This window comes from Aeromonas sp. R5-3, from assembly GCF_040908225.1.
GTDB lineage: Bacteria > Pseudomonadota > Gammaproteobacteria > Enterobacterales > Aeromonadaceae > Aeromonas > Aeromonas dhakensis.
The window spans coordinates 113,604-227,845 of the sequence record NZ_JBFODH010000021.1; the positions used below are offsets into that span (position 1 = coordinate 113,604).

Sequence of the window (114,242 nt, forward strand, 5' to 3'; positions counted from 1 at the left end):
CAGGTACATGCGCAGCACCATGTTGGCCCAGTCCTGGGCCTCGGTACCACCGGAGCCGGACTGGATGTCGATGTAGCAGTCGGAGGGATCGTGCTGACCGGAGAACATGCGGCGGAACTCGAGATCCACCAGCTTGGACTCCAGCACGTCGGCTTCGGCCACGGCTTCATTGAAGGTATCTTCGTCTTCGCCTTCCACGGCCAGCTCGACCAGCATGGCCACGTCGTCAGCACCCTGGGTCAGGGTGTCGATGGTGCCGACCACGTTTTCCAGCGCGACGCGCTCTTTGCCCAGCGCCTGTGCGCGCTCGGGTTCATTCCAGACGTCCGGCTGTTCCAGCTCGGCGTTGACCTCTTCTAGACGCTCTTTTTTGGCGTCATAGTCAAAGGTACCCCCTAAGCAGCTCGGTCCTCTCAGACAGCTCCTTAAGCTTGTTTAATACAGGATTGACTTCAAACATCGTGAAAACTCTCGGGGTCGATGTGATTTAAAAACGGGATATTCTAGCCAATTGTGGAAGGAATAAACAGGGTCGGCTGTCCTTGTGCGTGTCCGGTAGTCAATTTCTGGTGCAGTTTTCCCCAACTCGGTGGAAAATATCGCCCACCGCCCCATTTTCCGGTTCAGTTTTGTGCCGACGGGTCGTTAATAACTACGCAGTGCTGTGCACTTTTTGGGAAATCCTGTTCCTGACCTCCATAAGAAGAACGCATGATGAAAAATCTATCACTCAAGCAGAAGATACTGTTGTCAGTGGTCATCGCCCTCTCGCTGGTGATCCTGCTGCTCTCCTGGCAGAGCTACACCAGCCAGAAGTCCCTGTTGCTGCAAGGCAGTCAGGAACAGGTGCAGCGCCTCGGCAACCAGCAGGCCGCCAGCGTCAGTGACTGGCTCGCGGCCCGTCGCGACGTCATTCAGGCGCTCGGCAACAAGGCCGGTGCCGACCCCCTCAACGCCCTGCAACAGGCGCAAGTCTCCGGCCGCTTCCAGCTCACCTACTTTGGCGAGAGCAGCGGCAAGATGAACGACTCCGATCCCTCCATCAATCGTGACGGTTACGATCCCCGCTCCCGCGGCTGGTATCAGGAGGCGATGGGCAAGGGTGGCATGATCGTCACCAAGCCTTACCTTGACGTGGCCTACAACATCATGGTGGTGACCCTGGCCCAGCCGGCGCAGGGCGGCGTGGTCGGTGGCGACCTCTCCATCGCCTCCCTGGTGGAAGACGTCACCAAGATGAAGCTGCCGGCCGACGGCTTTGCCATCATGATGCACAAGGACGGCACCGTCATCGCCTACAAGGACGCGGCCAAGGCGATGAAACCGGCCACCGAGATCGACAACGATCTGACCAATGCCCTGATCGAGCAGAGCAAGACCAGCAACAGCCTGGTGCCGGCCTACTTCGACGGCGAAGGGCGCGACAAGCTGCTGTGGGCGGTGGATATCCCCGACACCGACTGGGAGCTGGTGCTGGTGCTGGACAAGGAGACCCTGGAGGCGCCACTCTCTTCCCTGCTGATGACCCAGCTCGGCCTGGCCCTGCTGGTGCTGGTGGGCAGCATCCTCGCCATCTCCTGGCTGGTCAGCCTGCTGTTGGGGCCCCTTGGCAAGGTCTCCCAGGCGTTGGCCCGCATCGCCGACGGTAACGGCGATCTGACCCAGCGCATCAAGATCGACACCAACGACGAGGTGGGTCAGTTGGCCAACAGCTTCAACCGCTTCGTCGGCAGCCAGCACCAGCTGATTGGCAACATCCGCCAGCTGGCCAACGAGCTGAACGCCGATGCCGAGCGCAGTCTGGTGACCAACCAGGCCGCCGTGGACGAGCTGCAGCGCCAGCAGCAGGAGGTGACCATGGTCGCCACCGCGGTTACCGAGATGGCGAGCGCCACCATGGAGATCGCCGGCAACGCCGAGAACACCGCCGCCGCGGCCCAGCAGTCCGCCCAGAGCAGTGAACAGGGCAAGATGCTGGTGAACCAGACCCGTCAGTCCATCAACGGTCTGGCCGAGGAAGTGGGGCAGGCGACCGAGGTGATCGGCGAGCTGAGCCGCCACGCCCAGGCCATCTCCGGCATCCTCTCCACCATTCAGGGCATCGCCGAGCAGACCAACCTGCTGGCGCTGAACGCGGCCATCGAAGCGGCCCGTGCCGGTGAACAGGGTCGCGGTTTCGCGGTGGTGGCGGACGAGGTGCGGGTGCTGTCGCGCCGCACCCAGGACTCAACCCAGGAGATCCAGTCCACCATCGAGACCCTGCAGCAGACCACGGCCCGTGCGGTGAGCCTGATGCAGACCAGTCAGGGGCTGGCGGACAACAGCGTGAAAGACGCCGATGCCGCTGCCGCTGCGCTCGAAGAGATCACCCAGGCAGTCAGCCTCATCTCCGACATGGCGGGCCAGATCGCCACGGCCGCCGAGGAGCAGACCCAGGTGACCGGCGAGATCACCCAGAACACCACCGCCATCAAGGATGTGAGTGACGAGATCACCGCCGCCGCCATGCGCGATCTGGATCAGGCCGAGAGTCTCAAGGGGCGGGCCACCGACCTGAACAAGCAGGTCTCGACCTTTATCCTGTAAGTGCTTGAACGCGGCGAACACGGCCGCCATGACCAAGCCCCGCACTCGGCCGAGTGCGGGGCTTTTTGTTTATGGGTCTCGCCACGGCTATCAATGAAGGAAGTGGTGCAGAGAAGCTGGCGAGCAGAAATGGCAGAGCCCACCAGGGGGTGGGCTCTGTTCATATACGTCTGACGGGAAAGGAATTACAGGAAGGGCAGTGCCAGGAACAGCTTGATCACCATGGCGTTGATGATGTCGATGAAGAAGGCGCCCACCATGGGCACTACCAGGAACGCCAGGTGGGAGGGACCGAAGCGCTGGGTGATGGCCTGCATGTTGGCGATGGCTGTGGGGGTGGCCCCCAGGCCAAAGCCGCAGTGGCCCGCTGCCAGCACGGCAGCATCATAGTTGCGGCCCATTACCCGGAAGGTGACGAAGATGGCGTAGAGCGCCATGGCCACGGTCTGGGCCGCCAGCAGGATGAAGATGGGCAGCGCCAGGTTGGCCAGATCCCACAGTCGCAGGCTCATCAGCGCCATCGCCAGGAACAGCGACAGACTGACGTTGCCGAGCAGGGAGACTTCGCGGTCGCTCACCTCGTGCCAGTTGAGCAGGGTCAGCACGTTGCGCAGCAGCACGCCGACGAACAGCACGCAGACGAACACCGGCAGCTCGAAGGCGCCGCCCTTGAGGTAGGCGGAGAGCATCTCGCCCCCCTTCAGGCTGATGGCGATCAGCGCCAGGGTCTCGATCAGGCTGAAGGTGGTGAGCGGGCGCTCCATGTCTGGCATCTCGAAGCCTTGCGGCGCGTCGTCCCGGTTGTGCTCCTCGCCGGGCACCTGCACCTTCTTCACCAGATAGCGGGCCACCGGACCACCGATCAGGCCCCCCAGCACCAGGCCGAAGGTGGCACAGGCGATGGCGAGCTCGGCGGCGGATTGCACCCCGTACTTCTCGGTGAAGGTGGCGCCCCAGGCCGCCCCGGTGCCGTGGCCGCCGGAGAGGGTGATGGAGCCGGCCAGCAGTCCCATGTGGGGATCCAGACCGAGCAGGGTGGCCAGGCCCACCCCCAGGCTGTTCTGCACCAGCAGCAGGCCGGTGACCACCAGCAGGAAGGTGAGCACCGCCTTGCCGCCGCGCTTGAGGCTGGCGAGATCGGCGGAGAGGCCGATGGAGGCGAAGAACGCCAGCATCAGCGGGGTTTGCAGGCTGGTATCGAACTGCAGCTCCATCTGCAGGGTGGCGCGCAGCAGCAGCAGCACCAGGGCGACCACCAGGCCGCCGGCAACCGGTTTGGGGATGTTGAAGGTGCGCAGCAGCCCGACTCGGGTCACCAGCAGACGACCGAGCAGCAACACCAGGGTGGCTGCGACCAGGGTGGCGTAGGAATCAAGTTGTAGCATTCAGTACTCCCATGTTGATTGGCTGTGTCTTTCGTTGATGCAGACTCACAGATTCAGCCGGGATAAAAACAGTGTGGCTCAGGTGCCAACAAAGAAGGGGCGACATGCCCCCGCCCCACGTAAGAATGGGACCGGTGCGGGCCTGAATTGATCAGGCATCCAGATGAGATTTATGAAAAATCGAGCGGATAGTAGCAAAAAACACCACTTATATCCACATTTGTCAGATAAATGGTCGTTCATCGTGTTTGTTGTGAAATTTAACACTATCGGGTTGGTCGCGGTGCAAGCCGGGGTGAGGGCTATTTCCTGGCTGTCATTTGGGGCACCAGTCCCTATAATTCGGCGGTTTTTGGCCCGCGGACGGCACTGGTGGGATGTGAGTCGGCGGCCTGGCGCGCTATCATGTGCGGGCTTTCGGCCCATGGCGAATGCGGCAGGCAGTCGATGCCGCCGTTTCGTCCCGTTTGAGCCACGATTCGCGGCTGTTGTGCCCATCAAAGAGGAGAGGGTGTGAAGAAGTCCATCTATATCGCCTACACAGGCGGCACCATAGGGATGCAGCGTTCCGACCACGGCTATGTGCCGATGGCGGGCTTCATGGAAGACTGTCTGGCGCGGATGCCCGAGTTCCATCGTCCCGAGATGCCGGATTACCATATTCACGAATATGCGCCCCTCATCGACTCTTCCGACATGACGCCGGCGGACTGGCAGCGCATCGCCGAGGACATTAAAGGCAACTACGACAAGTACGACGGTTTCGTCATCCTGCACGGCACCGACACCATGTCGTTCACCGCCTCGGCGCTCTCCTTCATGCTGGAGGATCTGCACAAGCCGGTGATCATCACCGGTTCCCAGATCCCGCTCGCCGAGCTGCGCTCCGACGGTCAGCAGAACCTGCTCAACGCCCTCTACATTGCGGCCAACTACCCGATCCACGAGGTGACGCTGTTCTTCAACAACCAGCTCTATCGCGGCAACCGCAGTAAGAAGGTGCACGCCGACGGCTTCCACGCCTTCGATTCGCCGAACTACCCGCCGCTGCTCAACGCCGGCATCGCCATCTCGCTGGAAGCGGGCGAGCTGGGCGTGCCCTCCGAGCGGCCGCTGGTGCTGCACGACATCACCCCTCAACCCATCGGGGTGGTGACCCTCTATCCCGGCATCTCGGCCGAGGTGATCGCCAACATCCTGCAGCAACCGGTGCGGGCGCTGATCCTGCTCTCGTTCGGGGTGGGCAATGCACCGCAGAATCCGGCCATGCTGGCGCTGCTCTCCGAGGCATCGGCCCGCGGCGTCATCATCGTCAACCTGAGCCAGTGTCTGCACGGCAAGGTCAACATGGGGGGCTATGCCACCGGCAACGCCCTGTCGCGGGCCGGGGTCATCTCGGGCTTCGACATGACCGCCGAGGCGGCGCTGACCAAGCTGCACTTCCTGCTGAGCCAGGATCTGCCGGCGCCGCGCATCCGCGAGCTGATGCAGCAGTCCCTGCGTGGTGAGCTGACCCCCTGACTGGTGTCCCCCTCACCCTAACCCTCTCCCCAGGGGAGAGGGGATAGATCGAGGCGCTGTTGGCCGCGAGGCTTGCCATGAAGATCGCCGGCAGGTGGCCCGCTTACGGTTCGCAGCTGCGAGCCTGCTCCCTTCTCCCCTGGCGGGAGAAGGGCCGGGGATGAGGGGGATCACTTTGCAGAGATAAAAAATAGGGGAGCCATCATGGCTCCCCTATTTCGTTTTGTTACCGCGATAGGTGACGTGCGGCCTGCCTCAGTGGCTGAGGTCGACCCGCACTATCTCTTCCTCGTCGCGATACTGCCGCTTGAGCTCGCTCTTGCTCTTCATCACGATCTCGCCGTCACGGCCGATGTTCATATGCTCGGGGTTGTCGAGGTGCATCGCCTGCCAGGCCATCACGGCCTGCAGCGACGTGGCCTTCTGCTCGTCGGTGAGCGGTTTGCCATCAGGCCACTTGCCGAGCTCGACCGCGGTCTTGAGCCGCTCGTACACCTCTTTGGGCATCTGCCTGATTGCTTGCAAAAACTCACCTTGTTGAAACGACATCCGGCCTTCTCCTTGCACATTGAGCCATGACGAATCGGGATCAGACCGGCAGATCCTGGCGAACTGCGCCAGCCATCTGCTCCATCACCCGCACTACCTGACAACTGTACCCGAACTCGTTGTCATACCACACGTAGAGCACGCAGTGATCCCCCTCGGCGATGGTGGCCTGGGAGTCGACGATGCCCGCAAAGCGGGAGCCCACCATGTCGGAGGAGACCAGCTCGGTGCTGGCGCTGAAGTCGATCTGGCGATGCAGGGCTGAGCTCAGCGCCATCTGCTGCAGATAGGCGTTGAGGCTCTCCCGATCGGTGGTCTGTTCCAGCGACAGGTTGATGATGGCCAGCGACACGTTGGGTGTAGGCACCCGGATGGCGTTGCCGGTCAGCTTGCCCTTGAGTTCGGGCAGCGCCTTGGCCACCGCCTTGGCGGCGCCGGTGCTGGTCATCACCATGTTGAGGGCTGCGCTGCGACCGCGGCGCTCGCCCTTGTGATAGTTGTCGATGAGGTTCTGGTCGTTGGTGTAGGAGTGTACCGTCTCCACGTGACCGTGACGGATGCCGTACTTGTCCTGCATCACCTTGAGCACAGGAGTGATGGCGTTGGTGGTGCAGGAGGCGGCGGAGATGATCTTGTCATCGGGCCCGATCACCTCGTGGTTGACCCCGAACACCACGTTCTTCATCTCCCCCTTGCCGGGAGCGGTCAGCAGCACCCGGGCGGCGCCGCGCGCCTTGAGGTGCTCGGACAGACCCGCTTCGTCACGCCAGACGCCGGTGTTGTCGACGATCAGCGCATCGTGAATGCCGTAGGCGGTGTAGTCGATGTCGGCCGGGCTGTTTGCATAGATCACCTGGATGAAGGTGCCATTGGCGATGATGGCGCTGCGTTCACTATCCACTTCGATGGAGCCGTTGAATGGGCCGTGCACCGAGTCACGGCGCAGCAGGCTGGCACGCTTCTCCAGATCCCCGTCGCGGCCGCCACGCACCACGATGGCACGTAGCCGCAGGGAGTTGGCGGCGCCGGTGCGCTCGATCAGCAACCGGGCCAGCAGACGGCCGATGCGGCCGAAGCCGTACAACACCACGTCGGTCGGAGCCGGTACGCCGCGACCCAGAGCCGGTGCCAGCTTGGCACGCAGGTAGTCGTCGATGCCGGCTTCATCCTGGTGATCCTGCCAGTAACCCACGGCCAGCTTGCCCAGATCGATCTCGGCGGCGGTCGGGTTCAGGGCCAGGATGGCTTGCAGCAGGGGAAAGCTCTGTTGGATCGGGAGGGGGGCTCCCTGGTGGCGGCGAACGACCCGGTGGGCCTTGAGGATATCGATGGTGGAGGCGTTTTGCAGCGGGCGGCCGAAGATGGTGATCTCGATCCCTTGCTGACGGTAGAGGCGACCGATCAGGGGTTGCATGGCTTCGGCGAGCTCCTGGCTCTCCTGCCACGCCTGCAGATAGTGCTCGTGGGTCATTAACCAGATCCTTTATTTCACGTTGTTGGGGCAAATAGAAATTCGTCGAATGCAGATCAGTGTAGGGGTGTATATTTCGTTATATTATTCTGCAGTCGCGGCCTTATACGGCGCGCGCATTGTAATGGATATGTAACCGGTTTGCTAGCCGTAGGTGGCCGCTCGAGGCTCCCGTTGTTATCAACCTGCGTTTTCAACAAGATGTGAGCCATGGCCAATTTGCCCCTGCGACAGACCTTCATCATGCTTTCCGTCGGCCTTGCCGTTGCGGGCTGCAATGACGACCGGATCCACAATATTTGCAGCAACCATCCCGAGCTCTGTCAGGATCTGGTAGACGATGGCTGGTGCCGCTACGAGCGTACCGACATCATTCGCAGCCGCTTCTATCTCAAGGAGGAGGGGACGGATCGGCGCAAGTATGAGCTGATGCGCAACCTGGAGCGCTACCTCAAATGTGCCGAACGTTCCACCAACATCGAGTACAAGAATGCCCGCGAGCAGAAGAGCCCGCGGGTGGAGGGGATGCTGGCGGCTGGCGACCAGCTGGCCCAGCTCGATGCCGCTACCCGCAACGCCAAGGATCCCTATCTGCTGCTCTGGCACTGGACCAACAACACCAACGAGCTGGCCCGCCAGCAGTTTCTGGCGCTGGAGGGGCAGCCCGCGCTCGAGGAGCCCGAACTGCAGCTGGCGCTCGGGGGCATCTATGCCAAGCGCGAGCCGCAAAAGGCCATCGCGCTGATGCAGCACGCCCTCTCTCTCTACCGGGAAGGGGATCAGGTGAACGGCCGCATCCTCACCTCCCTCAGCACCCTCTACATGGGCCAGAAGGAGTACGGGCAGGCCTATCTGTGGGGCAAGGTGAGCGAGTCGTTCCAGAACGCCGCCGAGGTGTCGGCCAGCCGTTTCAGCCTCTACCACTCCCTGAGCAAACAACAGCAGGAGGGGCTGGACAGCCAGGCCGCCATCCTGGTCGAACAGCTGAAAAGCGGAACCTATCGTCCCTGAATCCTGATGAACCACATTGAATCTCTGGCCAGCGACTGGCCTCACCCCTTCGATATCCGGCTCACCCACGGCCGGGTCAATACGGATGGCCGCCAGCTGGAGCGGGTCACCGTCCGGGCCGTCGTGCTGCGTGGCGACCAGCTGCTGCTGGTGCACTCCAGTGTCAACGGCGATCTCATGTTTCCCGGTGGCGGTATCGAGCACGGCGAGTGCCACAACACGGCCCTGGCCCGCGAGCTGCGCGAAGAGTGTGGGGCAGAGCTGGTGGCGGTTGGCGCCCTGCTCGGGCAGACGCGGGAGTACCGTCCGGCCCGCGAGGCCGACTACGACGCCTACTGCATCCGCTCCTTCTACTACCTCTGTCAGGTGGGGGAGAACTGGAGCGAGCCTCGGCCCCAGCCCTACGAGATAAGGCTCGGCTTCACCCCTGGCTGGTTCGAGCTGGCCGAGGCGCTGCAGACCAACAAGACCCAGCTGGCGGGCTCCTGCCCCCAGTGGACGGCGCGGGAGACGCGGGTGCTGGCCGAATTGCAGCACTGGCACGGTGCCGGCCTGCTGGGCTGAGTTCTTTCACCACGCCATAAAAAAAACCGCCGATTGGCGGTTTTTTTGTGTTGGTTGCCGATCAGGGTGTGCAGACCGGGCAGAGGGCGTAGGTGCCCTGCGGATCGTTGAAGCGGGTCAGCGGGTCCAGGCTGCGGTTCACCTCCACCAGCGCCTTGCCAAGGCCTGCCGGCAGCCAGCTCTGCAGGTGCGAAGCCAGCACCTGGGCGCTGCTGTCGAACAGCTGGCGCAGGAACTTGTCCTTGGCCGACTCTTCCTGCTCGATGGGGGCGACCTGCCACTCCTTGAGGTTGGCCAGCTCGGCTGCCGCCTTGATGGCCGCCTCCTGATCGCCAAACTCGTCCACCAAGCCCAGCGCCTTGGCATCCTGACCGGTCCAGACCCGCCCCTCGGCCGCTTTCTCGGTCTCTTCCGGGCTCAGGCCACGGCCCTTGCTCACCAGACCGACGAAACGCTGATAGGTATCTTCCACGCTCAGCTGGATCGCCTGGCCGACGTGTTCCGGCAGGGCACGGGTCAGGCCGACGCCGACATAGTCGGTGGTGCCGACGCCGTCGGTGTGCACTCCGTACTGGGAGAGCGCCTTGTCGATGGTGGCGAACATGCCGAACACCCCGATGGAGCCGGTGAGGGTGGTGGGGGAGGCGAAGATCTTGTCCGCATCGGCGGAGATCCAGTAACCGCCGGAGGCGGCGTAGCTGCCCATGGAGATCACCACCGGCTTGCCGGCCTGCTTGAGGGCCAGCAGCTCGGCGCGGATCTGCTCGGCGGCGAAGGCGCTGCCGCCGGGGCTGTCGACCCGCAGCACCACGGCCTTCACCTTGTCGTCGCGGCGAGCATCGGCCAGTAGATCGGAGAGGCTGTCACCGCCTATGGTGCCGGCAGGCTGGATACCATCCATGATGGCGCCGCTGGCGACGATGAGGCCCACCTCATCCTTGCCGCTCTGGGGATACTGGCTCGGAATGGCGGCCAGGTACTCCTTGAGGCCCACCCCCTTCCAACCGTGGTCATCGCTCTCGCCCACTTCCTTGATCACCGCCTGGGTCATCTCGTCGCGGGTGGCCAGCTGGTCCACCAGACCGTTGTCGAGGGCGTAGTTGGCCGCGTTGCCGCCGGCCTTGCGCAGCAGCTCGAGGAAGCGATCCTTGCCCGGTGCCACGGCGTCCGGTTCGATTTCACGCTGCTCGGCCACGTCGGTCACATAGGATTGCCACAGCTGATCCAGCCAGCGCTGGTTTGCCTCCTTGCTCTCGGGGGACATCTCGTCGCGGGTATAGGGTTCGACGAAAGACTTGTAGGTACCGACCTTGAACACGTGCGGGGTGATGTTGAGCTTCTCCAGCGCCGACTTGTAGTAGGTCTGGTAGACGCCGAGCCCCTCGATCACCACGGCGCCGCTCTGGTTGAGCAGCACGTGATCGGCGTGGGCGGCCAGCAGGTACTGGCCCTGGGTGTAGAAGTCGGCCATGGCGATGACCGGCTTGCCGCTCTCCTTGAATGCATCGATGGCGCTCGCCACCTCCTGCAGTTTGGAGAAGCTGGTGCCCTGCAGCCCCTGGGGCTTGATCACCAGTGCCTTGATGCGATCGTCATCCTTGGCGTTCTTGATGGCCCACAGCAGATCGGAGAGGACGATCTCGCTGGGTAGTTCGTCGCTGTTGTCCACCTGGCGCAGCAGCTGCACCGTGGGATCGGTTTGCGAGCGCTGTTCCACCAGCACGCCGGAGAGATTGAGGGTGAGGGCCCCTTCGATGGGGGCGCTGGGGGCCTCTTTCTGGCTGACGCTGAAGACGATGATCAAGACCACGACGAGAAACAGCAGATTGACCAGCATCAGCCGGGTGAAATTGAGCAGGCGCCACAGGCTGCGAAACAGCCAACCCAGACCTTTGAAAATAGACATAGTCGCGTTATCGCCCTGTTAATGGGGAGGGAAGCGCCATTATTAACCAGTTGGCCGGTGAAATGCCATTTCCGCTTGGAGAGGATTGGAGCCGGTGAGTTCGGAACACGTCTGTTCGCCGAAAAATTGTCCAAACATTTGTTTGAAAAAGCATTTTTGATTCTTTACTCTAGCCTCGGTTTGATAACAAAAAATTAACTGGAGGCCCTGTGAGCCGCCCACCCATGCTGCCACCTTGTTCCGGGCCTGAGTCCGGACGGCGGGGGATGGGCGTGGTGCCATCCAGCCCGGCCCCGAAAAGGAGTTCATGATGAGCCGTTACCCGACCCTGCTGACCCCCCTCGATCTGGGCTTTACCCAGCTGCGCAACCGCGTGTTGATGGGATCCATGCACACCGGCCTCGAAGAGGAGAAGGGGGGCTTTGACAAGCTGGCCGCCTTCTATGGCGAGCGGGCCCGGGGCGGGGTCGGCCTCATAGTGACCGGCGGTATCGCCCCCAACCTGCGCGGCCGGCTGGTGCCCCACGGCTCCCAGCTGAGCTTTCCCTGGCAGGTGGCCAAGCACAAGAAGGTGACCAGTGCGGTGCATCAGGAGGGGGGCAAGATAGCGCTGCAGATCCTCCATGCCGGCCGCTACGCCTATCATCCGTTCAGCCTGGCGCCGAGTGCCCTCAAGGCCCCTATCTCTCCGTTCAAGCCGCGCGCCATGAGCGAGCGGCAGATCCGCGGCACCATCCGCGACTTCGCCGCCACCGCGCAACTGGCCAGGAGCGCGGGCTACGACGGGGTCGAGGTGATGGGCTCGGAAGGCTATCTCATCAACCAGTTCATCTGCGAGCGCACCAACAAGCGCACCGACGGCTGGGGTGGCAGCAGCGAAAACCGCATGCGCTTCCCGGTGGAGATTGTCCGCGCCATCCGCGAGCGGGTCGGGCCGGATTTCATCATCATCTTCCGCCTCTCCATGCTGGATCTGGTAGAGCAGGGCTCGACGCTGGAAGAGGTGATTGCGCTCGGCAAGGCGCTGGAGCAGGTGGGGGTCACCCTCATCAACACCGGCATCGGCTGGCACGAGGCGCGCATTCCCACCATCGCCACCAGCGTGCCGCGCGGCGCCTTCAGCTGGGTGACCGCCGAGCTGAAAAAACACCTCAAAGTACCGCTTATCACCACCAACCGCATCAACACCCCCGAGGTGGCCGAGCGCATTCTGGCGGGCGGCGAGGCGGATATGGTCTCCATGGCGCGCCCCTTCCTGGCCGACCCCGAATTCGTCATCAAGGCGGCCGAAGACAGGGCGGACGAGATCAACACCTGCATCGCCTGCAACCAGGCCTGCCTCGACCACATCTTCAAGCAGAAGCGTGCCTCCTGCCTGGTCAATCCGCGTGCCTGCTTCGAGACCGAGCTCAACTTCGGCCGGGTGCCTCAGCCCAAGAAGCTGGCGGTGGTGGGCGCAGGCCCTGCCGGGCTGGCGTTTGCCTGCTACGCCGCCGAGCGTGGCCATCAGGTGAGCCTGTTCGATCAGGCCAGCGAGATCGGCGGCCAGTTCAACTTCGCCAAGCAGATCCCGGGCAAGGAGGAGTTTCACGAAACCCTGCGCTACTTTGCCAAGCGGCTGGAGAAGTGCGGCGTCGAGCTCTATCTGGGCCAGCGCCAGAGCGCCGAGAGCTTGCTCGGCGGCGGTTTTGACGAGGTGATCCTCGCCACCGGCATCCGCCCGCGCACCCCCAACATTCCGGGTATCGAGCATCCCAAGGTGCTGAGTTACCTGGACGTGCTGCGGGATCACAAGCCGGTGGGCGAGAAGGTGGCGGTGATCGGCGCCGGCGGCATCGGCTTCGACGTGGCTGAATATCTGGTGGAAAAACGGGCGGATGGGGGGCAGAGCCGGGATCACTGGCTCAAGGAGTGGGGCATTGACAAGCAGCTCGGCGAGCGCGGCGGTCTGACGACCCCGGTGATCGACGCCCCCGAGCGCCAGATTTGGCTGCTCCAGCGCAAGGAGAGCAAGGTAGGCGACGGCCTGGGCAAGACCACCGGCTGGATCCACCGCACCGTGCTCAAGAACCGCAAGGTGGAGATGATCTCCGGCGTGCAGTATCTGCGCATCGACGACGAGGGGCTCCACATCCGGGTGGGCGACCAGCAGCAGTGCCTGCCGGTGGATCAGGTGATCATCTGCGCCGGCCAGGAGCCGCTCAAGGAGCTGCAGGCCGGTCTGCAGGCGGCGGGCAAGCCGGTACACATCATCGGCGGGGCCGACGTGGCCGCCGAGCTGGATGCCAAGCGCGCCATCCGTCAGGGGGCCGAGCTGGCTGCGGTCATCTAGTCGACGGGCCGCCTTGTATTGCGACAAACCCCTGAAGCTCAGGGGTTTTCTTCATGCGGTGCTGTGCTAAGGTAGCGCCATCATAGCCCCTGACAAGGAACTGCTCATGGATGCCCTCCATCTGTTACTCAACCGCCACTCCTGTGGCCGTCTGGCCGAGCCCGCCCCGAGCGGTGAGGTACTCGACAATATCCTCAAGGCCGGGCTGCGGGCGCCGGATCACGGCACCCTGACCCCCTGGCAGTTCATCCTGTTCGAAGGGGAGGGCCGCGAGCGGTTGGGCACCCTTTTGGCGGAAGCCGCCCGTAGCCGCGGTGAGGATGAAGAGAGCATCAAGAAGTGCCGGGAAGCACCGCTGCGCGCACCGCTGGTGATTGCGGTGGCGACCCGCCATCAGGAGCACCCCAAGGTGCCGCGACTGGAGCAGGAGCTTTCCGCCGGCTGCGCCCTGATGGCGATGCAGATGGCGGCCCAGGCCCAGGGCTTCAACGGCATCTGGCGCTCCGGCTGGTTTATCTTTGACGAGCAGATCCAGGCCGGCCTTGGCCTTGGCACAGACGATCAGCTGGTGGGCTTCCTCTACCTCGGCACCCCCATGCTGGAGGCCCGCAAGCTGCGCGAGCTGCCGGTGAGCGAGTTCGTGCGTCGCTTCTAGTCTGATGAACTGTCGATAAAGCCCTGACTTGTCAGGGCTTTTTTGTTTCTGGCGACAGGCTGTACTGATAAATGAAAAATTGCCAAGAGGCAGGCCGTGGCTGGCAGGGAATTTTTTAAATAGTGAGATGCCGTTCTCAATCCTGGTTTATTACGCTATGTAAAACGTTTGCTCCTCGTTAATATCCCTGTGCCAGTTTAGAAGGTGACCCCTTCTAATTTTCTGCGATGAGAGTCGCAATTCCGTAGCACCTTTTTACAGCCCAACGTCTTGATGACATTGGGCTTCATTTTTATGGGCGTTTTTCGGGTGTAGGTTCCCTTCACTTCCTGGTGCCGGCTCTACAGGTAGTTCTAGGAGCGTGCTGCTAGCTTACCGGCGTCTTGCCTTTGGCGGGCAGCACGCGGGCCGGGTTGCCCGCCACCCGGGCGCCGGCCGGCACGTCTTTGGTGACCACGGCTCCGGCGCCCACGATGGCCTCCCGCCCTATGGTGACGCCGGGCAGCAGAATGGCGCCACCGCCAATCCAGACCCTGTCCTCGATGGTGACCGGCAGCGCGGTCTCCACCCCCTGGATCCGTTCATCGGCGTCCAGCGCGTGGGCGGCGGTGTAGATCTGCACGTTCGGCCCTATCATCACCTCGGCGCCGATGCGAATGGGAGCGTTGTCCAGCAGGGTGGCTCCCATGTTGATGTAGCTGCGCTCGCCAAGATGAATGTGGCGGCCATAGGTGCAGTAGAGGGGCGGGCAGATAAAGGCACCCTGGGCCAGCTCGCCGACGATCTGCTGCAGCAGCGCCAGCTGTTCATCCTCCTCGTCGCTGCGATTGAAGCGGCGGTACAGGCGGGCCGTCTCCCGGCGCAGCAGATCCAGCTCCGGCGCCATGCAGTTGTAAGGCTGGCTGGCGATCATCTTGTCGTACTCGGTCATGGGAGCTCCTGTGGCTTGTCTTTGTGGCGCCTGGGTTATACATGCTAGCGGCCCGGTCGCCGGATAACCGTGATCAGCGGCCCGCTACGGGCAGCACCAGATTGGTCGGACTGCCCTCGGCAAAGGCAACCAGGTTGTCAAAGGCGGCCTGAAAGTAGAGTTGGTAGCTGTTGCGCTCCACATAGCCAAGATGAGGCGTCGCCAGCACATTGGGCAGGCGCAGCAAAGGCTCGTTTTGCGCCGTGGCAGGCTCTGCATCGAACACGTCGAGCGCTGCGCGCCGGGTGGGGTTGGCGGCGAGTTCAGCATAAAGGGCGCCCGGTTCGACAAGCTCAGCCCGACTGACGTTGACCAACAGGGAGTCGACCTTCATCCGCGCGAGATCGGCGCGGGTCACACAGCCACGGGTTGCTTCGTGCAGGCGCAGATGCAAAGAGAGGACGTCGGCGTCACGAAAGAAGGCCTCCTTGTCGGGGGCGCTGGCATGGCCATCCCGCTCGGCCTGCTGGCGGGAGTCCTCGCTGCCCCAGATCAGCACCGACATGCCAAAGGCCCGGCCGTAACCGGCCACCAGCCTGCCAATCTTGCCGTAGCCCCAGATGCCGAGCGTCAACCCCTGCAAGGTACGCCCCAGCCCCAGTGTGCCGGATTGCTGCCACTGCCCTTGGGTGAGGGCATGGCAATAGGCCGGGAGGTGGCGGGAGGCGGCCATGATGAGGGCCCAGCAGAGCTCGGCGGGCGCCACGGGGGTGCCGATGCCTTCGGCGACGGCCACCCCGTGGCGTTGGCACAGGAGGGGGGCGATATGCTGGCTGATCTTGCCGGTCTGACTAATGAGCCGAAGGGAGGGGAGCCTGCGCAGCAAGGCTTCGTCGATGCGGGTGCGCTCGCGGATGAGCACCAGTGCCTCCACCCCTGCCAGCTTGGCGGCAAGGCGCTCGGGGTCAGGTTCGCTTCGGGTGAGAATGGTGACGTCGTGGCCCGCCAGGCGGGTAAAGCAGGGCAGATGACGCACCTGATCCTGATAGTCATCCAGTATGGCAATCCGCATAAGCACTCTGTGTCGCAGGGGGGACTAGCGGCCTATCCTACCGGAAACGGGGTGAGCTGTGTGGTCAAATGAGCATGTATGGCGCTGGGTGGTGGAATCAGCGAAGAAGCGGCTGCCGCCGGCGGGCCGAAAACAGACGGGGCTCCCGTGTGGGAGCCCCGTTGATAGTTTGGCAAGTGCCGCTTAGCCGAGTTTGTAGCTGATGGGCTGGCAGCCGCTGTGGCTTATTGCTTATCAGCCGAGTTTACGGCCGATGGGTTGGCAGCCGCCATGGCTTGTTGCTAATCAGCCGAGTTTGCGGCCGGAGAGGCGGCACCACTCTTCCTTGACGGCGGTCGGGTCCATCTCGAACCACTGGCCGTAGATGGTCTCCAGCTCCGGCGCCTGGCTTTCCAGCACGCCGGAGAGGGCCATCAGGCTGCCCGCCTTGCCGTGGCCGGCGATCAGCGGCGCCAGCTCGCGCAGCGGGCCGGCCAGAATGTTGGCGACCACCACGTCCGCTTCGACATCTTGCGGCTGATCCGCCGGCAGATAGAGCTCGATCTGATCGGCGACGCCATTGCGCTCGGCGTTGTCACGGCTGGCCTGGATGGCCTGCGGATCGATGTCGATGCCGATGACCCGGGCGGCCCCGAGTTTCAGCGCTGCGATGCCGAGGATGCCGGAGCCGCAACCAAAGTCGACCACTGTCTTGCCAGCCAGATCCAGCCCGTCCAGCCACTGCAGGCAGAGCGCCGTGGTGGGGTGGGTACCGGTACCGAAGGCCAGACCCGGGTCCAGCATGACGTTGACCGCATCCGGGTTCGGCACGTCGCGCCAGCTCGGGCAGATCCACAGGCGTTCGCCGAACTGCATGGGGTGGAAGTGATCCATCCACTCGCGCACCCAGTCCTTGTCTTCCAGCTGCTCCACCTTGTAGCCCACGTCTTCACCGAAGATCTGCTGGAAGAAGGCGATGGTGGGGGCCGGATCGGTTTCGGCGTCAAACAGCCCCATCACTTCGGTCTCGCCCCACAGCGGGGTCTCGCCCGGCATGGGTTCATAGACGGGCACATCCTTGGCATCCATAAAGGTCACCGCCTGGGCACCACGCCCCAGCAGCATGTTGCTCACCTTGTCCGCCGTCTTGGCGGTGGCGTTGATTCGAATTTGTATCCAGGGCATGGCGTCGACTCTTCATAAATGTGAAACCGCGGGATTCTATCATCATGGGCGTGTGCTGTCGTGGTTTGCCCATGCAGTGTGGTGGAGGAGGCGGACTTTGCCGAGTTGGCACGGTTCATGTATTCCTCATTGGGTGACGGGAAGCAACCTGTTCCCGCTGAATGCTTTGCTCTAGGAAAGTTCCGTCATCTTTTTCAGCCACCTTCGGGTGGCTTTTTTTTGCCTGCGAGGCGGCAGGGGCGGCAGGCCACGGTGGCAGGGCAAAATGTGGCAAGCAAGCGGGGAGGGGGGCGGGATTGGCACACTAGCTGCAAAGGTACAGAGGTCCTGCATAAGGATATGTGTGTGATTGTTACCCCAACGTTCAGGTATTTAGGGCCATCCCGGCGGGATGGCCCCTTTTTTTGGCTTTTTTATGGTGAAGCTGCGTGGTGACTGTCTGTTGCCTGATGTGAGCTGTGCTGTGATGGGGCTTGTCACTGGTGAGTTCACCCCATGATGGTGCAGTTTTTACCCATAAGGGATTAGTTGCTGAACCGGCTCATGTCGATCACCAGCTTGCCCACCATGCGGCCGGCTTCCACCTCGGCATGGGCCTGAGCCAAGGTCGTCGGGGTCAGCTCGGGTACCACCTTGCTGAGGGTGCTCTTGACCACGCCCTGATCCACCAGGGCGGCGACCAGCCCCAACAGGTTGTGCTGCTCAATCATGTCCGGGGTCTGGAACAGGGAGCGGGTAAACATGAACTCCTGGCTGAAGGTGACGCTCTTGCTCTTGAGCAGGGAGAGATCCCAGGGCTCGCTCGATTCGGCGATGGTGCAGATATGGCCGAACGGGCTGATGAGGCTGGCCATGGCATCCCAGTGCTGCTCGGTGGCATTGGTGCAGAAGATGGCATCCACCTGGTTGATGCCGAGGGCGGTGAGATCCTCCTGCAACTGGTGATGGCTCACCACCTGGTGGGCCCCCATCTGCAGGCACCAGGCCCGGGTTTCGGGGCGCGAGGCGGTGGCGATCACCTCCATGCCGGTGAGCTGGCTGGCCAGCTGGATGGCGATGGAGCCGACCCCGCCGGCGCCGCCGATGATCAGCAGCCGTCCGCGGCTCTCGCGGCTGAGGCTCATGCGCTCGAACAGGGTTTCCCAGGCGGTGATGGCGGTGAGCGGCAGGGCGGCCGCTTCCAGGTCGCTCAGGCTGGTGGGGGCGAGGGCGGCGATGCGCTCATCCACCAGTTGCAGGGCGCTGTTGCTGCCGGGGCGGCTGATGTCGCCGGCATACCAGACCCGGTCGCCCGTCTTGAACAGGGTCACCTCGCGGCCGACGGCGATCACCTCGCCCACGGCGTCCCAGCCCAGCACCCGTGGGCTGCTCTCGACCTTGGCCTTGGGGGCGCGCACCTTGGTGTCGACCGGGTTGATGGAGGTGGCGTTGACCCGCACCAGCAGGTCGCGCGGGCCTGGCGTCGGGTCGGCCAGATTGACCTCGATAAAGCAGTCGGGATGATCGCTCGGCAGATAGTGGGTCAGGGCGATGGCTTTCATGGCAGTTCCTTTCAAATCGGTTGGATGGGGATTGCCAGCCACTCTAGTCTGGTTGATTATTCAGATTAAGATGGGTAATTGGTAAAGACTGTTTGAATATATGAACAATGTCGAACTGGAGCTGATGGGGCTGTTTGCCACCGTGGTGGAGCAGGGCAGTTTTACTGGGGCGGCCGAGCTGCTAGGCATGCCCAAATCCTCGGTCAGCCAGAAGATCTCGCGGCTCGAATCCCAGCTCGGGGTGCGCCTGTTGCAGCGCACCACCCGCCGGCTGAGCCTGACCCCGCAGGGGGAGGTCTATGTGGAGCAGTGCCGGGCGCTGCTGGCGCTGGCCCGCAGCGCCAATCTGGCGATGGCGCGGCTGCGTGCGGCCCCGGCCGGGCGGGTGCGGATCACCGCGCCGGAGGCCACCGGCACCCTGCTGCTCGGCCGGATCCTGGCCGAGTTTCGGGCCCTCTACCCCGAGGTGGTGCTGGAGCTGACCCTCTGCGATGAACAGCTCGACCTGGTGGGGGAGGGTTATGATCTGGCGCTGCGGGCGGCACCGCTGAAAGATTCCAGCCTGATCTGCCGGCGCATTGGTCAGGTGCCGCGCCATCTGGTGGCGGCGCCCGCCTATCTGGCGGCCCACGGCACGCCGCAACAGTTGAGCGAGCTGGGGCGATACGCCTGTCTGGTGCACACGTCGCTGCCGGTGTGGCCGCTGCAGGAGGGGGGCTGGCGGCCGCAGGGGGCCTGTATCAGCAACAGCCTGCTGGCACTGCGGGAGCTGGCCATCAATGAAGGGGGAATTGCGCTGCTGCCCCATCACGTCTGCGAAGGGGATCTGGCGAGTGGCCGCTTGCAGAAGGTGTTGCCCGAGCTCGCCGTGCCGCCCAACCCCTTCTATCTCATCTACCCGAGCCGGGAGCACCTTGCCCCCGCCCTGCGCAGCCTGATGGATTTTGTGGCCGAGCGGTTGCCGTTTGCTTGAGGCTACCAGCCGCTCTGGCCGGCCGACTCCTGATTGGGCTTGAGGCCGAGTGGCACCGACTGGCGCTCCGCCAGCATGCGGATCTGCCCTTCAATGAGGCTGGCGTTGGGGCCCAGCACCAGCACCAGCTGATGGTCGTTGAGCTGGATCCAGGAGAGGCAGCCCAGCCCCAGCAGGCGGGATTGATCCACCAGCGAGATGTCGCGTACCCGCAGGCTGAGACGGGTCAGGCAGACGCTCATGGCCTGCAGGTTGTCCATGCCCCCCAGCACCTTGAGGTACTGGATCGCCAGCATCTGGGGATCGGAGGGGGCGACGCTGGCAAGGAGCGGGTGTTCCGGGGCGATGGGCTTGCTCGGCAGGCTGAGGGGCGTGCGCTCCAGCAGCTGATAGAACAGCAAGGTGTAGGCGACGAAGAACAGGATGCCGACCGGAATGAGCCAGAAGCTGTGCTCGCCGGCGTGGTAGCTCAGCACCAGATCCAGCAGGCCGGCGGAGAAGTAACTGCCCACCTTGATGCCGAGTGCGCTGCAGGTGGCGAGCGACAAGCCGGTCAGCAGGGCATGGGCCAGAAACAGCCAGGGGGCGGTGAAGGCGAACAGGAACTCGATGGGCTCGGTGATCCCCACCAGCGCCGAGGTGAGCGCCAGGGTGAGCAGCAATCCCCCCTGTGGCAACCGCTGCATGCGCTGGCGGTGCAGCCAGATGGCGAAACAGGCGCCAGGCAGGCCGAACATGATGATGGGGTAGAGCCCGGCCACATAGCCTTCGTGCAGCGGCTGGGCGCTGGCCAGCGCTTGCAGGTTGCTCTCTCCCAGCCCGATGAGGCTGCCCAGCACCTGGTGCAGACCGAGCGGGATCAGCAGCCGGTTCAGCACGCCGTAGCAGAAGGCGCCGAGCGGGGTGGTGAGCAGCTCGGAGGCGAGCAGGGTGATGCCCTGCTCCAGCAGCGGCCAGAGCAGCGCGAGGGGGAAGGCCAGCAGCAGGCAGGCCAGCGCCGAGGCGAGCAGGCTGGTGAAATCGCCATTGACCAGCCGCAGCCAGTGGGGCATGGGGTGGCGCTTGAGCCAGGGGTAGACGATGGCAGTGGTCAATCCCGCCAGCAGGCCGCAGATCATGTCGCTGTGCAGGCCGGGAGCCAGGGTGCCGAGCGCCGAGCTCAGCAGCAGGAAGTTGACCGCCCCGGCCAGCGCCTGGCTCCCCTCGCCTTGGCGGCTCAGCCCGAAAGCGATGGCCACCGCATAGATGAGCGGCATCTGGCTGAACAGGGCGCGACCGGTGAGGGAGAGCACCGCCAGATCCAGCACATCCGGCTGGCCGAGCCGATAGAGCAGGGCCGCCAGCGGCAGGATGGAGACCGGCAGCAACAGGGCGTAACCGAGTCGCTGCAGGGCTTGGGTCAGGATCTGTCTGGCGTTCTGGACGGGCATAAGGGCGCACTGTTTTGTGACATGGCGCACAGTTTACCCTTAAAGCACCCATTTTGGGATAGTTTCGGAACCCTTTATTAATCCATTGCTGAACAAGGTTCGAAGAGCCGCCTTACGCTCTGGCTCGGGGCCGGGGTGAGCAGGCTGACCAGCACGAAGGCGATCAGCCCCAGCGCCAGGCTCGGCACTATGGCGTGCAGGCCAGCCAGCTTGATCCCCCATTGGCTCAGGACGGCGTAGCAGAGGATGCCGCACACCATGCTGGCCAGGGCTCCCGGGCCGTTGGCCCGCGACCAGTAGAGGCCGAGCACCAGCGGCCAGAGGAACACCGCCTGCAGGCCGCCAAAGGCAAGCAGGTTGAGCCAGATGATCATCTCGGGGGGCTGCAGCGCCGCCAGCAGCACCAGGGTACCCAGGATCAGGGTGCAGAGCAGGGAGAGGCGCGGCACCCGTACCTCCAGGTTCTCCTGGCCGGCCTTCTCCGGGCTCAGGTAGTTGAGGTAGAGATCCTTCACCAACGTGGCGGAGGCCTGGATCAGCTGGGAGTCGATGGTGGACATGATGGCCGCCATGGGGGCCGCCAGGAAGACCCCGGCCAGCCAGGGGGGCAGCACTTCCATCATCAGGGAGGGCATGATCTTGTCCGGGCTGTCCATGCCGGGCAGGATGGCGCGGCCCAGCGCCCCGGCCAGGTGCATGCCGAACATCAGGAAGGCGCTGACGATGGTGCCGATGAGGATGCCGCGGTGCAGCGCCTTGCTGTCGCGATAGCCAAAGCAGCGCAGGGCCGAGTGGGGCAGCCCCACCACCCCGACGCAGACCAGCACCCAGAAGCTCAGCATGAAGGGCTGGGTCAGCATGTCGCCGGCCCCCTGCGGGCTCACCAGCTTGGGATCGATCGCCTTGAGCTGGTGGATAAGGTTGGGCAAACCATCCCCCGCGATCAGGATCCCCGCCAGCAGGGCGCCGGTGCCGATCAGCATGATGATCCCCTGCAGCGCATCCGTCATTACCACGGCGCGAAAGCCGCCGATCACCGTGTAGAGCAGCACGCAGCCGGCAAACAGGAACAGCCCCTGCTGATAAGAGAGGCCGGTGGCGGTCTCCAGCAGGCGGGCGCCGCCGATGAACTGCACCACCATGGTGGCGATGAAGGCGAGGATGATGGTGACCGAGCCCAGCACCACCACCGCCCTGCTCTGGTAGCGGGCCCACAGCATGTCGTTGATGGTCACCGCATTGACCCGGCGGGCGATGATGGCGAACTTCTTGCCAAGCACCCCCAGGGTGAGCCAGACGGTGGGCAGCTGGATCATCGCCAGCAGCACCCAGCCCAGACCAATCTTGTAGGCGGCACCCGGCCCGCCGATAAAGGAGGAGGCCGAGGTGTAAGTGGCCACCAGGGTCATGGCCAGCACCAGGCCGCCCATGCTGCGGTTGCCGATGAAGTACTCCTGTACGAAGTCACCGCCCACTCGGTGGCGGCTGGCCCAGAAACCGACCCCCAGCACCAGCACCAGATAGATGCACAGCGGCAGCATCAGCTCAAGATTCATGGGGAGGCTCCTTGTCATCGAGGGGCTGGGAGTCGAGGGGGATGTCCACGAACAGGCGATCCACCATCAGGCCGCACAGCACGATGAACAGCAGCGGCATCAGAATGCAGCTGAGCAGGAACCAGAGCGGCATATCCCAGAATTCGATCTCTTCGGGGATGAAATAGGCCGTGCCATACCAGGCAAGGAAGTAGAGCAGGGTCAGCAGCAGGCAGAGTGCTGCTTCCCGACGAGCGAGCGCAAAACGGTTCACCTTGGCCTCCGACAATTTCGAGGGGCGCAAGGATAACAAAAAAGGGCCATGTCGCCATGGCCCTTTTTCAGCAGAAGATCTGCGGACGCGAGTCTTACAGACCCAGCTTCTTGTGCAGGTAGTGGATATTGGTACCACCGTGCTGGAAGTTTTCGTCCTTCATGATCTCTTTTTGCAGGGAGACGTTGGTCTTGATCCCTTCCACCACCAGCTCGTCCAGTGCCTGACGCATGCGGGCGATGGCGACGTCGCGGTTTTCACCGTAACAGATCAGCTTGCCGATCATGGAGTCGTAGTAGGGCGGCACCTTGTAGCCGGCGTAGATGTGGGAGTCCCAACGTACGCCCAGACCGCCCGGCGCGTGGAAGCGCTGGATCAGGCCAGGAGACGGCATGAAGGTGGCCGGGTCTTCGGCGTTGATCCGGCACTCGATGGCGTGGCCACGGATGCGGATGTCCTGCTGGGTGATCGACAGGGGTTGGCCGGCGGCGATGCGCAGCTGCTCCTTGATGAGGTCGACGCCGGTGACCATCTCGGTAACCGGGTGCTCTACCTGGATACGGGTGTTCATCTCGATGAAATAGAACTCACCGTTTTCGTACAGGAACTCGAAAGTACCCGCACCGCGGTAGCCGATCTCGATACAGGCGCGCACACAGCGTTCACCGATGAACTTGCGCATCTCGGCGGTGATGCCCGGCGCCGGTGCCTCTTCGACCACCTTCTGGTGGCGGCGCTGCATGGAGCAGTCGCGCTCGCCCAGATAGAGGGCGTTGCCCTGGCCGTCTGCCAGCACCTGGATCTCGATGTGGCGCGGGTTCTCCAGGTACTTCTCCATGTAGACCATGTCGTTCTTGAAGAACTGGCCTGCTTCGGACTTGGTCAGCGCGATGGCGGCAGCCAGCTCGGCTTCGCTGCGCACCACGCGCATGCCGCGACCACCACCGCCACCGGCGGCCTTGATGATCACCGGGTAGCCGATGCGCTTGGCAATGGCGGCGTTGTGTTTGGCATCGCTGTCAACCGGACCGTCGGAGCCCGGTACGCAGGGTACGCCCGCCTTCTTCATCGCCTCGATGGCGGAGACCTTGTCACCCATCAGGCGAATGGTCTCGGCGCGCGGGCCGATGAAGACGAAGCCGGATTTCTCGACCACTTCGGCAAAGTCGGCGTTCTCGGAGAGGAAGCCGTAGCCGGGGTGAATGGCAACGGCACCGGTCACCTCGGCGGCGGCGATGATGGCCGGCACGTTGAGGTAGGAGTCGGTACTGGCCGGTTTGCCGATACAGATGGTTTCGTCGGCCAGCAGCACATGCTTGAGCTCCCGGTCGGCGGTGGAGTGAACGGCCACTGTCTTGATCCCGAGCTCTTTGCAGGCGCGCAGGATCCGCAGGGCAATTTCACCGCGGTTGGCGATGACTACTTTGTCCAACATGGGTGGCGATTTCCCTTATTCGATGATGAACAGCGGCTCGTCAAATTCGACGGCCTGACCATTTTCAACCAGGATCGCTTTGATCACGCCGGCCTTGTCGGATTCGATTTGGTTCATCATTTTCATGGCTTCGACGATGCACAGGGTATCGCCGACATTGACGTGCTGGCCCACTTCCACGAACGGCTTGGCTTCCGGGCTGGAAGAGCGGTAGAAGGAACCGACCATGGGGGAGCGCATCAGGTGACCGGCCGGGGTGGCGTCGGCAGCTGGTGCTGCGGCGGCCGGGGCGGCGGCGACAGGAGCGGCTACCGGAGCAGCAACCTGCGGCATGATCATCTGTGGAGCAGCGGTCACCTGACCGGAGAAGTTGCGGCTGATGCGAACGGACTCTTCACCTTCGGAGATCTCCAGTTCGGCGATGCCGGACTCTTCAACCAGTTCAATCAGCTTCTTGATTTTGCGGATATCCATTAGCATTCTCTTTCTTCTTTATCTGATCAGTGATTATCAAGCCGCGCGCAACTGGTGCACGGCCGCGGTTAAAGCGAATTGGTAGCCATCGGCCCCCAGCCCACAAATGACCCCCTTAGCGACATCAGACAGATAGGAGTGATGACGGAAGGGTTCCCTGGCGTGGACGTTGGACAGGTGAACCTCGATAAAGGGGATGGCCACACCCAGCAGCGCATCGCGGAGGGCGACGCTGGTATGGGTGAAGGCGGCCGGATTGATGATGATGAAGTCCACCTGACCCATGGCCTGGTGGATGCGGCCGACCAACTCATGTTCGGCGTTGGATTGCAGGTGTTCCAGTGTGACCCCGAGTTCGCCGGCACTTAGCGTCAGATCGGCGACGATCTCATCGAGCGTCTTGCTGCCGTAGATGCCCGGTTCCCGTTTGCCCAGCAGGTTCAGGTTCGGCCCGTTGAGCAGGAGAATTCGGTGTTTTTGCGACATATTGAGTACATCCTCGATGATAATGCTGCTATCTGTCAGCTATCTTGTGGACTACCAGAAATCTAGCCATTTTCTGCTCAAATCGGTGTGCACTGGCACACAGATTTCGCAATTATATTGATTTCGTGAAAATTAGCAGCATTTTACTGGTCTAATCTCTACATCTGTCTGTTTTTTGCTCTATTAGGTCGGCTGTCAAAACACTCACTAGCAGGAATGACAAAGCCGGCACAGGGCCGGCTTTGGAGGCAAAAGGCAGACGGGATCAGGCGGCTTCGGACTTCTCGCGAATGAGTTTGTCCACTACGCCCGGATCCGCCAGGGTGGAGATATCCCCCAGGCTGTCGGTCTCGCCGGTGGCGATCTTGCGCAGAATGCGCCGCATGATCTTGCCGGAACGGGTCTTGGGCAGCCCCTCGGCCCAGTGAATCACGTCCGGGGTGGCGATGGCGCCGATCTCCTTGCGGACCCACTCCTTCACCTCCTTGTGCAGCTCCCGGCTCGGCTCTTCGCCGGCGATCAGGGTGACATAGGCATAGATGCCCTGACCCTTGATCTCGTGTGGAACCCCCACCACAGCCGCTTCGGCGATCTTCGGATGAGCCACCAGCGCGGATTCGATTTCGGCGGTGCCCATGCGGTGGCCGGAGACGTTCAGTACATCATCCACCCGGCCGGTGATCCAGTAGTAGCCATCCTCGTCGCGACGGGCACCGTCGCCGGTGAAGTAGCGGCCGGGGAAGGTGGAGAAGTAGGTCTGCTCGAAGCGCTCATGATCGCCGAACACGGTGCGCATCTGGCCCGGCCAGGAGTCGGTGATCACCAGGTTGCCCTCGGTGGCCCCCTCCAGCGGCTCGCCCATGTTGTCCACCAGCGCCGGCTGCACGCCGAAGAAGGGGCGGGTGGCCGAGCCTGGCTTGAGATCGGTGACGCCGGGCAGCGGGCTGATGAGGATGCCGCCGGTCTCGGTCTGCCACCAGGTGTCGACGATCGGACAACGCTCGTCGCCTATGGTGCGGTAGTACCACTCCCAGGCTTCCGGGTTGATGGGCTCGCCCACCGAGCCCATGATGCGCAGGCTCGAACGGGAGGTACCCTCAACGGCCTCGTTGCCCTTGGCCATCAGCGCGCGGATGGCGGTGGGGGCGGTGTAGAGGATGGTGACCTGGTGCTTGTCCACCACCTGGCTCATGCGGTTGGTCGCCGGGTAGTTGGGCACCCCTTCGAACATGATGGTGGTGGCGCCGTTGGCGAGCGGCCCGTAGACCAGGTAGGAGTGGCCGGTGACCCAGCCCACGTCGGCGGTACACCAGTAGATGTCCTCCTCGTGGTAGTCGAAGATGTACTTGAAGGTGAGGGTGGCATAGACCAGATAGCCGCCGGTGGTGTGCAGCACCCCCTTGGGCTTGCCGGTGGAGCCGGAGGTGTAGAGGATGAACAGCGGGTCTTCGGCCCCCATCGCCTCGGGCGGGCAGTCGCTGCTGACGGCAGCCGTTGCCTCATGCCACCACAGATCGCGGTGGTTGTGCCAGGCGATGTTGCCGCCGGTACGTTTGAGCACGATCACCTTGCTGACCTTGGTCTCCGGGTTGGTGAGCGCTTCATCCACGTTCTTCTTGAGCGGCACCGGGCGGCCACCGCGCAGCCCCTCATCGGCGGTGACGACGATGGTGGAGCCGGAGTCGATGATGCGACCGGCCAGGGCTTCTGGCGAGAAACCGCCGAAGACGATGCTGTGCACGGCGCCGATGCGGGTACAGGCCAGCATGGCGATGGCCGCTTCCGGCACCATGGGCATGTAGAGGCAGACCACGTCGCCGCGATGCACCCCTTGTGCCTTCAAGACGTTGGCAAACTTGCACACCTCGGTGTGCAGCTCGCGATAGGTGAGCTTGCGATCCTCGGCCGGGTTGTCTCCTTCCCAGATGATGGCGACCTTGTCGCCGCGCTCGCTCAGATGGCGATCCAGGCAGTTGGCAGAGACGTTGAGCAGGCCGTCTTCATACCACTTGATGGAGACGTGGCCCGGATCATAGGAGGTGTTCTTGACCCGGGTATAGGGCTTCATCCAGTCGAGGATCTTGCCCTGCTCGCCCCAGAAGGCATCCGGGTTCTGCACCGAGGCCTGGTACATGGCCTCATAGCCTGCCTTGTCCAGCAGGGCGCCCTGGCTGATGTGGGCTTTGACCGGGTAGACCTTGCTCTCGCTCATGTGTCACTCCTTTGAATACATTTTTGTAATGATTGGATAACAACTTATACCTTTGGCGGGGGAGGGCAATTAGACTTTTGGATAGATGGCAACATCCGCTTACAGTCGCGTCGATGACAATTCATCGCCGATTGGGTAAAACGTCGCTTTTACCGATGGAGACAGCCCCCGTGTTGACCCTGCTTCTTTGCTCCTCCCTCTGGCAGTTCGAGGCCCCGAAGGCCACCGATGAGGCCGCATTGGCCGCCCCCCATGCCAACGGTCTTGAACTGACACCGACACAGCCCGACGCACCCTCACTGAGGGATCACATCAGCGGCCAGCTGAGCGAAGCATGGCTGGCGCGCAAGCCGCCGGTGTCCGTCACCCTCGGGGAGAAAAAGTCCTCCTATCCGCGGGACTCCTTGCTGGAAGAGTCACGCCGGCAGCAGGACGAAGGGTGGGACGCCAGGCTGACCTTCAACGATTGAGTTGGCTGTGGCTGTCACCCCCCTGGCGCGGGGCTCAGCACCAGTGATTCCTGCCCGATGCCAGCTGCGCCGCCAGATGGGGCTCGGCCAGCGGATGGCTGAACAGATAGCCCTGCCCCTCCTGACAGTGGAGGGATTGCAGAAACTGGCGCTGGGCCTGGGTCTCTATCCCTTCGGCGGTCACCATCATGCCCAGGCTGTCGGCCAGGTTGACGATGGTGCGGCACAGCTCGCGGCTGTGCTTGTCATCGGGCAGCGCCTGCACGAAGGTCTTGTCTATCTTGATCCGATCGATGGGCAGGCTTTTCAGCAGGCTCAGGGATGAGAAGCCGGTGCCAAAATCGTCGATGGCGATCTGCACCCCCAGCTCCTTCAGCCGCTTGAACAGCTGCAGACTCTGGTCGACCCGCTGGATGATGCTCTCGGTGACCTCTATCTCCAGCCGCTGTGGCGGAAAACCGGTCTCGGCCAGAATGGCGGCGACCCGCTCCACGTAACCTGCCGAGCGCATCTCCCGTACCGACACATTGACCGACAGTCTGGGCACCGCCAGCCCTGCGGCCAGCCAGGCTTGCCCCTGCTGGCAGGCGGTACGCATCACCCACTCCCCGATCTGCTCGATGAGGCCGCACTCCTCGGCCACCGGAATGAAGCGGGTCGGCCCTATCATGCCCTCGCTGGGGTGCTGCCAGCGCAGCAGGGCTTCCAGCCCGCTCAGCTGGTTGCTGGCCAGATCCGTCATGGGTTGATAGAGGATGCAGAGCTGCTGCTGCTCGATGGCCTGGAACAGCCCCTGCTCCATGCTCAGTCGCTCCCGTGTCTGCTCCGTCATGTCCGGGGTATAGAAGAGGTAACCGTTGCGGCCCTGCTTCTTCGCCTCGTACATGGCGCTGTCGGCGGCACTGACCAGGGTGTCCGGGGTGGTGGCGTGTTCCGGATAGAGGGCGATGCCGATGCTGGCGGAGACGGCCACCCGCTCGTGATCCAGCTCGACCGGTTCGCGCAGGCGGGCCAGCAGCTGCTCGGCGAGCCTGGCCAGCTCCTCTGGCTGCTCGAAGTAGGGGATCAGCACCAGAAACTCGTCGCCCCCCAGCCGGGCCGCCACGTCATTGTGGTGTAGGAGCCGGCGAATGCGCTCGGCCAGCAGCTTGAGCAGCTCGTCCCCGGCCCGGTGGCCCAGGGTGTCGTTGATCAGCTTGAAGCCGTCCAGATCGATGAACAGCAAGGCGAGCTGCTGCCGGTTGAGGTGAGCTGTCTTGATCTCCAGCTCAAGCCGCTCCTGCAGCAGGTTGCGGTTGCCGAGCTCGGTCAGGGGATCGTGATAGGCGAGGTGGTTGAGCTGTGCTTCGGCCTTGCGAATGGCGCTGATGTCGGAGAAGGCGATGACGTAGTTGGTGGTGTTGTGGCGACTGTCGTGGACGGCGCTGACATGCTGCCAGGAGGTGAAGTAGCCGCCATCCTTGCGCAGACACATCATCTCGCCATGCCAGGCGTGGCTGCCGGGCAGCAGGGTGTGCCAGGGGTAGTCGATGTCGGTGTGGCGGCGCGGGTGCATGATGGCTTCCGGTGACTTGCCGACGACCTCCTCCTCCTCGTACTGGGTCATGCTGCAGAAGGCCGGGTTGACCGAGATGATCTGGCGCTGGCCATCCATGATGATGATGCCTTCGGCAGCGGTTTCGAACACCACGTTGGCCTGGCGCAGCTTGTCTTCCTGGGTGCAGCGATCGGTGGCGTCGTGGATCACTCCGGTGATGCGTCGCCCCAGATGTTCGCTGGCCGCCACGTGATCGGCATGGATGTCGACCCAGCCTCGCTGCTGATCGGGCCCCAGATAACCGAGGGTGAGATGAATGGGGACCGTGCCCTTGAGCGCCGCCCTGAGCTGTTCGCCAGAGAGAGGGTCGAAGCGCTTGATGAACTGCTCCATTCCCCCCTGAAACTCGCTGGCGGCGGTGCCGAGCAGCTGCTCGACCCGGCCGTCAAACTGCAGTCTGTCCTCCTTGACATGCCACTCCCACACCCCGATCCGGCCGGCATTCATGGCCAGTTGCAGCCGCCGCTGCGACTCGACCTGTTCGGTCACGTCGCGCACTATGGTGAGAATGCCGTCGGGCACGCCCTGTTCGTCGAGCATGGGGCTGTAGATCGCCTGCCAGTGGCGTTGCTGGCCCTGATGGGCCGCGGTATGGCCGCTCAGGTTCAGCTCGACCCGGGGGACGCCGCTGCTGATGATCTGCTGGAACAGGGGCTCCAGCACGGGGGCCAGGGCGGGGACGATTTCCCGCAGGGTGTGGCCATAGTGCTCCTCCCGGGAGAGGCCGTTGAGGTCGGCCAGGGTCTGGTTGACGCTGCGGCAGCGGAAGTGGCGATCGAAGATGCCTATGCCAAACGGGGCCAGTTCGAACAGCTGCTGCAGCTCGTTCACGCTCAACTGCCCCGCCTGCGGCGGATCGGGCATGGCGTCGAAAAGCTCTTTCCCCATCACGGGACTCCGGAATTGACTGTTTTGTCATTTGAGGTGTTGTCAGTATGGCATGAAGCCTACTGGAGGGAAGAGGTGGGGGCTCATTTGCCCCCAATTTGGTTATTTTCCGAAGTGGTAGCTCAGGGTGAGGTTGATCACCGGCTGCCAGTCATGCTCCTTGATGAGCCACTGCTTGGCGCCGAGCTCGGTGCCCAGTCGCCACTGCTGCCAGCACCAGCTGCGCTCCAGCGTGAGCCCCCAGTCCCGCAAGCCTTCGTTCGCCCCATAGGCGGCCATGTGGGCCTGACTGCCACGGGTCAGCCAGAGATTGAGGGAGAGCCCGGCGGGCAGCGGCAGGCTGTGCTCCATGTACCAGAGCTGGCCATAGCGCCCGCTGACGTCATAGAGCTGGCCCAGGGTGAGCTGGTGATCGTCATCCAGTTGCCAGCCCAGGCGCCAGAGCGCGCTGAAGCGGGTGCGGTCGATCACCTCCATCGGGCTGACGCCGAGGGCGACAAAGCTCTTGGCGTAGAGCGGCAGCGCCACCCCGGCGCTCTGGCCGTCGGCGAAAATGAGGCCGACCTGGGTCTCCCGCTCGTAGCCGACCCAGAACTGGGTGCTGTCGCTGCTGCCGCTGCCCGCCTGCTTGCTGTCCAGCTGCCACTGACCGCCGATGGCCAGCTCCTTGGCGCAGACCGGCAGCGCCAGGAGCAGCAGCACCAGCCAGTGCTTATTTGTTGCCATAGAGCCGCACCCAGTCCCGATCCTGATGCATGCCCATCAGGTGGCAGATGATGCCGGAACGCTGGAAGGCGTAGATGAGCAGCACGCTGGTGGCGCTGAGCGCCATGATGAGGCCGAAATTGTTGGGCAGGATGGTGCCCTGGCGGGCGGTCCACCACAGCAGAAGCGGGCCCCACAGGTGCACGAAGATGCTCTTGTGGAAGATGAAGACGGTCAGCGAGTACATGCCGATCCAGTTGAGCGGGCGCCAGCAGAGACGGATGTTGCGTTGATGCAGCCAGAGCACGGCCCCGATCACCAGAAACTCCATTCCCCAGATGCCGGCACGCCCGATCATGTCCATCGCCAGTTCGTGCTCGTTGGCGTAGATGTCGCTGAGCTCGACCGTGCTGGTCTCGCCGAACATGAGATAGCAGGCCAGCGCCACCAGCGAGAGCGTCAGCACCAGCGTGTTGAGGCGGTCCCGCCATTGGGGCCGCTGATGCCAGCACCAGCCGTAGAGGAAGCCGAAGCAGCCGCTGGCCATGAAGAGGTCGAGGCGGGCATCCAGCTCGTAGTCGGGGTGCACGTGCAGCTTCATCCAGCCATCGAGGTGACCGAGCAGATCCTGCACGCCGAGCTGATCCAGCAGCAGGCTGAGCAGGGTCAGCAGCAGCATGCCGCGGATGCCGAACCAGGCGTAGACCAGCGAGAAGAGCGCCAGCAGGCACATCCACAGCATCACCGGATAGAAAGAGATCGCCTCGCCGAAGTTGGGGGCGATGACCAGTCCTTCCACATAGAGCACCAGTATGATGCTGGCGAACAGCACCAGCTTGCCGCCCAGCTGCGGTCTGAAGCTGGCCTGATCACGGCGACTGAGGTTGAAGGCGGCCAGCGCCAGGTAGATCTGGCTGACCCAGGGGATGAGCCAGGCCGACACCTGGGCCGTCAGATGATCCATGGGCAGCAGCTGACCGGCCATCGCCTTGTGGGAGAGGTAGAAGCTGTCCCACAGGGCGTGCTCCCGATTGAAGAAGTCGATGTACCAGTAGTTGAGGTAGCCGGTGTAGTGCTCGAAGACGGCCATGAAGATGACGAGCCCTCGCAGCAGATCGAGGCCCGTGATGCGCGCATCCTGTGGAGGCATGCTGATGCTCCTGTATCGGTCGGAAAAGGAGCGGCACTATAGCGGTTGTCGTGAAACTGAACGGGAGCTGAATGTAAGCGAATGTTACCCGCAATTACCCCGCTGACCTTGCCACAAGGGCAACCGGGGGGATCGGGCTGTCATGATTTGTAATAGTTTTGGCGCTTTTTCAGCCTTTCTGGCGGCCAAACGCCTGGATGCCGCGCACCAGGACCAGCCAGCCGACCACGTGAAACGGCAGCGCCATGGCGTAGAGCAGCAACCAGTGGCTCTCGGTGCCGCTGCTATTGATGAAATCGATCCAGGAGGCCAGCAGGGCCAGCATGCCCGCTATCTGGAAGCGGCGGCGCAGCACCACCTCGACGCCCAGATTGGCAAGATAGAGCGTCAGCAGTATGCCGGCAAAGCCGGTGAGCTGGGCGGTGCCGTAGAGTTCTCTGTCCGGGTTGAACAGCAGGGCGACGAGGGGAGTAATGCCCTGATCCTGCGGGATCAGGGCCAGCAGCCAGCATGCTATCAGGAGCAGGGCTGTCTTCATCGGCTTAGTCGGCGGCTTGCGCCGGTTTGACCAGGCTCAGGTAGTTGGCATCCATCTTGAGGAATACCCCCAGCAGCCGGGCACTGGCGCCGTAGAAGCCGAACTGGTCGGCGGCGCGGCAGGCGCTCTCGAATTTGTCGAACCAGCCGAGCAGGTGGCCGTGCAGCAGGGACTCCTGCTCGCCGAGCCAGCTTTCACGCTGGGCGGCGGTGGTCGCCTCGGCGGCGCGGATGATGAGGTTGCCCATCAGATCCAGCTCGATGGCCAGGTGATCGGCAGGCTCCTTGTATTTGTCGCTGACGTTGATGCCGAGGCGATCGAGGCGGGCCTGCATCTCGCTCATGGGGGCCTGCATCAGCAGCTTGCCCTCGCCGCGATAGAGCGACTCGTAGGGCAGGGCACCCTGCTTGGGATCCACCAGGAACAGACCGGCGAAGTCGGCGGCGAGCTCCAGCTGGCGATCCGGGCGCACCAGCAGGCGGGCGATGGCCTCGTTCAGTTCGGTCACGGCCTCGCGCATGGGGTCGAGAGTGGAGAGGCTCTTCAAGAAGCTGCGCACGTCATAGGTGTCGTATTCAGCGATCTGTGCATCACTGAGCTCGGCAGCGAACAGGGTGGAGAACCACCAGTAAAGCTCGGCCCGGCGTTCGCTGGTAGCCATGAATTCCTGCATTTATCCTCCGTGGATGACAATCGGGAGCCATAGAGGCTCCCGATTCTAACGACTTTAAAAATAAAGGAAACTCAAGGGGTGACTTTCGTCCCCTCGGGTCACAGTGCCGGGAACATGGGATCTATGCCCTTGGCGGATTCCGGCGCTCCGAAGGCGGCGACGGCCGGTGCCTGCCCGCGGAACTTCTCGATCTCCACCAGCGCGGTGTGGGCCGTGGTGGCCTGCGCCAGGCTGGAGGAACCGATGTCCGCAGTCAGCACGTTGGGATCGCCATAGGTACACAAGGTCCCCACCTTGCCGCCCTCCTGCGGGCCGTACCAGGCCCCCTCCTGGATGCGCACCACGCCGGGGGCGTAGTCTTCGCTCACTACCAGACCGGCCAGCACCTGACCGCGGCCGTTGAAGACCCGCACCAGATCCCCGTCCTTGAGCCCGCGCGCCCTGGCGTCCTGCGGGTTCATGTAGACAGGCTCGCGCCCCTGCACCGTGTAGGTGGCGCGGTAGGCATCGGAGGAGCAGAGCTGGCTGTGCAGGCGTTTGTCCGGGTGACAGGATTGCAGGTGCAGCGGGAACTGCTGGCTGCCCGGCCCGCCGTGGGAGCGCTCGTAAGGCTCGATCCAGACCGGGTGGCCCGGGCAATCCGCGTAGCCGTAGTCGGCGATGGTCTTGGAGTAGATCTCGATGAGGCCGGACGGGGTGCCCAGCGGCTCCAGATCCGGCTCCTTGCGGAACGACTCGTGCCGCACCCAGGGCTGGCCCGCCGGAAAGCTGACGAAGCCTTCACCGTGCCAGAACTGGCTGAAGCGGGGCAGGCGGATACCGATGCCGCGGCCCTGCAGGCGGGCGTCGTCATAGATGCTCTGGATCCACTCCAGCTTGCTCTTGCCACCGGTGAACTCGGCCTCGCGATCGAAGCGACGGCACAGATCGGCGAAGATGTCGTAGTCGTCGCGCGCCTCGAACAGCGGCTCGACCACCTTGTGCATGGCCAGGATGCCGGCGTTGGAGTGGGAACCCCACTGCTCGATGTCATCCCGTTCGTAAGTGGTGGTGACCGGCAGCACGATATCGGCGAAGCGGCAGCTGGCGGTCCACTGGTGATCCACGCTCACCACGGTTTCCAGCTTGCGCCAGGCGGCGATCATCTTGTTGCGATCCTGCTGGTGGTGGAAGGGGTTGTTGCCGCAGAACACCGCCATCTTCATCTGGGGGTAGGTGATGGTCTGACCGTTGAAGGCGATGCGCTTGCCCGGGTTCAGGATGCAGTCGACGAAACGGGCCACCGGGATGAATTTGGAGTAGCCCTTCCAGTCGCCGTCGTGCAGCGGCTTGACCCCGGGGATGACGGAGCTGAAGCCTGACATGATGGGGCCGCTGGAGGTGATGGTGCCGGCGCCGTTGTAGTGCCAACCAAAACCGTAGCCGCCCCCCGGCAGACCGATCTGGCCCAGCATGGAGGCCAGTACCACCAGCATCCAGGCGTACTGTTCGCCGTGGTGCATGCGCTGCACGCACCAGCCGCCGATGAGCTGGGTGCGGCCGTTGGCCATGGTGCGCGCCAGCTCGCGAATGGTGTCGGCAGGCACACCACAGATGGCGGAAGCCCACTCGGCATCCTTCACCTGACCATCCTTGGTGCCCAGCAGGTAGGGCAGGAACTTGTCAAAGCCGGTGGTGTAGTTCTTGAGGAAGGCCTCGTCGTGACGCTTCTCGCTGTAGAGGGTGTGGGCGATCCCCAGCATCAGGGGGACGTCGGTCTGCGGGTTCAGGGTCAGCTGATCGCAATTGAGGTACTTCTGGGTCTTGGACTTGACCGGGTCGACGCTGATGACCCTGATCTCGCCCTTGGCCACTTTCTCTTTCAGCTGTGCCCAGTATTCGTAGACGCTGTGATCCGGCACCAGCCAGCCCACCTGCAGGTTCTTGATGGGATCGGAACCCCATATGACGATGGTCTTGCTGTGCTCCAGCACCAGCGGCCAGGAAGTCTGCTGCTCGTACACCTCCATGGCGCCCGCCACGTGGGGCAGGATCACCTGGGCGGCACCGGTGGAGTAGTCACCGGCCTTGGCCAGATAGGTACCGTGCAGGTTCATGGCGCGGCCCAGCATGGCGCCGGCGGAGTGCAGCTTGCCGACTGACTGCCAGCCTGAGTGACCGGCGTAGAGGGCGCTCGGACCATAGGTCTTCTGTACCCGCTCCAGTTCGTGATAGAAGAAGTCCAGTGCCTGGGACCAGGTCACCCGCACGAAGCGGTTCTGGCCGCGCTCGCGGGTGTCGGACTGGTGGCCCTTGCGCAGCCAGTCCAGACGCACCATGGGGTAGCGGATGCGGGAGGGGTTGTAGACCACTTCACTCAGGGCCTTGAGCATCTCGGTCGGATGCTTGTCATGCTCGAACGGCAGGGTCTCGACCCAGCGGCCGTTGACCACACGGGCGCGGAAGGCGCCCCAGTGGGAGCCGGACTGCACCAGTTTTTCGCCGGACTCGGCGGCCATCACGGCGCGACCGAGCAGGGAGGGACCGATCAGGGCGCTGGCACCGCTGGCCAGCAAGCCACCCAGAAAACCACGACGGGAAATATTGATCATCTTGTTATTCCTCTTTCGAATCCGGAATTAGTGGCTGCCCTGACCACCGGTATCGGCGGCATGGTTTTGCAGGTACTTGAGCAGGGTGCGCTCCTCTTCCTTGCTCAGGCGGTAGTAGGCGGACATGGCCTTGAGACCCGAGATCCAGCCGTTGGCGGTGAAGTGAGCCGGATCCGGCGCCGCGTGGCAGGAGTTGCAGGTGGACTTGTACATCTCGCCGGCATAATCCCAGATCGGCTTGAGGGAGGATTCGAGGCCCTTGCTATCGACCCAGGCCTGCACCTGCACCTGTTCCCACTCGATATGGGTGGCGCTGTCGGTCTCCTGTTTCAGGATCTGCTCGTTGGCCCTGAGCTCATCACGAATGGTGGCCACGAAGACTCGCTTGCCCATGTACTCGCTCAGCACACGGCCCTTGCCTGCGCTCTCGCGCCAGCCTTCGATGGTCACCTTGAGGCGATCGCCGCTGCGGGCCACCACCTCGATGCGGGAGGCGGGCAGCAGCTTGCCGACCGGCTCGGTACTCTCTTCGCTTGCGTAGAGATCCTTCTCGCCCAGGGTGTAGAGGGTCTCGGCGGTCGGTGCCTCTTGCGCATCGCTTGCCAGGGTGGCGTAGGTGGCACGGAAGCCGCCCGCCATGTTCGGCAGCTCGTGGGCGATGCCCTTGTGGCATTCGATGCAGTTCATGTTCTTGGCGGCGGCATCCTTCATCGCCAGGGCAGCGGCGGGGGATTGCTTGGCGTGGTCCATGTTGTCGTAGCTGTGGCAGGACTTGCAGGTCTTGGAGTTCTGGCTGCTCATGCGCGCCCACACCTTCTCGGCCAGGTGCAGACGCCTGTCTTCAAACTTCTCCTGGGTGTCGATGCTGTGGCCTATGTACTGCTGATAGAGGTCGTTGGCCGCCTCCATCTTGCGCGCCACCTTGCCGACGAAGTCCTTCGGCTGGTGACAGTCGGTGCAGATGGCCTGGACGCCGGAGGCGTTCTTGAAGTGAACGGACTCCTTGTACTCGGGGTAGACGGTGTCCTTCATGGTATGGCAGGAGATGCAGAACTCGAGGGTACTGGTCTTCTCGAAGCCGTAGTGCAGGCCGACGCTGCCGGCCAGGGTGACCCCGACGCCGGCCAGCACCAGCGCCAATACCGACCAGCGGCGGCTGGGGGTGCGCAGGAAATGCCACAGTTTTTTCATCATGCTCTCTCACATCGCTTTTTTGATGGAGGCCATGATAGGGAGGCGTTGTGAACAGGGCTGCCGCCGAAAATTAACGAAATAGGGGTATTTATGAAAAATTATGAATAGAATAATCCCCCCATGTTGAACTCTGTCTAACCCTGCGGACCCTGCCCATGAGCCACCACATTCTGGTTGTTGAAGACGATGCCGTGACCCGCGAGAAGCTGACCGGCTATTTCGAGCGGGAGGGCTATCGGGTGACCGCGGTCGAGAACGGCCAGGAGATGCGGGCCGTGCTGGCAGAGCAGGAGGTGGCCCTGGTGATGCTGGACATCAACCTGCCGGGGGAGGATGGCTTGCTGCTGACCCGCGAGCTGCGCGCCCGCAGCACTGTGGGGATCATCCTGGTGACCGGCCGCAGCGATGCGGTGGACAGGATAGTGGGCCTCGAGATGGGGGCCGACGACTATGTCACCAAGCCGTTCGAGCTCAGGGAACTGCTGGTGCGGGTCAAGAACCTGCTGTGGCGCATCTCATTGGCCGCAGCCCAGCCGAGTGAGCCGGCGGTGGCCGACGATGCGGTGCGCTTCGGCCCCTGGCGCTTCGACATTCCCCGTCGCCAGCTCAGCCGTGACGGGGTGCCGGTGCGCCTGACCAAGGCGGAGTACGAAGTGCTGGTGGCCTTCATCGCCAACGCCGGGCGGGTGCTGAGCCGGGAGCGGATCCTGGCCCTTACCAGCCACCGTGGCGATGGCCCGAGCGATCGCACCATAGACGTGCTGATCCGCCGCCTGCGCGGCAAGATGGAGCAGGATCCCCGGGATCCCCAGCTGTTTGTCACCGTGCACGGGGAAGGCTACCTGTTCGCCGGCGAGATAAGCAACTAGGCATCAGCTCACCATGCGGGTCTGCGGCCCGCTTCCCACGCCTGTGAGTCACGCTGTGCCCGTGTGACAGAGCGGCAAAAACTTCCCGCCACCATGTTTTATATCCTTTTGATCATAAAAAGGATGATCTCCTCATTGCGCCAAGCAACCGGCCCGAAGTACCTCGTGCGACACGTCCATGATGGCCGTGCCCTGATATGGCGCGGCTGCGCCCTTCTCCAGGGCGGAGAAGAGCTGGTAGGGGGACATGGCTGGCGCCGTTCAGGGTCTGGCATGTGCCAGCGCTATCAGGGTGTTGGGTCCAAGCACCTGGGGCAGCACCCTGGGCTTACGCTGACCCGGCGTATACCAGAGATAGAGCGGCACACCGGAGCGGCCGTGCCGGGCCAGGAAGGCGGTGATCGCGGCGTCGCCACGGGTCCAGTCTCCCCGCATCACCACCACCCCGGCCTTGGCAAAGGCCTCGTGGGTGGCGTCGCGATCGATGGCAACCTGCTCATTGACCTTGCAGGTCATGCACCAGTCTGCAGTGAAGTAGAGAAATACCGGCTTGTCGCCCGCTAGCAAGGGTTCCAGCTTGGCTTCATCGAAGGGGAGCTGGTTGGCAACGGGTTGGGTGGGAACGGAGCGTTCGGTCACCTGGCTCAGGCCGAGGGCGATGGACAATACCGCCGCGAGCAGGGCGGGCAGCCAGGCCATCGGCTTGAGCGCTCGTTGGCGCAGACCGGTCAGCCAGAGACCGAGCGCCAGCAACATGGCGCAGCCCACGCTGGCGGTCAGCGCATTGACGGACACCTGTTGGCCGAGTACCCACAGCAGTGCCAGCATGGTCAGGAACATGGGAATGGCCAGCAGGCGGCGCAGGGTCGCCATCCAGGGGCCCGGTTTGGGCATCATGCGCTGCAACGCCGGGGTAAACCCCAGCAGCAGGAAGGGCAGCGCGATGCCAAAGCCCAACCCGGCGAACACCAGCATGCCCGCTGCGGAGGGCAGGATCAGGGCCGTGCCGAGCGCCGCCGCCATGAAGGGGCCGGTACAGGGGGTGGCGACGAAGGCGGCCAGGGCACCGGTCCAGAAGGCCCCGGTGGCACCATCGCGTCGGGTCAGTCCGGCTCCGGTATCGACGCTGCTGAGCTCAAACAGGCCCGCCATGTTGAAGGCGATGACGCAGGTCAGCAGCAGCAACAGCAGGATCATGCGTGGATCTTGCAGCTGGAAGGCCCAGCCGAGCTGGGCACCGCCTGCCCGCAGGGCCAGCAGCACACCACCGAGCGCCATGCAGGTGACCATCACGCCGGCCGTATAGGCCAGTGCCTCGCGCCGTGCGGTGCGCGCACCGGTGCCGGCCCTCGCCAGACTCATCGCCTTGAGACTGAGGATGGGAAAGACGCAGGGCATCAGGTTTAGCAGCAGCCCCCCTGCGATCGCCCCGGCCAGGGCCAGCAGCAGGGCGGTGACGCCGTGCTCCTGGGGCGCGGTGGCAAGTCGGGCGTCCAGGCTCAGCCCCAGGCCGTGGCCGAGGACCAGGGTTGCCTGGAACGGCTCGGTCGGCGTGGCGCCGGCCTGGGTCTCGACGATGAGCAGATCACCCTGGCGTTCGAAGTGCTGGGGGGCGGCATCGACGATGGCGTGCCCGCTGGCGCGAAAGAGATGGGGCTTATCGAGGGGGATATCGGCGGGCAGCGGCACCTCGAGGCGCAGCCGCTGCTGCTGCACGGTAAAGCTGACAGGGGCGCCGAGCGGCCTCGGCAGCGCCTGGCGCCACTTGGCAAAATCGGCGGCGAGGGCGACGTCGGGCTCGCCGTGGCCGACCCGCAGCGTGGTCTGCAAGCTGGCGCGTTCCGGCACGCAGGCGTCGTCACGGCAGGCCAGGTACTGCATGTCGAGGCGGATCGGCAGCGGTGTGCCCACGGGGATCCCCTCGGCGATGGTCAGCTCGGCCAGCAGTGCGTAGGGCTCGCCATAGACGTGGTTCATGATGCCGCCAAAGCGCTGGGTCTGTGGCAGCGGATAGGCGGGCTCGCCGACGCTGACGCCAGCGGGTAGGTGCCAGGTCAGTTGAGGAGCCAGGCCCGCATCCCCCGGTTGTTTCCAGTAGCCATGCCATCCCGGCTGCGGCGTCATCGCGATCGCCAGGGTGGTGCCGCCATGGGCGGAGGGGGTTGGGCTGGCGGCGTGCAGTGAGGAGGCGATCAGTGTCTCTCCGGCGCCGGGCATGGCGGCCGCGAGCAAGGGGGTGAGCGTCAGGCAAAGCGCGAGCAGTTGCCGCTTCAGGGTGTTGATTTTCATGGGACGTCTTCTTTGGGAGCAACAGGACACCGGTCCATCGGAGCGGTGTCCATCACGGTTGGCGCTTATTTCAGGTTCTTGATGGCGTCGGCCAACTGGCGGTCCTGCGGGCCCAGGATGCGGGCGACGCGGTTCTGGCTATCGAGCAGCACCACGCTCGGGATGTCGCGAATGCCAAAGGCGCGAAACAGGGAGTCATCTTCGTTCAGCGCCAGCGGCAGGCTGCTGCCCCCGCTCTTCTGGTACTCCTGCAGATCGGCCTGGGAGACCCAGAGGCCGGAGGAGACGCCGACCCACTCCACGTGCTTCTCGCTCGCCATCAGCTTCTCGGCCTCCTCGCGCACGAACTGGCAGCTCTTGGCAGTCTGAGGGCGACTCTCGGCCAGGTAGGATTCACACCAGGGAGCGAAGAATACGATGGCGCGCGGCTTCTGGTTGGCGGCAGCGAAGTCCATGGGGCGGCCATTGAGCAGGGTGATCCCGAGATGGCTGACCTTGTCGCCCACGGTGAAGGTGGGGGCGGCGCTGGCACCGGCAGCCGGCGCGACGGGCTGCGCCTTTTCGGAGATCGCCTGTTGCAGCGCGGTGTGCAGCGCCTGATCGTCCAGATGGCCCACGTGCATGATCTTGCCATCTCGTCCGATCACCACGTGCTGGGGCGTGACCCGCAGGTTCAGCGCTGTCGCCAGAGTACCGTCATCGATGGCAATGGGCATGGTCAGGCCCTGCGCTTTGCGGTAGGCGCGGATGGCCTCTGCGTCGTCGGAGAAGCCTGTGTTGACCGCGATCACTTCGAGCTGATCGCCAAGTTTCTGCTTGATGGCCTCAAAGCCCGGCATCTGCTGGCGGCACGGCACGCACCAGGTGGCCCAGAACTTCAGATAGACCGGTTTCTTGCCATAGAGTTGGGCCAGATCGATCTGCTTGCCGTCCAGGGTGGTCAGTGTGACCGCCGGGGCCGCTTGGCCGATCAGGGGGCTGCCCGCACTCTTGGCGCGTTGCTCGCCTTCGGCGTCGTAGCTGTTGTCGTTCGCGTAGGCGGAATGGCCGAGGCTGAGCAGGAGCAACAAGGCAGCGAGTGGTTTGAGCAAGATGGACTCCTTAAATGCTTTCGAACATGTATCGGGGATGGTTTAATGACCCGATTGTATGCAGTTTGATAGTCCAAGAATAAGGACCAGGAATGCCAGTTTTCACTGTACCATCGCGTACTTTGGCCTGTGGCGATGCGTGAGCTGCACATCGTGCTGCGCCGCGAAACCGGCGGCTCTCTGGTCGACCAGATTGCCACGGCCATCGGCCTGTCTATCCGCCAGGGCACGCTCTATGCGGGGGCCAGGCTCCCCTCATGGCGCGATCTGGCCATCCAGCTCGGCGTCGCGCGGGGCACAGTCCGCGCTGCCTATGAACGGCTCATCGACGAACAACTGATCGTCTCACAGGGGGCGGCGGGGACCTTCGTCGCCCAGAGCCTGCCGGTGCACTTGCCACCCGACATTCCGACTCCCCGCAATCCCTTGCCCGAAATTTACCAGCACCCTTTCGGTGAGCCTCCCCGAGTGTTTCAGGTCGGCGTGCCCGCGCAGGATGGCTTTCCCGGCAAGCTGTGGTCGCGGGTGGCGGCCCAGGTTGCCAGTGAGGCTGCCGTTGGGATGGTCAGCTATCCCGATCCCCGTGGCGAGCTGCCCCTGCGCACCGAGATCGCCGCGTATCTCAGTGTGGCCCGTGGGATGAGCTGCTCGCCGGCTCAGATCGTCATCACCTCCGGTTACAGCGGCGCTCTCGGGCTGCTCGTCCATGCGCTTGAACTTAAAGGGAAGGCTGCCTGGCTGGAGGATCCCGGTTATCCCCTGTCTCGCATGGCGTTAGCCATGGCGGGGATGACGCCGGTGCCAGTCCCGGTCACGGCAGAGGGGCTCGATGTGGAGGAGGGGATAGCCCGGGCGGGGGACGCAGCGTTGGCCATCGTCACCGCCGGCCAGCAGGCGCCGCTGGGCATGACCCTCTCCCTGGCCCGCCGTCATCGGCTGCTGGAATGGGCGGCCAGTGGCTGCGGCTGGATCGTCGAGGATGATTACTTAAGCGAATTGCAACTCACCGGCCGGGCGGCGCCGGCGTTGGCCTCCCTCGACCGCCATGGCCGGGTCATTTATGTCGGCACCTTTAGCAAGACCATCCGCCCTGGCCTGCGGCTCGGGTTTATGGTGCTGCCCCCTGCCCTAGTCGAGCGGGTGGGGGAGGTGGCCGCCGCGCTGGCGCCCGCAGGCTCGGTGGCCAACCAGCTGGCCCTCGCCGAGTTCATGCGCAAGGGCCACTATCTGCGCCATTTGCGCAAGATGAAGCGGCTCTACCGTGCGCGGGCGGCGGCGCTGCAACAGGCTCTGCCGGTCCCCGCCGAGGCGGTCACCCTGGCGGGGCTGGCGCTGCTGCTGCGCCTGCCTGTGGGCTGTGACGATCGCGCCATCGCGCATCGGGCCGATGCCTTCGGGCTGACGCCTGCCCCCCTGTCCGTCTGGTACGCCGATCCGGCGCGGGCTAGGCCGGGCCTGCTGCTCGGCATCACCAATCTCCCGCAAGAGGGGGTGGAGGCGTGCTGCGCCCACCTGATGGATCTTATCGGGCACCAGGAGGACGAAGCGGCGTCCTGAAGGATGAGCAGGCGCCCTCCCGTGACTCGTGCCTTGGGAGAACACAGGGTTTGCCGGCGCTTAGCGGCCGGGGCGTTCGGGGAACTGGGGCAGGTCATCGCCTATCTGGTGCCAGGGCGCCTTGGAGCCGACGAAGATGTGAAAGGCGGGGCGCTGGCTCGGCGCCTCGTCCAGTATCCCCAGCCGTAGATTTATCTTGCCCGTGCTGCGCTTCTGGCTGAACAGGCTGGAGCCGCAGTGGCGGCAGAAGGCGAGGCTGGTCTCGTCCGATTTCTGGTAGCGGCCGATGGCCTCGCTCCCCTTCGCGATGGTCACCTTGTCACCATCCAGCCCGCCGACCGAGGCGTAGTCCGCCCCGGAAAACTTGCGGCATTCGGAGCAATGGCAGTTGCCCATGTAGTCGAACTGATCCGGCAGGGTCAGGGCCACGGCGCCGCACAGGCAGCTCGCATGCAATGTGTTCATCTCTTCTCCTTGAGTTCTTGGTTAGTGGCCGCTGGCGTCGAAGCCGACCCGGTAGACGGGGCGAAAGGTGCCATCGGACAGAGAGTTGGCGGGATTGGCCAGGGGGGCCTCCAGAGTCAGGATGGGGGGGCCCATCACCCGCGGGCACTGCTGCTCGCCGGCCTCGGGACTTTGCAGCAGGCAGACCGCCTGGGCCACTGCAAGACGTCCCTGCTGGCGCATCTGATCGCTGTTGGCGGCCAGGACCTTGCCCCGGCGCAGGCCGCGCTGCACCCCGTGGCTGAAGTAGGTGCTCAACACTTGGGGTTTTGTGAGTTGGCGCTGGGCCAGCTCGTTGACCGCCACTTCGGCGGCGATGGCGCCCCCCACCAGATAGTCGAGGTCGGGGTGGCGGGCCAGGGTCTGCTGCACCAGTGTGCGCTGGATCTCGCGGCTGTTGTCACCGCGCGCCGTGGTCACCAGTCTGATGGCGCTGCTCTGGATGGCTGCGGCAAAGCCGGGCTCGACGAAGTTGTTGCCGCCACTCGCCTGCGGGCCGGGAAAGAGCGCCACCGTCACCGGCGGGCTGCCGGCAGGGTGGTGCTTGGCTAGCCAGTGGCCCATCTGCCAGCCCATCTGATACCAGGAGACCCCCACCTTGGCCTTGACCAGTCCGGCGGGCAGGTCGTTGACCAGGCCGAACACCGGCAGCGGGCTGGCGCCGATCGCTTCGCCTAGCCCGTCGTAGCTCACCGCGCCGAGCAGGATGGCATCGCTCCCCTCGCTCACGCACTGCTGCAACTGCTGGCGCTGTTCGGCAATGGCGCCGTAACCGCCCGCCTCGTGGATGCGCAGCTTCACGCCGAGTCGCTTGGCCTTCTCCACCATGCCCTGATTGACCGACAGCCAGTAGGCGTCGCGCAGATGGGGATAGAGGGCGCACAGGGTCAGGGGACGGGTGACGGGGGCGGGCCCTTGCCAGTTCAAACGGACCGGTTGGCCGCCGAAGGCGCCGTCCGGCCAGTGATCCACCTCGAAGGCGAGGACGCAGGCCGGGAGCAGCAGGAGTAACAGGGAGAGACAGACGCTTCGCATGGCCGGGGGTTTTGTTAAAGTGTGGGGCCATATTATCCGGTCAAAGTCGACCACAACCAAGGGGCTTCGCGTGAGAATCTTTTCTGGCCTGGGCGGCAAGCTGCTGCTGGCCTTCTCCCTGATGGCGCTGCTGACCCTGGGGGCCTCCCTGCTGGGCTGGTTCGGGCTCAGCCACCTGCGCCAGCTGGAGCAGGGGGTGCAGCAGACCCTGGCGGATCAGGAGCTGGCCCGCACCCTGGCGCGGCTCGGCGGCGAGATCCAGAGCTCTTCCCACCTGCTGGCCTCCGCCACCAGCGAGGGGGAGCGGGAGCATCAGGGGCGGCTGCTCACCCTGCAGGGGCAGCAGATGCAACAGGTGCTGGAGCAGCTGGGTCATGGTGGCGGCAAGCAGACCCCAGACGAGCTGCATCGCCTCAGCCAGACCATCATCGGCAACCTGGGCCAGCAGGGCTGGCTGGTAGGGGAGCGTCTCACGTTAATGGCTGAAGGTAGTGCCCTGCGATCCCGCCTGGTGGCTGCCGCCGGTCAGGTGGCGGAGCTGGCCCGCAGCCAGATGGAGAACGCCGAGACCGTGATGGTGGCCGGGCTCGGCTCCCTCTATTCGCTGCAGGGGCGGTCTGCAGATCGGGCTATCGATCGGCTGCTGGAGCAAGATCTCGACTGGCTGGAGCAGATGACGGAGCTGCGCCACCGCACCCTGATGCAGCAGCAGCGTATCGAGGAGATCTGGCGCAGCGACCGGCAGGAGGGGCTGCAAACCCTGCTGCAGGAGGTGCGCGGTGAGCTGGCCATCCTGCGGTTGCGGGCGGGAGCGGTGACGGATCCGGCCCGCCGTCAGGCGGTGGAGCAGGCGCTGACTGTGCTGGAGCAGAGCGATCGGCTGGTGCAGCTGCGCAGCGACTGGCTCGGCAAGGGGGAGGCGCTGCGGGTGCTGGCCGCCGCCAACGACGCCCTGATGGCGAGCCTCAACCGTCAGGTCGGCACCCTGGTCAGTCAGGCCCGCGACTCCCTGGGGCAGAGCCAGCAGGCATTGAGCCAGCGCCTCAAACTGCTGGAGCAGGCCCTGATGGTGATCGGCCTGCTCACCCTGGTGCTGCTCATCCTGCTGATGTGGCGGGTGGTCTATGGCCGCATCGTCTGGCCGCTGCAGCGAGCGGTCGCCGGGATGAGCCGGCTGGCGAAGGGGGATCTGGCGCCGCTGACGCCGGTTGGGGAGGTCGGGCGCGACGAGCTGGCGGAGCTGGGGCGGGCGCTGCAGGTGTTTCGCGACAATGCCATCGAGCTTGGCCGCTACCAGCGGGAGCTGGAGTCGCGGGTCGAGGAGCGCACGGAGCAGCTCAGCCACGCCAATGTGCGCCTCAACGAGGAGGTGGAGAAACAGCGGCTGGCCCGCGCCGAGGCGGAGCAGGCCAACCGGGCAAAATCGGTGTTCCTTGCCACCATGAGCCACGAAATTCGCACCCCCATGAACGGCATCCTCGGCGGCCTCACCCTGCTGGAGGACACCCACCTCAGCGAGACCCAGCAGCGCTACTTGGCCGCCATCGAGCAGAGTGGCGAATCCCTGCTGGAGATCCTCAACGACATTCTCGACTACTCCAAAATCGAGGCGGGCCATGTGGAGGCGCGCCGCGAGCCCTTCTCCCTGCGCCCGCTGGCCGAGGAGCTGATCGCCCTGTTCGGGCCGAGGGCCGACGCGAAAGGGGTGACGCTGGTGCTGGAATATGCCCCCTCGCTCCCCCCAGTGGTGGAAGGGGATCTGGGCAAGCTGCGCCAGGTGCTGGCGAACCTCTTGGGCAATGCGGTCAAGTTTACCGGCGAGGGGCGCATCACCCTGGTGGTGGCGCCGCTTGCCTGCGCGGGTCCCTGCGCCGAGCCCTGCATCCGCTTCGTGGTGAAAGACACGGGCCCCGGCATTCCGGCCGGGGAGCAGGAGGCTGTGTTCGAGGCCTTCCGCCAGCGCAAGCGGGACATGGGCCATCAGGGGGGCACGGGGCTGGGGCTTGCCATCAGCCGCCGGCTGGTGGCCGTCATGGGGGGAGAGCTTATGCTCTCCAGCGAGCCGGGACTGGGTTGTGAATTCAGCTTCAGCTTGCCGCTGCAGCGTTCGGCGGCCCAGCTGCCGGTTAGCGCCCAGCCGGTGCGCCTCGGCCAGCCGCGGGAGATCCTGCTGGTGGAGGACAACGAGATCAACCGGCTGGTGGCCGAGGGCATGCTGGTGCGCCTCGGCCACAGGGTCACCCTGGCCGAGGATGGACGCAGCGCGCTGGCGCGGGTGACCGAGCGCCCCTTCGAGCTGGCTCTGCTCGACATCAACCTGCCGGACATGGATGGCATGACGCTGCGCGAGGATCTGGTGGCCATCAGCGAGGAGGAGCATGGCTGCGGCCTGCCCGCCATCGCCATCTCGGCCCAGATGTACCCGGAGGATGTGCGCGCCTGTCTGGCGGCGGGGTTTGCCGATTTCGTCGGCAAGCCGGTGCGGCTGGCGGCGCTGGCCGCGGCCATCGACCGTTTGTCAGCGGGGGAGGAGGCGCCTCCCCTAGCGGCGGGCGAGCCGATCGCTACCGTCGAAACTGCCAACCGGGTGCTGGAGGCGGATCTGACCCTGCTCGGCAGTCAGCGCATCCGCCAGCTCATCGCCCTGTTTGCCGAGCAGGGGGCGCCCCTGGTGGCCGAGCTGGCGCACAGCGAAGGGGAAGCGCAGCGCGCGCTGGCCCACAGGCTCAAGGGCAGCGCCCTGGCGCTCGGGCTGGATGATTTCGCGGCGCAGTGCGCCGCCGTGGAGCAGGGGCTGCTGGATGGGGGAGCGCTGGCCGGGCCGTTTGAGCAGGCGCTGGCCGGTTTGCGGGCGTGGCAGACGAAGCATCTGCCGGATTAGCAGCAAGGGGGCGTGGCTCATGCCCGCTCAGGACAGTTATTGCTCTTCGCGGTAGAGCGGCTGCCTGCACTGGGCGCAGAGGTGCTGGCGGCGGAAGTCGGCCTGGTGCACCAGGCCCACATCCAGCTGCTGATGATGGCCGCAGTGAATGCAGAAGAGGATGTCGCCGTCGATGGCGTCCGGGTGGGCCGCCAGATACTGCTCGCGGGTGGGCAACTGGTCCCATTGGGTGGTGAAAGGGCTCTTGCGACTGCCGGTGTAGTAGATCCAGTAGAACAGCGCGAATACCGAAATAATCAGAAACAGCATCAAGTTATCCAGCATGGCTTACTCCCGTGAGTCTGCGGTGTGACAAGACAAGAGGGTGACGCGAGCAGCAGTTGACCGGATGCGGTGAGGGGCCCTTACGTTGCCGGCCTGCGCGCCGGGCAACTGCTGTGCCTGTTAAAGATGTTATCTGTTAGTAAATGCTATATCCATGATCTGGCTCTGGTTTTGGCCGGCTGATGAGCCATGCTCCGGCTGTTGGCCGAGTGTATCGGTGGCGGATGAAGGGGGGATTGGCCAGGCTGGCGTGGGCTTGCCGGCGGGTCGCAGCCCGCCTGGTCGGTGTGAAATTTGCGACGCATTTTACATTTTTTAAACAATTTTTTGGGTGGTTGGACTGTCTCTTTGATCCAGCTCACGTTACAATGCGCCTGCCCACTTCACCTATCGCGCAAACGATTTTCAGGAGAGAAACGGATGTTGAAACGTGACATGACCATTGCCGGCTATGATCCCCAGCTGTGGCAGGCCATCACAGACGAGACCCGTCGTCAGGAAGAGCATATCGAGCTGATTGCGTCCGAGAACTACACCAGCCCCCGCGTCATGGAAGCCCAGGGCTCCCAGCTGACCAACAAGTACGCCGAAGGTTACCCCTCCAAGCGCTACTACGGTGGTTGCGAGTATGTGGATGTGGTTGAAACCCTGGCTATCGAGCGCGCCAAAGAGCTGTTCGGTGCCACCTACGCCAACGTGCAGCCGCACTCCGGCTCCCAGGCCAACAGCGCCGTCTACATGGCCCTGCTGCAACCGGGCGACACCGTGCTGGGTATGAACCTGGCTCACGGCGGTCACCTGACCCACGGCTCCCCGGTCAACTTCTCCGGCAAGCTGTACAACATCATTCCCTACGGCATCGACGAGTCCGGCAAGATCGACTACGACGAGATGGAACGTCTGGCCGTTGAGCACAAGCCGAAGATGATGATCGGCGGCTTCTCCGCCTACTCCGGCGTTGTCGACTGGGCTCGCATGCGCGAGATCGCCGACAAGATCGGTGCTTACCTGTTCGTCGACATGGCCCACGTGGCTGGCCTCATCGCCGCCGGTGTCTACCCGAACCCGGTGCCCCACGCTCACGTGGTCACCTCCACCACCCACAAGACCCTGGCCGGTCCGCGCGGTGGTCTGATCCTCTCCGCCGCCGACGACGAGGAGCTCTACAAGAAGCTCAACTCCGCCGTCTTCCCGGGTGGTCAGGGTGGCCCGCTGATGCACGTCATCGCCGGCAAGGCCGTTGCCTTCAAAGAGGCGCTGGAGCCCGAGTTCAAGACCTATCAGGCCCAGGTGGTGAAGAACGCCAAGGCGATGGCTGCCACCTTTATCGAGCGCGGCTACAAGATCGTCTCCGGCGGCACCGACAACCACCTGATGCTGGTTGATCTGATCGGCCGCGAGCTGACCGGTAAGGATGCCGATGCTGCGCTGGGCAAGGCCAACATCACCGTCAACAAGAACTCCGTGCCCAACGACCCGCGCTCCCCGTTCGTCACCTCCGGTGTGCGCATCGGCACTCCGGCCATCACCCGCCGCGGCTTCAAGGAAGCCGAGTCCATCCAGCTGACTCACTGGATCTGCGACGTGCTGGACAACCACGACAACGACGAAGTGCTGGCCAACACCCGCGAGAAGGTGCTGGACATCTGCCGCCGTTTCCCGGTTTACGCATAATCGACCTGCTTTTCAGGTTGAACCGCAATGCCACCCTCGGGTGGCATTGTTTTTTGTGGCGTTTGGCAACATGAGAGGGGCTATGAGTCAGCACAGCAAAGAGCAGTTGCAGGGTACAGGGGGTGGGGGCAACGCTGAGTGGGACTTGGCGTCGGCAGCGCTCAGGCAGGCGATCCGCGCCCAGTACCACTTTCGCGCCAGTGAACAGGGGCTGCTGGCCTGGGACGTGCGCCGGCTGGTGTGGCTGAGCCGCGATCTGCCGGTGCAGGCAGTAGCACTCGGTGAGATTGCCGAGCTCGACCAGCAGCACTGGTACGGCCATGACGCCACCCGCCCCACGGTGCGCAGCGTGGTGGAGCACTGCCAGCTCATGATGGCGGCCGATCTCGCCTATCCCATCCTGCTGGACAGCGCCGGCCGGGTGATGGACGGCATGCACCGGGTGGGCAAGGCATTGATGTTGGGCCACAGCCATATCGAGGCGCGCCGCTTTGCCGTGGATCCGGCGCCCGACTATCAGGATTGTGACCCCGACACCCTGCCTTATGATGACTGAGCCCGGTCGAATGGATGACTGGGATGGGCGCCTAAAACAGCTGTGATGTTCAAGAAACGGATGACAGGAGACAGCTCAATGAAGAGAGTGCTGGAGATCCGGAACTACCGGCTCAAGGCCGGTAGCCGGACAGAGTTTCATAGGCTGGTTGCAGAGCAGAGTTTGCCGCTGCACCGCGAGTGGGGAATGGATGTGGTGAATCATGGCCCTTCCTTGCACGATCCGGACGTCTATTTTTTGATGCGGGCTTACGCTGATCTTGACGATCTGACCCGTTCACAGGCGGCATTCTATGCCACGGATGCATGGAGAAAAGGTCCGAGAGAAGCCATCGTAGAGCTGATAGAGAGCGACACCAATACTGTGCTCTGGCTACCTGATATCGCCATTGATGCACTTCGTGGTTGCTGATGGCATCTGTCACTTCCCTTGTTTTCACGGGCTTTTACCGGTTCTGGATGGCCGTGCTACACTGGCCGGCCTAGAGCCGGCCCCGGTGGTCGGCGCCCTTTTCCGTCAACGCCGGAGGTCCGATGCATTGCCCTTTCTGTAGTGCGGTAGATACCAAGGTGATCGATTCCCGTCTGGTGGCCGAAGGCCATCAGGTACGCCGCCGTCGCGAATGCCTGCTCTGCCACGAGCGCTTCACGACCTTCGAGATGGCCGAGCTGGTCATGCCCCGCGTCATCAAGTCCAACGGCTCGCGCGAGCCTTTCAACGAAGACAAGCTGCGTGCCGGCATCCTGCGGGCACTGGAGAAGCGGCCGGTGAGCATGGAGGCCATCGAGAAAGCGGTCAACCACATCAAATCCCGCCTGCGGGCCACCGGCGAGCGCGAAGTGGCCTCCGAGCTGGTGGGCAACCTGGTGATGGACGAGCTGAAGGGGCTCGACAAGGTGGCCTATATCCGCTTTGCCTCCGTCTACCGCAGCTTTGAAGACATACGTGAGTTCGGCGAAGAGATCGCCAAGCTGGAGAAGTGAGTCTTTCTTCCAAACCAGGTTGCCGCGTTCGATTACGCTGCGCTAATCGAACCTACGATATTGCGTAAGCCTGGATGTGCTGTCAGAGGAGCCCAGATGTTTAGTCAAGACGATTACCAATGGATGAGCCGGGCCCTCGAACTGGCCCGCCGTGGCCGCTACACCACGGCCCCCAACCCTTGCGTCGGTGCCGTGCTGGTGAAGGCCGGCGTGGTGGTGGGGGAGGGCTGGCACCAGCGTGCCGGCGAGCCCCATGCCGAGGTCTATGCCCTGCACGCGGCCGGCGAAGAGGCCCGCGGCGCCACTGCCTACGTGACCCTGGAGCCCTGCTCCCATCACGGGCGCACGCCCCCCTGCGCCGAGGCGCTGATCAAGGCCGGGGTGACCCGGGTGGTCGCCGCCATGGTGGATCCCAATCCCCAGGTGGGGGGGCGCGGGTTGCGCATGCTCTCCGAGGCGGGGATCAAGACCGACTTCGGCCTGCTGGCCGCCGAGGCCGAGGCCCTCAACCCGGGCTTCTTCAAGCGGATGCGCACCGCCTTCCCGCAGGTGACGGTCAAGCTCGGTGCCAGCCTGGATGGTCGCACCGCCATGGCGAGCGGCGAGAGCCAGTGGATCACCTCCCCGGAGGCGCGCCGCGACGTGCAGCGACTGCGGGCCCGCCACGATGCGGTGCTCTCCAGCGCCGAAACCGTGCTGGCGGACAACGCCTCCCTGACCGTGCGCTGGGACGAGCTGCCCCCCTCGGTCAAGGCCGCCTATCCCAAAGAGACCCTGCGCCAGCCGCTGCGGGTCATCGTCGACTCGCAAAACCGGCTGACCCCGGATCTGCCTCTGTTCCAGAGCGAGAGCCCGGTGCTGCTGGCCCGCCACAAGGCGGGCGGCGACTGGCCAGCCTGGGTGCAGCAGCTGGAGGTGCCGCTGCTGGATGGCAAGCTGGATCTGGTCAGCCTGTTCATGCTGCTGGCCAAACAGAACGTCAACTCGGTACTGGTGGAGGCGGGGCCACGCCTGTGCGGCGCCCTGCTGGAGAAGGGGCTGGTGGACGATCTGGTGCTCTATCAGGCGCCCAAACTGATGGGGGATGAGGGGCGCGGCCTGTTCCATCTGCCCGGGCTCACCCGGCTGTTCCAGGCTCCCAAGCTCAACATCAAGGATGTGCGCATGGTTGGCCAGGATATTCGTATTACCGCCAAAATAGCCTGATTTATCAATATTAAAGGGGGCATTGCCGCCCCCGTCATCAGCAAGGTGATCTGCATGTTTACCGGAATTATCGAAGCGGTGGGAACCCTGGCCGAGCTGCGTCGCCAGGGCGAAGACATGGCCCTCACCGTGCACGCGCCCACCCTGGATTTCAGCGATGTCAAGCTGGGCGACTCCATCGCCACCAATGGTGTCTGCCTCACCGTGATCGCCCTGGGCGACAAGCGTTATACCGCCGACGTGTCGCTGGAAACCCTTTCCCGCACCGGTTTTTCTGCCGCCAAGGTGGGCGATCGGGTCAACCTCGAGAAGGCGCTGATGCCCACCTCCCGCCTCGGCGGTCACCTGGTCTCCGGCCACGTGGACGGGGTGGGGGAGGTCAAGAGCGTCTCCAGCAGTGGCCGCGCCATCGAGTACTGGATCAAGGCGCCGACGGAGCTCTCCCGCTACATCGCCGAGAAGGGATCCATCGCGGTGGACGGCATCAGCCTCACCGTCAACGCCGTGCAGGGGGATCTGTTCCGGCTGACAATCGTGCCCCACACCGCCCAGGAGACCACCATAGCCGGCTGGAAGCCGGGCAGGAGCGTCAATCTCGAGGTGGATCAGATAGCCCGCTATCTGGAGCGGCTGATGACGGGTCAGCGCCAGGAGAGCAGTGCCTCCACCCTGACCCTGGAGAAGCTGGCCCGCTCCGGTTTCCTGTGACGGAACCTCGGCGGGAAAAACGCTTTTCTGTGATCCCGCTCCGATTGAAATGGGGCCCCGCGTGCCCCATCTAGAGCACAATAGGCAGTATCACGTCGAGCCGACTGGCTCAATCCCCGAAGCATGTTGATGGAGTAGCCCATGGCGCTGAGCACGACCCAGGAAATCATTGCCGATATCAAGGCTGGCAAGATGGTGATCCTGATGGATGACGAAGACAGGGAGAACGAAGGGGACCTCATCATGGCCGCCTCCTGTGTCCGTCCGGAAGATATCAACTTCATGGCCCGTTACGGCCGGGGGCTCATCTGTCTGACCCTGACCCGGGATCGCTGCAAGCAGCTGGCGCTGCCGCTGATGGTCGACCGCAACAACGCCCAGTTTTCCACCGCCTTCACCGTGACCATCGAAGCGGCCGAAGGGGTGACCACCGGCATCTCCGCCGCCGACCGGGCCGTCACCGTGCAGGCGGCGGTGGCGCCCGATGCCAAGGCTTCCGATCTGGTGCAACCCGGCCACATTTTCCCGCTGATGGCCCAGGATGGCGGCGTGCTGACTCGCGCCGGCCACACCGAGGCGGGTTGTGACCTGGCCCGGCTGGCCGGTTACGAGGCCGCTTCCGTCATCGTCGAGATCTTGAACGAGGATGGCACCATGGCGCGCCGCCCTGATCTCGAGATCTTCGCCGAGCAGCACGGCATCAAGCTTGGCACCATTGCGGATCTCATCGAATACCGCAACCAGCATGAGACCACAGTCGAGAAGGTGGCCGAGTGCAAGCTGCCCACCGAATATGGCGAGTTCGACCTCATCACCTTCCGCGACACCATCGACAACCAGGTGCACTTCGCCCTCAAAAAAGGCGAGGTGAGTGCCGACCAGCCAACCCTGGTGCGGGTCCATCTGCACGACGTGCTGAGCGATCTGCTGCAGACCGACCGCCACGCCGCCCGCAGCTGGCCGCTGCCCAAATCCATGGCCCGCATCGCCGACGAGGGCGGGGTGCTGGTGATCCTGGGGGCGGAAGCCCACGGTGCCGAGCTGCTGGCCAGGGTCAAGGGCTTCGAGGCCGCCGACAAGGGGCTGGCGCCGGAAGGAGCCAAGTGGCAGGGTACCTCGCGCCGGGTCGGCGTCGGCTCCCAGATCCTCAAGGCGCTGGGGGTGGGCAAGATGCGCCTGCTGAGCTCGCCGAAGAAGTATCACGCTCTCGGCGGCTTCGGCCTGGAAGTGGTGGAGTACGTCGGCGAGTAAGCGCCGCATACGGCTGAAATCATCCTCATGGCCGCTCGTTGCGGCCATGGTTTTTTGTCGTGGGTCTGTTGTGCTAGAATGTGCGCACTTTTGACTCCGGCCCTTTTGCTTTCACAGATACAGGATTTCCAATGAAGGTTATCGAAGGAAATATCGCCGCTCCTGAAGCGCGCGTTGCGATTGTCGTTGCTCGTTTCAACAGTTTCATCAACGACAGCCTGGTGAGTGGTGCACTGGACGTACTGAAGCGTCAAGGCCAGGTACAGGACAGTAACCTGACCCTGGTGAAAGTGCCGGGCGCGGTTGAAATGCCGCTGGTCATCAAGAAACTGGCCAAGAGCGGCAAGTATGACGCCATCGTGGCAGTCGGCACCGTCATTCGTGGCGGCACCTACCACTTCGATCTGGTCGCCAACGAGAACAGCAAGGGCATGGCCCAGGTAATGATGGAATATGAAATTCCGGTTGCCTTCGGCGTACTGACCACTGAAAACATTGAACAAGCCATCGAGCGTGCAGGTACCAAGGCGGGTAACAAGGGTGCAGAGGCTGCACTGGCAGCGCTCGAAATGATCAACGTCCTGAAAGAACTGGACGTGTAACGAGGAGAAATGCATTGAAACCGTCTGAGCGCCGCAAGGCCCGCCATTGCGCCACCCAGGCCATCTACCAGTGGCAGATGACCAAGGCCAACGTGGGCGACATCGAAGAGCAGTTCAAGATCGATCAGGACACCAAGGGTGTGGATCTGAACTACTTCCGCGATCTGCTGTTCGGGGTAGCCCTCCACTGCAACGAGCTGGACAAGGTCTTCGCACCTTTCCTCTCCCGTCCGCTGGAAGAAGTGGACATGGTGGACAAGGCGATCCTGCGTCTGGCGACCTATGAGCTGACCCGTCGTGATGATGTGCCGCCGCGCGTGGTGATCAACGAAGCGATCGAGCTGGCCAAAGCCTTTGCTGCCGATGACAGCCACAAGTTTGTCAACGGTGTACTGGACAAGGTGATCAAGTCGCTGGACAAGCGCTGATCCCTGCGTTCATCAGCATTCCATGCTGATCGATGCTCTGTCGCGAGCCGTCGTCAGCAAGGTGAAGCGCAGCGCCAGGCCGACGTGTATGGCAATACATGAAGAGCCCGGCAGCGACCAGCCTTGAACACGCTCTCGCAGCAAGAGCCGCAACAGCATCTAATAGAGGAGCCAGCTTAATCGCTGGCTTTTTACTGTATGGGTGAATTTGAGCTGATTGATAAGTACTTCAAGGTCCCCCACGCCCGCAAGGACGTGGTGATGGGCCCTGGAGACGACTGCGCCCTGCTGACCCTGCCCCCCGACACCCAGCTGGCGGTGAGCACGGATACCCTGGTGAGCGGCGTACACTTCTTTCCCGACATGGATCCGGTAGACCTCGGCTACAAGGCGCTGGCGGTCAATCTCTCCGATCTGGCTGCCATGGGCGCCGAGCCGCGCTGGGTATCGCTGGCGCTGACCCTGCCCACCGTCAACGAAGCCTGGGTGGCTGGTTTTGCGGAAGGCTTCCTCGAGCTTGCCGAATACTACAACGTGGCGCTGGTGGGCGGGGACATGACCCGCGGCCCCCTCTCCATCACGGTATCGGTCAAGGGCTCGGTGCCGGCCGGCCGTGCCCTGCTGCGCAGTGGTGCCAAGGCCGGCGACGGTGTCTATGTGACCGGCACCCTGGGCGATGCCGCGCTGGCGCTCTCCCACCTGCTGGCCAAGCGCACCCTCAACGAGAACCAACTGGCGGCCGTGCTGCCGCGCCTCGACCATCCCCATCCCCGCATTCTGGCCGGCCAGGCTCTGCGCGGACTGGCCAGCAGCGCGCTGGATCTCTCCGACGGCCTGGCCTCGGATCTCGGCCACGTGCTCAAGGCGTCGGGCGTGCGGGCCCAGATCGATCTCGGTCTGCTGCCGCTCTCACCCGTGCTGCAGGATGCGGTGAGCGAGCAGGATGCCTGGCAGCTGGCCCTGGCCGGCGGCGATGACTACGAGCTCTGCTTCACCGTGCCGGAGGAGCATCGCGGTGCGCTGGACACGGCGCTAGCCAACTGCGGCGTCAAGTTTACCCGCATCGGCCGCATCGTTGCCGGCGAGCCCGGCATCGACTATCTGCACGGCGAGCAGCCGGTCGAGCTGACGCTGAAAGGGTGGGATCACTTCGCATGAGCTGGTTCATGATAAAGCCCGAGTTGAAGCGGCTGAACCTCAGGAACCCGCTCCACTTCCTGGCGGTGGGGTTTGGCTCCGGCCTCTCGCCCAAGGCGCCCGGCACCATGGGGACGCTTGCCGCCATTCCGCTCTATCTGCTGGTGAGCGGCTTGCCGACCTTCTGGTTCATCGCCCTGCTGGTGGTGGGTTTCCTGATCGGCATCCGCATCTGTCAGAGCGCCACCGATGCCATCGGCATGCCGGATCACGGCGCCATCGTCTGGGACGAGGTCATAGGCTTTGGCGTCACCATGATAGCGGCGCCAGCCGGTTGGGAGTGGGTACTGGCCGGCTTCGTGCTGTTTCGCCTGTTCGACGTGCTCAAGCCCTGGCCCATCTCCTGGTTCGACCGCCGTATCCACGGTGGCTTCGGCATCATGCTCGACGATCTCATCGCCGCCCTGTTCGCCCTGTTTTGTATGCAATCGCTGGCATACTGGCTGGGGTGACGGGGATTACGAGGGGGAATGCAGCGCTGGCATCCCCCTATTTATCTCTGTTTAGTTTTCATTCATCGGCATATGCTGCCGTTAAAAAATCATTTCACATAAATATTCACTACTCATTCGAGGCTTGAGACTATTGTGTCAATAGTGAATATTCCCGCCTGTTACACCCTTGTTGAAAGTAAAAGCACTAGATCGTCATTTATGTGGTCATAAAGTCTGGGTATGTGATTGTAGTCATCATTTATGACTGTCGAGCTGGCTGCTAACTGAGCAAAGTATTGCGAAATTGTATAACCCGATCATTTACACTCGCCGTCAAACCGTCTAAGTTACTCGCGGGTTATTCCAAAAAAATGCAAAAAACCCGCCCGGATCGCTGGTTTCGTTGTCTCATGGATTGAGCGTTTAGTCGTCATATCAAACACTCACGATCACGCCAAGGCACGACCGGCATCTGCGGCCGATTTACGGACGAATTATTTGGGACGGATGTCCCCCGCAGAGGTAACCATGTCCTTGCTCGAAGTGAAAAACTTGCGGATCGAGTATCCCTCCCGCTACGGGGTACTGGCCGCAGTGAAGGATCTCTCTTTCTCCATCGAAAAAGGGGAAATCGTCGGCGTCGTGGGTGAGTCCGGTGCCGGCAAATCCACCATCGGCAACGCCGTCATCGATCTCCTGAGCCCACCGGGTCGCATCGCCCGTGGCGATATCTACCTCAATGGCGAGCTCATCTCCGGCAAGAGCCAGAACGAGATGCGGGCCATTCGCGGTTCGCGCATCGGTTTCATCTTTCAGGACCCCATGACCTCCCTCAACCCGCTGTTCACCGTCGAACATCAGCTGGTTGAAACCATCCTCGCCAACACCGACCTGTCCCGTGAGGCTGCCTTTGCCAAGGCACTCGAGCTGATGAAGGCGGTCGGGATCCCGAGCCCGGAGCTGCGCATCAAGCAGTATCCGCACCAGTTCTCCGGTGGCATGCGCCAGCGGGTGGTCATCGCCATCGCCCTCTCCGGCGATCCCGAGCTCATCATCGCCGACGAGCCGACCACGGCGCTGGATGTCTCCATCCAGGATCAGATCCTCCAGCTCATCCGCACCCTCTGCAAGGAGCGGCAGGTGGGCTGCATGCTGGTGACCCACGACATGGGCGTGGTCTCCAACGTCACCGACAAGGTGGCGGTCATGTATCGCGGCGATCTGGTGGAGTTCGGCACCACGGAACAGGTGCTGGGTCGCCCCAACCATCCTTATACCCGCAGCCTCATCTCGGCGGTGCCCCGCTCGGACGTGAAGCTGGTGCGCTTCCCGCTGGTCTCCTATATCGAGGATGCCGGTGCGGCGGATACCAGCATCGATCTCAAGACCCACTGGCTCGGCCAGAGCCAGGACGAACGCGCCTATGAAGGGGCGCTGCTGCGGGTGGAGAACGTGGATCTGAAGTTCGTCACCAAGGACTCCTTCTTCCCGAGCCGTCGCCAGTATGTACGGGCCTGCAACAACATCAGCTTCGAGATCTTCGAAGGTGAGACCTTCGGCCTGGTGGGGGAGTCTGGCTCCGGCAAATCCACCATCGCCCGCGCCATCACCGGCCTCTATCCGCCCGATACCGGCAAGATCTTCTTCGAGGGGATCGATCTCACCGCCCTCAAGGGCGAGCATGAGCGTCGCCCGCTGCGTCGCCAGATGCAGATGGTGTTCCAGAACCCTTATTCGTCGATGAACCCGCGCATGAAGGTGCGCGACATCATTGCCGAGCCGATTCGCTTCCACAAGCTGGCGAGCAGCGAGAGCCAGATCGCCGGCATAGTGGGGGATCTGCTGGATCACGTTGGCCTCGGCCGCGGCGCCGGGGTCAAGTATCCCCACGAGTTTTCCGGCGGTCAGCGTCAGCGCATCTCCATCGCCCGGGCCCTGGCGACCCGGCCCCGTTTCCTCATCTGCGACGAGCCCACCTCGGCGCTGGATGTGTCGGTGCAGGCCCAGATCCTGAACCTGCTCAAGGATCTGCAGCAGGAGCTTGGCCTCACCATGCTGTTCATCAGCCACGATCTGCCGGTCATCCGCCAGATGTGCGATCGCATCGGCGTGATGCAGCACGGTCACCTGGTGGAGGTGGCCGAGACCGAGAAACTGTTTACCAATGCCGAGCATGAGTACAGCCGCAAGCTGATCTCCCTCATGCCGGAGTTCAAGGGAATGTCCCGCGAGGGGCTGGAAATCGCAAGCTAGGAAAGCACCGGCTCGCCGGTATCTATGTCAATAAAAAAGCCAAAAGCATGGAGAAAACAATGAAAAAAGGATTGTCCAAGATTGCACTGGCGCTGTTTGCCGCTGGTTTCGCCTTTAACGTCTCCGCTGTCGACATCAAGGTCGGTGTCGCCTCTGACGCCACCTCGCTGGACCCGCAGGAGCAGCTCTCCGGTCAGACCCTGGAGATGTCCCACCTGGTGTTCGATCCGCTGATGCGTTACACCCAGGACCTGAAATTCGAGCCGCGCCTGGCCGAGAAGTATGAGCGTATCGACGACAAGACCGTCCGCTTCTTCCTGCGCAAGGGCGTCAAGTTCCACTCCGGCAACGACTTCACCGCCGACGACGTGGTATGGACCGTCAACCGTCTGAAGTCCTCCGTCGACTTCAAAGCCATCTTCGACCCCATCGCCGAAGTGAAGAAGGTCGATGAGTACACCGTGGATCTCGTCACCGCCAAGCCGTTCCCGCTGGTGCTGCAGACCGTGACCTACATCTTCCCGATGGACTCCAAGTTCTATACCGGCAAGACAGAGGCGGGCAAGGACAAGGGCGAGATCGTCAAGAACGGCGACTCCTACGCCTCCACCCACGTCTCCGGTACCGGCCCGTTCAGCGTCAAGTTCCGCGAGCAGGGCGTGAAGCTGGAGTACGTGCGCAACGCCAACTACTGGGACAAGGCCTCCAAGGGCAACGTTGACAACCTGACTGTGGTCCCCATCAAGGAAGACGCCACCCGCGTGGCGGCCCTGCTGGGTGGCGACGTGGACATGATCTACCCGGTTGCACCGAACGATCTGGAGCGCGTGAAGAACGGCAAGGACACCCAGCTGGTGACCCTGTCCGGTACCCGCGCCATCATCATCGAGCTGAACCAGAACACCAACCCGGCGCTGAAAGACAAGCGCGTGCGTCAGGCGATCAACTACGCCATCAACCAGGTGGGTATCGTCGAGAAGATCAACAAGGGCTTTGGCACCCCCGCCGGCCAGCTGAGCCCGAAAGGCTATGCCGGTCACAACGAGGCGCTCAAGCCCCAGTATGACCTGGCCAAGGCCAAGGAGCTGATGAAGGAAGCCGGCTACGAGAAGGGCTTCAAGATGAGCTTCATCTCCCCGGCTGCCCGCTACGTCAACGACGTCAAGATTGCCCAGGCCGTCTCCGCCATGCTGGCCAAGATCAACATCAAGGTGGATCTGAAGACCATGCCAGTGGCCCAGTACTGGCCGGAGTTTGACAAGTGCGCCGCGGACATGCAGCTGATCGGCTGGCACTCCGACACCGAAGATACCGCGAACTTCTTCGAGTTCCTGACCTTCACCAAGGATGCCAAGACCGGCATGGGCCAGTACAACTGTGCCGGCTATGCCAACGCCGAGGCTGACAAGCTGGTCGAGCAGGCCAATGCCGAGACCGACCCGGCCAAGCGCGCCGAGATGCTGAAGAAGGTCGAAGCCATGCTGATCGACGACGCCGCCTACGTGCCGCTGCACTGGGAAGATCTGGCCTACGGCGCCAAGAAGAACGCCGACATCAAGCCGGTGGTCAACGTAATGAACTTCCCTTACCTGGGTGACCTGGTGGTCGGCAAGTAAGCGCAAGTCGCAAGGAAGGACGGGGCGGGGTGGTCAGCCGGCCACCCCGCCTGCTAACAGAAGCCTGTGCCATGACACAGGCCACGTAGAAGGACAAGCATGTTTACATTCCTGCTGAAACGGTTCTATCAGGCCGTGATAGTGATGTTCGTCATCAGCCTGGTCGCCTTCTCCATCCAGGACAACCTGGGGGATCCGCTGCGCGAGCTGGTGGGACAATCCGTCTCCGAAGCCCAGCGCCACGAATTGCGCGAGAAGATGGGCCTCAACGATCCTTTCCTCGTCAAATACAGCCGCTTCTTGAAGAACGCGGTACACGGGGATCTGGGTACTTCCTACTTCTTCAAGCGACCCGCTCTCGAGGTTATCCTCGACAAGCTGGTGGCTACTCTTGAGCTGGTGTTTGGCGCTGCGCTGATCATCGTGGTGGTCTCCATTCCGCTTGGGGTCTACTCGGCGATCCGCCCGCACAGCATACCGACCAAGATCATCATGGCGGGGAGCAGCATCGGCATCTCGATCCCGGTGTTCCTGACCGCCATCATGCTGATGTACCTCTTCTCCATCCAGCTGGGCTGGCTGCCGGCCTACGGCCGCGGCGAGACCTACAACCTGCTGGGCTGGGAGTCGGGCTTCTTCACCTGGGACGGCATCAAGCATCTGATCCTGCCCTGTGTGGCGCTCTCCTCCATCATGCTGCCGCTGTTCATCCGGCTGGTGCGCTCCGAGATGCTGGAGCAGCTCTCCTCCGAGTACGTCAAGTTCGCCCGTGCCAAGGGGCTGGACAACAACAAGGTCTACTATCAGCACGCCCTGAAGAACACCATGCTGCCGGTCATTACCGTCGGTGGGGTGCAGATCGGTACCATGGTGGCTTACACCATACTGACCGAGAGCGTGTTCCAGTGGCCGGGGACCGGCTTTTTGTTCCTTGAGGCGATCCACCGGGTCGATACGCCCCTCATCACCGCCTACGTCATCTTCGTCGGGCTCATTTTCGTGGTGACCAATACCCTGGTCGACCTGCTCTACGGGTTGATCAACCCGACCGTCAACCTGACCGCCAAGGGGTAACAGATGACTAATGCTGTGACTGTGAGCCGCCGTTTGACATGGTGCAACCACGCGGGTTTTGCCATCAACCCGGCTATCTACCTGGCAACGAAGGGGTAACGCATGACTAATGCTGTAACTGCAAGCCCAAGCCGTTGGGCCCGATTCAAAAATTCCGACATCGTCTACTACTTCCTGCGGGACAAGGTAGCCATGTTCAGCTTTGCGGTGTTCGTGGTATTCGTGCTGGCCGCCATGCTGGCGCCTTGGCTCGCCCCGTACAACGTCTATGACCAGACCAGCTTCGATCTGATGGATGCCGAACTGCCGCCCTCCTGGCTGGCAGGGGGTGAGGAGCGTTTCTGGCTCGGTACCGACAACCAGGGTCGCGACATCTGGAGCACCATCCTCTATGGCGCCCGCATCTCGCTCACCATAGGTCTGTTCGCGGTGGGGCTGCAGCTGGTGCTGGGCATCGTCATCGGCCTGCTGGCCGGCTACTTCGGTGGCCGCATCGACAGCCTGCTGATGCGCTTTGCCGATGTGCAGCTGTCGTTTTCCACCATGATGGTGGCGATCATCATCTCCGCCATCTTCCAGGCTACTTTTGGCTCCGAGTTCTACTCGAAGTTCGCCATCCTGATGCTGGTGGTGATCATCGGTATCGCCGAGTGGCCGCAGTACGCCCGAACCGTGCGCGCCTCGGTGCTGGCGGAGAAGAAAAAGGAGTATGTGGAAGCGGCCAAGGTGATGGGCTTTCGTGCCCCGCGGATCATGTTCCGTCATATACTGCCGAACTGCCTGTCGCCGATCCTGGTCATCTCCACGGTGCAGGTGGCCAACGCCATCATGAGCGAGGCGGCGCTCTCCTTCCTGGGGTTGGGGATGCCGGTGGATCAGCCGTCGCTGGGCTCGCTCATCAGCGTAGGCTTCAACTACATCTTCTCCGGCTCCTGGTGGATCACCGCCTTCCCGGGCATCTGCCTGGTGGTGCTGGTGCTGGTCATCAACCTGTTGGGTGACTGGCTGCGGGATGTGTTCAATCCCAAGCTCTACAAGGGCTGATGGTCACAGATAAACAAACGAGACAGACAAACAAAAAGGGCGCCATAACGGCGCCCTTTTGCTGTGTGTGCTGAGGGATCAAGCCTGCAGCCACTGCTCGATGCTGCGCTGGATGCCGGCGCCATCGAGCCCCAGCAGTGCGTAGATCTCCTCCTGGGTACCCTGCTCCACGAAGCGATCCGGCAGGCCGAGGTTGAGCACCGGCTTGCACTGTTTGCTGCGCATCAGCAGTTCGTTCACCGCAGAGCCCGCGCCACCCATGATGGCGTTGTCCTCGAGGGTGACGAACTGATCGTGGGTCGCGGCCAGGGAGAGCACCAGCGCCTCGTCCATCGGTTTGACGAAACGCATGTCCACCAGGGTGGCATCGAGCGCCTCGGCTGCCGCTTTGGCCTGTTGCAGCAGGGTGCCGAACGCCAGGATGGCGGTGCCTTTGCCCTGACGGATGATGCGGCCCTTGCCGAGCGCCAGCGCCTGCATCTCGCTCTCCACCTGGATGCCGGTGCCGCTGCCGCGGGGGTAGCGTACCGCCGCCGGCCCGTTGCACTGATAGCCGGTGTAGAGCATCTGACGGCACTCGTTCTCGTCGGACGGGGTCATGATCACCATGTTGGGCACGGTGCGCAGGAAGCTGATGTCGAACGCCCCCTGATGGGTCGGGCCGTCGGCCCCCACCAGACCGGCCCGGTCGATGGCGAACAGCACCGGCAGCTCTTGCAGCGCCACGTCGTGGATCAGCTGGTCGTAGGCGCGCTGCAGGAAGCTCGAGTAGATGGCGACCACCGGCTTCTGGTCGGCGATGGCGAGACCGGCGGCGAAGGTGACCGCGTGCTGCTCGGCGATGGCCACGTCGAAGTAGCGATCCGGATACTGCTGGCTGAACTTCACCAGGCCGGAGCCTTCGCGCATGGCCGGGGTGATGCCGACCAGCCGCTCATCCTTGGCTGCCATGTCGCACAGCCACTGGCCGAAGATGGCGGAGAAGCTCGGCTTGCCGCCGCTCGACTTGGGCAGGGTGCACTCGTCCGGATTGAATTTGGGCACGCCGTGATAACCGATGGGATCCTTCTCTGCGGGCTCGTAGCCCTTGCCCTTCTTGGTTTTGACGTGCAGCAGCTGCGGCCCCTTGAGATTGCGCATGTTGCGCAGGGTCTCGACCAGAGCCTCAATGTCGTGGCCGTCGATGGGACCTATGTAGTTGAAGCCGAACTCCTCGAACAGGGTGCCGGGCACCACCATTCCCTTGAGGTGTTCCTCTGCCCGCTTGGCCAGCTCCTTGACTGGCGGCAGGCCGGCCAGCACCTTCTTGCCACCCTCGCGGATGGTGGTGTAGAGCTTGCCGGACATGATGCGGGCCAGGTGGTTGTTCAGTGCCCCGACATTCTCGGAGATGGACATCTCGTTGTCGTTGAGCACCACCAGCATGTCCTTGTGAACATCGCCGGCGTGATTGAGCGCCTCGAACGCCATGCCGGCGGTGATGGCGCCATCGCCGATCACCGCCACCACCTTGCGCCCCAGCCCTTCGCTCTCGGCCGCCACGGCCATGCCGAGCGCCGCACCGATGGAGGTGCTGGAGTGACCGACGGAGAGCACGTCATACTCGCTCTCGCCGCGCCAGGGGAAGGGGTGCAAACCGTCTTTCTGGCGGATGCTCTGCATCCGATCGCGGCGACCGGTCAGGATCTTGTGGGGATAAGCCTGGTGGCCCACGTCCCACACCAGTCGATCGAACGGGGTGTTGTAGACGTAGTGCAGCGCCACCGTCAGTTCGACGGTGCCGAGCCCGGAGGCAAGATGACCACTGGAGCGACTCACCGAACGCAGCAGATATTCACGCAGTTCGTTGCACAGCACAGGCAGTCGCTCGAAGGGCAGGGATCGCAACTCGACCGGCGTATCCGCGAGGGCCAGGTTGGGGAAATTGCTTATATCAACGCTCATATTGTTACTGTTATCCAGCGTTTAGTGGGTTCGCTCGATGATGTAATCGGCAAACGCTTCCAGAATGTCGGTATTGTAGGGCAAAGATTGCAAGGCTGTTAAGGCTTTACCATGCAGTTCGCGAGCCAGCTCACGGGCATTGTCGAGCCCCAGCAGTGCCGGATAGGTACTCTTTTCCAGCGCCAGATCGGAACCTTGTCGCTTGCCGAGGGTGGCGGTATCGCCCGTGATGTCGAGGATGTCATCCTGCACCTGGAAGGCGAGACCGATGGCGGCGGCGTAGGTTTGCAGCGCGCTCAGGGTAGTTTCATCCACATCGGCCTTGCACAGGGCACCGAGCGCCACGGCGCACTCGATGAGGGCCCCGGTCTTGTGGCGGTGTACCTGTTCCAGCTCGGCCAGGGTGATCTGACGCCCCTCTGCCTGCAGATCCAGCGCCTGGCCACCGCACATGCCGAGATAACCGGAGGCGCGCGCCAGCCGGCTCAGCATCCGCACCCGGTTGGTCAGCAGTGAATCCGGCATCGGGTGATCGGCCAGAATGGAGAAGGCCAGGGTCTGCAGGGCGTCGCCGGCCAGGATGGCGGTGCCTTCATCAAACGCCTTGTGCACCGTCGGCTGACCGCGACGCAGATCGTCGTCATCCATGGCGGGCAGATCGTCGTGCAGCAGGGAGTAGGCGTGGATGCACTCCACCGCGGCGGCGGGGCCGTCCAGCAGCTCGCTCTTGACGCCCAGCATCTCGCCGACGGCGTAGACCAGAAAGGGGCGCACCCGCTTGCCACCCAGCAGCAGGCCATAGCGCATGGCATCGCGCAGGCGGGGGGCCATGGGTGGCAAGGATTCAAGTTGTGCAGAGAGACAGTCGTCAATACGTTGCCGGTGCAGGCGGGAAAAATCGTCCAGCGTCACTCACTCCTCTCCTTGCTCTGGCTGGAAGGGAACTGCCTGCTCGCTGCCATCGGCCTGAGTCAGCAGGATCTGGATCTTCTGCTCGGCCTGCTCCAGCTTCTGCTGGCCGGCTCGTACCAGGTGAATGCCCTGTTCGAACTGCTTGAGGGCCTCTTCCAGCGGCAGGGAGCCCTGTTCCAGTTGATGAACTATGGTTTCCAGCTCTTCCAGAGTGGCATCAAAACTCAGGCGGTCGATTTTTTTACTGGCCATGTCCATCCTCGGGGATTGAAAAAAACGGCTTATCTTAACATCGACGGCGGGCAGGGGGGAGGCAGAAAAATGCCATCGGCTTAAACTCTCGGAAAAGTGGCCGATAATAAGCCATCTTCCAAAGGGGAAAATGGTAGCGGCCCTTGCCGCTGGTGAGCCAATAGCAGAAAATTCAACAAACTACAGATACAACAAATTTCAGCTGACAGGAGTAGGGATGTGGATCTAGGTAGTCTGATTGGCATAGTGCTGGGATTTGGGGTGGTCATCTATGGCATGCTGCTGGGTGGCCCTGTGGGGATGTACATTGACGTTCCTTCAATCTGCATCACGGTGTTAGGCTCCATCTTTATCGCCATGATGAAGTTCAACATCGGCCAGTTCCTGATGGCGTTCAAGGTGGCCGGCAAGGCATTCATGTACAAGGGAGACAAGCTCGACGATCTGATCGTCAAGGCAGTCGAGCTGGCCGATGCGGCCCGCAAGGGCGGTTTTCTGGCGCTGGAAGCGGCCGAGGTGCCCAACCCCTTCATGAAAAAGGGCATCGACATGCTGGTGGACGGTCACGATGCCGACGTCATCCGTGCCGTGATGGAAAAAGACATAGAGCTCACCGCCGAGCGCCATGTCATCGCCATCAAGGTGTTTCGCTCGCTGGGGGATCTGGGGCCGGCCATGGGGATGATAGGTACCCTAGTCGGGCTGGTGGCCATGCTGGCCAACATGAGCGATCCCAAATCCATCGGCCCGGCCATGGCGGTAGCCTTGCTCACCACTCTGTACGGCGCCATCGAGGCTAACATGCTTGCCATCCCCATCGCCGACAAGCTGGAGCTGCGCAGCGGTGAGGAGAAGCTGAGTCGCTGCCTGGTGCTGGACGCCATCATGGGTATTCAGGATGGCCAGAATCCGCGGGTGATCCAGTCCATGTTGCAGAACTACCTCAACCAGTCGAAACGCAACAATGGCGATGAATAGGGGGATGTATGTCTGATTGCAAATGTCCACCCCCCGGGCTGCCCGGTTACATGGGGACTTTCGCCGATCTGATGTCGCTCTTGATGTGCTTCTTCGTGCTGCTGCTCTCGTTTGCCGAGATGGATGTGCAAAAGTTCAAGCAGATTGCCGGCTCCATGGAGAAGGCGTTCGGGGTGCAGAACATCCTTGAGGTGAAGGACATCCCCAAGGGAACCTCCGTCATTGCCCAGGAGTTCAGACCGGGTCGTCCGGAACCGACGCCCATCGATACCATCATGCAGCAGACCATCGACATGACCCAGACCGAGCTGGAGTTCCAGCCCGGTGATGCCGACAAGGCTGGTGGTCATGACAAGAGCGAAGACAAGCTGGTGGGGGGCGACACCCAGCAGGAGGCGCAGAAACAGCAGCAGGAGCAGTCCAATGCGCTGGCCAAGGCGCTGGCGGATCAGATGAAGGCGCAGATCCAGGATGGGGCGATCGAGATTGAGGCGCTGGGCCAGCAGATCATCATCCGGATCCGCGAGAAAGCCGCCTTCCCGGCGGGTTCCGCCTTCCTGCAGCCCCAGTTCTGGCCGGTGGTGCGCAAGGTTGCCGCCTTGCTCAAGGATGTCCCCGGCGAGATCACCATCTCCGGTCATACCGACAACGTGGCCACTGAGGATGAGCTGTTCCAGTCCAACTGGGAACTCTCCTCCCAGCGGGCGGTGGCGGTGGCTCACCAGATGATCAAGGTGCCCGGTTTTGATGGCAGCCGGCTGGTGGTGCAGGGCATGGCGGATACTCAGCCGCTGGTGCCCAACACGACACCGGAGAACCGGCGCATGAACCGGCGGGTGGAGATCTCCATCATGCAGGGCAAACCGACGGTATCTGCGCCGATCAGTGCCCAGGAGCAGAAATAGTCATAGACAATTGTGATGGCAAAGCGCGATCTGCCTCGCAGGGACCGACATGGATTTTGTGCCGGCTTCATATTAAGATGCCTCATCCGAACCGACAGCTGCGGCTCTCTCTGATAGCCGCAGCTTCTCTTTTCAAGCAACCCAGGTTTCGACTATGAATCATACTCCGATGACTGTTCGCGGCGCTGAAAAGCTGCGTGAAGAGCTCGAATATCTCAAGACCGAGCTTCGTCCGCAGATTATCGAAGCGATTGCAGATGCCCGTGAACATGGTGATCTGAAAGAAAACGCCGAATATCATGCTGCCCGCGAGCAGCAAGGCTTCTGTGAAGGCCGTATCCAGGAAATTGAGAGCAAGCTCTCCAACGCCCAGGTGATCGACGTCACCAAGATGACCAACAATGGTCGTATCATCTTCGGGGCGACCGTGACGCTGCTCAAGAGCGAGACGGAAGAAGAAGTGGTCTACCGCATCGTGGGTGACGACGAGGCGGACATCAAGCAGAACATGATCTCCGTGAATTCGCCCATTGCCCGCGCCCTGATCGGCAAGGAAGTGGACGATGTCGCCATCGTCAAGACGCCGTCCGGCGACGTGGAGTACGAGATCCTAGAAGTCGCCTACCTCTGAGGTAGCGACCAGCCAGCAACAGGGGAGCCCGGCTCCCCTGTTTGTATTCAGCGGGGCTGATAAGCCTGGGTGAAGGCGTCCTGATGGCGCTGAAACATCCAGCCGCGCAGCTGTTCAAGATCCTCTCTGGCCATCCGGAAGTGCAGTGCCCAGCCCTGTATGCCGTTGCGACGGTGGATCCGCCTGACCGGCTCTGCGCTGAGGGGCAGAGGAGGGAGACCTTCGATCAGCAGGGTGCCTGCCAGCGTGGTATCCATGGTCAGCTCCGCCGGCAAGCCTTCCACCACCAGCCCGTCCAGCGACAGGCTGTGCACCAGGTAGTCCTCTTCTCCCATCTGGAAACGGGCCTGTTCATCCAGCCGCCAGGTGCGCGGATGAGGGTAACCCAGCTCCTTGATGACGGGGGCGGCGATGCGTGGTTCGACAAAGCCGTCATCGCCCTGAGTGAAACGCAGTGGGAAACGGAGCTGGTGTCCGGCGAAGCGGGCTTCCAGCACCAGCTGGTCGGCGCGTTGCAACAGGCCAAGCAGGGGAGTGGCGAGATAACCGCTCAGGGGTTGTCCGGCGGCCGTCTCCTGATCGTTTCCCAAGTCCCGTAGCATGGCCAGTTCATCTTCGGTGAGAATCTGATGGTGATCCATAGCGGGTTTCCACGAGTATTCATCGCAGGTTAAGGGCCTGGCGACTACTTTGGCAAGCGACTTGGGAAGAGAGAAAATGAGAGGAAAGAGCGATGCTCTTTCCTGTTACTTGCGGGGCAGTTGGATTTTCGGCTCGTTAGCTTGACGGTAGATGGTCAGCACGTGGCCGATGCTCTGTACTTTCACCGCGCCGGTTTCACGGACGATGGCATCCATAACCAGCTGTTTCATCTCACGATCTTCAGACGCAACCTTAACCTTGATCAGCTCGTGGTGGTTGAGCGCCAGATCGATCTCGGCCAGCACACCTTCGGTCAGACCGTGTTGTCCCAGCAGGACAACCGGCTTCAGACTGTGGGCAAGGCCCTTGAGGTACTGTTTCTGTTTATTGTTGAGAATCATGGCAATTTCTTCATAAGTCAGGGTTGAAAGGGGCGTATTCTACCCCCACTTAGCCCTTAATACTAATAACCCTTGTGGTTTTTTAAAGTCGACAATCATGACCCAGAAAAAACATTCCCCCAGTTCAACCCGCTGGTTAAAAGAGCATTTTGACGATCAATACGTCAAGAAAGCCCAGAAGTTGGGGCTGCGTTCCCGTGCCGTGTTCAAGATCGACGAAATCCAGGGCAAGGACAAACTGCTCAAGCCCGGCATGACGGTGGTGGACCTGGGGGCGGCCCCCGGTGGATGGTCCCAGTTTGCCATCGATCAGGTTGGTGACAAGGGCCGGGTGATCGCCTGCGATATTCTGCCGATGGATTCCATCGCCGGTGTCGATTTCCTGCAGGGAGACTTTCGGGAGGAAACTGTACTGGGAGCCCTGCTTGAGCGGGTCGGTCCGGACAAGGTTGACGTCGTCATGTCCGACATGGCACCCAACATGAGCGGTACCCAGCAGGTGGATCAGGCCCGTTCCATGTATCTGGTCGAACTGGCGCTGGACATGTGCAATCAGGTCCTGCGTTCCAACGGCAGTTTCGTGGTCAAGGTATTTCAGGGGGAGGGGTTTGACATCTATCTCAATGAAATCCGTAAGCTTTTCTCTGCTGTCAAGATTCGTAAACCAGACTCGTCTCGTGCCCGTTCACGAGAAGTCTACATTGTGGCTACCGGTTTTAAACTGTAGTACCCTAACCTTCATCGTTAACTGTCAGTCTGCGAGGTTACTGATTTGAGTGACATGGCGAAAAACCTAATCCTGTGGCTGGTCATCGCCGTCGTGTTGATGTCGGTGTTCAATAGCTTCAGCCCCAGCGATACCACCAGTCGCCAGCTGGACTATTCCAGCTTCGTTAAAGAAGTGACCCAAGAGCAGATCCGTGAAGTACGGATGGATGGCAAGGTCATTAATGGCGTCAAGCGCACCGGTGAACGCTTCACCACCATCATCCCGGCGCCGGATCCCCAGCTGCTCAACGACATGCTCAATCACAATGTCAAAGTGATGGGCGAGAAGCCGGAAGAGCCGTCTCTGATCACCTCCATCTTTATCTCTTGGTTCCCGATGCTGCTGCTGATCGGTGTCTGGGTCTTCTTCATGCGTCAGATGCAGGGCGGCGGTGGCAAAGGTGCCATGTCGTTTGGCAAGAGCAAGGCTCGCCTGATGAGTGAGGATCAGATCAAGACCACCTTCGCCGACGTAGCCGGTTGCGATGAGGCCAAGGAAGAGGTCAAGGAGCTGGTCGATTATCTGCGCGACCCGAGCAAATTCCAGAAACTGGGCGGCAAGATCCCGACCGGCGTACTGCTGGTAGGTCCTCCCGGTACCGGTAAGACCCTGCTGGCCAAGGCCATTGCGGGTGAGGCCAAGGTGCCTTTCTTCACCATTTCGGGCTCAGATTTCGTCGAGATGTTCGTGGGTGTGGGTGCCTCCCGGGTACGCGACATGTTCGAGCAGGCCAAGAAATCCTCCCCCTGCATCATCTTCATCGATGAGATCGACGCCGTCGGTCGCCAGCGTGGCGCCGGTCTGGGCGGTGGTCACGATGAACGCGAGCAGACCTTGAACCAGATGCTGGTCGAGATGGACGGCTTTGAGGGCAATGAAGGCATCATCGTCATCGCCGCTACCAACCGTCCTGACGTACTGGATCCTGCCTTGCTGCGTCCGGGCCGTTTCGACCGGCAGGTCGTGGTCGGTCTGCCGGATGTGCGTGGCCGCGAGCAGATCCTCAAGGTGCATATGCGCAAGGTGCCGCTGGCGGATGACGTCAACCCGGCGCTGATCGCCCGCGGTACCCCAGGTTTCTCCGGCGCCGATCTGGCCAACCTGGTCAACGAAGCCGCTCTGTTCTCCGCACGTGAAAGCCGCCGCGTGGTGTCCATGGCCGAGTTCGAGAAGGCGAAGGACAAGATCATGATGGGCGCAGAGCGTCGCTCCATGGTGATGAAAGAGTCCGAGAAGGAGATGACGGCTTATCATGAAGCGGGTCACGCCATCATTGGTCGCGTGGTACCGGATCATGACCCTGTCTACAAGGTCTCCATCATTCCGCGCGGCCGTGCGCTGGGTGTGACCATGTACCTGCCGGAACAGGATCGCTGGAGCCACTCCAAGCAGCATCTGGAGTCCATGATCTCCAGCCTGTACGGTGGCCGTCTGGCGGAAGAGCTGATTTACGGTGCCGAGAAGGTATCGACCGGTGCATCCAACGACATCGAGCGTGCCACCGACATCGCCCGCAAGATGGTGACCCAGTGGGGTATGTCCGAGCGTCTCGGTCCCATGCTCTATGCGGAAGAAGATGGCGAGGTGTTCCTCGGTCGCAGCATGGCCAAGGCCAAGCACATGTCCGATGACACTGCCCGCATTATCGATGCCGAGGTCAAGCAGGTGATCGACCGCAACTACGACCGTGCCAAGCAGATCCTGCTGGATAACATGGACGTGCTGCACAGCATGAAAGATGCGCTGATGAAGTACGAAACCATCGATGCCAAGCAGATCGATGATCTGATGGCTCGTCGCGAAGTGCGTGCTCCCAGCAACTGGCATGACGAGCACGGCGATACCCCGCAGGGTGGCGCGACTGTTGCACCCGAGCCCAAGCCGACCGTGACCGAGGCGGAACAGGTTGCCGATGTCGATATCGACAAGGCCAACGACCTGCCTGCCAAATAAGTCGTGATGATACAAACCCCGGGCTGGCCCCGGGGTTTTTCTTTATGTCCATGGAAGTGAAGATGCAGCTAATCAGCAAGGGGCTCAGCCTCTCCCTCGAACGTCCCCATGTCATGGGGATCCTCAATGTGACACCGGACTCCTTCTCCGACGGCGGTCATTTCAACCAGCTGGAGCGTGCGATGACCCATGCGCGCCAGATGGTGGCGGAGGGGGCAACCCTCATCGACATCGGTGGTGAATCGACCCGTCCCGGCGCTCCCGACGTGAGCGAACAAGAGGAACTGGACAGGGTCCTTCCCGTGGTGGAGCACATGGCGCGTGAGCTCGACGTGATGATCTCCCTCGACACATCCAAGGCGGCGGTGATGCGGGAGGGCTGCGTGGCGGGGGCCCATCTTATCAACGACGTACGAGCCCTGCTCGAACCAGGGGCGCTGGCTGCGGCCGCCGCTGCCGACGTCCCTGTGTGTCTGATGCACATGCAGGGGCAACCGAGAACCATGCAGGCCGAGCCCCATTACGATGACCTGTTGGGGGAGGTGAGAGCCTTCTTTGATGAGCGGATCGCCGCCTGCTTGACGGCCGGCATCGCTCGTGAACAGCTGCTGCTGGACCCTGGCTACGGTTTTGGCAAGACCCTTGCGCATAACTATCAGCTGCTGGCACAGCAGGAGTCATTGCTCGATTACCAGCTGCCGCTCTTGGTCGGCATGTCGCGAAAGTCTATGATAGGCAACTTGCTCGGTCGCCCGGTTGATGAACGGCTGGCCGGCAGCCTGGCCTGTGCCCTTGTCGGGATGCAGCGTGGTGCCCGGATCATCCGGGTGCACGATGTGCGAGCGACCATGGATGCTCTGCGCACTGGCTGGATGGTCATGACGGGACAAGATTTCATATCTAAATAAAAATCGAGAACAGACTATGGCAAGAAAGTATTTTGGCACCGACGGTGTACGCGGCAAGGTGGGTGAATACCCGATCACTCCCGACTTCGTGATGAAACTGGGCTGGGCTGCGGGCAAGGTGCTCTCCAAGAAGGGTACCCGCAAGGTGCTGATCGGCAAGGATACCCGTATCTCCGGCTACATGCTGGAGTCGGCGCTGGAAGCGGGTCTTTCCGCCGCCGGTCTCAAGGCCATTCTGATGGGCCCCATGCCCACCCCGGCCGTTGCCTACCTGACCCGCACCTTCCGTGCCGAGGCAGGCATCGTGATCAGTGCTTCCCACAACCCCTATTACGACAACGGCATCAAGTTTTTCTCCGCCGATGGTACCAAGCTGCCTGACGAGGTCGAGCTGGCCATCGAAGCCGAGCTGGATCACGAACTGAAGTGCGTGGAGTCCGCCGAGCTTGGCAAGGCGCTGCGCATCGACGATGCGGCCGGTCGTTACATCGAATTCTGCAAGAGCACCTTCCCCTCCAATCTGAGTCTGGAAGGGCTGAAGATGGTGGTGGATTGCGGTCATGGCGCCACCTATCACATCGCGCCTTCCGTATTCCGCGAGCTGGGAGCCGAGGTGATCGCCATCGGTTGCAGCCCGGATGGTCTCAACATCAACGATGGCGTCGGCTCCACCGCCCCGGAGGCGCTGGCGGCCAAGGTGCTGGAGTGCAAGGCTGATCTCGGTGTCGCCTTCGACGGTGATGGCGATCGCCTGGTGATGGTGGATCACACCGGCTACATCATCGACGGTGACGAGATCCTCTACATCATCGCCCGCGATGCCCTGCGTAACGGTCGCCTCAAGGGCGGTGTTGTCGGCACTCTGATGGCCAACATGGGGCTGGAGCTGGCGTTGCAGACCCTGGGCATTCCGTTTGCCCGTGCCAAGGTGGGTGACCGCTATGTGCTGGAGATGATGAACGAGAAGGGCTGGCGCATCGGTGGCGAGAACTCCGGTCACATCATCTGCTTGGATCAGACCACCACCGGGGATGGCATCGTCGCCGCCCTGCAGGTGCTGACCGCCATCTGTACCGCGGAGATGCCGCTGGCCAAGCTGCGCTCCGGCATGAACAAGTTCCCGCAGGTGCTGGTCAACGTGCGCTTTGCCGAAGGCAAGGATCCGCTGGCGGCTGACGCTGTACAGCAGGAAGTGGCCAGGGTGGAACAGGAGCTGGCCGGTCGTGGCCGTGTGCTGCTGCGCAAGTCCGGCACTGAACCCCTGATCCGCGTCATGGTGGAGGGGGAGCACGAGCAACAGGTGCGCGATATGGCACAACGCATTGCACAACAGGTTGAATCGGCGTTTTAATGAACAAACGGGGCGGCTTTTTAGCCGCCCTGGTTGTATCTTGTTCAAACGATTCAAAAATTTAAAAATAGCGCTTGTCAGCTGACAATCCTCTGGATATTATCAGCCCCGCTTTCGCAAGGGAGTTGCCGATGGGACATCGCAAGCCGTTTGTAGCAGCCAACTGGAAGTTGCACGGTAGTAGGTCGCAGTTAGAGCAGTTTGCCGGCCAATGCCTGAAAGGTATTGGTGAGCAGGTAGACGTGGTCTTGTGTCCATCCCATGTGCATCTCGACTTCACGGCCGCTCTGCTCGGTGAGCAGAGGGTGATGAAGTTGGGGGCTCAGAATGTGAGCCAGCACAGACAGGGCGCTTACACGGGTGAGGTCTCGTGTCAGATGCTGGTCGAGGCAGGGTGTCGATACGTATTGGTAGGGCACTCCGAGCGCAGGCGTCTCTTTGGTGAGACCAGTTTTATCGTCGCAGAGAAGTTTGCGGCGGCCAGGTCGGCAGGACTTGTTCCAATCCTCTGTTTGGGCGAGTCGGGTGCTGCAAGGCAGGCAAGAAGAACCTTCGAGGTGATTGCCGAAGAACTGGATATCGTCATAGAGAAAAATGGCGCGATGGCTTTCGATAATGCTATCATCGCCTACGAGCCGATTTGGGCTGTAGGTACAGGTAAATGCGCCACACCCGAGCAGGCACAAGAGGTTCATTCCTTTATACGTGGTCGCTTGGCGGAGGATACTCCGGTCATAGGTGAGAAAGTCAGAATCATCTATGGTGGGAGCGTGACACCGGCCAATGCGAGAGAGTTGTTTGCCCAGCCCGACGTTGACGGCGGCCTGATTGGTGGAGCAAGTCTCGATGACCAGACGTTTTTAGGAATTGTTGAAGCGGCAAAGGGTGCAAGTTAAATGTACGAGATTCTTTTGGTCGTTTATCTGCTGGTATCACTGGCTCTGATTGGTCTGGTGATGATTCAGCAAGGTAAAGGGGCTGACATGGGCGCCTCCTTCGGCGCAGGGGCATCGAATACCGTATTCGGCTCCGGTGGTTCAGGAAGTTTCCTGACCCGCACAACAGCGATTTTGGCTACTTTGTTCTTTTTGATTAGCCTGGTGCTTGGCTCTATGTCCAGCAACAAGGTCAAACAGGGTAGTGAATGGGAAAATCTGCAACAGACCCAACAGGTTGAGCAGAGCAAATCGCCAGTAAAGAAAGACACTGACGTTCCCGAGTAAGAGTTTTGCCGTGGTGGTGGAATTGGTAGACACGCTATCTTGAGGGGGTAGTGCTCTAGGGTGTGCGGGTTCGAGTCCCGCCCACGGCACCAATTAAGCAGTAAGCCTGGGTGACCAGGTGTGTTATAGCCAGTCAGTCTTGTGTGACGAGAGTGAAGTGGCTATAATCTCGCACGATTTCGGACGCGGGGTGGAGCAGCATGGTAGCTCGTCGGGCTCATAACCCGAAGGTCGTCGGTTCAAATCCGGCCCCCGCAACCAAATTTCACGCATTTCCTACGCTCAGGAAGGCGGTCGCTGCGAGGCGACAATCAGGGTAAAGCGCCAAGCCCCGATTTGACATCGGGGCTTTTTGTTATGTGCAATTTACTCTGAATCTATTTCTATCTGGGCTTTATGCCCTTTTTTTGTTTTTCGGAGGGTGACTTTGGCTACGTTGGAACAACGTTTGACCGATCTGCTCGAGGCTCCTGTCGTTGCCTTGGGTTTTGAACTGTGGGGTATCGAGTTTATCCGTGCGGGTAAACACTCCACCTTGCGCGTCTACATCGACGGCGAGCATGGCGTGAGCGTCGAGAACTGTGCAGAAGTCAGCCATCAGGTTGGCGCCATCATGGACGTCGAGGATCCCATCACCGAGGAGTATTACCTCGAGGTGTCCTCCCCGGGTCTGGATCGTCCCCTGTTCAAGGTTGCCCAGTTCGAAAAATACGTTGGCCAAGAGGCGGCGGTTTCGCTTCGGATGGCAACAAACAACCGCCGCAAGTTCAAAGGCGTAATCAAAGCCGTGCAGGGCGACATGATCACTCTGACGGTAGATGGTAAGGACGAAGTGTTGGCTTTCACCAATATCCAAAAAGCGAACATAGTGCCGAACTTTGGTTAACGAGGCTATCGGATATGAATAAAGAGATTTTGCTGGTCGTTGACGCAGTGTCCAACGAGAAGGCGGTTCCCCGCGAGAAGATTTTCCAGGCTCTGGAAACCGCACTGGCGACGGCGACCAAGAAAAAATATGAAGGCGAGATCGAAGTTCGGGTAGAGATCGATCGCAAGACCGGCGACTACGACACCTATCGCCGCTGGGTCGTCATCGCGGATCAGGCCGCCATGGAGAACCCCTACGCCGAGATCACCCTGGAAGCGGCGCAGATCGAGCAGCCGGATATCCAGATCGGTGAATATGTTGAAGATCAGATCGACTCCGTCACCTTCGACCGCATCACCACCCAGACCGCCAAGCAGGTCATCGTGCAGAAAGTGCGCGAAGCCGAGCGTTCACAAGTCGTTGACCAGTTCAAGGACAAAGAAGGCACCATCATCAGTGGCGTGGTCAAGAAGAGCAACCGCGACAACGTGATCCTGGATCTGGGCAGCAACGCCGAGGCCGTGATCTTCCGTGACGACATGCTGCCGCGCGAGACCTTCCGTCCGGGCGACCGCATCCGTGGTCTGCTCTACGCTGTGCGTCCGGAAGCCCGTGGTTCCCAGCTGTTCGTCAGCCGCTCCAGCCCGGACTTCCTGAAAGAGCTGTTCCGCATCGAAGTGCCGGAAATCGGCGAAGAGATGATCGAAATCATGGGCGCCGCCCGTGATCCTGGTTCCCGCGCCAAGATCGCGGTGAAGACCAACGATCGCCGCATCGACCCGATCGGTGCCTGTATCGGTATGCGCGGTGCCCGCGTTCAGGCGGTCTCCGCCGAGCTGAGCGGCGAGCGCGCCGACATCGTGCTGTACGATGACAACCCGGCCCAGTACGTGATCAACGCCATGGCGCCGGCCGATGTGGCCTCCATCATCGTCGATGAAGACAACCACACCATGGACATCGCCGTGGAAGCCGCCAACCTGGCTCAGGCCATCGGCCGCAACGGTCAGAACGTGCGTCTGGCCTCCCAGCTGACCGGTTGGGAACTGAACGTGATGACCGTCGAGGACATGCGTGCCAAGCACCAGGCCGAAAACGACCGCATCATGAACCTGTTCACCAGCACCCTCGACATCGATGACGATTTCGCCGGCCTGCTGATGGAAGAGGGCTTCTCCACCCTGGAAGAGATCGCCTTCGTACCGGTCAACGAGCTGCTGGCCATCGACGGTCTGGATGAAGACATGGTCGAAGAGCTGCGCAAGCGTGCCAAAGACGCCCTGACCACCAAGGCGCTGGCCAAAGAAGAATCCTTTGAAGGTGTTGAACCTTCCGAAGAACTGCTCAATCTGAACGGCCTCGGCCGTGAAATGGCGTACGCCCTGGCCGCTCGCGGCATCGGTACCCTGGAAGATTTGGCAGAGCAAGGCATCGATGACCTTGCTGATATCGAAGGGCTGACCGCCGAGAAGGCCGGTGAGCTGATTATGGCTGCTCGCAATATCTGTTGGTTCGGAGAAGAGCAGTCTAGTTAAGATCAAACGGAGGAAAATGAATGGCAGAAGTATCAGTCAAACAACTTGCCACTGACATCGACACACCGGTTGATCGTCTTCTCCAGCAGTTTGTCGATGCCGGTATCAGCAAGAGCAAGGCCGACGACATGGTCAGCGAGTCTGAGAAACAGACTCTGCTGACTCACCTGAAGAAACAGCATGGAGGTGACGAGGTCGCCGCACCTGCCCGCATGACCTTGCAACGCAAGACCAAGAGCACCATCAGTGTTCAGGGGACTGGCGGCAAGAACAAGGAAGTGCAGGTAGAAGTGCGCAAGTCTCGCACCTATGTAAGACGCTCGGCGCTGGAAGATGAACAGCGTCAGGCGGAAGCCGAGGAAAAAGCGCGTTTGGAAGCAGAAGAAAAAGCTCGTCGCGAAGCCGAAGAGAAGGCTCGTCTCGATGCTGAAGAGAAGGCTCGCCGTGAGGCTGAGCAGGCTCGTCGTGAAGCTGAGGAAAAGGCGCGGATCGAGGCACAACAAAAGGCTCGACAGGCTCAACAGCCCGCCAAAGCAGCCAGTAGCACAGCTCAGCAAGAGGCAGAAAAGATGGCCAAGCGCGAAGCAGAAGAACTGAAGCGCCAACAGGAACAAACAGCTTTGCAAAAGGCTGAAGAACTCGCCGCCAAGAAAGCCGAAGAGGCTCGCGTCATGGCGGAACAGAACGCAGCCCGCTGGGCTGAAGAAGAAGCCGCTCGCGCCAAAGAGAGCAGCGATTACCATGTGACCACCTCCAAGCACGCCCAGGCTGCTGAAGATGAACTGGATCGCAAGGAAGAGACCAGCCGCCGCACCGCAGCTGCTGCCAAGGGGCCGAAGAAGGCCGGTCGCCGCGACGACGATCGCAACGACCGCAACTCCCGTGACCCGCGCGCCCGTAAAGGCAAGCGTGGCAAGGTGGCTACCCCGAATGCGATGAAGCACGGCTTCAACAAGCCGGCTGCCGCCGTCAACCGTGACGTCATCATCGGCGAGACCATCACTGTGGCAGAGCTCGCCAACAAGATGGCCGTCAAGGGTGTTGAAGTCATCAAGGTGATGATGAAGATGGGTGCCATGGCCACCATCAACCAGGTGATCGACCAGGAGACCGCTCAGCTGGTCGCCGAGGAGATGGGTCACAAGGTGGTGCTGCGTCGTGAGAACGAGCTGGAAGAGGCGGTGCTGTCCGATCGTGACGAAACCTCCGAAGCCAAGCCGCGCGCGCCGGTCGTGACCATCATGGGTCACGTTGACCACGGCAAGACCTCGCTGCTGGACTACATCCGTAAAGCCAAGGTGGCTGCCGGTGAAGCCGGTGGTATTACCCAGCACATCGGTGCGTACCACGTACAGACCGACAGCGGCATGATCACCTTCCTGGATACCCCGGGTCACGCGGCGTTTACCTCCATGCGTGCTCGTGGTGCCAAGGCAACCGACATCGTGGTGCTGGTCGTTGCAGCAGACGACGGCGTGATGCCGCAGACCATCGAAGCCATCCAGCACGCCAAGGCTGCCGGTGTGCCGCTGGTTGTTGCGGTCAACAAGATCGACAAGCCGGAAGCGGATCCGGATCGCGTCAAGACCGAGCTGGCCCGCTACAACGTCATGTCCGAAGACTGGGGTGGTGACTGCCAGTTCGTGCACGTCTCCGCCAAGTCTGGCGAAGGCATCGACGACCTGCTGGAAGCCATTCTGATCCAGGCTGAAGTCCTGGAGCTGAAAGCCGTGGTTGACGGCATGGCCAACGGCGTCGTGATCGAGTCCTTCCTCGACAAGGGCCGTGGTCCGGTTGCCACCGTGCTGGTACAGGAAGGTACCCTGCGTCAGGGCGACATCGTGCTGTGTGGTCTCGAATACGGCCGTGTCCGTGCCATGCGTGATGAGCTGGGTCGCGAGATCAAGGAAGCGGGTCCGTCCCTGCCGGTGGAAATCCTCGGCCTGTCCGGCGTTCCCTCTGCCGGTGACGAAGCCACCGTTGTGCGTGACGAGAAGAAAGCCCGTGAAGTGGCGCTCTATCGTCAGGGCAAGTTCCGCGAAGTCAAGCTGGCTCGCCAGCAGAAGGCCAAGCTGGAGAACATGTTCGCCAACATGACCGAAGGCGAAGTGTCCGAAGTGAACGTGGTGATCAAGGCCGACGTACAGGGTTCCGTGGAAGCGATCTGCGATGCGCTGGTCAAGCTCTCCACCGACGAAGTGAAGGTGAAGATCGTCGGTTCCGGCGTGGGTGGTATCACCGAGACCGACGCCACTCTGGCGGCCGCGTCCAGCGCCATCCTGGTGGGCTTCAACGTCCGTGCCGATGCCTCTGCTCGCAAAGTCATCGATGCCGAGAGCCTGGATCTGCGTTACTACTCCGTCATCTATGACCTGATCGACGAAGTGAAGCAGGCCATGAGCGGCATGCTGGCCCCCGAGTACCGTCAGGAAATCATCGGTCTGGCCGAAGTGCGCAGCGTCTTCAAGTCACCGAAGTTCGGCGCCGTTGCCGGCTGTATGGTTACCGAAGGTGTGGTCAAGCGTTCCAACCGCATTCGCGTTCTGCGCGACAACGTGGTTATCTATGAAGGCGAGCTGGAATCCCTGCGTCGCTTCAAGGATGACGTCAACGAAGTCAAGAACGGCTACGAGTGTGGTATCGCGGTCAAGAACTACAACGACGTACGCGAAGGCGACCAGATCGAAGTTTACGAGACCGTTGAAATCCAACGGACTCTGTAAGCCAAGAGTCAGATTAAATAGGGGGCCGCGGCCCCCTTTTATCGCAGGATAGAATATGGCCAGAGAATTTAGCCGGACCCGTCGGGTCGGACAGCAGATCCAGCGCGAAATCGCGCTCATTCTGCAGCGCGAGGTAAAAGACCCGCGCATCGGCATGGTGACCGTTTCCGATGTGGAAGTGTCCCGTGACCTCAATTACGCCAAGGTGTATGTCACCTTCTTGCAGCTGGAAAATGATGCCGAGCGCATCAAGGAAGGGCTCAAGGCGCTGACCGAAGCCGCCGGCTACATCCGCAGCCTGCTGGGCAGCGCCATGCGCCTGCGCGTGGTGCCCGAGTTGCGCTTCTTCTATGATCAGACCCTGGTTGAGGGGATGCGCCTCTCCAACCTGGTGACCAACACCATCCGCGAAGACAAGCGTCGCATGGCCGAATCCGGTCGTGAAGAAGACGAAGCCGCGCCGGATGACACTACTGAGGATAAAGCCTGAGATGTCTCGTAGACGTCGTTTCAAGGGCCGTGACGTACACGGTATCCTGCTGCTGGACAAGCCGACCGGCCTGACCTCCAACGATGTGTTGCAGAAGGTCAAACGGATTTACAACGCCGCCAAGGCTGGTCACACCGGCGCCCTGGACCCGCTGGCAACCGGCATGCTGCCGATCTGCCTCGGCGAAGCCACCAAGTTCTCCCAGTATCTGCTGGAGGCGGACAAGCGCTATGAGGTAACCGCCAAGCTGGGCGAGCGTACCAACACCAGCGACTCCGATGGCGAGGTGGTCTCCACCCGTCCGGTGAACGTGGCCGTGGGTACCCTGATCGAGGCGCTGGACCAGTTCCGCGGCCCCATCATGCAGGTGCCGTCCATGTATTCGGCTCTCAAGCACAACGGCCGTCCGCTCTACGAATATGCCCGTGAAGGCATCGAGATCGAGCGTGAAGCCCGTCCCATCACCGTCTTCGAGCTCAAACTGCTGAGCTTTGAAGGGGATGAGGTGCGACTTGAAGTGCACTGCAGCAAGGGTACCTACATTCGCTCCCTGGTGGACGATCTGGGGGAAGTGCTGGGCTGTGGCGCCCACGTCACCCAGCTGCGCCGCACCCAGGTAGCCAGCTACCCCTATGAGCGGATGCTGACCCTGGAGCAGCTCGAGTGCATCTTTGAGCAGGCCAAGGCTGAGAGCATTCCGCCGCGCGAGCAGCTGGATCCCCTGCTGCTGCCGATGGATACCGCGGTGGCCTCCCTGCCCGAGGTGAACATGCTGGCTGCCGTGGCCGCCTATGTGAACCAGGGCCAGGCCGTGCAGGTGGCAGGCAGCCCGCAGAGCGGCCAGGTCCGCATGACGGTCGGCCCGGAGCGCGAATTCATCGGGGTTGGCGAGATCGACGACGAGGGACGCGTGGCGCCCAAGCGTCTGGTGCGCTACCACGACGAGGAGTGATCCTCCGGCGGTATCAGGTTGCTTGCCCGTTGCGCGTCTTTATCGTTGCGAAAAGGGGCGGGGACGATTATGATATCGCCCTCATTTCACGGCTGAATTAGAGATTGGCTGTGAACCTTTAAACACTCTACTGGAGTATTACCATGTCTCTAAATGCTGAGATCAAAGCTCAAATCGTTGCTGACAACGCTCGTTGCGCCAACGACACTGGCTCCCCCGAAGTGCAAGTTGCCCTGCTGACTGCCCAGATCAACCATCTGCAAGGTCACTTCAAGGAGCACTCCAAGGATCACCACGGTCGTCGCGGTCTGCTGCGCATGGTTTCCCAGCGTCGTAAGCTGCTGGACTACCTGAAGCGTAAAGACGTTCAGCGTTACGCTGCTCTGATCGCCAAGCTGGGTCTGCGTCGTTAATCGACCATCAGATTTCGCGAAAAAGGGGAACCTCCGGGTTCCCCTTTTTTATTGCGCGTCAGGCTGTTGCCGCCCTCACAGAATTTGTGTCACTGCTTACCTTTTGCATCGAATCAAGTATACTTGCACGCGAATTTAAAGCGCCAAATTGTAAAAAGGAAATTCACGTGAATCCTATTGTAAAGTCATTCCAGTACGGTCAACACACCGTCACTCTGGAAACCGGTGTGATGGCCCGTCAAGCCACTGCGGCCGTCATGGTCAGCATGGACGATACCTGCGTATTTGTGACAGTCGTCGGCAAGAAAGAGGCCGATCACGGCCGTGATTTCTTCCCGCTGACCGTCAACTACCAGGAGCGTACCTATGCTGCTGGTCGTATCCCGGGTGGTTTCTTCCGTCGTGAAGGTCGCCCGAGCGAAGGCGAGACCCTGATCTCCCGTCTGATCGACCGTCCTATTCGTCCGCTGTTCCCGGAAGGCTTCCTCAATGAGGTTCAGGTGGTTGCCACCGTCATGTCCGTGAACCCGGCCGTCTCTCCCGACATCGTTGCCATGATCGGTGCCTCCGCGGCGCTGGCCATCTCCGGCATCCCGTTCGGCGGCCCGATCGGTGCAGCCCGCGTGGGTTACATGAACGGTCAGTACGTGCTGAACCCGACTACCACCGAACTGCCCCAGAGCGATCTGGATCTGGTGGTTGCCGGTACCGCTAACGCCGTGCTGATGGTGGAATCCGAAGCGGCCATCCTCTCCGAAGAGGTGATGCTGGGCGCCGTGGTCTTTGGTCACGAGCAGATGCAGGCCGTCATCAACGCCATCAACGAATTCGCTGCCGACGTCGGCACCAAGCCGTGGAACTGGACTGCGCCTGCCGTCAACGAAGCGCTGAAAGCCAAGGTTGCCGAGCTGGCGACAGCTGAGCTGGGTGAAGCCTACCGCATCACCGAGAAGGCCGTGCGTTACGAAACCATCGGTGCCATCAAGGCTCGCGTGGTTGAGCAGGTGATCGCTTCCGGTGTGGAAGAAGATGCCAAGAAGATCGGCGAAGAGTTCCACAGCCTGGAAAGCCGCATCGTCCGTGGTCGCGTCGTTCGTGGCGAGCCGCGTATCGATGGTCGCGATCCTGAGATGATCCGCGCCCTGTCCGTCGCCACTGGCGTACTGCCGCGTGCCCATGGCTCCGCCCTGTTCACCCGTGGTGAAACCCAGGCCATGGTCGTTGCGACCCTGGGTACCGAGCGTGACGCCCAGAACATCGACGAGCTGACCGGCAACCGCGCCGATCGCTTCATGCTGCACTACAACTTCCCGCCATACTGCGTTGGTGAGACCGGCATGATGGGTAGCCCGAAGCGCCGCGAAATCGGTCACGGCCGTCTGGCCAAGCGCGGCGTTGCTGCCGTGATGCCGAGCGCCGACGAGTTCCCGTACGTGGTGCGCGTGGTCTCTGAAATCACCGAATCCAACGGCTCCTCCTCCATGGCCTCCGTCTGTGGTTCCTCTCTGGCGCTGATGGACGCCGGTGTGCCGATCAAGGCCTCCGTTGCCGGTATCGCCATGGGTCTGGTGAAGGAAGAAGAAGGTTTCGTCGTGCTGTCCGACATCCTGGGTGACGAAGATCACCTGGGCGACATGGACTTCAAGGTTGCCGGTACCACCGAAGGTGTGACCGCCCTGCAGATGGACATCAAGATCGAAGGCATCACCAAAGAGATCATGGAGATTGCCCTGAAGCAAGCTCGTGGTGCTCGCCTGCACATCCTGAAAGTGATGGACGAAGCCATCCAGGCGCCGCGTGCCGAGATCTCCGATTTCGCCCCGCGCATCCACACCATCAAGATCAACCCGGAGAAGATCAAGGACGTCATCGGCAAGGGTGGTTCCGTGATCCGCGCCCTGACCGAAGAGACCGGCACCAACATCGAGCTGGATGATGACGGTACCGTCCGCATCGCCGCCGTTGACGGTGACGCCGCCAAGGAAGCGATCCGCCGTATCGAGGCCATCACCGCCGAGATCGAAGTGAACCGCATCTACGAAGGCAAGGTTGTTCGTCTGGCCGACTTCGGCGCTTTCGTCAACATCCTGCCGGGCAAGGACGGTCTGGTACACATCTCCCAGATCACCGATGCACGCGTACAGAACGTGGCCGACTACCTGAAGATCGGTGACGTGGTGAAGGTGAAGGTACTGGAAGTGGACCGTCAGGGCCGCGTACGTCTCTCCATCAAGGAAGCGAACGCCCCGACCGAAGCTGCCGCCGCTCCGGCTGCCGTTGCCGTCGAAGAGCCGGCTGCCGAATAAGCCGCTGCTTGCTGAAAAAGCCGACCTCAGGGTCGGCTTTTTTTATATTTACTGCCTGATGTTGTCTCTCTTGAGGCCCCTTGTTATAACGAAAGGCTTCTCGCACGACGGGCAACAAGGAGCAGTGTGATGTCGTGGGCCCTCCTCAGGCAGTTTCCTCCCCTGGTCTGGACCGTGATCCTGGGCACCTTCATGGTGCGCACCAGCTATTACATGGTCTGGCCGTTTCTCTCCATCTTGCTCTATCGGGAGTATGGTCTTTCGGCGACCGCCATCGGCGCCATGCTGGGGGCGACCGCAGCTATCTCCACCTTGGTCAGCTTCTATGGTGGCTGGCTCTCCGACAAGCTGGGGCGGCGCAACATCCTGCTGGCGGGCTGCCTGGTCTCGGTGCTCTGCTACGGTCTGCTCGGCTTTTCCCACTCTGTGTTCTGGCTCGGGCTCGGGGTGCTCGGCAGCGGCCTCTCCTCCGGTCTCATCGATGCGCCCGGCAAGGCGTTGATGGCCGACAGCCTGGCTTCGGCCAAGGCCCGCGAGCTGGCGCTGCACCTGCGTTACTTTCTGCTCAACCTGGGGGCGGCCCTCGGCCCCTTGCTGGGGGTGACCCTGGGCATCAATGCCCAGCAGCAGACCTTCCTGCTGCTCAGCAGCAGCTATCTGCTGCTGGGGGCTGCCTTCCTCTGGGGATTTGCGCAAAGCAGGGTTGCGGTGACCCGTGGCAACGAGCTGGGCTTGCGGGTGGCCATCAAGGTGCTGTGGCGGGATCGGGGCTTCTTGCTGCTGGTGCTGGCCAACCTGCTGATGAACCTGGTCTATTCCCAGTTCCACTCACCGCTGGTGCAGTACCTGACCCGGGCCGGGACCCCGGAGGTGGCAAGCCTCATCGCCATCCTGGTAGCCACCAATGCCCTGACCGTGGTGCTGTTGCAGTTTCCCCTGCTGCATCTGCTGGCCCGCTGGCCGGGCAAGGTGCGCCTGCAGGTCGGCATCACCCTGTTTCTGGGGGCTCAGGTGCTGTTTGCGCTGGGGGATCCGCAGCAGTGGTCGCACTGGATCGGCGCCGTGCTGATGTTGAGCGTGGGGGAGACCATACTGTTCCCGCTGCTCAACGTGCTGATCGATCAGATGTCGCCCCCGCATCTGAAGGGGAGCTACTTCGGGGCCGGCGCGCTGGCCGGGCTGGGTGGCGCCATCGGCGCCCTGCTGGGAGGCTGGATCCTTGCCCAGTGGAACGGGCAACTGCTCTATGCGTTGATGGCGTTGCTCTGCCTGCTGACCTTCCTGCTCTATGAGTGGGGCGCCCGCATGCCGCGGCCCGAGCTGGCCCGGGCCAACCCGGGTCAGTGAGTACCTTTCTGGGCGACCTGTTTCATCGCCTTCTTGGCGGCATACATGCGCTCGTCCGCCAGCCGGATCAGGCTGTTGCCCTCGTCGAACTGCACCGGCCCGGTCTGCACCAGCCCTATGCTGAGGGTCACGTCACCGGTCCGTTCGGCCAGTGTCTTGTTGAGACGGGGCAGGAAGACGTCCCTGGCCTGATCCTCGTTGCAGTTGGGCAGGATCAGGCAGAATTCGTCCCCACCGTAGCGGAAGCAGCAATCTTCCACCCGCGACACCTGGCGAATGCAGTCGCCGACGATGCGCAGGATCTCGTCCCCGCGCTGATGGCCCTGGGTGTCGTTGATCTGCTTGAAGTCATTGATGTCGAGGTAGGCGATGACCACAGGCTCGGAGCGACGCTGGCAGGTGCGCAGGGTGCGGGTGAGGTTCTCCTGCAGATGGCGCACGCTGAGCAGGCCGGTGAGGGCATCGGTCCGGCTCATCTCCTCCAACTGCTGGGTGCGTTCGCGTACCTTCTCCTCCAGCGCCTTGGCGTAAAGCTCGGATTTCTCCTTGGAGGACTCTATTTCCGACACCAGGCTGCGGATATAGGTCTCAAACACCAGGGTGATGTCGAACAGGAACAGCTTGTCGAGGGCGGTGAGCATGGTGACCCGCTCCTGTTCGCTGGGGATCTGGGTGAAGATATCCTCGATGAGCAGCCCTTTCAGGGTATTGATGGCGGCCAGGTAGAGCTTGGGTTCCACCCCGATCCGCTTGTGCACCAGCCCGATCCGCAGCCGGTTGTTGACGTACTCCAGGTCATACAGGCCGCTGAACAGGTCGAGAATGTAGCGGCGCTGGGCCGCCCGCAGTCGGGTCAGGGTGTCGGCGTCGCCGATCAGCAGGGCAATCTCGGTGATCCCGGTCTGCAGGGTGTAGAACTTGTCGACCAGGGCGTCGATGTGGGGCTCGATCTTGGGACGATAGCTGGCGAGTAGGAGGAAATCCTGCTCGTCCAGCAGCAGCAGCTCCTTGCGATGGGCGATTTCGAACTCTGTGATCCGCATCTGCTCCAGCAGCGTCTGTTCGGTTGGGTTCATGACAGTTTCCCGAGCAAAAATAAAGGCGCACACATTCTTATGTAATTGACAGTGTAGACATTAACAGCCGGAAGCAGGTTTTCAAATGGCGCAGTGTTGTGACAGATCAACTCTGCGCCCATTTTTGCCTTGTGCTAGAAGGTGAGTACCTTGTGGGCGGCCAGGGTCCACTGGGCCAGCAGCGGCAGGGTGCCGATCTCGATCCCCTCGATGAGCGGCAGTGCCGTGATGCCGCGGGCATCGGTACAAGTCTTGCAAAGGCGGATGGTGACCCCCTGGGCCAGCAGGATCTCCAGCATCTGGCGCAGGTTGTAGCCCTCGGCCGGGGCCTGGCCCGCCAGGGCGGCGCTGACCGCATCGGACATCAGAAACAGTTTCAGGCTGGTACCGCCCTGTTCGCCCAGGGCGATGGCCAGGCGCAGGGCATTGAACAGGGATTCGCTGCCATAGGGGGCGCCGTTGGCGATGATGACAATCTCTTGATTCATAACAGACTCCTCATGAAAGTCGCCATTGTAGACCCAGCAGCCCACCGTTGGCGTGACGTCGCACAAACTCTGTCGTAGCGGTTTGCCCGCGCCTTGACCCGGCCGGCCGAGTACGGTCTGATAGGCGGCCATCAAACATGACAGGGGAACGAGGTCGTTATGTGGAAGGTTATCGGAATGAGCATGCTGCTGTTGGCCGGTCAGGCCTATGGCAGTGAGGCTGTAGGTTGCAAGGCGCGCCAGCAGGCCGTCAAGGAGCAGCTGGCCATTGCCAAGGCGCACGACAACGGGGACCAGGTGGCCGGGCTGGAGCGGGCCCTGCGCAATATCGAGACCCATTGCACCGATGCGGGCCTGTTCAAGGAGCAGCAGCAGCGGGTGGCCGAGCTCAAGGAGCAGGTCAACGAGCGGTTAGTCGAGCTGCAGAACGCCCGGGTGACGGGCAAGCCCGACAAGATCGCCAAGAAGCAGGCCAAGCTGGAAGAGGCCCAGACCAAATTGCTGGCCGCCCAGCGCGAGCTGGACGCGCTCAGCAAGCTGATCAAATCCTGATTTGTCGATAAAAAAGAAGCCGGCGCCGCCCGGCTTCTTTTTTATCTCGTGTCTTCCGCCAGGGTGCTTCAACTGCCGCGCCGGCCCACCATGTCGGCCGGCACCACCCAGGCATCGAACTGCTGCGCCGTCAGGTGACCGGAGGCGATGGCCGCCTCCCGCAGGCTGAGCCCCTCATGGTGGGCCCGCTTGGCGATCTCTGCCGCCTTGTCATAGCCGATATGAGGGTTGAGCGCCGTTACCAGCATCAGGGAGCGGGCCAGCAACTCGTCGATGCGGGGCTGGTTCGGACTGATGCCGACCGCGCAGTGATCGTGGAAGCTCTGCATGCCGTCCGCCAGCAGCCGCACGCTTTGCAGGAAGTTGTGGGCGATCATCGGCCTGAACACGTTGAGCTCGAAGTTGCCGCTGGCGCCGCCGATGTTGATGGCGACGTCGTTGCCCATCACCTGGGCGCACAGCATGGTGAGGGCCTCGCACTGGGTCGGGTTAACCTTGCCGGGCATGATGGAGGAGCCGGGCTCGTTCTCCGGGATGAGCAGCTCGCCGAGCCCGCTGCGGGGGCCGCTCGCCAGCCAGCGCACGTCGTTGGCGATCTTCATGAGGGAGGCTGCCAGCGTCTTGAGGGCGCCGTGGCCATGGACCAGGGCGTCGCTGGCGGCCAGCGCCTCGAACTTGTTGGGGGCGCTTACCAGCGGCAGGCCGGTCTGCTCGGCCAGGGTAGCGGCCACCGCACCGGCAAAGCCGGGCGGGGTGTTGAGGCCGGTGCCGACGGCGGTGCCCCCCAGCGCCAGCTCGCACAGATGGGGCAGGGCGGCGCGGATATGGCGCTCCCCCTGCTCAAGCTGGGCCACCCAGCCAGAGAACTCCTGCCCCAGGGTGAGCGGGGTGGCATCCTGCAGATGGGTGCGGCCTATCTTGACGATGTCGTCGAAGGCAGCCGCCTTGCCGGCCAGGGTAGCGCTCAGGGTGGCCAGGGCGGGCAGCAGTTGCCGGGTGATGGCCGTGACGGCGGCCAGGTTCATGGCGCTCGGGAAGACGTCGTTGCTGGACTGGCTCTTGTTCACCTCGTCGTTGGGGTGCACCAGCCGCCCCTCGCCGCGGGGGCCGCCAAGCAGCTCGCTGGCCCGGTTGGCCAGCACCTCGTTGAGGTTCATGTTGGTCTGGGTGCCGGAGCCGGTCTGCCATACCCGCAGCGGGAACTCCTCATCATGCTGGCCGCACAGGATCTCGTCGGCGGCGCTCATGATGGCCTGCGCCGTGCGGGCGGGCAGCAGCCCCTTGGCGTGATTGACCCGGGCACAGGCCGACTTGATGCGGGCCAGGGCGTGGATCAGCGCCATCGGCTGGCGCTCGCCGGAGATATCGAAGTGCTGCAGGGAGCGCTGGGTCTGGGCTCCCCACAGCCGGTCGGCCGGTACGGCTATCTCGCCGAAGCTGTCGTGTTCACTCCTGCTCTTCATCTCGTTCTCCCTTCATTGCGAAAAAGGGGCGACATCCTGCGCCCCTGTCGAATTATCCGCCGGTCAGTGCCAATCAGCCGCGGGGGCGAAACGGCGTCAGCTCGGCCAGCGGCGCCGCCGTGCTGAACTCCTGGGTGGTCTCGGCGTGCTTGAAGATCTTGAAGCCTTCGCCGCGGGCGCTCCAGTACTCGATCTGCTCACCACTTACCTGCAGCAGGCTCGCCTCGCGCAGGGCGACCACGTGTTCGCTCGGGTTGATGGCGCAGAACTCGGCCAGGCGCTCGTCGCGGGTCTCCCCCATGTGGCCGCTGATGCTGGCGTCCAGGTAGTGGGGGTTGATCTGCAGCGGGAACAGCCCCAATGCCGGCAGTACGGCGGCGCTGCAGACCGGCATGTCATTGGTGGTGCGAATGCTCGGGGTCGCCACGTTGCAACCGGCGCTCCAGCCCACATAGGGCACGCCCCGCTCGCGCACGGCGCGCTGGATGGGCACCACCAGGCCGTTTTCGTGCAGCAGCTGGTTGAGGCGCCAGGTGTTGCCGCCGCTGATGAAGATGGCCTCCGCCTGCTGGATGGCGTCCACCGGATCGTCGAACTGGTGGATGCTGATGGCCTCCACTCCCAGGCTCTCGCTGAGCTCCAGGGCACGGGCATCCCAGTCGCTGCGGATCACCGCGTAAGGGATCAGCAGGATGCGCTTGACCTGTTTGCGGGCGAGCAGGGTCTGCACCCGATCCCGGGCCCAGCCGAGCAGGCCCGGGCATTCGATGGCTTTGCCGTTGCTGAGAAGAAGCAGTTCCATGAAGCGTGTCCTCGATAAGTGAAAGCGCGAAGAGGTCACCGGCCCAGGCCGGCTGACGGAAGCCCCCATTCTAGCCCGATCCGGCGTCGGGTTCTGTGATCGACTCGCCATGTACCCTGATGAGACCGTTTTTTGACCAAAGAGAGGCCCGGCACTGGTGGTCCTGCGACAGGCGCCATGGTGCCGAGCGGGTGGCATATGGGCGCGATGAGGCTGCAGAGCAGAGGATATCCGGGGTCAGTGGCCTCTTTGAATTTCGTCGGCGGCCACAAAAGCACAAGGGGGCCCGCAGGCCCCCTTGGTCTGTCTGGCGTGATCAGTCGAGTTTGAAGTCGACCCACACCAGGCGGTGATCCGAGCTGACTCCCTTGGCGATGCCCAGCTTGGCGTCATACACCAGGTGGTAGCCAGGTTCGAAGCTGGCCGGCCAGAACACGCCGGAGGCGACCGCGTTCAGGTTGGCGGAGGGTAGCACGTGGTCGAGCTGCAGGCCGCTGCTGCTGGTGATGCGCTCCGGGGTGGGGCGGTTGTTGTTGCGCTTGCACTGATCCGGCTGGCTGGCGAGGCACTCGGGGCCGCCCTGGCTGACCGGGATCAGGGCGCCGTTGGTGACGGCCTGATTGACCAGCACATGGTTGTGCAGATCCTGAATGGCGGTGAGATCGCCATCGCCAATCTGGGGATCGGCGTTGAGATCGCCGGCGATGACGAACTTGGCACCCGCGGGCAGGCCACCGGCCTTGCCGGCGTCATCCACCATGTAGCTGGCGGTCTCCACGTAGTCCTGCCAGAAGGCGACTTCGGCCCGGTTGTGCTTGACGTTGTGGCGCGCCGCGTTGCCGAAGATGGGCGGGGTCGGGTGGGAGATGAGGAAGTGGATCACCTCCTCCTTGTTGCCACGCTTGATGCGCACCGGCACGTCGGCATGGTTCTTGGACGAGAGCGGGAAGGCCTGCCAGGCGGCATCGTCATACCAGGCATCACCGCACTGGCGGCCGGCCGGGATCGGCGCCTTGGCATTGTTGCAGTCGTCGATGACGGGGTTCGTTTCGCCCGGCATGTCCTTCCACTTGAATTTCTGGAAGGTGCGGATCTGCTTGGTATCGATGGGGTACTGGGACATCACGGCGAAGGCGTATTGGCCGTGGTAGTTGCCAAAGCCCCAGGCGTCATCCGGCCCGTTGTTGACCTTGCCGTCCAGGTTGAGGTCATGGCCGCTCATCAGGCCGGTGTTGGTGGCGAAGTTCTGCAGCACCGGGTAGCTGATGGCCTTCACCTCGTCGTGCTGGGCGTGGGCCAGGTAGTTGTCGTTGAAGGCTTTGAGGTCCGTGGTGTCGCTGCCCTTGCCGTCATTGTCGAATTCGTTGAGCAGGAAGACGTCGGGTCGGGTGCGCTGCACTATCTCGGCGATGTTGCGGATCTGCTGCACGTCGAGGGCCTTGGTCTTCTCGGCGCCGCTCAAGGTGCCGTCGGCGAGACGGGCCAGCAGGGCATCCTGCTCGGTGCGGCTCAGGGCCAGTTCACCGGCGAGCATGCCGGCGGCGGTGCGATCGAAGGAGAGGTTGAAAGTAGCGAAGCGAACCATGGGCGTCGGGGTCTCGGAGTCATTCTGGCTGTTACAGCCTGCCATCAATCCGAGGGAAATGGCAGCCGCGAGCAGGGACTTGCTGATATTTTTCATTGTAATATTCCGTAGCATCAATAAGTTATACCTAGCTCATGGGGAGCGAAGGCGGGCCCATTATAGGGATCCCGGCAGGCAGCCGGGCTCTGAATGGGCCAAAGTGTGAGACCATTCACAGAGCAAAACGGGGAGGCAAGATGAGTCGGCGACAAACGGCCCTGGTGGTCGAGGGGGGCGCCATGCGCGGCATTTTTGCCGCCGGGGTGCTGGATGCGTTTCTGGCCAAGGGCCGCACGGCGTTTGATCACTGCATCGGGGTATCGGCCGGGGCGGTCAATCTGGCGGCCTTTCTGGCCGGCCAGCAGGGGCGCAACCACAACGTCATCACCGACTACTCCTGCCGTCCCGAGTTCATCAACCTGGCCAAGTTCGTGCGTGGCGGCCACTGGCTCGATCTCGACTGGTTGTGGGCGATCACCATTCGCGAGTGCCGGCTCGATCTGGCGCGCTTTGCCGCCAACCCGGTGCCGCTGACCGTGGTGACCACCCGGGTAGCGGACGGCCAGGCGGCCTACCTTAAGGCCAATGCCGCCGAGCTGGAGCAGCAGATCAAGGCCTCCTGCTCGGTACCGCTGGTCTACCGGGACTTCGTGCGCATCGACGGGGAGGCCATGACGGACGGCGGGGTGGCGGACTCCATCCCGGTGCGCCACGCCTATGAGCAGGGGGCGCGCGACATCACTGTGGTGCTCTCCCGCCCGCTGGGCTATCGCAAGCGGGCGCCGCGCCTGCCTGCCCTGCATCGCTACCTGCTGCGCGAGACGCCGGCGCTGGCTCGCGCCAGCCTGTCGCGCCATCAAAGCTACAACGATGCCATCGACTTTATCCGCCAGCCGCCGGCCGATTGCCGCATCCGGGTCATAGTACCGCCGGCAAACTTTCGGGTCGGCCGCATGACCACCGACCGGGCGAGGCTGGAGCAGGGTTACCGGATGGGCTGGCAGGCAGCTCTCGACTATCTGGCGGCGGAGCCGGTGCCGGCCTGAGGAGATTCGGTCGACCATAGGCAGCGTCGCTGGGACGAGATGCAAAGCACCGGGGCCACCCGGTTTTTTGTGTCTGTGCCATCCCGGAATCCGGCCATGGCGCATCGGCTTATTATGTGAATAAATAATTGCTTGCGATATTTTCGGCGAAATGGTCACTATTATTCCGTTGAGCCGCTATCACTATTAAGCTCTGCTAAATAATGGCTGAGTCAACTTGTGACCAAATAAAATAATGGCTAGGGAACTTTTTGGGAAAAGGGCTTTTGGTAATCGATTAAATATTCATTATTTTGTTTTTATTCATATAGATAAATGTTAATTGCTTATGCGGTAAAGATTATTAGCGCAGGGTTGAAGCTGTTTACATCAATGGCGAATTGATAGCCTGACTTTATCTCGGCTACTGTCCCCTCTCGATTCGTTTGGGTAGCAAACGGATACGCAAATAATAACAACAGAGACTGGACGCATTGATAAAGAGTCATCTTTATTGATTTTAATCCTGCCAAAGGAGCCGGAATAATGAGTGGTTTATCTTCCCATCAAATTGCCCAGAATATATTTGCAGAGCTGTTGCCCTATCGCCGCCGCTTCCCCGATCCCATCCTGGATCGGCAGCAGGAGGAGGCAGAGGTGGCCGCCATCCAGATCCCCCGTCTGCAAGACTTCATCGAGCGGGGCGAGACCATCCTCTGCGTGTTGCCCGCCTTTCCCACCAAGTCGCCCAATCCTAACAAGGTGCTGGGCTCTCTGCCGGACATGGCGGAGCGGCTCTCCCTCAGTTTTCTCAACCACCTCTGCCAGCGCATCCAGCTGCACTATGCGCCCGGCATGCGGATCCTCATCTGCTCGGACGGCCACGTGTTCGGTGACCTCATCCGGGTGCCCGATCCGGCCATCGATGCCTATCAGGCCCATATCGAGCAACTGATCCTGGAGCTGGGGGCGACCCATCTCGGGGTCTTCCACCTGGGGATGGTGGCGGGCATGGCCGAGTTTTGCGCCAGCCGCGACTTCGACACCCTGCGCGAACAGTTGGTGGAGCGCTACGCCGAGCCGCTGGAGCTGATTGCCCAGGAGGTGAGAAGCACCGAGGAGGGCATTCGCCTCTATCGCGCCATGACCCGCTTCCTCTATGAAGACAGCCAGCTGCCGGACACCCCGCTCTCCAACACGGCGCTGCAGCGGGATGCCAAGGGGCGCACCCATGCGGTGATCCAGCGCAGCCGTGCCTGGGGCAACCTGTTGGCGGAGCGCTTCCCCGAGGCGATCCGCCTCTCCATCCACCCCCAGGCGAGCCACAGCCTGAAGATGGGCATCCACATGCTGCCGACCCGGGATGACTGGCTCACCCCCTGGCACGGGGTGGCGGCCAACCTGGATGGCCAGTTCGTGCTGATGAAGCGGCGCGACGTGCTGGCGATGGAGCATGAGCTGGTCCACATCCACGGCCGTCCGAGCCACTACCTGATCAACGGCAAGCAGGCCGCCGCCTGAGGAGTTTCCCATGACTGCATCCATCGTTACCCTCGGCGGCGAGCGCTGCCGCATTCTGCCGCAGGCCCCGTTCGGCCTGCTGATTGAGCCGGCCCGCAACGCCCAGCCGGTGCAGAGCCTGGCTATCGAGGCGCTGCGCGAGCTGGCCCGCCGTCACGGCGTGCTGATCCTGCGCGGGTTCGAGTCGGGCTTCACCGATGCCGAGCGGCTGACCCGTTACGGCGAGGAGTGGGGCGAGATCATGATGTGGCCCTTCGGCGCCGTGCTGGACGTGAAGGAGCACGAGAACGCCACCGACCACATCTTCGACTCCAGCTATGTGCCGCTGCACTGGGACGGCATGTACAAGCCGACCCTGCCCGAGTTCCAGCTGTTTCACTGCGTGCACGCCCCGGCGGCGGACGAAGGGGGGCGCACCACTTTCATCAATACCCGCCAGCTGCTCACCGAGCTGGACGGTGAGCGGCTGGCCCGCTGGGAGCGGGTGCACATCACCTATCGCATCAAGCAGGTGGTGCACTACGGCGGCCAGGTGCGCTCGCCACTGCTGGTGCCCCACCCGGTGAGCGGCGAGACGGTGCTGCGCTACAACGAGCCGCCGCGCGAGGGAGTGCGTTTTCTCAACCAGCATGCCCTCGAGATTGAAGGGGTGGCACCGGCCGAGCAGGCCGCCTTCCTGCAGGATCTGCACGAGCGGCTCTATGACCCGCGCTACTTCTATGCCCACCAGTGGCAAGGGGGAGACGTGGTGATCGCCGACAACCTCGGCCTGCTGCACGGCCGCGAGGGGTTCACCGCCCGCTCCGCGCGCCACATCCAGCGGGTCCACATCCAGGCCAGCCCGGTCTGCCTCAACCCGGCGCTGGCGCCGCAAGGGGCGGCGTGATGGCGACCATTTTGCTGGCGGCCACCGCCACCCCGGGCCACGTCAATCCCATGCTGGCGGCGGCCCGTCTGCTGGTGGCGCAGGGGCATAGAGTGCTGATGCTGTGCGGCGCCCTGTTCGAGCAGCGCATCCGCGCAACCGGTGCCGAGTTCGTGCCCTTCGCCCCCGAGGTGGACTTTGACTACCGGGCGCTGGAGCGGCACTTTCCCGAGCGGGCCAGCCTGAGCGGCACCGCCCAGATGGCGCTGGCGCTCAAACGCTTCTTCGCCGCCCCCATGGCGCAGCACGACAGGCAGCTGCGGGCGCTGATCGCGGCGGAGAGGGTGGATCTGCTGCTGGTGGAGAACGGCTTCTACGGTGTGTTGCCCTTGTTGCAGCAGCCCCATGGCCGGCCGGTGCCGATCCTGATGCTGGGGGTGAACCCTGTCTCTTACTCGAGTCCGGACGCCATCTTCTACGGCCCACGCATTCCCCCCGAGCTGCGCCGCTCCCTTGGCGAGCTGCCCTGGCTCGATGAGCCGACCCGGCAACTACAAAGGGAGGTGCAACAGCACTTCGATGCCGCCCTGGCCGAGGCGGGTGTGCCGCCGCTGACGGCCCCCTTCACCGACGTGATGGTGACGGCCCCCGATGCCTTTTTGCAGCTCTCCTGTGCCGGCTTTGAATACGAGCGGCCAGAACTCGAGGGGGTGATCCGTTATGTCGGCCCGCTGCTGCCACCCCGGCTTGAGCTGACGCCGCCGCCCTGGTGGGAGAGGCTCGATGAGCGACCGCTGGTCATCGTCAGCCAGGGCACCCTGGCCAACGTGGATCTGGGGCAGTTGCTGCTGCCGGCCATGCAGGGGCTGGCCGGCGACGAGCTGCAACTGCTGCTGACCACCGGCGGGCGGGATCCGGCGCTGCTGGGCGATGCCGTTCCGGCCAATACCATCGTCACCGACCACGTGCCGTTCGAGCTGGCGCTGCCCCGCGCCGCCGCCCTGGTGACCAACGGCGGCTACGGCTCGGTGCAGTCCGCGCTGGCCCACGGGGTGCCGCTGGTGGTGGCGGGCACCGGAGAGGACAAGGCGGAGGTGGCGACCCGGGTGGCCTGGAGCGGGGCCGGCATCAATCTGCACTGCAACGAGCCGACGGCGGCCATGGTGGCCACGGCGGTGCGCAAGGTGGTGAGTGAGCCGCGCTACCGCGCCAGGGCGCGGCTGCTGGCCGAGGAGATGGCGGCGCTCGATGGCCGCGCCGCCATCGCCGCGAGCGTGGCGGATCTGCTCGGCGGACGACAGTGATACCGTGATGAAGGGGAGGCCAGACGGCCTCCCTTTTTGTTCAGCTTCTGCTCAGTTTGTGGTTGCTAGCGTGGCCATCATGACAGCAGGCTGCGCCAGTGGCGCCGGATGCGCTTTTTCATGCAAAAAGAGCGTTTTCGACGTTGAAATTTTGGCCGACTCAGGAAAGAATGCGCGCTCGGTAATCGACCGCGGACGCCACCTTCGCGCCCCGGCGCAACCGAGGATGACACGGCCTCCGGCCCATTTGGTACAGGAAACCACACAGGAATTTTATGAATCCCCTTCGCATTGCCGCTTCGGCTCTTTTATGTACGCTGGCACTGGCCGGCCAGCAGGCTGCCGCCGTTGAATACCAGCTGCCCGCCGCCAACAGCCGCCTGATCGGCGAGAACCAGGAATACGTGGTGCCCGCGGACAACCGTCCGCTGGAGCAGATCGCCTCTGACTTCCAGCTGGGTCTGACCAACATCATGGAAGCCAACCCGGGCGTCGACCCCTACCTGCCCAAGGCTGGCAGCAAGCTGATCATTCCCCATCAGCTGATCCTGCCCAACGCTCCCCGCGAAGGGATCGTCATCAACGTGGCCGAGATGCGTCTCTACTACTACCCGAAAGGCAAGAACGTGGTGCAGGTACTGCCCATCGGCATCGGCCAGCTGGGGGTCAACACCCCGGAGAACTGGATCACCAAGGTTGAGCGCAAGCGTGCCAACCCGACCTGGACCCCGACCGAGAACATCCGTCGCCGCTATGCCGCCCAGGGCAAGACCCTGCCTGCGGTCTGGCCGGCCGGCCCGGACAACCCCATGGGCCTGCATGCGCTCTACATCGGCAACCTGTACGCCATCCACGGCACCAACGCCACCTTCGGCATCGGCCTGCGGGTGAGCAGCGGCTGTGTGCGCCTGCGTGCCGACGACATCAAGTACCTGTTCGACCACGTGCCGGTCGGTACTCGCGTCCAGTTCGTCAACCAGCCGGTCAAGACCACGGTCGAGCCGGATGGCAGCCGCTACATGGAAGTACACGAGCCGCTGTCGCGCACCGAGGCGGAGTTCAACTCCACCGCCTCCGTGCCGCTGCCCATGACCCCGGCCACCACCCGTTTCATCGCCCACGCGGAGAGCGACTCCAACGTGGTCAAGCAGGTGCTGGAACAGCGTACCGGCATGCCGACCCGTCTCAACCCGCAGGTCTGATGACCCGGAAGACTGGCTCATGCACAACGGCGACCATCAGGTCGCCGTTGTTGTTTCTGGCACTGCCACCGGTCATCAGCTGGCGGGGGGCGCATAAAGGGCCAGCCAGTTGCCCTCGGTATCTTCGATGATGACCCGGGAGCCATGGCCGCTGCCGATGCTGTGCAGGGGCTCCAGCACCCGTCCTCCGATCTTGGGCACCAGCTGTTCGGCCTCCTGCAGGCGATCGCCCAGGGCGAGGTAGATGAGGGGGCCCGAGTGCCCCGGCTGGTGGTACTTGTCCATGGGGCCGAGACAGGCCGCCGCGTTGTTGCCGTCGTGGCGCAGCATGGCGAAGCGGATCTCCTCCTGTATCGGCGTGACCGGCACGTCGAGCAGGGCCGAGTAGAAGGCCATGGCGCGATCCAGATCCCGTGTCGGAATGTCGGCCCAGACCAGGGTATTGTCCATCTTGGTGATCTCCTGCATGTGCCGGCCGATGCGACCGGCGGCTCTGTTCCTTGCTGACGGCCTCTCGCGGCAGGTCGTAGACAGCTTCCTAGAGGTTAGGAGCGGCCCATGAGGAGCGCCAGAGCTAAAAAAGCGGCGCCTGATGGCGCCGCTTTTGGGTGAGGAACTGGAGGTTTTTTCCCTCGATATACAGTTACTTGCCCGCGATGCTCAGCCCGCCAAAGCGGATGAGCGGGGCATAGAAGCTCTTGCCATCGTCGTGGTGCAGCAGGTTGCCGACCGCTTCCAGCTCACTCAGCAGGCGGTAGAAGTTGCTCGCCACCGTGATGCCGCGTACCGGTGCCACCCGCACGCCGTCCCGGCACAGGAAGCCGGAGGCGCCGAACGAGAAGTCGCCGCTCACCGCATCGGCGCCGGAGTGCAGGCCGTCCAGCTTGACCAGCTCCAGATACTCGCCGGCTTGCGCCTCGGCCTCGCTGTGGGGGCCGAGCCCGAACACCAGGTGGCGCGGGCTGACATCCAGCGCACTGCGGGCACTGCGGGCCGCCGAGCCGTTGCTGGCCACACCGAAGTGGCGGGCGGTGGCGCTGTTGTGCAGCAGGGTCTTGAGCTCCCCCTCGCCGATCAGCAGCAGATCCCGGGTGGGGGCACCCTCGCCATCGAAGGCCTTGATGTGCATGCCGCCCGGCATATAGGCCCGGCTCTCCAGGGTGAGCCAGCGGGAAGCCACCGACTGGCCCAGCTTGCCCCGCCAGGGGTTGATCCCCTGCTGGGCCCATTTGCCCGACAGTGCGGCCTGGAAGCAGCCGAACAGGCTGGCCAGGGCATTGGTGTCGAAGATGGCGCTGTAGTGACCGCTCGGCACCGCATCTCCCGCCAGCAGGCCGTCGGCCACGGCGTGGATCTGTTGGATGAGGGTCTGGCTGTCCAGCGCATCGAAGCGGCGCTCATACTGCCCCTGGGAGAACATGGACTGACGGCCGTCGCGCTCGATAAGGGCGGAGCTGTAGCAGCCGACGCTGAACGCCTGATGCTGGCAGAGGCTGCCCTGGCTGTTGGCAAGCCACAGCCGGCTCTCCCCCTCGAAGAAGCTGTTGTAGGGGGCGCCGGTCACGTCCGGCAGCGCCAGCATGTCCGATTCGAGGCGCAGGGCCAGGGCAATCTTCTCCTCCACTGGGGTGGTGTCGGGCTGATTGATCTCGGCGCAGTCGGTGGTGAGCCGGCTCTGCTGCACGGCGATGGTCTGATCCGGGTCCACCTTGGCGAAGCGGCTGGCATCCAGCGCATCCTGCACCATGGCGGCCAGCGCCGACTCGTCGAGAGACTCCGAATAGGCGATGCCGACCCGACCCTCTTTTATCAGCCGAATGCCGATCTGCTGGCTGCTGGTCACCTTGTATTCGCTGAGCTCGCCCTTGTCGGCCTTGAGGGAGAAGGCCTTGTCCTGGTTGGCGATGACGTCCGCCTCGGCACCGAGGTCGGCGACCTGGTCCAGCAGGCGGGTCAGCAGTTGGTTCATGTCGAGTTGGCTCATCAGGCGTTCCCCCCCACCAGAATATTGTCAACCTTGAGCGGCGGCTGGCCGACCGAGGCAGGAATGGAGCCGGAGACCGAGCCGCACATGCCGGCGGAGAGGGCGAGATCGCGCCCCACCATGGAGATCTCCTTGAGCACCTGCGGGCCTGTGCCGATCAGGGTGGCCGACTTGAGGGGCCGGGTGATCTTGCCGTGTTCGATGAGGTAGGCCTCCTGCACGTTGAAGTTGAATTCGCCGGTGCCGGGTTGCACCGAGCCGCCCCCCATCCGCTTGGCATAGATGCCGTGCTCCACCGTCGCCAGCATGTCGTCCAGGCTGTGATTGCCCGGCTCGATATAGGTGTTGCGCATGCGCGAGGCCGGTGCGAACTTGTAGGATTCGCGCCGCCCGGAACCGGTACGGGCGTAGCCGGTGCGAAGGGCCCCCATCCGGTCCACCAGGAAGCCGGTGAGCACGCCATCCTTGATGAGCTGGGTGTGCTGGGTCGCCATTCCCTCGTCATCGACGTTGATGGAGCCCCAGGCGTTGCCCTGCAAGCCTTCATCCACCGCGCTGACCGCCGGATTGGCGATGAGCTGGCCCATCTTGTCATGGAACACCGAGGCCTTCTTGGCCACCGAGGTGGTCTCCAGCAGGTGGCCGCACGCCTCGTGGAAGATGACGCCGCCAAAGCCGCTCTCCATGATGACCGGCAGCTTGCCGCTCGGGCAGGGGGCCGCCCCCAGCTTCACCAGCGCCTGGCGGGTGGCGGTGAGGGCCAGCTCGCGGGGATCGATACTGGCGGCGTGCTCCCAGCCCATCATGGCGCCGGGGGCTTCGTAACCGACGCTCTGCTCGCTGCCAAGGGCGGCGATGGTCTGGGCCATGATGCGGTTGTAGTGGCGGCGATCGCTCACCTGCACCCCTTCGCTGTTGAAGATCTCCACCTCCTGCTCCCAGCCCAGCACGTTGCCGGCAAACTGGCTCACCTTGTCGCTCTCGGCGCGGGCCGCGGCATCCATGGCGTGCAGGTAGGCGATCTTCTGCTCCAGCAGCTTGTCGGCCGACAGGGGCAGGGCGATCGGGTTGCGATCGTGCAGGCGGGTGAAATCGAAGGCGGTGGCGGTGACCACGGGGTCACGCCGGTCCTTGGCCGCCAGCAGGGTGACGATGCGCAAGAGCTCGTTGCGATCGGCCAGGTTGGTGTAGCCGTAGAGCACCTTGTGGCCGTAGCACAGGCGTACACCGATGCCGAAATCGAGGCCACCGCTGATATTTTCTATCTGGCTGGAGAGCAGGCTGAGCTGGCTGCGGCGCTTGCGCTCCACAAACAGCTCGGCGAAGTCGGCACCCAGCGCCAGCGCGTGATCGAGCACGTCGCGGGCGATGGCGGGGGCCAACAGGGAGAATGGGGTCATAGAATGTCCTTTTCTGGTCTGTCCGTTTGCTTCCGACACCCGGCTGTGATTGTTATGGGGTGTCGCTTCCATTGTTGCAGACCAGCATAAAAAAGTCGCTATAGCGTCATGCGATGATACCGATTGAGAAAATCGGTGCGATTTATGCGCCCGGTGGTCCGAAACCTGGGGCGGCAGGCGGGGAAGCGTCGCAGCTGACGTCTGTTCAAGGGGCCTGTCACAAGGTCTTTTTCGACATGCCGTGCGGGAAGCGGGCGATGGCAGGGGGCCATCGCCACTGCAGTCAGAAAACCCGGCGTCACAGCAGCTCGTGAATTTCCCCCAGGATTTGGTCGACCCACTGTTCGATGCGCGATTCGGTCTGGTCGTATTGATTGGCGTCGTCGAGGGCCAGGCCGACGAAGTGACGACCATCATCGATGAGCGCCTTGGAGGCATCGAACTCGTACCCCTCGTTGGGCCAGTAGCCCACCAGCTTGACCCCCTTGGGCACCAGCTGGTCATGGAGCATGCCGAGGGCATCCTGGAACCATTCGCCATAACCCAGCTGATCGCCGAGGCCAAACAGGGCGATGATGCGCCCCTCCAGATGCAGGTCGGCAATGTCTTCCCAGCGGGATTCCCAGTCCTCCTGCAGTTCGCCGAAGTCCCAGGTGGAGATGCCCAGGATCAGGATGTCGTACTCCTGCATGCGGATGAGGGGCACGTCCTTGATGTTGTGGAGATCGACCAGCTCCGGGCCAATGAGGGTGCGGATCTTCTCGGCGGCCATCTCGGTGTAGCAGGTGGTAGAGCCGTAAAACAAACCAATCTTCATCGCTCTTCTCTTGATCGCAGTAGGCAAGGGGCGTGACCGGCACAGCGGCGCCCGGGGTGGGCGCCAGTCTAGCAGATTGCCCGGCGCGCTTCACTTCTTGCCGGGCCATGGACAAGCCTGCCTTGCGGGCCGGGTGGGTCGACACGTTACAATGGGGGCCTGTTTCCCTGAGCGCGGCGTACCATGAGCAAAGCTGAATCCCATCCCCTGATCGAGCCGTTTCTCGACGCCCTCTGGCTGGAGCGGGGGCTGTCCGACAACACGGTCAGCTCCTATCGCACCGATCTGGAAAAATTCTCCCTCTGGCTCGATGAGCAGGGGGGCTCCCTGCTGCTGGCGGGGCTGGACGACATCCAGCACTACCTCGCCTGGCGGGTGGACCACCAGTTCGCGGCCAGCAGCACGGCCCGTTTCCTGTCGGCCCTGCGCCGTTTCTACCAGTATCTCAACCGCGAGAAGCTGCGCAGCGACGATCCCACCGTGCTGCTGGAGGGGCCCAAACTGCCCAAGAAGCTGCCATCGGATCTCAGCGAAGCCGAGGTGGAGGCGCTGCTGCAAGCGCCGCTGGTGGACGACCCGCTGGAGCTGCGCGACAAGGCGATGCTCGAGCTGCTCTACGCCACCGGACTGCGGGTCTCCGAGCTGGTGGGACTCACCGCCGAGCATGTCAGCCTGCGCCAGGGGCTGGTGCGGGTGGTGGGCAAGGGCAACAAGGAGCGGCTGGTTCCCATGGGCGAGGAGGCGGTGCACTGGCTGGAGCGTTATTACCGGGAGGGGCGCGGCCTGCTGCTGGGGGGCACCAGCTCGGACGTGGTGTTCCCCTCCAAGCGGGCCCAGATGATGACCCGCCAGACCTTCTGGCACCGCATCAAGCTCTATGCCCTGCGGGCCGGCATCTGCGGGGAGCTATCTCCCCACACCCTGCGCCACGCCTTCGCCACCCACCTGCTCAACCACGGCGCCGACTTGCGGGTGGTGCAGATGCTGCTGGGCCACGCGGATCTCTCCACCACCCAGATCTACACCCACGTGGCCAACGAGCGGCTCAAGGCGCTGCACGGCCAGCACCACCCGCGCGCCTAGGCCAGACAGAGGCGATCTTTCCCCTCCTGCTTGGCGCGATAGAGGGCGGCATCTGCCCGGGCCAGCACCTCGGCGGGCGGGGCATCCAGCGCCTCGGCCAGCCCGCCGCTGAAGGTGACGGTCAAGCCCGGTTCGCGCCAGTTCTGCGTAGCCATGGCACGGCGCCACTGCTCCATCTGCTGCTGTGCCTCCTTAAGCCGCCCCTGCTCGAAGATGGCGACCAGCTCCTCGCCGCCAAAGCGGCAGAGGGTGGCCTTGCCCTCCAGCAACTGGCTGCCCAGGGAGGCGGTGCGTCTGAGCACGCTGTCGCCGGCGGGGTGGCCATGACGGTCGTTGATCTGCTTGAAGTTGTCGATGTCGATGATGGCCAGCACATAGGGGGTATGTTGCTGGTGCAGCTCGCTCAGCAGGGTGTCCATGTAGCGGCGGTTGTAGAGCCCGGTCAGGGCATCGCGCTGGGCCTTCTCGCTCTCCGCCTGCATCTGGTCCGAAATCAGGGTGATCTCGTCCTCCAGCTCCTCGATGCCCGGAATGCGGGGGATGATGAGGGGCTGTCCCGGCGGGGTGACCCGCAGCTGGCGCACCACCTGCACCAGCATGCCGATGGTGTTCTCCAGCCGCTGATGGAAGATGACGGCCACCAGGATGAACATGACCAGCGACAGCAACAGCCCCATCATCATGTTGGGCAGCAGCTCCCTGATGACGAAAGAGTTGCTGAAGGGGTAGATGATGATGACCTGCCAGCCGGGGTTGTTGGCCAGGGTGTAGTAGGCGATGAGTTCGTCATCCTGGCTCTGGATCGCGCCATTTTTCCCCTGAAGCCTGGATAACCAGGGCTCGTCGAGCGGGGTGGCGTTCAGCAGCGGGTTGCTGTGCGCCACGATGCGCTGATACCTGCGATCGTAGAGCTGGTAGGTCATCTGCTTGCCGCCCTGCAGCATGCGCCCGATCCTGTCCGAGACTCGCGACAGCTCGACGTCCAGACCAATCACGGCCACTATCTTGCCGCTGTGGTTCAAGACCGCCCGCGACAGGGTCACCACCGGAATGTGCTGGACGGTGTCGAGATAGGGGGCACTCCAGATATTGATCCCCGGCGTATGGATGGCATCCAGATACCATGCCTGTTTGGCCATTGCCTGGGGGGAAGGGGGGAGCTGGTGGTTGAAGTTGACCAGAGTATTGTCCCGCTGCACATAGTAGAGCCCCTTCAGCAGGCTGCCCGAGCGGCTGAGCTGCTGCCACACCGAGTAGTGCCGCGCCCGCATTTCCGGCGGGAGCACGCCGTCATGGTTGGCGAGATCCACCGCCAGAATATTGAGTTGCTCTTCAACCGAGCTCAGCGCGTTGTCCCATTGCTGGGCCGTACTGCTGCTGAAAAATTCCATGCGCTCGCGTACTACGTTCTGTTGTTTGATGAAAAACAGATAGAGGTTGCTGGCTGTCATCAATAGCAGGGGCAGGGAGAGCAACAGCAAATAGCGCAGAATGAAACCATGTTTCGCTCTGGTCTTCACTGTCGGGGATGTCATGGCGATGATTCCTGTAGGTTTACATTCATTCAAGCATGATGTGCGTGGGATGGGGGCGGATGCAGATCAGGGTCTGGGTGATGCCAAGTGTAAAGTGTTCCGTTGCTGATGTAGCTAAAAAACCGCCCGAAGGCGGTTTTTTTCCAGTACACGACAGGAGCTGGCGCTTATTTTCCCTGTTGGGATTTGAGCAGATCGCGGATCTCGGTCAGCAGCTCCTGATCCTTGGTGGGGCCGGCCGGTGCCGCGGCTTCCTCTTCCTGCTTCTTCTTCAGGGTGTTGATGGCCTTGAGCCCCATGAAGATGGCGAAGGAGATGATCAGGAAGTCGATGATGGTCTGGATGAACTTGCCGTAGGCGATGACCACGGCCGGCGCACTGCCCTCGGCGGCCTTCAGGGTCACGGCGAGGTCGCTGAAGTCCACGCCCCCCAGGATCAGGCCGATGGGCGGCATGATCACATCACCGACGAAGGAGGAGACGATCTTGCCGAAGGCGGCCCCGATGATGATACCGACCGCCATGTCGATGACGTTGCCTCTGGATGCAAAGGCCTTGAACTCTTGAATCAGACTCATTTTCCCCTCCAAAAATGGGCTAGTAGCGGCCTGGGCCGCCCTGGTGTTTGAATAATAAAGCATCAGGAAAACAGAGGATGACCGTCGTGTTTCCTGTCGTCCCGGTTAGCTTGCTGGGGCTTTGCCCGATTGGCAACCTGTCAGATTGGGATTTTTTTGCGACCCTTCTATTAACCAATTAGTAATTAAGCAGTTGAGGCGAGCATATTTGCTGAGTAACCTTGTGAGTCCATTCGTTCATGCCAAGTGAGTAAAAAAGTGCACTATTTACTGCTGGGAATGATGCTGCTGGGCTCTTTTGCCGTCAGCGCGGGGATGGATCCCCAACTGTTGAAACAGACCATAGAGCAGCGGCTCGGGGTGCAGGTCTATCTGGTGGACGAGACCCCGGTCTCCGGCCTCTATCTGCTGGGCACGGCGCAGGGGCCCCTCTATACCGATGCCAGAGGCGACCATGTGCTGCTGGGCACCATGCTGGATCTGGCCCACGACATGAAGAACCTCACCATGCTGGGCCAGCGTCAACAGCGGCAGCTGGCCCTGGCCCAGATCGGCGAGCGGCGGATGCAGCTCAAGGCCGTGCCCGAGCGCCACCGCCTCACCCTGTTTACCGATCTCGCCTGCCGCGGCTGTCGCACCACCCTGGATGAGCTGTCCGCCTTGCAAGCGAGGGGGGTGAGCGTGCAGCTGTTGCCGGTACTTGGCCCCTTTGCCGATTTGGCGGAGGCGCAGGCGCGCTGGTGCGATCCCGGGCTGCTGCGCGAACTCGAACTCAGTGATCGTTTGCCTGAGAGCGGCTGTAATGAGATCCTTGCCCATCATATCGGCCTGAGCCAGTGGCTCGGGATCAAGGCACTGCCGAGCTGGGTCCTGCCAAATGGCGACCTGCTGCGCGGTTATCAGAGCCCTGAACAACTGCTCAAGATACTGGATCACATCGATGCCCCTGCTAATCCGTCGTCGTCCGCGCGTGGATGATTCCCATCTGCCCGCCACCCTTCATCCTTTGCTGCGGCAAATCTTCGCCAGCCGTGGAGTCGAAGACCCTGCCCTGCTGGAGCGCAGCGCCAATCAGCTGTTGCCACCTCAGCGCCTGTTCGGCATGGCGCAGGCGGTGCCCCTGCTGGCCGAGGCGCTGACGGCGCAAAAGCGCATTCTCATCGTCGGTGACTTCGATTGTGACGGCGCCACCAGCTCGGCCCTGTGCGTGCTAGCCCTGCGCGCCATGGGTGGCCGCCACATCGACTTTCTGGTGCCCAACCGCTTCGAGTTCGGGTATGGCCTCACCCCCGAGATCGTCGAGCTGGCGGTGGCCCGCGGCGCCGAATTCCTGATCACGGTGGACAACGGCATCTCCAGCATCGCCGGGGTGGCGGCAGCCAAGGCGGCCGGCATGCAGGTACTGGTTACCGATCACCATTTGCCGGGCCAGGAGCTGCCTGACGCCGACGCGATAGTGAACCCCAACCAGCATGGCTGCGATTTTCCCTCCAAGTCGCTGGCCGGGGTCGGGGTCGCCTTCTACCTGATGGCGGCCCTCAACACCCATCTGCGCCAGAGCGGCTGGTATGAGCGCCAAGGGCTGCGCGCACCCAACGTGGCGGATTACCTGGATCTGGTGGCCCTTGGCACCGTGGCCGACGTGGTGGCGCTCGATGGCAACAACCGTATCCTGGTCCATCAGGGTCTGCAGCGGATCCGGGCCGGCCGCTGCCGTCCCGGCATCCAGGCGCTGGTGGACGTGTCTGGCCGCGACGGTCGTCGCCTGTGCGCCGCCGATCTCGGCTTTGCGCTGGGGCCGCGCCTCAATGCGGTGGGGCGGCTCGACGACATGTCCCTCGGGGTCGCCTGCCTGCTGAGTGACGACCTCAACCTGGCGCGCCAGCTCGCTTCCGAAATGGACAGCCTCAACCAGGAGCGCAAAGAGATCGAGCAGGGGATGCAGCAGGAGGCGCTGGCCACCCTGGAGCAGATCCGGTTTCGTGACGGCGAGGTGCCGTCGGGTATCGTGCTGCACCGGGACGAGTGGCATCAGGGAGTGGTGGGGCTGGTGGCCTCCAAGGTGAAGGAGAAGTACTACCGCCCGGTCATCGCGTTTGCCGAGAGTAGCGAGACCGAGCTCAAGGGCTCCGGGCGTTCCATCCCCGGGGTGCACCTGCGCGATGCGCTGGAACTGCTCGATACCCGTCACCCCGGCCTGATGGGCAAGTTTGGCGGCCACGCCATGGCGGCGGGGCTGACCCTGCCCAAGGCCAATATCGAGGCCTTCGGTCGCGCCTTCGAGGCGGTCATCGGCGAGCTGGTGACGCCTGAGCTCTTGACCGGGGTGCTGCTCACCGACGGCGAACTGCTGCCGGACGAGCTAACCCTCGAGCTGGCGGAGCTTATTCGTGCCTCCGGCCCCTGGGGTCAGGCCTTCCCCGAGCCGCTGTTCGATGGCGAGTTCGTGCTGGTGCAGCAGCGGCTGGTGGGGGAGAAGCACCTCAAGATGATGCTGACCACGGATTCCGGCCACGCGGTGGATGCCATCGCCTTCGGGGTCGACTTGCAGCGCTGGCCCGATGCCTCGGTCAAACGGGTGCGGCTGGTCTACCGGCTCGACGTCAACGAGTGGCGTGGCAACCGCAGCGTGCAACTGCTGGTGGAGCATCTGGAAGCCGCCGGCCTCTGATCCGTGAGTCTCTCTTGCTGCCGATGACGGCCACCTCAGGGTGGCCGCTTTTTTATGGTATGAACCCGGATTTTGCCGTTGACCCGTCTATTGCTTCACGGTTTAAGCTTCCCTTCATCGGGTCACGGACCCCACTGCGAGTCGCTGTCATGAAAATATCCGAACTGGCCCGGCGCTGCGGCCTGGCCCGCTCCACCCTGCTCTATTACGAGAAGCTGGGGGTGATTGCGGGAACGAGGGGCACCAACGGCTATCGCCACTACAACGATGAAGATCTGCAGCGGCTGCGGATGGTGCAGGCCCTGCAGGCGGGCGGGCTCAGCCTCAAGCAGTGCCTCGCCTGTCTGGCGGGCGAGCTTGATCAGACAACGCTGGCAGCCCGGGTCAGGGAGCTGGATGAAGAGCTGGCGCGGATGCAACGCGCCCGGGATCTGCTGGCGGATCTCGCCGGTTTACGTTCGCACTCCGGCGACGAGTTCAAGGCCTGGCAGCGGCAACTGCAGCATCAAGCCCCGCAGGCCTACTTTGCCTGGGTGATGAAACAGGGATTCAGTGAAAAAGAGCGTTATCACCTGCAGTGGCTGAGCAAAGACATGAACGAACATGAGCGCTACATCCGGGATTTCAAGCTGCTGCTGGATGGCATGAGTTATTGGGGGCCGGGGGATTGTGACTTCACCCAGCAGCAGTTTGCCGCGCTGCCCATGGCGCCTCGCCGGATCCTCGACATGGGCTGCGGGCGCGGCGCCGCCACACTGGCGCTGGCACAGGTGACGGACGCCGCCATCGTGGCCATCGACCTCGACGAGGAGGCGCTGGCCGCCGTGGCCAGGTCGGCCAGCGCGGCTGGCTTTGAGCAGGTCACCACCCTGTGCGCCAACATGGCGGCGCTACCGGTGGAGCTGGCCTCCGCCGACCTTATCTGGGCCGAGGGGAGCGCCTACACCATAGGGGTGGCCAATGCGCTCAAAGCCTGGCGGGCGCACCTTGCCGGCCCTGATGCCTGCATCGTGCTGAGCGACTTGGTGTGGCTGACGGACACGCCGCCAGAGGAAGCGCTGGCGTTCTGGCAGCGGGATTATCCTGCCATGCAGACCCTGGCTGGCCTGCTGAAGACGGTGCAGGAGGCGGGGTATCGCTGCCTGTGGCACACCCAGTTGCCGCAAAGGGCCTGGCACAACTATCTGGATCCCATCGAGCGCAATCTGGCGCGCCATCGCGCCGAGCTGGGGGATAGCCCAGCCTGGCAGGATCTGAGCCGGGAAGTGGCCATTCACCGCCAATACCTGGGCAGCTACGGCTATGTGATCTGCTGCCTGCAGGCAGTCTGATCAGAACATCCATTGAAAGAGAGCAAACGGAGAAACCCTTATGAATATCCTCATTCGACCGGAAACGGTCACCGATCACGACGCCATTGAAGCGGTGACCGTGGCCGCATTCCTCAAGGCCCCCCATACCGATCACAACGAGCAGCTGATCGTGCGTGACCTGCGCCAGGCCGGGGCACTCAGTCTGTCGCTGGTGGCGGAGCAGGCGGGGCAAGTGGTCGGCCACCTCTGCTTCTCGCCGGTGACCATCAGCGATGGCAGCGAGCGCTGGTATGGCCTTGGCCCCATTTCCGTCTCCCCCGAGCTGCACGGCAAGGGACTGGGTTCACGGCTGATGGAAGCGGGTCTGGCCGAGCTCAAGGAGATGGGGGCTGCAGGCTGCGTGGTGCTGGGGGATCCCGGCTTCTACGGCCGTTTCGGCTTCGTGTCCGAGCCGGGGTTGACGCTGCCCGGCGTGCCGGCCGAGTACTTCATGGCCCGCTCGTTCGGCGTCGCCATGCCCAGTGGTGAAGTGCGTTACCATCAGGCCTTTGAGCAGGGGTGAGTCCTCACCATGAGAGCAGGCGTCATGGCGCTTGCTCTCACGGTGGTTTTTAATTGCTGGATTTTTTGATAATCAGGTTTTTTAGCATCGACTCATGCTGATTTTTCATATGGTAAATTCAATAAATCGAGGAATTGTGATAAATTCGCCCCTCTTGTTCTTCCTTGTTTGAACCGGATGCATCCCTTGCTGCCCCCTGGCCGACTGTCGACCTGGTCGATGGCCCTCGCCATCGCCTGCCTTCTCTGGCTTGCCGCCTCTGGCGCGGCAGGGGTTGTTGCAACCCCGGGGCCGGCAACGGGAGGGCAGGAGGGCCCGATGCAGCTGCACGAGCCGGCCCAGCGGGGGCAGCTCGACAGCGCCAGCCTGCCGCCAGCCTCCCAATGGCGCCTCGGCTTCGAGCAGGGGCGGCGACTGGAAGGGGCCGCTCATGCCGAGCTCTACCAGATGCTGCTGGCCTGGTTCCAGCACGAGATCCTCGGCCTGCTCTGCGGCCTGCTGTTCTTCCAGCCCCTCATCTACCTCAGGCAGCTGGCCGACCACTTCGGCTATCTGCATCGGCGGCTGCGATGCTGCCACCATCTGCAATTTCGGTTCTGCCACAGCGACTAGAGGCCGGCTGCACGCCACGCGTCCGTTCGATCCGATCCTGATCCCAGCTACAAAGTGCGGCCTGTGGGTCAGGCTCCGATCCGGCGCCTCTTGCACCGCCTTCGTGCCCGTTTGCGCGCAGGGAGGCGGCTCCCGTTCGTACCCGTTGTGAGCCGACCCGATGGACTATTACGTCAACCTCTTCATTCAATCGATCTTTGTGGAAAACCTGGCACTGGCCTTCTTCCTTGGCATGTGCACCTTCCTGGCCGTTTCCAAGAACATCAACACCGCCTTCGGCCTTGGCCTGACGGTGCTGGTGGTCATGGTGATCGCCATCCCCCTCAACAACCTGATCTACCGCCATATCCTGCGCCCGGAGAGCACCTTTCTCGGCGAGTTTGATCTGAGCTTTCTCGATTTCATCGTCTACATCGGGGTGCTGGCGGCCCTGGTGCAGGTGATGGAAATGGTGTTGGACAAGCACTTTCCGGCGCTCCATCATGCGCTGGGCATCTATCTGCCGCTGCTGACGGTGCACTGCGCCATTTTCGGCGGGGTGATGTTCATGGCGCAGCGGGACTACGACTTTATCGAATCTGTGGTGTATGGAGCGGGCTCAGGCCTGGGCTGGCTGCTGGGCATCGTCGCCATCGCCGGCCTGCGCCAGAAGATGAAGTATGCGGATGTGCCTGAGGGGTTGAGGGGGATTGGCATCACCTTCATCGTGGCCGGGCTGATGTCGCTTGGCTTCATGTCCTTCTCCGGCATGTCGTTCTAGCCGGGTCGAAAACAACAACGGCCACCCTGGTGGCCGTTGTTGTCTGCCTCAGCCCTCCGCCAGCATGGCGAGCAGCCGGTCACGCACCAGCGGCAGGGTCAGAAAGCCGTCCCGGTCGAGGAAGTGGCCACCATGTTCCAGGCTGTAGAGCGGCGCAGCCAGCCGCTCGCTCAGGTGCTGGCTGTAGGGATAGGGCACGATGGCATCATCCCGGGAGGCGACCACCACCCGGCGGGGGGCCAGCGCCATGATGCGGGCCGGGTCATAGTCCGGGGTCATGAAGGGATCCAGCTCCGGCAGGGTGTGCAGCGGCTGATCGAAACCGGAGACCAGCAGGATCCCCCCCACCTGGCTGCCGGCGGGCAGCCGGTCGAGCTGGCGCAATATGGTGATGCAGCCGAGGCTGTGACCGAGCAGAAAGGTGCGCTCATCGTGAGCCTGCACCAGGCTGTCCATGGCCGCATCCCAGGTGGCGGGCTTTGGGTGGTGGGGGTCAGGCATGGCCAGCACCTCGACCCGGACATCCCGGGCCTCGAGTTCGGCCTTGAGCCAGGGAAACCAGTGAGCGTCGGGGGAGGCGGTATAACCGTGCACGATGAAGAGGCGGGTTTGAGACATGGCATATCCTGGGCGGTTGACGATAACGGCGCCACATCATAACAGCGACCAAGGCCCCTCGACATGCCCGTTTCGGGGGCGCCAACCAGCAGGATGTGCTTTGCGACTTGCATAAAAAAGAGCGCCAGAAGGCGCTCTTTTGCTGTCGGCGGGCAGAGGCTTATTTGACCTCTTCCCCCTTGGCCTGCAGATCCGCGTGGTAGGAGGATCGCACGAAGGGACCGCAGGCGGCGTGGCTGAAGCCGAGCTCCATGGCCACGTCTTTGAGCTCGTCGAACTCTGCGGGCGGCACGTAGCGCTTCACCGGCAGGTGGTGGCGGCTCGGCTGCAGGTACTGACCCAGGGTCAGCATGTTGACGCCGTGCTCGCGCAAGTCCTTGAGTACCTGGACTATCTCTTCATTGGTTTCGCCCAGACCCATCATGACGCCGGATTTGGTCGGCACATGGGGATGCATCTCCTTGATGCGGCGCAGCAGCTCCAGCGACCACTTGTAGTCGGCACCCGGACGGGCGACCCGGTACATGCGCGGGGCGGTTTCCAGGTTGTGGTTGAAGACGTCAGGCGGGGTCTCGCGGAACACCTCGAGGGCCTGCTCCATCCGGCCGCGGAAGTCCGGGGTCAGGATCTCGATGCGGGTCTGCGGGCTGTGCTCGCGGATCTGCTTGATGCAGTCGGCGAAGTGCTGGGCACCGCCGTCGCGCAGATCGTCGCGGTCCACCGAGGTGATCACCACGTATTTCAGCCCCATTTCCTTGATGGTCAGTGCCAGCTTCTTCGGCTCTTCCGGGTCGAGTGCCAGCGGGCGGCCGTGGGCCACGTCGCAGAAGGGACAACGACGGGTACATATGGCGCCCATGATCATGAAGGTGGCGGTGCCGTGGTTGAAGCACTCCGCCAGGTTGGGGCAGGAGGCCTCCTCACACACTGAGTGCAGCTTGTTCTTGCGCAGGGTGCTCTTGATGTGCTCGATCTTCTGGCTCGACGGTGGCAGCTTGATCCGCATCCAGTCAGGCTTGCGCAGCACTTCTTCGTTGGGATCCGGCATGAATTTCACCGGGATCAGGGCCATCTTGTCGCCATCGCGCAGCTTGACGCCCGGCTCCATACGAACGGGTTTGCTCATGATTCACTCTCGGTGTTTGTTATTGTTTGATAACCAATCAGGCGGGCCAGTTCGGCCACCAGGATGGATTGCGCCTCGGCCACGCTCTGCGGGCCGCCCAGGGCGCTGGTCTGGGTCATGGCCATGCCCGCATAGCCGCACGGGTTGATGCGCAGGAAGGGGGTCATGTCCATGTTGATGTTGAGGGCCAGCCCGTGGAACGAGCACCCCTTGCGAATGCGCAGGCCAAGGGAGGCCAGTTTGGCCTCCATGCCGAGCTCGTTCTTCACGTAGACCCCGGGGGCATCGGGTTTGGCATAAGCCTCAATCCCGCTCTTGGCCAGGGTATTGATGATGGCGGTCTCCAGGCAGGTCACCAGCTCGCGCACCGTCAGCTTGCTGCGGCGCACGTCCACCAGCACGTAGAGCACCAGCTGGCCCGGGCCGTGATAGGTCACCTGACCGCCGCGATCGCTCTGCACCACCGGGATGTCGCCGGGGGCGAGCAGGTGTTCGGCCTTGCCGGCCTGCCCCTGGGTGTAGACGGGGTCATGCTCCACCACCCAGAACTCGTCCGGGGTGTCGGGGGTGCGGCTGTCGGTGAAGGCCTTCATGGCATCCCATACCGGCTGGTAGGGACGACGGCCCAGCTGTCTCACCAGCAGCTGGCTGGCGGACTGTGATGACTCGGCGGGAGTTTGGGGTGACATCTTTCCTCACTGACAGGCGCTTGGGTCGGCCGGCACGGCGCTGGTCGCCGGCGGCAAATAATCAGTCGCCCCGGTGGCGGGGCGAAAGAGGCGACTTACAGGACGTAGCGAACCAGTTCTATGTTGCCGAGGGCGGTATACATGGCTTCGATATGTTCCTTGCTCTGGGCAGTCACAGTGACCCGGACCGAGTGGTAGTTG

104 protein-coding genes, 2 tRNA genes and 1 pseudogene (2 of these 107 cut by a window edge) are annotated in these 114,242 nt (G+C 62.7%); 59 read left to right on the top strand and 48 right to left on the bottom strand.

Translation table 11 applies throughout. The features are described from left to right. Positions 1-460 (bottom strand): peptide chain release factor 2 gene (gene prfB, locus AB5Y95_RS12410; protein WP_099358782.1). Its coding sequence is split into 2 segments (ribosomal slippage): positions 1-384 and positions 386-460, totalling 1,098 coding nucleotides (it extends 639 nt beyond the left edge of the window); the frame shifts between segments, so codons are not numbered across the junction. A gap of 254 nt (positions 461-714) precedes the next feature. Between prfB and AB5Y95_RS12415 the strand changes: the two genes are divergently transcribed. Beyond that, complete coding sequence (locus AB5Y95_RS12415) at positions 715-2,586, top strand: methyl-accepting chemotaxis protein (protein ID WP_010633067.1); 1,872 nt, start codon at positions 715-717, stop codon at positions 2,584-2,586. Positions 2,587-2,771: 185 nt separating this feature from the next. Here the strand turns inward: AB5Y95_RS12415 and gltS are convergent, their stop codons facing one another. Then, positions 2,772-3,971 carry a sodium/glutamate symporter gene (gltS, locus tag AB5Y95_RS12420; RefSeq protein ID WP_017780300.1) on the bottom strand — a complete coding sequence of 400 codons (1,200 nt, stop codon included), beginning with the start codon at positions 3,969-3,971 and terminating at the stop codon, positions 2,772-2,774. Positions 3,972-4,484: 513 nt separating this feature from the next. Here gltS and ansA point away from each other — a divergent pair. Continuing rightward, complete coding sequence (gene ansA / locus AB5Y95_RS12425) at positions 4,485-5,492, top strand: asparaginase (protein WP_011707130.1); 1,008 nt, start codon at positions 4,485-4,487, stop codon at positions 5,490-5,492. 255 nt (positions 5,493-5,747) lie between these two features. On the opposite strand, the gene AB5Y95_RS12430 is transcribed toward ansA, so the two are convergent. Next, positions 5,748-6,041, bottom strand: coding sequence for a YeaC family protein (locus tag AB5Y95_RS12430; protein WP_017766723.1), 294 nt, complete (start codon positions 6,039-6,041; stop codon positions 5,748-5,750). Positions 6,042-6,081: 40 nt separating this feature from the next. Beyond that, positions 6,082-7,512, bottom strand: a complete 1,431-nt coding sequence (locus AB5Y95_RS12435; RefSeq protein WP_025201249.1) for a glyceraldehyde-3-phosphate dehydrogenase — start codon at positions 7,510-7,512, stop codon at positions 6,082-6,084. 243 nt (positions 7,513-7,755) lie between these two features. On the opposite strand from AB5Y95_RS12435, the gene AB5Y95_RS12440 reads away from it, so the two are divergent. Together AB5Y95_RS12440 and AB5Y95_RS12445 are read left to right on the top strand one after the other, a co-directional pair. Then, a complete protein-coding gene (locus tag AB5Y95_RS12440; protein ID WP_085946928.1) occupies positions 7,756-8,523 on the top strand; it encodes a DUF2989 domain-containing protein in 768 nt (255 codons plus the stop codon). Between the two features lie 6 nt (positions 8,524-8,529). Beyond that, entirely contained in the window at positions 8,530-9,087 is a 558-nt protein-coding gene (locus tag AB5Y95_RS12445; RefSeq protein ID WP_010633070.1) for an NUDIX domain-containing protein, read from the top strand. Positions 9,088-9,148: 61 nt separating this feature from the next. Here the strand turns inward: AB5Y95_RS12445 and sppA are convergent, their stop codons facing one another. Beyond that, positions 9,149-10,993, bottom strand: a complete 1,845-nt coding sequence (gene sppA, locus AB5Y95_RS12450) for a signal peptide peptidase SppA (protein WP_201970699.1) — start codon at positions 10,991-10,993, stop codon at positions 9,149-9,151. Between the two features lie 310 nt (positions 10,994-11,303). Here sppA and AB5Y95_RS12455 point away from each other — a divergent pair, with 310 nt between their 5' ends. Together AB5Y95_RS12455 and AB5Y95_RS12460 are read left to right on the top strand one after the other, a co-directional pair. Then, positions 11,304-13,325 (top strand): FAD-dependent oxidoreductase, encoded by a 2,022-nt coding sequence (locus AB5Y95_RS12455; RefSeq protein ID WP_368161224.1) that lies wholly within the window; start codon positions 11,304-11,306, stop codon positions 13,323-13,325. A 106-nt stretch (positions 13,326-13,431) separates the two neighbouring features. Then, a complete protein-coding gene (locus AB5Y95_RS12460; protein ID WP_005298007.1) occupies positions 13,432-13,980 on the top strand; it encodes an NAD(P)H nitroreductase in 549 nt (182 codons plus the stop codon). A gap of 367 nt (positions 13,981-14,347) precedes the next feature. Here AB5Y95_RS12460 and AB5Y95_RS12465 read toward each other — a convergent pair whose 3' ends face one another. From AB5Y95_RS12465 to AB5Y95_RS12480, 4 genes are all read right to left on the bottom strand, one after another. Further along, the gene (locus AB5Y95_RS12465; protein ID WP_124249641.1) at positions 14,348-14,911 is read right to left on the bottom strand and encodes a sugar O-acetyltransferase; all 564 of its coding nucleotides are present in this window, start codon (positions 14,909-14,911) and stop codon (positions 14,348-14,350) included. 73 nt (positions 14,912-14,984) lie between these two features. Next, on the bottom strand, positions 14,985-15,962 hold the full coding sequence (locus AB5Y95_RS12470) for a D-2-hydroxyacid dehydrogenase family protein (protein WP_368161227.1): 978 nt from the start codon (positions 15,960-15,962) through the stop codon (positions 14,985-14,987). Between the two features lie 285 nt (positions 15,963-16,247). Beyond that, a complete protein-coding gene (prmA, locus tag AB5Y95_RS12475; RefSeq protein WP_010675412.1) occupies positions 16,248-17,126 on the bottom strand; it encodes a 50S ribosomal protein L11 methyltransferase in 879 nt (292 codons plus the stop codon). 524 nt (positions 17,127-17,650) lie between these two features. Then, a complete protein-coding gene (locus tag AB5Y95_RS12480; RefSeq protein WP_368161229.1) occupies positions 17,651-18,667 on the bottom strand; it encodes a zinc-binding alcohol dehydrogenase family protein in 1,017 nt (338 codons plus the stop codon). 100 nt (positions 18,668-18,767) lie between these two features. On the opposite strand from AB5Y95_RS12480, the gene AB5Y95_RS12485 reads away from it, so the two are divergent. Further along, a complete protein-coding gene (locus AB5Y95_RS12485) occupies positions 18,768-19,640 on the top strand; it encodes a LysR family transcriptional regulator (protein ID WP_242762514.1) in 873 nt (290 codons plus the stop codon). 2 nt (positions 19,641-19,642) lie between these two features. Here the strand turns inward: AB5Y95_RS12485 and AB5Y95_RS12490 are convergent, their stop codons facing one another. From AB5Y95_RS12490 to acs, 7 genes are all read right to left on the bottom strand, one after another. Continuing rightward, positions 19,643-21,070, bottom strand: coding sequence for a PTS transporter subunit EIIC (locus AB5Y95_RS12490; RefSeq protein WP_368161231.1), 1,428 nt, complete (start codon positions 21,068-21,070; stop codon positions 19,643-19,645). A 77-nt stretch (positions 21,071-21,147) separates the two neighbouring features. Next, positions 21,148-22,626, bottom strand: coding sequence for a sodium/pantothenate symporter (gene panF / locus AB5Y95_RS12495; protein WP_368161233.1), 1,479 nt, complete (start codon positions 22,624-22,626; stop codon positions 21,148-21,150). Next, positions 22,616-22,894, bottom strand: coding sequence for a YhdT family protein (locus tag AB5Y95_RS12500; protein ID WP_010633080.1), 279 nt, complete (start codon positions 22,892-22,894; stop codon positions 22,616-22,618). The genes panF and AB5Y95_RS12500 overlap by 11 nt, the downstream gene beginning before the upstream one ends. Before the next feature lie 79 nt (positions 22,895-22,973). Further along, a complete protein-coding gene (accC, locus tag AB5Y95_RS12505; protein ID WP_005298029.1) occupies positions 22,974-24,314 on the bottom strand; it encodes an acetyl-CoA carboxylase biotin carboxylase subunit in 1,341 nt (446 codons plus the stop codon). Between the two features lie 15 nt (positions 24,315-24,329). Further along, complete coding sequence (gene accB, locus AB5Y95_RS12510; protein ID WP_005298038.1) at positions 24,330-24,788, bottom strand: acetyl-CoA carboxylase biotin carboxyl carrier protein; 459 nt, start codon at positions 24,786-24,788, stop codon at positions 24,330-24,332. A 36-nt stretch (positions 24,789-24,824) separates the two neighbouring features. Next, on the bottom strand, positions 24,825-25,274 hold the full coding sequence (gene aroQ / locus AB5Y95_RS12515; protein ID WP_010633081.1) for a type II 3-dehydroquinate dehydratase: 450 nt from the start codon (positions 25,272-25,274) through the stop codon (positions 24,825-24,827). A 265-nt stretch (positions 25,275-25,539) separates the two neighbouring features. Further along, positions 25,540-27,486 carry an acetate--CoA ligase gene (acs, locus tag AB5Y95_RS12520; protein ID WP_005298042.1) on the bottom strand — a complete coding sequence of 649 codons (1,947 nt, stop codon included), beginning with the start codon at positions 27,484-27,486 and terminating at the stop codon, positions 25,540-25,542. Positions 27,487-27,656: 170 nt separating this feature from the next. Here acs and AB5Y95_RS12525 point away from each other — a divergent pair, with 170 nt between their 5' ends. After that, positions 27,657-27,956, top strand: a complete 300-nt coding sequence (locus AB5Y95_RS12525; protein WP_368161236.1) for a hypothetical protein — start codon at positions 27,657-27,659, stop codon at positions 27,954-27,956. 34 nt (positions 27,957-27,990) lie between these two features. On the opposite strand, the gene AB5Y95_RS12530 is transcribed toward AB5Y95_RS12525, so the two are convergent. The 7 genes from AB5Y95_RS12530 to torC all read right to left on the bottom strand — a co-directional run bounded on the left by AB5Y95_RS12530 (position 27,991) and on the right by torC (position 37,292). Further along, positions 27,991-30,441 (bottom strand): EAL domain-containing protein, encoded by a 2,451-nt coding sequence (locus AB5Y95_RS12530; RefSeq protein WP_368161238.1) that lies wholly within the window; start codon positions 30,439-30,441, stop codon positions 27,991-27,993. Positions 30,442-30,543: 102 nt separating this feature from the next. Continuing rightward, a complete protein-coding gene (locus tag AB5Y95_RS12535) occupies positions 30,544-31,167 on the bottom strand; it encodes a hypothetical protein (protein WP_368161239.1) in 624 nt (207 codons plus the stop codon). Then, a complete protein-coding gene (locus AB5Y95_RS12540) occupies positions 31,154-32,296 on the bottom strand; it encodes a hypothetical protein (protein WP_017779922.1) in 1,143 nt (380 codons plus the stop codon). The genes AB5Y95_RS12535 and AB5Y95_RS12540 overlap by 14 nt, the downstream gene beginning before the upstream one ends. Before the next feature lie 169 nt (positions 32,297-32,465). After that, on the bottom strand, positions 32,466-32,834 hold the full coding sequence (locus AB5Y95_RS12545; RefSeq protein WP_043170285.1) for a hypothetical protein: 369 nt from the start codon (positions 32,832-32,834) through the stop codon (positions 32,466-32,468). A 4-nt stretch (positions 32,835-32,838) separates the two neighbouring features. Beyond that, on the bottom strand, positions 32,839-33,507 hold the full coding sequence (torD, locus tag AB5Y95_RS12550; protein ID WP_010633086.1) for a molecular chaperone TorD: 669 nt from the start codon (positions 33,505-33,507) through the stop codon (positions 32,839-32,841). Between the two features lie 98 nt (positions 33,508-33,605). Continuing rightward, entirely contained in the window at positions 33,606-36,098 is a 2,493-nt protein-coding gene (torA, locus tag AB5Y95_RS12555) for a trimethylamine-N-oxide reductase TorA (protein ID WP_368161242.1), read from the bottom strand. Positions 36,099-36,125: 27 nt separating this feature from the next. After that, positions 36,126-37,292, bottom strand: coding sequence for a pentaheme c-type cytochrome TorC (torC, locus tag AB5Y95_RS12560; protein WP_279699815.1), 1,167 nt, complete (start codon positions 37,290-37,292; stop codon positions 36,126-36,128). Between the two features lie 155 nt (positions 37,293-37,447). On the opposite strand from torC, the gene torR reads away from it, so the two are divergent. Then, positions 37,448-38,161 (top strand): two-component system response regulator TorR, encoded by a 714-nt coding sequence (gene torR / locus AB5Y95_RS12565; protein WP_368161244.1) that lies wholly within the window; start codon positions 37,448-37,450, stop codon positions 38,159-38,161. Positions 38,162-38,422: 261 nt separating this feature from the next. On the opposite strand, the gene AB5Y95_RS12570 is transcribed toward torR, so the two are convergent. Further along, a complete protein-coding gene (locus AB5Y95_RS12570) occupies positions 38,423-40,450 on the bottom strand; it encodes a protein-disulfide reductase DsbD (protein WP_065016770.1) in 2,028 nt (675 codons plus the stop codon). A gap of 65 nt (positions 40,451-40,515) precedes the next feature. Then, complete coding sequence (locus tag AB5Y95_RS12575) at positions 40,516-41,541, bottom strand: thioredoxin family protein (protein WP_215269783.1); 1,026 nt, start codon at positions 41,539-41,541, stop codon at positions 40,516-40,518. 135 nt (positions 41,542-41,676) lie between these two features. Between AB5Y95_RS12575 and AB5Y95_RS12580 the strand changes: the two are divergent. Together AB5Y95_RS12580 and AB5Y95_RS12585 are read left to right on the top strand one after the other, a co-directional pair. Continuing rightward, positions 41,677-41,901, top strand: a pseudogene (locus AB5Y95_RS12580) (GntR family transcriptional regulator); the annotation flags it as partial. 108 nt (positions 41,902-42,009) lie between these two features. Beyond that, positions 42,010-43,098, top strand: coding sequence for a PLP-dependent aminotransferase family protein (locus tag AB5Y95_RS12585; protein WP_368161450.1), 1,089 nt, complete (start codon positions 42,010-42,012; stop codon positions 43,096-43,098). A 60-nt stretch (positions 43,099-43,158) separates the two neighbouring features. Here AB5Y95_RS12585 and AB5Y95_RS12590 read toward each other — a convergent pair whose 3' ends face one another. After that, on the bottom strand, positions 43,159-43,563 hold the full coding sequence (locus tag AB5Y95_RS12590) for a GFA family protein (RefSeq protein ID WP_215269782.1): 405 nt from the start codon (positions 43,561-43,563) through the stop codon (positions 43,159-43,161). A 21-nt stretch (positions 43,564-43,584) separates the two neighbouring features. Continuing rightward, positions 43,585-44,637, bottom strand: coding sequence for a TMAO reductase system periplasmic protein TorT (gene torT / locus AB5Y95_RS12595; RefSeq protein WP_368161247.1), 1,053 nt, complete (start codon positions 44,635-44,637; stop codon positions 43,585-43,587). 70 nt (positions 44,638-44,707) lie between these two features. Here torT and torS point away from each other — a divergent pair, with 70 nt between their 5' ends. Next, entirely contained in the window at positions 44,708-47,518 is a 2,811-nt protein-coding gene (gene torS / locus AB5Y95_RS12600; protein WP_338713601.1) for a TMAO reductase system sensor histidine kinase/response regulator TorS, read from the top strand. A gap of 36 nt (positions 47,519-47,554) precedes the next feature. Here torS and AB5Y95_RS12605 read toward each other — a convergent pair whose 3' ends face one another. Further along, on the bottom strand, positions 47,555-47,842 hold the full coding sequence (locus AB5Y95_RS12605) for a hypothetical protein (protein WP_017765166.1): 288 nt from the start codon (positions 47,840-47,842) through the stop codon (positions 47,555-47,557). Positions 47,843-48,262: 420 nt separating this feature from the next. Here AB5Y95_RS12605 and glyA point away from each other — a divergent pair, with 420 nt between their 5' ends. From glyA to AB5Y95_RS12680, 15 genes are all read left to right on the top strand, one after another. Further along, positions 48,263-49,516, top strand: a complete 1,254-nt coding sequence (gene glyA / locus AB5Y95_RS12610; RefSeq protein WP_005298078.1) for a serine hydroxymethyltransferase — start codon at positions 48,263-48,265, stop codon at positions 49,514-49,516. Positions 49,517-49,598: 82 nt separating this feature from the next. Further along, entirely contained in the window at positions 49,599-50,072 is a 474-nt protein-coding gene (locus AB5Y95_RS12615; RefSeq protein ID WP_201891744.1) for a hypothetical protein, read from the top strand. A 78-nt stretch (positions 50,073-50,150) separates the two neighbouring features. Then, entirely contained in the window at positions 50,151-50,483 is a 333-nt protein-coding gene (locus AB5Y95_RS12620) for an NIPSNAP family protein (RefSeq protein WP_124250665.1), read from the top strand. Between the two features lie 122 nt (positions 50,484-50,605). Next, on the top strand, positions 50,606-51,055 hold the full coding sequence (nrdR, locus tag AB5Y95_RS12625; RefSeq protein WP_005298086.1) for a transcriptional regulator NrdR: 450 nt from the start codon (positions 50,606-50,608) through the stop codon (positions 51,053-51,055). Positions 51,056-51,151: 96 nt separating this feature from the next. Then, a complete protein-coding gene (gene ribD, locus AB5Y95_RS12630; protein WP_211028815.1) occupies positions 51,152-52,261 on the top strand; it encodes a bifunctional diaminohydroxyphosphoribosylaminopyrimidine deaminase/5-amino-6-(5-phosphoribosylamino)uracil reductase RibD in 1,110 nt (369 codons plus the stop codon). A 54-nt stretch (positions 52,262-52,315) separates the two neighbouring features. Next, positions 52,316-52,969: a riboflavin synthase gene (locus AB5Y95_RS12635; RefSeq protein WP_017783741.1), complete on the top strand. Its 654-nt coding sequence runs from the start codon at positions 52,316-52,318 to the stop codon at positions 52,967-52,969. A gap of 141 nt (positions 52,970-53,110) precedes the next feature. After that, positions 53,111-54,220: a bifunctional 3,4-dihydroxy-2-butanone-4-phosphate synthase/GTP cyclohydrolase II gene (gene ribBA, locus AB5Y95_RS12640; protein ID WP_010633099.1), complete on the top strand. Its 1,110-nt coding sequence runs from the start codon at positions 53,111-53,113 to the stop codon at positions 54,218-54,220. A gap of 131 nt (positions 54,221-54,351) precedes the next feature. After that, positions 54,352-54,822, top strand: coding sequence for a 6,7-dimethyl-8-ribityllumazine synthase (gene ribE, locus AB5Y95_RS12645; RefSeq protein ID WP_010633100.1), 471 nt, complete (start codon positions 54,352-54,354; stop codon positions 54,820-54,822). 14 nt (positions 54,823-54,836) lie between these two features. Continuing rightward, complete coding sequence (nusB, locus tag AB5Y95_RS12650; protein ID WP_005298096.1) at positions 54,837-55,250, top strand: transcription antitermination factor NusB; 414 nt, start codon at positions 54,837-54,839, stop codon at positions 55,248-55,250. A 198-nt stretch (positions 55,251-55,448) separates the two neighbouring features. Further along, positions 55,449-56,408: a thiamine-phosphate kinase gene (gene thiL / locus AB5Y95_RS12655; RefSeq protein ID WP_017784575.1), complete on the top strand. Its 960-nt coding sequence runs from the start codon at positions 55,449-55,451 to the stop codon at positions 56,406-56,408. Beyond that, the gene (locus AB5Y95_RS12660; RefSeq protein ID WP_043170267.1) at positions 56,405-56,899 is read left to right on the top strand and encodes a phosphatidylglycerophosphatase A; all 495 of its coding nucleotides are present in this window, start codon (positions 56,405-56,407) and stop codon (positions 56,897-56,899) included. The genes thiL and AB5Y95_RS12660 overlap by 4 nt, the downstream gene beginning before the upstream one ends. A 510-nt stretch (positions 56,900-57,409) precedes the next feature. After that, a complete protein-coding gene (locus AB5Y95_RS12665; RefSeq protein WP_005298102.1) occupies positions 57,410-59,134 on the top strand; it encodes an ABC transporter ATP-binding protein in 1,725 nt (574 codons plus the stop codon). 59 nt (positions 59,135-59,193) lie between these two features. Then, complete coding sequence (locus AB5Y95_RS12670; RefSeq protein WP_017765159.1) at positions 59,194-60,750, top strand: ABC transporter substrate-binding protein; 1,557 nt, start codon at positions 59,194-59,196, stop codon at positions 60,748-60,750. Positions 60,751-60,849: 99 nt separating this feature from the next. Continuing rightward, complete coding sequence (locus AB5Y95_RS12675; protein WP_010633104.1) at positions 60,850-61,824, top strand: ABC transporter permease; 975 nt, start codon at positions 60,850-60,852, stop codon at positions 61,822-61,824. A gap of 102 nt (positions 61,825-61,926) precedes the next feature. After that, positions 61,927-62,868, top strand: a complete 942-nt coding sequence (locus AB5Y95_RS12680) for an ABC transporter permease (RefSeq protein WP_005298107.1) — start codon at positions 61,927-61,929, stop codon at positions 62,866-62,868. Positions 62,869-62,946: 78 nt separating this feature from the next. Here the strand turns inward: AB5Y95_RS12680 and dxs are convergent, their stop codons facing one another. The 3 genes from dxs to xseB are packed head-to-tail and all read right to left on the bottom strand — an operon-like array spanning position 62,947 to position 65,976. Further along, the gene (gene dxs, locus AB5Y95_RS12685) at positions 62,947-64,812 is read right to left on the bottom strand and encodes a 1-deoxy-D-xylulose-5-phosphate synthase (RefSeq protein WP_010633106.1); all 1,866 of its coding nucleotides are present in this window, start codon (positions 64,810-64,812) and stop codon (positions 62,947-62,949) included. A gap of 21 nt (positions 64,813-64,833) precedes the next feature. Next, on the bottom strand, positions 64,834-65,724 hold the full coding sequence (gene ispA / locus AB5Y95_RS12690; protein ID WP_279462159.1) for a (2E,6E)-farnesyl diphosphate synthase: 891 nt from the start codon (positions 65,722-65,724) through the stop codon (positions 64,834-64,836). Next, entirely contained in the window at positions 65,725-65,976 is a 252-nt protein-coding gene (gene xseB, locus AB5Y95_RS12695; protein WP_016351725.1) for an exodeoxyribonuclease VII small subunit, read from the bottom strand. Between the two features lie 219 nt (positions 65,977-66,195). Between xseB and pomA the strand changes: the two genes are divergently transcribed. From pomA to greA, 3 genes are all read left to right on the top strand, one after another. Next, positions 66,196-66,954 (top strand): flagellar motor protein PomA, encoded by a 759-nt coding sequence (pomA, locus tag AB5Y95_RS12700; protein WP_005298116.1) that lies wholly within the window; start codon positions 66,196-66,198, stop codon positions 66,952-66,954. Between the two features lie 8 nt (positions 66,955-66,962). Beyond that, positions 66,963-67,859 carry a flagellar motor protein MotB gene (locus AB5Y95_RS12705; protein ID WP_005298118.1) on the top strand — a complete coding sequence of 299 codons (897 nt, stop codon included), beginning with the start codon at positions 66,963-66,965 and terminating at the stop codon, positions 67,857-67,859. 154 nt (positions 67,860-68,013) lie between these two features. Then, the gene (greA, locus tag AB5Y95_RS12710; RefSeq protein ID WP_005298120.1) at positions 68,014-68,490 is read left to right on the top strand and encodes a transcription elongation factor GreA; all 477 of its coding nucleotides are present in this window, start codon (positions 68,014-68,016) and stop codon (positions 68,488-68,490) included. A 47-nt stretch (positions 68,491-68,537) separates the two neighbouring features. Here greA and AB5Y95_RS12715 read toward each other — a convergent pair whose 3' ends face one another. Further along, entirely contained in the window at positions 68,538-69,131 is a 594-nt protein-coding gene (locus AB5Y95_RS12715) for a PilZ domain-containing protein (protein WP_368161255.1), read from the bottom strand. Between the two features lie 105 nt (positions 69,132-69,236). Beyond that, positions 69,237-69,533, bottom strand: coding sequence for a ribosome assembly RNA-binding protein YhbY (yhbY, locus tag AB5Y95_RS12720; protein ID WP_005298134.1), 297 nt, complete (start codon positions 69,531-69,533; stop codon positions 69,237-69,239). A gap of 97 nt (positions 69,534-69,630) precedes the next feature. On the opposite strand from yhbY, the gene rlmE reads away from it, so the two are divergent. From rlmE to AB5Y95_RS12800, 16 genes are all read left to right on the top strand, one after another. Next, a complete protein-coding gene (gene rlmE, locus AB5Y95_RS12725; protein WP_005298136.1) occupies positions 69,631-70,260 on the top strand; it encodes a 23S rRNA (uridine(2552)-2'-O)-methyltransferase RlmE in 630 nt (209 codons plus the stop codon). 45 nt (positions 70,261-70,305) lie between these two features. Further along, positions 70,306-72,255 (top strand): ATP-dependent zinc metalloprotease FtsH, encoded by a 1,950-nt coding sequence (gene ftsH, locus AB5Y95_RS12730; protein WP_017765155.1) that lies wholly within the window; start codon positions 70,306-70,308, stop codon positions 72,253-72,255. Positions 72,256-72,317: 62 nt separating this feature from the next. Further along, positions 72,318-73,163, top strand: a complete 846-nt coding sequence (folP, locus tag AB5Y95_RS12735) for a dihydropteroate synthase (RefSeq protein WP_139752266.1) — start codon at positions 72,318-72,320, stop codon at positions 73,161-73,163. 16 nt (positions 73,164-73,179) lie between these two features. Continuing rightward, positions 73,180-74,514: a phosphoglucosamine mutase gene (gene glmM, locus AB5Y95_RS12740; RefSeq protein ID WP_005298142.1), complete on the top strand. Its 1,335-nt coding sequence runs from the start codon at positions 73,180-73,182 to the stop codon at positions 74,512-74,514. Between the two features lie 131 nt (positions 74,515-74,645). After that, positions 74,646-75,410: a triose-phosphate isomerase gene (gene tpiA / locus AB5Y95_RS12745; RefSeq protein WP_005298144.1), complete on the top strand. Its 765-nt coding sequence runs from the start codon at positions 74,646-74,648 to the stop codon at positions 75,408-75,410. Continuing rightward, positions 75,411-75,737 (top strand): preprotein translocase subunit SecG, encoded by a 327-nt coding sequence (gene secG, locus AB5Y95_RS12750; RefSeq protein ID WP_042878330.1) that lies wholly within the window; start codon positions 75,411-75,413, stop codon positions 75,735-75,737. A 7-nt stretch (positions 75,738-75,744) separates the two neighbouring features. Beyond that, positions 75,745-75,829, top strand: a tRNA-Leu gene (locus AB5Y95_RS12755). A gap of 92 nt (positions 75,830-75,921) precedes the next feature. After that, positions 75,922-75,998 (top strand) — tRNA-Met (locus tag AB5Y95_RS12760). Between the two features lie 166 nt (positions 75,999-76,164). Then, entirely contained in the window at positions 76,165-76,623 is a 459-nt protein-coding gene (rimP, locus tag AB5Y95_RS12765) for a ribosome maturation factor RimP (RefSeq protein WP_005298148.1), read from the top strand. Between the two features lie 14 nt (positions 76,624-76,637). After that, positions 76,638-78,140: a transcription termination factor NusA gene (gene nusA / locus AB5Y95_RS12770; RefSeq protein ID WP_005298150.1), complete on the top strand. Its 1,503-nt coding sequence runs from the start codon at positions 76,638-76,640 to the stop codon at positions 78,138-78,140. A 20-nt stretch (positions 78,141-78,160) separates the two neighbouring features. Next, a complete protein-coding gene (gene infB / locus AB5Y95_RS12775) occupies positions 78,161-80,863 on the top strand; it encodes a translation initiation factor IF-2 (RefSeq protein ID WP_005298153.1) in 2,703 nt (900 codons plus the stop codon). 55 nt (positions 80,864-80,918) lie between these two features. Further along, positions 80,919-81,353 (top strand): 30S ribosome-binding factor RbfA, encoded by a 435-nt coding sequence (rbfA, locus tag AB5Y95_RS12780; protein ID WP_005298154.1) that lies wholly within the window; start codon positions 80,919-80,921, stop codon positions 81,351-81,353. 1 nt (position 81,354) lies between these two features. Then, positions 81,355-82,305 (top strand): tRNA pseudouridine(55) synthase TruB, encoded by a 951-nt coding sequence (gene truB, locus AB5Y95_RS12785; RefSeq protein WP_019839525.1) that lies wholly within the window; start codon positions 81,355-81,357, stop codon positions 82,303-82,305. Between the two features lie 143 nt (positions 82,306-82,448). Then, a complete protein-coding gene (gene rpsO / locus AB5Y95_RS12790; RefSeq protein WP_005298162.1) occupies positions 82,449-82,718 on the top strand; it encodes a 30S ribosomal protein S15 in 270 nt (89 codons plus the stop codon). Positions 82,719-82,885: 167 nt separating this feature from the next. Next, the gene (gene pnp, locus AB5Y95_RS12795) at positions 82,886-85,024 is read left to right on the top strand and encodes a polyribonucleotide nucleotidyltransferase (protein WP_005298164.1); all 2,139 of its coding nucleotides are present in this window, start codon (positions 82,886-82,888) and stop codon (positions 85,022-85,024) included. A gap of 129 nt (positions 85,025-85,153) precedes the next feature. After that, positions 85,154-86,371, top strand: coding sequence for an MFS transporter (locus AB5Y95_RS12800; RefSeq protein WP_368161259.1), 1,218 nt, complete (start codon positions 85,154-85,156; stop codon positions 86,369-86,371). Here the strand turns inward: AB5Y95_RS12800 and AB5Y95_RS12805 are convergent. Both AB5Y95_RS12805 and AB5Y95_RS12810 read right to left on the bottom strand, forming a co-directional pair. Continuing rightward, positions 86,365-87,447, bottom strand: a complete 1,083-nt coding sequence (locus tag AB5Y95_RS12805; protein ID WP_005298168.1) for a protoglobin domain-containing protein — start codon at positions 87,445-87,447, stop codon at positions 86,365-86,367. The genes AB5Y95_RS12800 and AB5Y95_RS12805 overlap by 7 nt on opposite strands. Before the next feature lie 134 nt (positions 87,448-87,581). After that, a complete protein-coding gene (locus AB5Y95_RS12810) occupies positions 87,582-87,935 on the bottom strand; it encodes a DsrE/DsrF/TusD sulfur relay family protein (RefSeq protein WP_005298170.1) in 354 nt (117 codons plus the stop codon). Positions 87,936-88,112: 177 nt separating this feature from the next. On the opposite strand from AB5Y95_RS12810, the gene AB5Y95_RS12815 reads away from it, so the two are divergent. Beyond that, a complete protein-coding gene (locus AB5Y95_RS12815) occupies positions 88,113-88,487 on the top strand; it encodes a DUF1090 domain-containing protein (protein ID WP_010633120.1) in 375 nt (124 codons plus the stop codon). A 68-nt stretch (positions 88,488-88,555) separates the two neighbouring features. Here AB5Y95_RS12815 and fumC read toward each other — a convergent pair whose 3' ends face one another. The 3 genes from fumC to AB5Y95_RS12830 all read right to left on the bottom strand — a co-directional run bounded on the left by fumC (position 88,556) and on the right by AB5Y95_RS12830 (position 92,433). Continuing rightward, the gene (gene fumC / locus AB5Y95_RS12820; RefSeq protein ID WP_368161262.1) at positions 88,556-89,950 is read right to left on the bottom strand and encodes a class II fumarate hydratase; all 1,395 of its coding nucleotides are present in this window, start codon (positions 89,948-89,950) and stop codon (positions 88,556-88,558) included. A gap of 73 nt (positions 89,951-90,023) precedes the next feature. Next, on the bottom strand, positions 90,024-90,752 hold the full coding sequence (pepE, locus tag AB5Y95_RS12825) for a dipeptidase PepE (RefSeq protein WP_368161264.1): 729 nt from the start codon (positions 90,750-90,752) through the stop codon (positions 90,024-90,026). 316 nt (positions 90,753-91,068) lie between these two features. Continuing rightward, on the bottom strand, positions 91,069-92,433 hold the full coding sequence (locus AB5Y95_RS12830) for an endonuclease/exonuclease/phosphatase family protein (RefSeq protein WP_279451467.1): 1,365 nt from the start codon (positions 92,431-92,433) through the stop codon (positions 91,069-91,071). 140 nt (positions 92,434-92,573) lie between these two features. Between AB5Y95_RS12830 and AB5Y95_RS12835 the strand changes: the two genes are divergently transcribed. The 5 genes from AB5Y95_RS12835 to AB5Y95_RS12855 all read left to right on the top strand — a co-directional run bounded on the left by AB5Y95_RS12835 (position 92,574) and on the right by AB5Y95_RS12855 (position 98,293). Then, positions 92,574-93,422, top strand: a complete 849-nt coding sequence (locus tag AB5Y95_RS12835; RefSeq protein WP_024941211.1) for a patatin family protein — start codon at positions 92,574-92,576, stop codon at positions 93,420-93,422. 525 nt (positions 93,423-93,947) lie between these two features. Beyond that, positions 93,948-94,922 (top strand): L-tyrosine/L-tryptophan isonitrile synthase family protein, encoded by a 975-nt coding sequence (locus tag AB5Y95_RS12840; RefSeq protein ID WP_017788430.1) that lies wholly within the window; start codon positions 93,948-93,950, stop codon positions 94,920-94,922. A 10-nt stretch (positions 94,923-94,932) separates the two neighbouring features. After that, entirely contained in the window at positions 94,933-95,808 is an 876-nt protein-coding gene (locus tag AB5Y95_RS12845) for a TauD/TfdA family dioxygenase (RefSeq protein WP_267999827.1), read from the top strand. After that, positions 95,808-97,091 carry a glycosyltransferase gene (locus tag AB5Y95_RS12850; protein ID WP_368161268.1) on the top strand — a complete coding sequence of 428 codons (1,284 nt, stop codon included), beginning with the start codon at positions 95,808-95,810 and terminating at the stop codon, positions 97,089-97,091. Before AB5Y95_RS12845 ends, AB5Y95_RS12850 begins: the two co-directional genes overlap by 1 nt. A gap of 275 nt (positions 97,092-97,366) precedes the next feature. Next, positions 97,367-98,293, top strand: coding sequence for a L,D-transpeptidase family protein (locus AB5Y95_RS12855; protein ID WP_005298188.1), 927 nt, complete (start codon positions 97,367-97,369; stop codon positions 98,291-98,293). A 75-nt stretch (positions 98,294-98,368) separates the two neighbouring features. On the opposite strand, the gene AB5Y95_RS12860 is transcribed toward AB5Y95_RS12855, so the two are convergent. The 4 genes from AB5Y95_RS12860 to fldB all read right to left on the bottom strand — a co-directional run bounded on the left by AB5Y95_RS12860 (position 98,369) and on the right by fldB (position 102,494). After that, entirely contained in the window at positions 98,369-98,761 is a 393-nt protein-coding gene (locus AB5Y95_RS12860) for a VOC family protein (RefSeq protein ID WP_211052672.1), read from the bottom strand. A gap of 175 nt (positions 98,762-98,936) precedes the next feature. After that, positions 98,937-100,277: a TldD/PmbA family protein gene (locus AB5Y95_RS12865; protein ID WP_368161270.1), complete on the bottom strand. Its 1,341-nt coding sequence runs from the start codon at positions 100,275-100,277 to the stop codon at positions 98,937-98,939. After that, positions 100,277-101,677, bottom strand: coding sequence for a TldD/PmbA family protein (locus AB5Y95_RS12870; RefSeq protein ID WP_368161272.1), 1,401 nt, complete (start codon positions 101,675-101,677; stop codon positions 100,277-100,279). The genes AB5Y95_RS12865 and AB5Y95_RS12870 overlap by 1 nt, the downstream gene beginning before the upstream one ends. A 298-nt stretch (positions 101,678-101,975) precedes the next feature. Continuing rightward, positions 101,976-102,494 (bottom strand): flavodoxin FldB, encoded by a 519-nt coding sequence (fldB, locus tag AB5Y95_RS12875; protein ID WP_017783708.1) that lies wholly within the window; start codon positions 102,492-102,494, stop codon positions 101,976-101,978. Positions 102,495-102,677: 183 nt separating this feature from the next. Between fldB and xerD the strand changes: the two genes are divergently transcribed. Then, a complete protein-coding gene (xerD, locus tag AB5Y95_RS12880) occupies positions 102,678-103,577 on the top strand; it encodes a site-specific tyrosine recombinase XerD (protein WP_139725018.1) in 900 nt (299 codons plus the stop codon). Here the strand turns inward: xerD and AB5Y95_RS12885 are convergent. Beyond that, complete coding sequence (locus AB5Y95_RS12885) at positions 103,574-105,112, bottom strand: sensor domain-containing diguanylate cyclase (protein WP_042006915.1); 1,539 nt, start codon at positions 105,110-105,112, stop codon at positions 103,574-103,576. The genes xerD and AB5Y95_RS12885 overlap by 4 nt on opposite strands. 167 nt (positions 105,113-105,279) lie before the next feature. Next, complete coding sequence (gene mscL, locus AB5Y95_RS12890; protein WP_005298202.1) at positions 105,280-105,690, bottom strand: large-conductance mechanosensitive channel protein MscL; 411 nt, start codon at positions 105,688-105,690, stop codon at positions 105,280-105,282. 258 nt (positions 105,691-105,948) lie between these two features. Between mscL and AB5Y95_RS12895 the strand changes: the two genes are divergently transcribed. The 6 genes from AB5Y95_RS12895 to nqrE all read left to right on the top strand — a co-directional run bounded on the left by AB5Y95_RS12895 (position 105,949) and on the right by nqrE (position 111,608). Then, the gene (locus AB5Y95_RS12895) at positions 105,949-106,668 is read left to right on the top strand and encodes a disulfide isomerase DsbC N-terminal domain-containing protein (RefSeq protein ID WP_017780679.1); all 720 of its coding nucleotides are present in this window, start codon (positions 105,949-105,951) and stop codon (positions 106,666-106,668) included. Then, positions 106,631-108,361 (top strand): single-stranded-DNA-specific exonuclease RecJ, encoded by a 1,731-nt coding sequence (gene recJ, locus AB5Y95_RS12900; RefSeq protein WP_017780678.1) that lies wholly within the window; start codon positions 106,631-106,633, stop codon positions 108,359-108,361. Before AB5Y95_RS12895 ends, recJ begins: the two co-directional genes overlap by 38 nt. A 149-nt stretch (positions 108,362-108,510) precedes the next feature. Next, complete coding sequence (locus AB5Y95_RS12905; protein ID WP_368161276.1) at positions 108,511-109,692, top strand: MerR family transcriptional regulator; 1,182 nt, start codon at positions 108,511-108,513, stop codon at positions 109,690-109,692. 40 nt (positions 109,693-109,732) lie between these two features. Beyond that, entirely contained in the window at positions 109,733-110,236 is a 504-nt protein-coding gene (locus AB5Y95_RS12910; RefSeq protein ID WP_368161278.1) for a GNAT family N-acetyltransferase, read from the top strand. 318 nt (positions 110,237-110,554) lie between these two features. Next, entirely contained in the window at positions 110,555-110,848 is a 294-nt protein-coding gene (locus AB5Y95_RS12915; RefSeq protein WP_368161280.1) for a hypothetical protein, read from the top strand. Positions 110,849-111,008: 160 nt separating this feature from the next. Beyond that, positions 111,009-111,608: an NADH:ubiquinone reductase (Na(+)-transporting) subunit E gene (nqrE, locus tag AB5Y95_RS12920; RefSeq protein ID WP_368161282.1), complete on the top strand. Its 600-nt coding sequence runs from the start codon at positions 111,009-111,011 to the stop codon at positions 111,606-111,608. A 48-nt stretch (positions 111,609-111,656) separates the two neighbouring features. Here the strand turns inward: nqrE and AB5Y95_RS12925 are convergent, their stop codons facing one another. From AB5Y95_RS12925 to ybeD, 4 genes are all read right to left on the bottom strand, one after another. Next, on the bottom strand, positions 111,657-112,226 hold the full coding sequence (locus tag AB5Y95_RS12925) for an alpha/beta hydrolase (protein ID WP_010633145.1): 570 nt from the start codon (positions 112,224-112,226) through the stop codon (positions 111,657-111,659). Between the two features lie 160 nt (positions 112,227-112,386). Beyond that, complete coding sequence (lipA, locus tag AB5Y95_RS12930) at positions 112,387-113,352, bottom strand: lipoyl synthase (RefSeq protein WP_005298218.1); 966 nt, start codon at positions 113,350-113,352, stop codon at positions 112,387-112,389. Beyond that, positions 113,349-114,041 (bottom strand): lipoyl(octanoyl) transferase LipB, encoded by a 693-nt coding sequence (gene lipB, locus AB5Y95_RS12935; protein ID WP_195879002.1) that lies wholly within the window; start codon positions 114,039-114,041, stop codon positions 113,349-113,351. The genes lipA and lipB overlap by 4 nt, the downstream gene beginning before the upstream one ends. 95 nt (positions 114,042-114,136) lie before the next feature. Then, on the bottom strand, positions 114,137-114,242 hold the 3' portion of the coding sequence (ybeD, locus tag AB5Y95_RS12940) for a DUF493 family protein YbeD (RefSeq protein WP_005298227.1). It continues 158 nt past the right edge of the window; only the last 106 of its 264 coding nucleotides appear in the window; its start codon lies off the right edge, out of view — the gene reads right to left on this strand; the stop codon is at positions 114,137-114,139.

Coding starts and splice junctions, on each gene's coding strand:
- torA (WP_368161242.1), bottom strand. CDS start 36,098: ATGATCAATATTTCCCGTCGTGGTTTTCTGGGTGGCTTGCTGGCCAGC.
- rpsO (WP_005298162.1), top strand. CDS start 82,449: ATGTCTCTAAATGCTGAGATCAAAGCTCAAATCGTTGCTGACAACGCT.
- AB5Y95_RS12455 (WP_368161224.1), top strand. CDS start 11,304: ATGAGCCGTTACCCGACCCTGCTGACCCCCCTCGATCTGGGCTTTACC.
- fldB (WP_017783708.1), bottom strand. CDS start 102,494: ATGAAGATTGGTTTGTTTTACGGCTCTACCACCTGCTACACCGAGATG.
- pepE (WP_368161264.1), bottom strand. CDS start 90,752: ATGGAACTGCTTCTTCTCAGCAACGGCAAAGCCATCGAATGCCCGGGC.
- greA (WP_005298120.1), top strand. CDS start 68,014: ATGAATCATACTCCGATGACTGTTCGCGGCGCTGAAAAGCTGCGTGAA.
- AB5Y95_RS12620 (WP_124250665.1), top strand. CDS start 50,151: ATGAAGAGAGTGCTGGAGATCCGGAACTACCGGCTCAAGGCCGGTAGC.
- nqrE (WP_368161282.1), top strand. CDS start 111,009: ATGGACTATTACGTCAACCTCTTCATTCAATCGATCTTTGTGGAAAAC.
- tpiA (WP_005298144.1), top strand. CDS start 74,646: ATGGGACATCGCAAGCCGTTTGTAGCAGCCAACTGGAAGTTGCACGGT.
- ribBA (WP_010633099.1), top strand. CDS start 53,111: ATGGCGCTGAGCACGACCCAGGAAATCATTGCCGATATCAAGGCTGGC.
- AB5Y95_RS12480 (WP_368161229.1), bottom strand. CDS start 18,667: ATGAAAGCCATCGCCCTGACCCACTATCTGCCGAGCGATCATCCCGAC.
- AB5Y95_RS12840 (WP_017788430.1), top strand. CDS start 93,948: ATGAGTGGTTTATCTTCCCATCAAATTGCCCAGAATATATTTGCAGAG.
- lipA (WP_005298218.1), bottom strand. CDS start 113,352: ATGAGCAAACCCGTTCGTATGGAGCCGGGCGTCAAGCTGCGCGATGGC.
- nusA (WP_005298150.1), top strand. CDS start 76,638: ATGAATAAAGAGATTTTGCTGGTCGTTGACGCAGTGTCCAACGAGAAG.
- AB5Y95_RS12535 (WP_368161239.1), bottom strand. CDS start 31,167: ATGGCAACAAATAAGCACTGGCTGGTGCTGCTGCTCCTGGCGCTGCCG.
- AB5Y95_RS12435 (WP_025201249.1), bottom strand. CDS start 7,512: ATGACCCACGAGCACTATCTGCAGGCGTGGCAGGAGAGCCAGGAGCTC.
- AB5Y95_RS12805 (WP_005298168.1), bottom strand. CDS start 87,447: ATGAACCCAACCGAACAGACGCTGCTGGAGCAGATGCGGATCACAGAG.
- panF (WP_368161233.1), bottom strand. CDS start 22,626: ATGAATCTTGAGCTGATGCTGCCGCTGTGCATCTATCTGGTGCTGGTG.
- AB5Y95_RS12845 (WP_267999827.1), top strand. CDS start 94,933: ATGACTGCATCCATCGTTACCCTCGGCGGCGAGCGCTGCCGCATTCTG.
- prmA (WP_010675412.1), bottom strand. CDS start 17,126: ATGCCCTGGATACAAATTCGAATCAACGCCACCGCCAAGACGGCGGAC.
- AB5Y95_RS12925 (WP_010633145.1), bottom strand. CDS start 112,226: ATGTCTCAAACCCGCCTCTTCATCGTGCACGGTTATACCGCCTCCCCC.
- AB5Y95_RS12850 (WP_368161268.1), top strand. CDS start 95,808: ATGGCGACCATTTTGCTGGCGGCCACCGCCACCCCGGGCCACGTCAAT.
- torD (WP_010633086.1), bottom strand. CDS start 33,507: ATGCAGGAATTCATGGCTACCAGCGAACGCCGGGCCGAGCTTTACTGG.
- AB5Y95_RS12915 (WP_368161280.1), top strand. CDS start 110,555: ATGCAGCTGCACGAGCCGGCCCAGCGGGGGCAGCTCGACAGCGCCAGC.
- accC (WP_005298029.1), bottom strand. CDS start 24,314: ATGTTGGACAAAGTAGTCATCGCCAACCGCGGTGAAATTGCCCTGCGG.
- AB5Y95_RS12460 (WP_005298007.1), top strand. CDS start 13,432: ATGGATGCCCTCCATCTGTTACTCAACCGCCACTCCTGTGGCCGTCTG.
- AB5Y95_RS12830 (WP_279451467.1), bottom strand. CDS start 92,433: ATGAAAAATATCAGCAAGTCCCTGCTCGCGGCTGCCATTTCCCTCGGA.
- aroQ (WP_010633081.1), bottom strand. CDS start 25,274: ATGTCGCAAAAACACCGAATTCTCCTGCTCAACGGGCCGAACCTGAAC.
- glyA (WP_005298078.1), top strand. CDS start 48,263: ATGTTGAAACGTGACATGACCATTGCCGGCTATGATCCCCAGCTGTGG.
- AB5Y95_RS12465 (WP_124249641.1), bottom strand. CDS start 14,911: ATGACCGAGTACGACAAGATGATCGCCAGCCAGCCTTACAACTGCATG.
- AB5Y95_RS12490 (WP_368161231.1), bottom strand. CDS start 21,070: ATGCCCGTCCAGAACGCCAGACAGATCCTGACCCAAGCCCTGCAGCGA.
- torT (WP_368161247.1), bottom strand. CDS start 44,637: ATGCGAAGCGTCTGTCTCTCCCTGTTACTCCTGCTGCTCCCGGCCTGC.
- AB5Y95_RS12815 (WP_010633120.1), top strand. CDS start 88,113: ATGAGCATGCTGCTGTTGGCCGGTCAGGCCTATGGCAGTGAGGCTGTA.
- AB5Y95_RS12865 (WP_368161270.1), bottom strand. CDS start 100,277: ATGAGCCAACTCGACATGAACCAACTGCTGACCCGCCTGCTGGACCAG.
- nrdR (WP_005298086.1), top strand. CDS start 50,606: ATGCATTGCCCTTTCTGTAGTGCGGTAGATACCAAGGTGATCGATTCC.
- glmM (WP_005298142.1), top strand. CDS start 73,180: ATGGCAAGAAAGTATTTTGGCACCGACGGTGTACGCGGCAAGGTGGGT.
- secG (WP_042878330.1), top strand. CDS start 75,411: ATGTACGAGATTCTTTTGGTCGTTTATCTGCTGGTATCACTGGCTCTG.
- AB5Y95_RS12665 (WP_005298102.1), top strand. CDS start 57,410: ATGTCCTTGCTCGAAGTGAAAAACTTGCGGATCGAGTATCCCTCCCGC.
- recJ (WP_017780678.1), top strand. CDS start 106,631: ATGCCCCTGCTAATCCGTCGTCGTCCGCGCGTGGATGATTCCCATCTG.
- AB5Y95_RS12540 (WP_017779922.1), bottom strand. CDS start 32,296: ATGCCTCCACAGGATGCGCGCATCACGGGCCTCGATCTGCTGCGAGGG.
- infB (WP_005298153.1), top strand. CDS start 78,161: ATGGCAGAAGTATCAGTCAAACAACTTGCCACTGACATCGACACACCG.
- AB5Y95_RS12470 (WP_368161227.1), bottom strand. CDS start 15,962: ATGCGGATTGCCATACTGGATGACTATCAGGATCAGGTGCGTCATCTG.
- AB5Y95_RS12885 (WP_042006915.1), bottom strand. CDS start 105,112: ATGACATCCCCGACAGTGAAGACCAGAGCGAAACATGGTTTCATTCTG.
- AB5Y95_RS12870 (WP_368161272.1), bottom strand. CDS start 101,677: ATGACCCCATTCTCCCTGTTGGCCCCCGCCATCGCCCGCGACGTGCTC.
- AB5Y95_RS12545 (WP_043170285.1), bottom strand. CDS start 32,834: ATGAAGACAGCCCTGCTCCTGATAGCATGCTGGCTGCTGGCCCTGATC.
- AB5Y95_RS12705 (WP_005298118.1), top strand. CDS start 66,963: ATGTCTGATTGCAAATGTCCACCCCCCGGGCTGCCCGGTTACATGGGG.
- xerD (WP_139725018.1), top strand. CDS start 102,678: ATGAGCAAAGCTGAATCCCATCCCCTGATCGAGCCGTTTCTCGACGCC.
- rbfA (WP_005298154.1), top strand. CDS start 80,919: ATGGCCAGAGAATTTAGCCGGACCCGTCGGGTCGGACAGCAGATCCAG.
- folP (WP_139752266.1), top strand. CDS start 72,318: ATGCAGCTAATCAGCAAGGGGCTCAGCCTCTCCCTCGAACGTCCCCAT.
- AB5Y95_RS12440 (WP_085946928.1), top strand. CDS start 7,756: ATGCTTTCCGTCGGCCTTGCCGTTGCGGGCTGCAATGACGACCGGATC.
- acs (WP_005298042.1), bottom strand. CDS start 27,486: ATGAGCGAGAGCAAGGTCTACCCGGTCAAAGCCCACATCAGCCAGGGC.
- AB5Y95_RS12430 (WP_017766723.1), bottom strand. CDS start 6,041: ATGTCGTTTCAACAAGGTGAGTTTTTGCAAGCAATCAGGCAGATGCCC.
- AB5Y95_RS12590 (WP_215269782.1), bottom strand. CDS start 43,563: ATGAACACATTGCATGCGAGCTGCCTGTGCGGCGCCGTGGCCCTGACC.
- AB5Y95_RS12715 (WP_368161255.1), bottom strand. CDS start 69,131: ATGGATCACCATCAGATTCTCACCGAAGATGAACTGGCCATGCTACGG.
- AB5Y95_RS12860 (WP_211052672.1), bottom strand. CDS start 98,761: ATGCAGGAGATCACCAAGATGGACAATACCCTGGTCTGGGCCGACATT.
- ribD (WP_211028815.1), top strand. CDS start 51,152: ATGTTTAGTCAAGACGATTACCAATGGATGAGCCGGGCCCTCGAACTG.
- thiL (WP_017784575.1), top strand. CDS start 55,449: ATGGGTGAATTTGAGCTGATTGATAAGTACTTCAAGGTCCCCCACGCC.
- torC (WP_279699815.1), bottom strand. CDS start 37,292: ATGATGAAAAAACTGTGGCATTTCCTGCGCACCCCCAGCCGCCGCTGG.
- rlmE (WP_005298136.1), top strand. CDS start 69,631: ATGACCCAGAAAAAACATTCCCCCAGTTCAACCCGCTGGTTAAAAGAG.
- AB5Y95_RS12485 (WP_242762514.1), top strand. CDS start 18,768: ATGAACAATGTCGAACTGGAGCTGATGGGGCTGTTTGCCACCGTGGTG.
- AB5Y95_RS12615 (WP_201891744.1), top strand. CDS start 49,599: ATGAGTCAGCACAGCAAAGAGCAGTTGCAGGGTACAGGGGGTGGGGGC.
- AB5Y95_RS12415 (WP_010633067.1), top strand. CDS start 715: ATGAAAAATCTATCACTCAAGCAGAAGATACTGTTGTCAGTGGTCATC.
- AB5Y95_RS12635 (WP_017783741.1), top strand. CDS start 52,316: ATGTTTACCGGAATTATCGAAGCGGTGGGAACCCTGGCCGAGCTGCGT.
- AB5Y95_RS12855 (WP_005298188.1), top strand. CDS start 97,367: ATGAATCCCCTTCGCATTGCCGCTTCGGCTCTTTTATGTACGCTGGCA.
- AB5Y95_RS12675 (WP_010633104.1), top strand. CDS start 60,850: ATGTTTACATTCCTGCTGAAACGGTTCTATCAGGCCGTGATAGTGATG.
- sppA (WP_201970699.1), bottom strand. CDS start 10,993: ATGTCTATTTTCAAAGGTCTGGGTTGGCTGTTTCGCAGCCTGTGGCGC.
- AB5Y95_RS12605 (WP_017765166.1), bottom strand. CDS start 47,842: ATGCTGGATAACTTGATGCTGTTTCTGATTATTTCGGTATTCGCGCTG.
- gltS (WP_017780300.1), bottom strand. CDS start 3,971: ATGCTACAACTTGATTCCTACGCCACCCTGGTCGCAGCCACCCTGGTG.
- AB5Y95_RS12905 (WP_368161276.1), top strand. CDS start 108,511: ATGAAAATATCCGAACTGGCCCGGCGCTGCGGCCTGGCCCGCTCCACC.
- lipB (WP_195879002.1), bottom strand. CDS start 114,041: ATGTCACCCCAAACTCCCGCCGAGTCATCACAGTCCGCCAGCCAGCTG.
- AB5Y95_RS12660 (WP_043170267.1), top strand. CDS start 56,405: ATGAGCTGGTTCATGATAAAGCCCGAGTTGAAGCGGCTGAACCTCAGG.
- torR (WP_368161244.1), top strand. CDS start 37,448: ATGAGCCACCACATTCTGGTTGTTGAAGACGATGCCGTGACCCGCGAG.
- dxs (WP_010633106.1), bottom strand. CDS start 64,812: ATGAGCGTTGATATAAGCAATTTCCCCAACCTGGCCCTCGCGGATACG.
- yhbY (WP_005298134.1), bottom strand. CDS start 69,533: ATGATTCTCAACAATAAACAGAAACAGTACCTCAAGGGCCTTGCCCAC.
- AB5Y95_RS12835 (WP_024941211.1), top strand. CDS start 92,574: ATGAGTCGGCGACAAACGGCCCTGGTGGTCGAGGGGGGCGCCATGCGC.
- mscL (WP_005298202.1), bottom strand. CDS start 105,690: ATGAGTCTGATTCAAGAGTTCAAGGCCTTTGCATCCAGAGGCAACGTC.
- AB5Y95_RS12810 (WP_005298170.1), bottom strand. CDS start 87,935: ATGAATCAAGAGATTGTCATCATCGCCAACGGCGCCCCCTATGGCAGC.
- ribE (WP_010633100.1), top strand. CDS start 54,352: ATGAAGGTTATCGAAGGAAATATCGCCGCTCCTGAAGCGCGCGTTGCG.
- truB (WP_019839525.1), top strand. CDS start 81,355: ATGTCTCGTAGACGTCGTTTCAAGGGCCGTGACGTACACGGTATCCTG.
- AB5Y95_RS12680 (WP_005298107.1), top strand. CDS start 61,927: ATGACTAATGCTGTAACTGCAAGCCCAAGCCGTTGGGCCCGATTCAAA.
- xseB (WP_016351725.1), bottom strand. CDS start 65,976: ATGGCCAGTAAAAAAATCGACCGCCTGAGTTTTGATGCCACTCTGGAA.
- AB5Y95_RS12570 (WP_065016770.1), bottom strand. CDS start 40,450: ATGAAAATCAACACCCTGAAGCGGCAACTGCTCGCGCTTTGCCTGACG.
- accB (WP_005298038.1), bottom strand. CDS start 24,788: ATGGATATCCGCAAAATCAAGAAGCTGATTGAACTGGTTGAAGAGTCC.
- fumC (WP_368161262.1), bottom strand. CDS start 89,950: ATGAAGAGCAGGAGTGAACACGACAGCTTCGGCGAGATAGCCGTACCG.
- AB5Y95_RS12910 (WP_368161278.1), top strand. CDS start 109,733: ATGAATATCCTCATTCGACCGGAAACGGTCACCGATCACGACGCCATT.
- AB5Y95_RS12445 (WP_010633070.1), top strand. CDS start 8,530: ATGAACCACATTGAATCTCTGGCCAGCGACTGGCCTCACCCCTTCGAT.
- AB5Y95_RS12530 (WP_368161238.1), bottom strand. CDS start 30,441: ATGGGGAAAGAGCTTTTCGACGCCATGCCCGATCCGCCGCAGGCGGGG.
- AB5Y95_RS12670 (WP_017765159.1), top strand. CDS start 59,194: ATGAAAAAAGGATTGTCCAAGATTGCACTGGCGCTGTTTGCCGCTGGT.
- AB5Y95_RS12800 (WP_368161259.1), top strand. CDS start 85,154: ATGTCGTGGGCCCTCCTCAGGCAGTTTCCTCCCCTGGTCTGGACCGTG.